Source organism: Comamonas faecalis, from assembly GCF_039538025.1.
Classification (GTDB): Bacteria; Pseudomonadota; Gammaproteobacteria; order Burkholderiales; family Burkholderiaceae_C; genus Comamonas_C; species Comamonas_C faecalis.
The window spans coordinates 57,672-145,025 of the sequence record NZ_BAABBP010000006.1; the positions used below are offsets into that span (position 1 = coordinate 57,672).

Here is an 87,354-nt window from a genome sequence, read left to right on the forward strand (position 1 = left end):
CTGCTGGGCAACGTGGCCAACATCGCCTGGAACGGCCTGCCGCTGGACTACCTGGACCACTGGACCGAGCGTGTGCAGGCGCTCACTTTGCCGGACGTGCGCGCGGCCATGCAGCGCACGCTGCAGCCCGAGCGCATGGTCACGGTAATCGTCGGAGGCCAGCCTTGAGCGGGCGCGCGGCGCGCACGCCCACCGCGGGCAGGGCGAGCAAGCCGGGCGCGGCAAAAGCCAAGGCCGCTGCCGCGCCAACGGGTACGGGCGAGATCCGCATCATCGGCGGGCGCTTCAAGCGCACCCGGCTGGCGGTGGCGCAGCACCCCGGCCTGCGTCCCACGCCCGACCGCGTGCGCGAGACGCTGTTCAACTGGCTGGGCCAGGATCTGGCTGGCTGGCGCTGCATCGACGTGTTTGCCGGCACCGGCGCGCTGGGGCTGGAGGCCGCCTCGCGCGGCGCGCAGGCCGTGCTGCTGGTCGAGAGCGACGCGCAGCTGGTGCAGCAGCTGCAGCGCCACGTGCAGCGCCTGGGCGCTGGCGACGTGGTGCAGTTGCGCCGCGGCGACGGGCTGCAGGCGCTGGCGCAGCAGGCATCGGCCAGCCTGGATCTGGTGCTGATCGACCCACCATTCGGCGAGGGCGCCTGGTTCGAGCCGGCGCTCAAGGCCGCGCGCCGCGCGCTGGCGCCCACGGGCTTTGTCTACCTGGAGGCGCCGCACGCCTGGGACGACGCCGCGCTGGCGCCGCTGGGCCTGGCGCTGCACCGCTACCTGAAGGCGGGCGCGGTGCATGCGCATCTGCTGCGCCTGGCGGACGCGGCCCCGGCCTGAACGCGGTTTTGGCGACAATGCCCGCATCCAACGTCGCTACGAAAGAGTCTGTCCCATGTCCGTGCTTGCCGTCTTCCCCGGAACCTTCGACCCCATCACGCTGGGCCACGAGGACATGCTGCGCCGCGCCAGCGCGCTGTTCGACGGGGTGATCGTCGCGGTGGCGATGGCCCACCACAAGAAGACGCTGTTCACGCTGGACGAGCGCCTGGAGATCACGCGCGAGGCGCTGGCCGACCTGCCCAAGGTGCGGGTGCTGCCGTTCGACGGGCTGGTCACCGAGTTCGCGGTCGCCCAGGGCGCGCAGGTCATGGTGCGCGGCCTGCGCTCGGGCACCGACTTCGACTACGAATACCAGCTCGCCGGCATGAACCGCCACCTGCGCCCGGAGCTGGAAACGGTGTTTCTCACCCCCGGCGCGCAGGTGCAGCACATCAGCAGCACCCTGGTGCGCGAGATCGCGCAGCTCAAGGGGCGGGTTGAGGCGCTGGTGTCGCCGACGGTGCTGGAGTGGCTGCAGCGCAGGCTGGGTTGAGGCGGGTACGACTGGGGGGGTGATCACGCTCCTGTTGGGCATCCATCGCGGCGAGGGCGCCGCTCCTACGAATGCATCGATCGCGGCGAGGTATTCGCGGCGACGGCGCTGTTTTCCCGTAGGAGCGGCGCCTCCGCCGCGATCAACGCCAGCGCAGCAGCCATCGGCCCGTGAGCGAATTCTCAGCGCGCCGCAGCGCACACCGGGCAGTCCGGGTCGCGCGGAATCTGCATTTCGCTCCAGCGCATGCTGCGCCCGTCCAGCATCAGCAGCCGCCCGGCCAGTGACTGGCCGACGCCGGCGATCAGCTTCAGCGCCTCGGCCGCCTGCACGGTGCCGATGATGCCGACCATCGGCGCGAACACGCCCAGCGTGGCGCAAGCGGCTTCCTCGAAGTCGGCGTCGGGCGCGAACAGGCAGGCGTAGCAGGGGCTGCGGCCATCGCGCGTGTCATAGACCGTGACCTGGCCATCGAAGCGGATGGCTGCGCCCGCCACCAGCGGCTTGCGCGCCTGGACGCAGGCGGCATTGATGGCGTGGCGCGTGCGGTAATTGTCGGTGCAGTCCAGCACCACGTCGGCGCTGGCGGCCAGCTGCGCCAGGCGTTGCTGATCCACGCGCTCGTGCACGCAGGTGACCGCGACGCCCGGGTTGATCTCATGCAGCGCCTGCGCGGCCGACTGTGTCTTGGGCTGGCCCACGCGCGCCGTGGTGTGGGCGATCTGGCGCTGCAGATTGGTCAGGTCGACCACGTCGTCGTCCACCAGCGTGATGCGTCCGACGCCCGCGGATGCCAGGTACAGCGCCGCCGGCGATCCGAGGCCGCCGGCGCCGATGATCAGCGCGTGCGCGGCCAGCAGGCGCTCCTGGCCCTCGATGCCGATCTCGTCGAGCATGATGTGGCGCGCGTAGCGCAGCAGCTGGTCGTCGTTCATCGCGGTGTCTCTTGCATGAAAAAGGCCGGGCGGGCCCGGCCTGTGTGCGTACCTTCAGCGGGCCGAAGGTGCGTGCATCACTCGCTCGCGTCGTCGGCGGTGTCTTTCTTTTCTGCCGGGCGCTCGACCTGGGTCTTGCTGGCCTGCACCGGCTGGCCCTTGAGCTGGTTGAGCGCCTGCGCCAGCTGGAAGTCCTTGTCCGAGCCGTACTCGGGCAGCTTGGGCCGCTCGGCGTGTGGCTTGGTGGCTTCGTCCTCCAGGCGCTTGCGCGCCTCTTCGCGGGCCTTCTCGCGCTCTGCACTGGCCTCTTTCTCGCCCTGGCCGTTGGTCAGGTGTTTCTCCAGGTCGGCCTCGCGCAGGCGCAGCGCTGCGTAGGGGTCGCCCTCGGCGGTCTCGTCGATCATCACGTCCGGCACGATGCCGCGCGCCTGGATCGAGGTACCGTTAGGTGTGTAGTAGCGTGCCGTGGTCAGCTTGATTCCGGTGTCGGGTCCCAGCGGGCGCACGGTCTGCACCGAGCCTTTGCCAAAGGTCTGGCTGCCCATGATGGTGGCGCGCTTGTGATCCTGCAGCGCGCCGGCGACGATTTCGCTGGCGGACGCCGAGCCCTCGTTGACCAGCACGACCAGCGGCAGGCCGCGGAACTGCGCCGGCAGGCGCTTGAGCGGGTCGCCCTGGCCGCGGCGCGCGTAGTACTCGGGCGCGGCGCGCAGTGTGGACTTGCTCTCGGGCAGTTGGCCGTTGGTGGAGACGACGACCGACTCGTCGGGCAGGAACGCCGCCGAGATCGCCACGGCAGCATCGAGCAGGCCGCCCGGGTCGTTGCGCAGATCGAGTACCAGGCCCTTGAGGTGGGGTTCCTGGCGGGTGATTTCCTCGGCCTTGCGCACGAAGTCGTCGACGGTGCGCTCCTGGAACTGCGACAGGCGGATCCAGGCGTAGCCGGGTTCGACCAGCTTGCCCTTGACCGACTGGGTCTTGATTTCCTCGCGCGTGATCGTCACCGGGAAGCTGCGGTTCTCGCTCCTGCGCAGGATGGTCAGCTGCACGCTGGTGTTGGGCTCGCCGCGCATGCGCTTGACCGCGTCGCTCAGCGACAGGCCGCGCACCGCGGTGTCGTCGATCTTGGAGATCAGGTCGCCGCTCTTGAGGCCGGCGCGGTCGGCGGGCGTGCCTTCGATGGGCGAGACGATCTTGATCAGGCCGTCTTCCTGCGTGATCTCTATGCCCACGCCGACGAACTTGCCCGACGTGCCTTCCTTGAATTCCTTGAACGACTTCTTGTCGAAGTACTGCGAGTGCGGATCCAGGCTTGCGACCATGCCCGAGATCGCGTCGGTGATCAGCTTTCTGTCATCGACGGGCTCGACGTAGTCGCTCTTGATCAGCCCGAACACGGCCGACAGCTGCTGGATTTCCTCGAGCGGCAACGGTGCCATGGCGCCGCGCGCCACGGTCTGCAGCGACACGGTGGTCAGCGCGCCGGCGACCACGCCCACGCCGATCCAGCCTGCAATCTTGAGTTTCTGCCCCATATCTTCCCTTCACGCCAGAGGCGCAATATACCGCTTGGAGCGGCCCGCCCGCGGGCGGTTCCCCGGGCGGCAGGCGTGTTTCAGGCCTTGCCCTGGGCGGCTACGGCAGCCGCGGCCTGCGCTACGGCCTGAGCGTCGCCCAGGTAGTAGCTGCGCAGGGGTTTCAGGTCGGCGTCCAGCTCATAGACCAGAGGAATGCCGTTGGGGATGTTCAGGCCGACGATGGCGTCGTCGGAGATGCCGTCCAGGTATTTGACCAGCGCGCGCATCGAGTTGCCGTGCGCGGAGACCAGCACGCGCTGGCCGCTGCGAATCGCAGGAGCGATCGCCTCGTTCCAGTAGGGCAGGACGCGCGCGACGGTGTCCTTGAGGCACTCGGTCAGCGGTACCTGGCCGGGCGCCAGCCGGGCGTAGCGCGGGTCGGCCGCCTCGCTGCGCGGGTCTTGCGGATCGAGCGCCGGCGGCGGCGTGTCGTAGCTGCGCCGCCACACCAGCACCTGCTCGTCGCCGTACTGCTTGGCGGTCTCGGCCTTGTTCAGCCCCTGCAGCGCGCCGTAGTGGCGCTCGTTCAGGCGCCAGCTGTGCTGCACCGGCAGCCAGGTGCGATCCATCGCATCCAGGCAGTGCCACAGCGTGTGCGTGGCGCGCTTGAGCACGCTGGTGAAGGCCAGGTCGAAGTCGTAGCCCTCGCTGCGCAGCAGCCGGCCGGCCTCTTGCGCCTGTGCAATGCCCTTGGGAGTCAGCTCGACGTCGGTCCAGCCGGTGAAGCGGTTTTCAAGATTCCAGGTGGATTCACCGTGGCGGATCAGAACGAGTTTGTACATGGCAAGGGCCGGGAAGTTTCTGGTCAAAACCAGGCATTTTAGAATGACGGGCTTTGCACTAGCCTGAGGACAGCCGTGAACTTCATCGTCGAGAACTGGTATTGGATTGTTGCCGCGCTGGCATCGGGCGCCTTGCTGGCCCTGCCCATGCTCAAGGGCGGCGGCATGGGCGGCGTGTCGGCCGCGCAGGCGGTGCAGTTGATCAACCGTGAAAAAGCCGTCGTGATCGACGTGTGCGACGCTGCCGAGTACGCCGGTGGCCACGTGGGCGGCGCCAAGAACGTGCCGCTGGCAGAACTTGCCGAGCGCCTGCCCCAGGTGGTCAAGAACAAGGCGGTGCCGGTCATTCTGGTGTGCGCGCGTGGCGGGCGGGCGCGCCGCGGCGCCGACATTGCGCGCAAGCTCGGCTACGACAAGGCGCAGGTGCTCGCCGGCGGCCTGGCTGCCTGGCGCGAGGCCAGCCTGCCGGTTGAAAAATCCTGATACGCCCCAAGCTGGGCAGATGGGCGTGCCGCAGCCGGCGCCGCCTGCTTCGTGAACCTCCAAGGAATACCGCCATGCAAGCCGTGAAGATGTACACCACCGCCGTCTGCCCCTATTGCGTCCGTGCCAAGCAACTGCTGAAGGCGCGCGGCGTCGAGCAGATCGAGGAGCTGCGCATCGACACCGACCCGGCCGCGCGCCAGCAGATGATGGAGACGACCGGGCGGCGCACCGTGCCGCAGATCTTCATCGGCAGCACGCACGTGGGCGGCTGCGACGAGCTGATGGCGCTGGACGCGCGCGGCGAGCTGATGCCGCTGCTGCAGGCCGCATAATCTGCCGCTGGCCCGCCGCACCTCCGGCGGGCTTTGCCATCCCACCATCACCGAGAGACCCAGACCATGGCCGACCAAGACCAAAACGCCGCGCAGGACAGCGCACCCGTCTTCCAGATCCAGCGCGTGTACCTGAAGGATTTGTCGCTGGAGCAGCCCAATTCGCCCGCCATCCTGCTCGAACAGGTGCAGCCCAACGTCGACATCCAGCTGGGCGTGCAGGCCAACAACGTGGTCGAGGGCATCTTCGAGATCTGCGTCACCGCGACGGTGCACACCAAGGTGGGCGAGAAGACCATGTTCCTGGTCGAGGCCAAGCAGGCCGGCATCTTCGAGATCCGCAACATCCCGCAAGAGCAGATGAACGCGGTGGTCGGCGTGGCCTGCCCGCAGATCATCTACCCCTACCTGCGCGGCAACGTGGCCGACGTGATCAACCGCGCGGGCTTCCCGCCGGTGCACCTGGCCGAGATCAACTTCCAGACCATGTTCGAGCAGCAGCAGCTGGCGCAGGCCGACGAAGCCAGCGCCACCGTGCAGTAACCACTCCCGTCTGTCGCGCCACGGCGGCGCGTGCCAGTCGAATGAGCAGGAGAGCAGCCATGCGCATCAGCGTTCTGGGAGCGGGCGCCTGGGGCACGGCGATCGCCATCAGCGCCGCCAGCCACAGCGACGCACACCGGGTGCGGCTGTGGGCGCGCGACGCAGCGCATGCGCGCACCCTGCAGGCCGCGCGCGAGAATGCGCGCTATCTCGCTGGCGTGCGCTTGCCCGATTCCCTTGACGTCGTCAGCGGCCCTGTCGCGCCGCTGCTGCACGACTGCGACCTGGTCGTGCTGGGCGCGCCCATGGCCGCGCTGCGCGAGCAACTGGCGCTGGTGCAGGGCGCGCAGGCGCCCGTTGCCTGGCTGTGCAAGGGCTTTGAGGCCGGCACCGGCCTGCTGGCGCACGAGGTCTGCGCCCAGGCCACGCCGCAGCTGCGAGCAGGCGCGCTCAGCGGCCCCAGTTTTGCGCTGGAGGTAGCGCGCGGCCAGCCCACCGCGCTGGTGGCCGCCAGCAGCCACGCCGCGGTGCGCCAGGCGCTGGTGCAGGCGCTGCACGGCCCGCACCTGCGCGTCTATGCCAACGAGGACATCGCCGGCGTCGAGGTCGGCGGCGCGGTCAAGAACGTGCTGGCCATTGCCACCGGCCTGTGCGACGGCCTGCAACTGGGCCTGAATGCGCGGGCGGCGCTGATCACCCGCGGCCTGGCCGAGATGACCCGCCTGGGCCTGGCGCTGGGCGCGCGCGCCGAGACCTTCATGGGCCTGTCGGGCCTGGGCGATCTGGTGCTCACCGCCACTGGCGACCTCTCGCGCAACCGCCGCGTCGGCCTGCTGATGGCCGAGGGCAGGACGCTGCAGCAGGCGGTCGACTCGCTGGGCCACGTGGCCGAGGGCGTCTACAGTGCCCGTACCGTGGTGCAGCGCGCGCGCGTCGTCGGTGTTGAGATGCCGATAGCCGAGGCGGTCGTTGCGCTGCTGGATGGGCGGTTGCAGGCGCAGGATGCGGTGGCGCGCCTGATGGAGCGTGATCCGGCGTCGGAGGGGTGGCGCGGGGCAGTTGATTGACGACCTGGAGTGAAAGTGAGTGCGCCGCCGGGCGCACATCCCGGCCAGCAACGTCCAAACGATCCAGCCCCTACCCAAACCTCTCCACAATCAAATCCCGCACCCGCGCCGCCGTCGGCGTCAGCGGGTACTGGCGCGGCCAGGCCAGATTCAGGTGGGTGCGCAGCTGCACACCTTCCAGCGCCACCAGTGGCGGCAGGCCCGTAGCCAGCCGTCCGAAGCTTTGCGGCGCGAATGCGACGCCCAAGCCCCTGTGCGCCATCAGCAGCATGGGCAGCGTCTCGCCGCCCCAATACACCACGTTGGGCACAAAGCCCGCGTTCTGGCAGGCGCGCAGCACCATGTCGGAAATCCCGGTCCCCAGCGGAGACTGGTGCAGCAGGAAGCGGTCGCCGCGCAAGTCGCGCAGCCGCACCCGGTCGCGGCCTGCCAGTGGATGCTGCGGCGGCAGCGCCAGGCACAGGGGCTCGTCCAGGATGACCCGCGTCTCCAGCTCCGGCGTGGCGTATTCACTGCGCGAGATGACCAGATCCAGGCCGCGCTCGCGCAAGCGCTGCAGCATGTGGCCCGCCTCGCCTTCCTGCACGTGGATGGTGATGTCCAGGCCATCCGCTTCCAGCGCCTGCATCACGTCGGGCATGACGAACAGGCTGGCCGCCGTGGCGCAGCCGATACGGACGCTGCCGCGCGCGCCCTGCTCGGCCTCGCGAAGTTCGCGGCGCATGGTTTGCAGGCTGGCCAGCAGCGCCTTGGCGCGCAGGTAGAACAGCTCGCCCGTCGTCGTGGGTACCAGCCGGTGGCCGCTGCGATCGAACAGCGTCACGCCCAGCTCGTCCTCCAGCTTGCGCAGCAAGATGCTCAGTGGAGGCTGCGTCATGTGCAGGCGCGTGGCGGCGGCGGACACGCTGCCCTGCTCATAGACGGCGACAAAGCATTTCAGGCGATGTTCATTCATATGTAAACTGAATAATAAAACATTTTATATATATTGGACATTGGTTTATCGCCTTTCTACACTGCAACGCAAGCCCGGTATGCGCCCTCCAGGCCGCCGGAGGAATGCACGCATGAACGCGGGAAACCAAGCCATGAAATTAGTCGTCGCCCTGATGCGCCACGAGACCAATACCTTCTCGCCCATCACCACCGTGTACAGCGACTTTCGCCGCGGCACCGGCGATGGCCCGGCCTTTGGCGAGGCGGCGCGCCTGGCCTGCGAGGGCACGAAGAACGCCGCCACCGCCTACCTGGACATGGCGCGCGAGATGGGGGCCGAGGTGGACTTTGCCGTCTACGCCGGCGCCGTGCCCAGCGGCGTGGTGACGCGCGAGGCCTTCGAGACCCTGTGCGACGCCGTGGTGCAAAGCGCATCCCAGGGCTGCGACGCCATCCTGCTGGATCTGCACGGCGCCATGGTGGCCGAGGGCTACCCGGACGCCGAGGGCGAGCTGCTGCGCCGCCTGCGCGCGTGCACTCCGCCGGGCCTGCCGATCGGCGTGGCGCTGGACTTCCACGCCAATTTCAGCAGCGAACTGATCCGCAACGCCACGGTCATCGCCGGCTACTGCACCTACCCGCACGTGGACATCTACGAGACCGGCGAGCGCGTGGCGCGCAGCATCCGCGCCCGGCTGGAGGGGAAAAGTCAGCCCACGCTGCTGTGGCGCCGCCTGCCCATGCTGACGCACATGCTGCGCCAGACCCCCGCCATGCAGCCCATGAAGGACATCATGGATCGCGCCATGCAGGCCGAGCGTGATGGCGAGGTGTGCAATGCCTCCATCTTCGGCGGCTTTCCGCTGTCGGACATTCCGTACGCGGGCCTGTCGGTGGTCATTGCGGCGGAGCGCGGCAAGATCAAGGAAGGCGCGCGCCTGCTCGACGAGCTGTGCGAGCTGGCCTGGTCGCGCCGCGCGGACTTCGTCTTCCCCAGCGAGCCCGTGCCCCAGTCCATCGCCCATGCCAAGAGCCTGAGCGAAGGCCCGGTGCTGCTCATCGACCATGGCGACAACTGCGGCGCCGGCGGGGTCACCGACATCATGGACGTGCTCGAAGAGGTGCTGAAACAAGGCCTGGAGGACGTGGTCGCCGGCCCCTTCTGGGATCCGGCCACGGTGGCCACGCTGTTCGAGCGCGGCGTGGGCGCCGAGGTCACGGTGGACGTGGGCGGCAAGACCGACATGCCGGCCCTGGGGCTCAAGGGGCGTCCGCTGCGCCTGACGGGCGTGGTCGAGCGCCTGACGGATGGCGAATACACTGTCACCGGCCCCATGTTCACGGGCGTGCGCCAGAGCCTGGGCCGCACCGCCGTGCTGCGCGTGGGCACGGTGCAGGTCTTCATCAGCGAGCGGCCGCAGGAGCCCTACGACGCCGGCGTGTTCACCCATGCCGGCGTGGATCCGGCCCGGTGCAAATACGTGCTGCTCAAGTCGCGCCAGCATTTCCGCGCCGGGTTCGGGCCGTTTGCCAAACACGTCGTGCTCGTCAGCGGGCCGGGCGTGTGCAGCTCGGACTACGGGCTGTTTCCGTTCAAGCACCTGGGCCGCCCCATTTATCCGCTGGACGCCGACACCACCCCGGCCGATGGTGAGCGTTGGGTGCCGGCCGTCGCCTGATCGACTGAACCGTAGCAACCACCATGCAGGAACTGCTCTACCCCGCCGCGGTGGTGTTGCTGGGCTACGTGGTGCTGGGCATCACGGGCTTTGGCTCGGCCCTGGTCATCGTGCCCCTGCTGGCATGGCGCTGGCCGCTGGCCGAGGTCGTGCCCCTGGTACTGCTGCTGGACGTGCCGGCCTCGCTGCTGCTGGGTGGGCTGAACCTGCGCCACGTCAACTTTGCCGAACTGCGGCGCCTGCTGCCGGGCATGGTGGCGGGCGCCTTGGTCGGCCTGTGGCTGTCGGCCCGGCTGGACAGCCGCTGGCCCCTGCTGGCCCTGGGCCTGTACGTGGCGGCCGTGGGCGCACAAGCGCTGCGCGGTGCGCCGGCCCGGCGCCGGCAGCTGGCCGCGCCCTGGGGCCATGCCGCGGGCAGCGCCATCGGCCTGGTGGAAATGCTGTTCGGCACGGCCGGCCCGCTGGTGGTCGCCTGGCTTGCCCGGCGCCTGCCCGACGTGATGGCGCTGCGCGCCAGCACGCCGGTGGTGATCACCGTCAGCGCCTGCGCGGTGCTGCTGACCATGGGCGCGTCGGGGCGGCTGTCGCACACCGAGCTGTGGCAGCGCTGGCTGGTGCTGCTGGCCGTCGCCGCTGTGGGCGTGGTGCTGGGCCACCACGCGGCCCGGCGTGTGTCACCCGAGATGCTGCGCCGGCTGATCTGCGCGCTGCTGGTTGCCAGCGGCCTGGCGCTGGTCGTGCACGCCATCGGCGCGCATTGACGGCGAGGAGTACGCCGCGCACTTTTTTCACCCCGTTTCGCCACAACATCCCAACCATCCAAAGGAGTAGGAGACATGTCCCTCACAACCATTGCCAAAATCACGGGCACCGCGCTGTGCGCCGCGCTGGTCGCCACCACGGCGGCGGCACAGACCGCGTCGAGCACGCCGCTCAAGATCGTCATCGGCTTTTCCGCTGGTGGGGCGCTCGACAGCATGTCGCGCGCCATGGCCGAGAAGCTGCGCACCGACCTGGGGCGCACCGTCATCGTCGACAACAAGCCCGGCGCCAGCACCCATATCGCGCTGATGACGGTCAAGCGCGCAGCGCCCGACGGCAACACCGTTCTGATCAGCCCGGCGCCGCCCTTCGTCACTCACCCGCTGACCTATGACAAGCTGCCCTTCGATCCGGACAAGGACATGATCCCCGTGGCCCACCTGGCCGACACGCCGCTGGTGGCCACGACGTCGGCGAAAAGCCCTTATTCGTCGATGCGCGAGTACCTGGACTGGGTCAAGAAGAATCCGAACGAGACCGGCGTTGGCATGGTGTCGATGGGTGGCGTGCTGCACTTCGGCCTGCTGGAGATGAACCAGAAGATGAATCTGGATCTGACGCCCGTCGCCTACAAGGGCGCGCCGTCGATGCTCACCGACGAAATCGGCGGCGTACTGCCCATCGGCATGGACATCGTCGGATCGGCGTCGGAGCTGGAGAAGGCCGGCAAGATCAAATACTTGGGCGTGCCGGGTATGGAGCGCTCCAGGCTGATTCCCAACGTCCCCACGTTCAAGGAGCAGGGCGTGCTGGGCTTCGAGCAGGCATCGAGTTGGTACGCCGCCTATGTGCCCGTGGGCACGCCGGCCGATGTCGTGAGCCGGTTGGAGAAGGCGATGATCGAGATCGTCAAAGACCCCGACTTCGCGGCAAAGATGGAGCAGATCGGCATCGTTACCACCGGCATGCCCGGCGCCGAGGTTACGGCCCTGATCCGGGCTCAGCGCGAAGCGTCGCGGCCCATTGTCGAGAAATCGGGGTATCGGGTTACGCAGTAACGGCAGTTGACGGCGCGCAGCAACGGCCAAAAATACCCGGGAAACTAAAACTCCAGGTTGTCGATCAACCGCGTGCCATCCAGCCGCGCAGCGCCCAGCGCAACCAGCTGGCCGGCCTGGGGCGCGCCAACGGGGGGCGAAAGGTCACTACGCTCGCGCACCGTCAGGTAGTCGGCCTCCCAGCCCTGGGCACTGAGCGTTTGCAGCGCGTGCGCTTCGAGCGCCGCCAGGTCGGCGCCGGGCTGCAGCGCCGCGTCGGCCAGCGCGCGCAGCGCCTGCGACAGCTGCACCGCGCGGCTGCGGGCGGCGGCGTCCAGGTAGCCGTTGCGCGAGCTCAGCGCCAGGCCGTCGCCGGCGCGCGCGGTCTCGCCGGCGACGATGGCGATGGGCAGCGCGAACTGCTGCACCATGTGGCGGATCACCATCAGCTGCTGGTAGTCCTTCTTGCCGAAGACCGCGGTGCCGCCGCCGCTGGCGAAGAACACGGCCGAGAACAGCTTCATCACCACGGTGCAGACGCCGGCGAAGAACCCCGGGCGAAAGTGCCCTTCCAGCATGCCGTCCAGCTGCGGGTCGGGCTGCACGGTAAAGGTCTGAGGCTGGGGGTAGAGGTCGGACTCGCGCGGGGCGAACAGCAGGTCGCAGCCGGCGGCCTGCAGCGCGTCGCAATCGGCCTGCCAGGTGCGCGGGTAGCTGTCGAAGTCCTCGTGCGGCGCGAACTGCAGGCGGTTGACGAAGATGCTGGCTACGCTCACGTCGCCCAGCGGCCTGGCCTGCGCGACGAGCGACAGGTGGCCGGCGTGCAGATTGCCCATGGTGGGAACGAAGGCGGGGCGCCCGCGCCCGGCAAGGGCGGCGCGCAGGTCGGCAATGGTGTGGACGATGTGCATGGAGGGGCGGATGCGTCGGGAATAGGTCACCAGGCGTGCAGGGCGTCGTCGGGGAAGCTGCCGTTCTTGACGGCCTGGACATAGGCCTCGATCGCGCCCTTGACGCTGCCCGCGTCCTGCATGAAGTCGTGCACGAACTTCGGGTTCTTGCCCAGGTTCACGCCCAGCATGTCGTGCAGCACCAGCACCTGGCCGGCCGTGCCCTTGCCCGCGCCGATGCCGATGGTGTGGCAGTGCGTCAGCTCCTGCGTCAGGCTGGCCGACAGCTGGGCGGGCACCATCTCCAGCACCAGCATGGAGGCGCCGGCGTCCTGCAGCTGCAGCGCGTGGTGGCGCAGCTCGGCGGCCTGCGCGTCGCCGCGGCCCTGCACGCGGTAGCCGCCCAGCGCGTGCACGGTCTGCGGCGTCAGACCCAGGTGGGCGCAGACGGGGATGCCGCGCTCGACGAGAAAGTCCACCGTGGGCGCGGTCCAGCCGCCGCCTTCGAGCTTGACCATGTGCGCACCTGCCTGCATCAGCACGCTGGCGCTGCGCAGCGCCTGCTCGCGCGACTCCTGGTAGCTGCCGTAGGGCAGGTCGGCAATGACCCAGGCCGTGCCCTGGGCGCGGTGCAGGCCGCGCGTGACGCTTTCGGTGTGATAGGCCATGGTCTGCAGGCTTACGCCCACGGTGCTGTGCAGGCCCTGGCAGACCATGCCCAGCGAGTCGCCCACCAGGATGCATTCGACGCCGGCGGCGTCGGCCACCGCGGCAAACGTGGCGTCGTAGGCGGTGAGCATGGTGATTTTTTCGCCCTCGGCGCGCATCTGCGTTAACCGCGGCAAGCTGATGGGCTTGCGCCGGGGCAGGGGCGAGGCCGGCGGCAGCGTGCCGTAGGGCGTTCCGGTGGTGGTGGCGGGGATGGCGGACATGGCTGGGTCTCCTGGGGCTTCTGGGGCTCTTGGCGGCGCAAAAAACGCAGAACGCGGTGAGTCTATGCGTTTATGTTGCACCGCACCAGCGCAGCGCGCCCATGGTGCCAGGGTTGAAGGCGTGGGTGATGGCCCTATGTCTCTTGCGCTGGCGCGCCAGCCGCTATGCTTGTCGCCCCATGAAACAACCCCCTATCGACAACGAGATGAACCCCCAGGCCATTGCCGCGCAGGCGCAGGACGACGTGCGCCGCGCCTTGCAGGAAGACGTGGGCGGCGGCGACCTGACCGCCGCCCTGGTGCCCGAGGGCCAGCGCGTGCGCGCGCGCATCCTGGCGCGCGAAGCGGCCGTGGTGTGCGGCGCGCCCTGGGCCGAGGCGACGCTGCGCGCGCTCGCGCCCGATGCGAGCATCACCTGGCAGGTGGCCGAAGGCGGGCGCTGCGCGCCCGACCAGGTGGTGCTGGAGGTCGAAGGCCCGGCGCGCGCGCTGCTGACGGCCGAGCGCACCATGCTCAATTTCCTGCAGCTGCTGTCGGGCGTGGCGACCAAGACGGCCACCTACGTGCAGGCGGTCGAAGGCACGCGCGCGCGCATCGTCGACACGCGCAAGACGCTGCCCGGCCTGCGCGTGGCGCAGAAGTACGCGGTGAGCGTGGGCGGCGGGCTCAACCACCGCATGGGCCTGCACGACGCGGTGCTGATCAAGGAAAACCACATTGCCGCCGCCGGCGGCGTGGCGCAGGTACTGCGCGCGGCCCAGGCCGTGGCGGCGCGCGCGCGCTTCGTCGAGATCGAGGTCGAGACACTGGCGCAGCTGCGCGAGGCACTGGACGCCGGCGCCGCCATGGTGCTGCTGGACAACATGCCGCTGCCCGTGCTGCGCGAGGCGGTGCAGATCAACGCCGGGCGCGCGGTGCTGGAGATATCCGGCGGCGTGACGCTGGACGGCCTGCGTGCGCTGGCCGAGACCGGCGTGGACCGCATCTCGATCGGGGTGCTGACCAAGGACGTGCGGGCCACCGATTTTTCGATGCGCATGCAAGTGTTGTGAGGAGTCGAGATGCCACGAGTCATTGACGTCGAATACGAGCAGCCCCAGGACGAGGGCGCTGCCTGCTCGACCAAGTACGCCTGGGCGCGCGTGCCGCCCGAGCCTTCGCCCACCGAGCGAGTGCAGCTCAAGGACAGGATTCGCCGCCTGCTGAAAGAGAAGAACGCGGTGATGGTGTCGCACTACTACGTGCACCCCGACCTGCAGGATCTGGCCGAGGAGACCGGTGGCATCGTCAGCGACTCGCTGGAGATGGCGCGCTTTGGCCGCGATCACCCGGCGCAGACGCTGGTGGTCTCGGGCGTGCGTTTCATGGGTGAGACGGCCAAGATCCTCTCGCCCGAGAAGACCGTGTTGATGCCCGACCTGGACGCGACCTGCTCGCTCGACCTGGGCTGCCCGATCGACGAATTCAGCGCCTTCTGCGACCAGCACCCCGATCGCACCGTGGTCGTCTACGCCAACACCAGCGCGGCGGTGAAGGCGCGCTCGGACTGGCTGGTCACGTCCAGCTGCGCGCTGGACATCGTGCGTGCGCTCAAGGACAAGGGCCACAAGATTCTGTGGGCGCCCGACCGCCACCTGGGCAGCTACATCCAGCAGCAGACAGGCGCCGACATGCTGTTCTGGAACGGCGCGTGCATCGTGCACGACGAGTTCAAGGCGCTGGAGCTGGAGCTGCTGAAGAAAGAGCACCCCCAGGCCAAAGTCCTCGTGCACCCCGAGAGCCCGCCCGATGTCGTGGCGCTGGCGGATGCGGTGGGCTCGACCAGCGCCATCCTGAAGGCCGCGCAGGAGATGGACGCCACCGAGTTCATCGTCGCCACCGACAAGGGCATGATGCACAAGCTGCGCCAGCTCAATCCCGGCAAGACTTTCTACGAGGCGCCGACGGCCGGCAACAGCGCCACCTGCAAGAGCTGCGCGCACTGCCCGTGGATGGCGATGAACGGCCTGGCGGGCGTCGCCCAGGTGCTGGAGAGCGGCGCCAATGCGGTGCAGGTCGACCCGGCCATCATCCCGCGCGCGCGCCTGCCCATCGACCGCATGCTGGCGTTTACCGCTGCGCTCAAGAGCGGGCAGCCCGCCGGCGCGCTGGTGCCGCATTTCGGCGCGGCGTGAGCGGGGAGGGGCGCGCGGCGGCGCCCCGGTCTGCGGCCCGACGGCGTCCGTCATGACTGGTTACGCCGTTTTCGCCAATGTGCACAAGAAGCGCCGCCACTCGGCATCACTCGATGCGAGGTAACAGCGGGCAATAAACCCTTTCCAACCTTGTACTCATTCAAGATCGATTTTGCCGACCCACGCGACGACGCGGCCGCGCGCCTGCGTTTCGGCGCTCGCAACCCGCGCGCCACGCTGGTGGCCCGCACGCTCGCCGAGGTGCGCCCCGTGCTGGACGCGGTCGAGGACGCCGCGCGCGCCGGCGCCTGGGTGGTGGGCCAGTTGCGCTACGAGGCTGCGCCTGCGTTCGACGCGGCGCTGCGCACCCACGCTGCCGACGGGCCGCTGGCGTGGTTCGCGGTGTTCGATGCGCCCGAACCCTGGGACGACGCATTGGCGCCGGGCGACGCGACGGTGCAGTGGGACGAGGCGCTGGCACGGCCTGCGTTCGACGCGGCAATCGCGCGGATTCGCAGTGCGATTGCCGCGGGCGAGTGCTACCAGGTCAACTACACGGCGCCGCTGTCAGGCCGCCTGCAGGGCGATGCGCTGGCGCTTTTCGACGCGCTGCGCCGCGCGCAGCCGGGCGGCTATGCGGCCTACCTGGACATGGGCGACGAGGCGACGCTGTCGGTCTCGCCCGAGCTGTTCTTCGACTGGCGCGCTGGCGCCGATGGCGCAGGCGACATCCTGACCCGCCCGATGAAGGGCACTGCCGCGCGCGGCGCCACGCTAGACGAGGACGCCGCCAGCGCCGCGCAGCTGCGCGCCAGCCCCAAGGAGCGCGCCGAGAACGTGATGATCGTCGACCTGCTGCGCAACGACCTGTCGCGCATTGCCCAGCCGCACAGCGTGCGTGTGCCGCGGCTGTTCCACACCCAGGCGCTGCCCACGGTCTGGCAGATGACCTCGGACGTCGTGGCGCGCACCCGCGCGGGCACGCGGCTGGCCGACGTGTTCGGCGCGCTGTTTCCGTGCGGCTCGGTCACCGGAGCGCCAAAGCGCAGCGCGATGCAGCAAATCCACGCGCTGGAGAGCGCGCCGCGCGGCGTGTACTGCGGCGCCGTTGGCGTGGTGCGGCCGGGCGGCGCGGGTGGCGTGGCCGCCACCTTCAACGTGCCTATCCGCACCGTCGCGCTGCGCGGCGCGCAGGTCACCTGCGGCATCGGCAGCGGCATTACCGCCGGATCGCAGGCGGCGGACGAATGGCGCGAATGGGCGGCTAAGCGCGTGTTCGTCGAGCGGGCGAGCGAGCCGTTCGACCTGCTGGAGACGCTGGCGCTCGACGGCGGCGTGCTGCGCCACCGGGCAGAGCACCTGGCGCGCATGACCGCCGCCGCTGCGCATTTCGGCCGGCCGTGGGACGCGGCGCGGGTTCAATCCTGCCTTCATGCCCTGTGCGCTGCGCATGGCGCAGGGCTGTGGCGCGTGCGCCTGCTGCTGGACGCGCAGGGCGCGCCGCGCGCCGAGGCGTTTGTGCTGCAGCCGACGGCGCAACCCGTGGTGCTGGCGCTGGCCACGCGGCCGTTTGCCGACGCGCATGGTGAATTCACGCGCCACAAGACCACGCGGCGCGCGCACTATGCGGCATTCGCGCCGCCGCCGGGCGTGTTCGACACGCTGCTCTACAACACCGCTGGCGAGATCACCGAGTCGACGTTTGGCAATGTCGCGGCGTTGCTGGACGGGCACTGGATCACGCCGCCGCTGGCCTGCGGCCTGCTGCCCGGCGTGGGCCGCGCTGCGCTGCTGCGCGAAGGGCGGGTGCAGGAGGGCGTGCTGCGCCTGCAGGACGTGGCGCGCGTCGAGCGCTGGGCCTTCGTCAACAGCCTGCGCGGCTGGCTGGATGCGACGCTGGCGATGCCGTAGCGCTCGATGGGTTCTTCGTAGGTGGCCAGCCCCCTGGCCGATGGATGTTCCGGCGCGGATCGTGGCGGGGCGCCTCTCTCTTACAGCATCTGCGTCGGCACCTTGTGGCGCAGTTCCACCTGGCGGTTGTCGGCGTCGACGAACACCAGCTGGGGCTTGTGAGCCGCCACGTCTTTCTCGTCGACCTGGGCGAAGGCCGCGATGATGAGCAGGTCGCCGGTGCAGGCGCGGCGCGCGGCCGAGCCGTTGACCGAGATCATGCCGCTGCCGCGCTCGCCCTTGATGGCGTAGGTGACGAAGCGCTCGCCGTTGTCCACGTTCCAGATGTGGATCTGCTCGTTCTCGCAGAGGTTGGCGGCGTCCATCAGGTCTTCGTCGATGGCGCACGAGCCTTCGTAGTGCAGCTCGCAGTGCGTGGTCTTGACGCGGTGGATTTTGGATTTGAGCAGGGTGCGAAGCACGGGGAGTCTCCTTGGATGGTGTGGAAAGGCGGATGCCGGCCGCGCGTCAGCGCAGCGCGGGCACGAGGATGGTGGGTGCGGCCGGGGCGGCAAGGTCAGGCCAGTCGCGGCTGAAGTGCAGGCCGCGGCTTTCGTGGCGCATTTGCGCGCTGCGCACGATCAGCTCGGCCACCTGCACCAGGTTGCGCAGCTCCAGCAGGTCGCGCGTGACGTGGAAGTTGGCGTAGAACTCGTGGATCTCGTCCTGCAGCAGCCGGATGCGGTGCGCGGCGCGCTCCAGGCGTTTGTTGGTGCGCACGATGCCGACGTAGTCCCACATGAAGCGGCGCAGCTCGTCCCAGTTGTGCGAGATGACGACGGCCTCGTCGGCGTCGGTCACGCGGCTGTCGTCCCAGGCGGGCAGCGGCGCGCGCTCCTGCGCGGCGTCGCCCTGGATGTGCGTGGCCGCGGCGCGGGCGAACACCATGCATTCGAGCAGCGAGTTGCTGGCCAGCCGGTTGGCGCCGTGCAGGCCGGTGCAGGCGGTCTCGCCAATGGCGTACAGGCCGGCGATGTCGGTGCGCCCGGACAGGTCGGTGAGCACGCCGCCGCAGGTGTAGTGCGCCGCCGGCACGACCGGGATGGGCTGGCGCGTGATGTCGATGCCCAGCTGTGCGCAGTGCGCCAGGATGTTGGGAAAGTGCTCCTGCAGAAACTGCGGGCTCTGGTGCGAGATGTCCAGGTGAACGCAGTCCAGGCCGTGGCGCTTCATCTCGAAGTCGATGGCGCGCGCGACGATGTCGCGCGGCGCAAGTTCGGCGCGCTCGTCGTGCGACGGCATGAAGCGGGTGCCGTCGGGCAGCAGCAGCCGCCCGCCCTCGCCGCGCACCGCCTCGCTGATCAGGAAGGACTTCTCGTTGGGGTGGTACAGGCAGGTCGGGTGGAACTGGATGAACTCCAGGTTGGCCACGCGGCAGCCCGCGCGCCAGGCCGCGGCAATGCCGTCGCCGGTGGCGGTGTCGGGGTTGGTGGTGTACAGGTAGACCTTGCCCGCGCCGCCGGTGGCCAGGATGGTGTGCGGCGCGCGCAGCGTGACGACCTCGTCGGTGGCTTCGTCGAGCGCGTACAGGCCGACGCAGCGCTGCGGCCCGCCCAGGCCCAGCTTGCGGCTGGTGACCAGGTCGATCAGCGTGTGCTGCTCCAGCAGCGTGACGTTGGGCGTGTCGCGCACATGCTCGATCAGTGTCTTTTGCACCGCGGCGCCGGTGGCGTCGGTGGCGTGCACGATGCGCCGCGCGCTGTGCCCGCCCTCGCGCGTGAGGTGCAGCTGGCCGTCCTCCTCGGAAAACGGCACGCCCATCTGCTGCAGCCAGGCAATGGTGTCCGGCGCGTTCTCGACGACGAAGCGCGTGGACGCCATGTCGCACAGGCCGGCGCCGGCGGTCAGCGTGTCCTGCACGTGGGCGTCGAAGCTGTCGCCCTCGGCCAGCACCGCGGCAATGCCGCCCTGGGCCTGGCCGCTGGAGCCCGCTTGCAGCTCGCGCTTGGTGACGACGGCCACGCGGTGCGTAGGCGCCAGCTGCAGCGCGGCCGTGAGGCCGGCCAGGCCGCTGCCTACGATGAGAACGTCGAAATCTTGGGTCATGGCTGGGGTGGCAAGCGTACAGCGGTGCCGCAGCCGACGTGCAGGGCGTTCCCGGGCGCTTGCATGGTGGGGCGCAAGTGTAGGGGAAGGCGGCGCGGCGTGCACAGGCGCCGACTGCACGGCCCGCAGGGCTTTGGGCATGAAAAAGCCCGCCGGGGCGGCGGGCTGTGCTAAGTGCGGATGCTGGTGCGTATCAGTCCAGCGGAGTCTTCTTGCCGTTGACGAAGTGGCTCAGCGTGTAGCTGGGGTTCTTCATCTCGCCGTTCTTCTCGAACTCCAGGCGCGAGGTCACGCCCGAGAAGTTGGACTTCTGCAGGAAGGGGATGTAGACCTTGGGGTCGGCCGAGCCGGCGCGCTGCATCGCGTCGGCCAGCAGCATCACGCCGTCGTAGAAGTAGGGGCTGTAGACCTGGAACTGGCCGGGGTACTTGGCATCGTAGCGCTTCTTCCACTCGGTGCCGCCGGGCATCTTGGCGATCGAGGCGCCGCCGTCGGCGCAGACCACGTTCTCCTGCGTCTTGGCGCCCGCGGCCACCTCGGTCAGCGCGTCGATGCAGATGCCGTCGCCGCCGTAGAACTTCACGTCGTTCATGCCCAGCTGGGCCATCTGGCGCAGCATCGGGCCGGCCTGGCCGTACATGCCGCCGTAGAAGATGGCCTGGGGCTTCTTGGCCTTGATCGAGGTCAGGATGGCCATGAAGTCGGTGGCCTTGTCGTTGGTGAATTCGCTGGCGACGACCTTGATGCCCAGCTTCTCGGCCTCTTTCTTGTAGACGCTGGCCAGGCCCTGGCCGTAGGCGGTGCGGTCGTCGATGACGGCGACCTGCGTGAGCTTGGCGGTGTTGGCCGTGTAGTTGGCCAGCGCCGCGCCCAGCGCGTTGTCGTTGGCGATGATGCGGTAGGTCGTATCCCAGCCGGGCTTGGTCAGGTCGGGATTGGTGGCCGCGCCGTTGATGACCGGGATGCCGCAGTCGTGAAAGACCTTGGCTGCGGGAATGGCGACGCCCGAGTTCACAAAGGCGACCGCGCCGGCGACGTTTTCGTCACACAGCTTTTGCGAGGCGGCCGTGCCCTGCTTGGGATCGGCTGCGTCGTCCTCGGCGATCAGCTCGAACTTGACCTTCTTGCCGCCGATCTCGAAGCCCTTGGCGTTGAGGTCATCGATGGCCATCTGCGCGCCGTTCTTGATGTCCTTGCCATAGTGGGCCTGGGGGCCAGACACCGGGCCGGAGTGCCCGATCTTGATGATCTGCTCCTGGGCCGTGGCCATTGTTCCCATGCCGGCCACGGTCGCGGCAATCAACAACATCCGGGTTGCTTTCATTGAGAGCTCCTCTTGTCTAGCGTTTGAAAGTTGCGAAGGTACGCAGCCGCGGCAGCCTTGGCAATGGCGCAAACCAGGGGTTTTGTGCAGATGCAACAAGGTGTCTCGTCAGTGTTTTTACGGGGTCGGCAGACGCTGCGGCTGTGCTGGCGGGTGCTGGCGCCCGGGCCTGTCATTCCATTTTCAAATCAAACGGTTACTTTGTCGGCTTCGCTTGCCGTGCTGCAGCACTGTCTGCGCTGCGCCTTCGCGTACCCGATTGATTGAAAAATGGAATCAGCCCAGGCTTTCCTTGACGTAGGACGGGCGATCCATGTCGACGATCTCCACGCTCAGCTGCACCAGCGTGCCGTCCGGGCGCGGCGCCATGCGGCGCAGCACGGCGGCGATGCGCTCGCTCAGATCCTGCTTGGCCTTGGGGCTGCGCCCGGCCAGCAGGCGCAACTGCGCGTGCACGAAGGCGCGCGGCGTGTCGGCGGTGCCGATCTGGAAGTGGCGCGTGCGCACGAAGCGGGTCTTGAGGTCGGATTCGTCCTTAACTTCGGGGCTGGCGCAGACGCTGGCGTTGAGCGCGAGCGCCATGTCGGCCTCGGGGAAGTCGCCCAGGTTGGGGCTGTATTCGATGGTCAGGTGGGGCATGGCAGTGGAGCAGCGAGGCTGAAAGGCACCAGCGTACCAGCACGCCGCGCCAGCCGTGGCCCGCAGGCGCTACTGCCTTCACGCGCGCAGCGTCGTGGCCTGTATGCGGTTGCGTCCGGCGTGCTTGGCCGCGTACAGCTGCACGTCGGCCTGCTGCAGCAGATCGGCCGTGCCGTGGCTGCCGCTTTGCAGCGTCACCAGGCCGATGCTCACGGTGAGCGCGCCGGCGTCGGCGCCGGCGCGAGGGTTGGGCAGTTGCAGCGCGGCAATGCCGTCCATGATGCGCTCGGCCACGGTGCGCGCGGCATGCGCGTCCGAATCAGGCAGCAGGCACAGGAATTCCTCGCCGCCATAGCGCGCCGCCAGGTCGGTGACCCGTGTGAGGCTGCGCGCGAGCACGCCGGCGACCGCGCGCAGATAGGCATCGCCCGTGGTGTGGCCAAGGCGGTCGTTGACCTGCTTGAAGTGGTCGATGTCGATCAGCGCCACGCTCAGCGCCGAGCCGGTGCGCCGCCAGCGCGCATGCTCGCGCGCCAGGCTCTGGTCGAGCATGCGCCGGTTGGCAAGGCCGGTGAGCGCGTCGGTCTGGCTCAGCTGTTGCAGCTGGTGGTTGGCCGCTTGCAGCGCTTGCTGCTGCTGGCGGATGCGCCGGTGGCCGGCCTCCAGGCGCTGCGTGAGCTGGCGGTAGTGGCGCAGCGCGATGAAGGCGGCCAGCGCCAGCACCGCGGCGCCGGCGCTGGAGATGAGCAGCAGCAGGCGCTGCTGGCGCTGGTGCAGGTAGCGTTCGATCAGCTGGCGCTCGCCCATCTGGTGGGCGCGCAGCGATGCACTGGTGTCGATGGCGCCCAGGTAGCGGTCCAGCAGCGTTGCCAGCTGCAGGTGCGCCGCGTCCGGCCCCAGGTAGAAGCCGTAGTGGCGCGGGTATTCCTTGAAGGTGTGGACGATCTCCAGGTCGAACAGCTCATGGTTGTAGCGCTGCTCGACGAAGAAGTCGCGGCTGAAGACGGCCACGTCGATGTCGCCCGCGCGCAGCGCGTCGAACAGGCCGCCGCCGGCAAACGATTGTTGCGCCAGCAGCAGCTGCGCTGCGGGCACCAGCGGCTCCAGAATGGGCTGCAGCGCCACGCCGCGCACCAGGCCGACGCGGTAGCGCGCCAGGTCGGCGGCCCGGTCGATTTCGATGGAGCGGCCCTTGCGCGCGATGGCGACGTAGTAGCTGGTGTACAGCGCCAGCGTGAAGTGGCCCAGGCGCTCGCGCTCGAGCGTGGCGCTCAGCGGCAAAAACAGGTCGGCCTGGCCGTTTTGCACCTTGGCGATTTTCTCGGTCACGGTCTGCGTGGGTGCGCCGTCCAGGCGCCAGTCCAGCCCCAGCTCCTGGGTGATCGCGCACAGCACGTCGATGGCCACGCCGCGGTAGCGGCCCGTCTCTTCCTCGTATTGCGACAGCGGCGGTGCGCTGACCGCCAGCACGCGCAGAGGTGACAGCTGGGCGATCTGCGCGCGCTCCTGCGCGGTGACGGTGACCGGCTGGGTGAAGACGATGCGCTGCGCATTCGTGCACGCGGCGTTGCCCGCGGCGCTGGCATTGGCGGCACCGGCCAGTGCCGCGGCGCATGCCAGCAGACGGGCGGCCCAGCGCAGTGCCAATTGGCGGCGGGGCGTGGGCTGCGGGAAGGCGGCGGGCATGGGCAAGGGCAAGGGTGCGGCCTGCTCAGGCCGGCGTGTAGGCCAGGCGCAGGTAGATGGGGGCAAAGGCCTCGGCCTGGGTGATCTCGATCAGCGACTCCTTGGCCAGCTCCAGCAGCGCGACGAAGGTGACGACCAGCACCGGTGTGCCGCGGCCGGTGGGAAACAGCTCCTCGAACGGCACGAAGCGTCGCCCCTGCAGCGCCTTGAGCACCTGGCCCATGTATTCGCGCACCGACAGCTCCTCGCGCGTGATGCGGTGGTGCTGCACCAGCCGGGCGCGCTTGAAGATGTCGCGCCAGGCGGCCTGAAGCTCGGCTACGTCCAGGTCGGGAAAGCGCGGCGCCAAGCTTTGCTCGATGGCGATCTGCGCGCGCACGAAGTCGCGCCCGTACTGCGGCAGGTGGCCCAGCTGCTGGGCAGCCAGCTTGATCTGCTCGTATTCGAGCAGGCGGCGCACCAGCTCGGCGCGCGGGTCTTCGGCCTCGGCCTCGCCCGCGTGGTGCACCGTCGGCAGCAGCATGCGCGACTTGATCTCGATCAGCATGGCCGCCATCAACAGGTATTCGGCGGCCAGCTCCAGGTTGCGGCTGCGGATCTCGTCGACGTAGGCCAGGTACTGGCGCGTGACGCTGACCATCGGGATGTCGAGGATGTTGAAGTTCTGCTTGCGGATCAGGTACAGCAGCAGGTCGAGCGGCCCCTCGAAGGCCTCCAGAAACACCTCCAGCGCGTCGGGCGGGATGTACAAGTCCTGTGGCAGCGCAAACAGCGGCTCGCCGTACAGGCGGGCCAGCGCCACGGGGTCGACCGCGTCGGCGGGCGGGGGGGCGTGCGCGTTGTCCTGGCGCTCAGGCGTGGCGGTGTGGCCCATTCATTCAGACAGGGTACACGCGCAGCATCCGCGCGCGCTCAGCGCGTGGGCGTGCTGCGGTCGGATGCGCTGTAGGAGTAGTAGACGTAGGACTTCTGCGGCACGCGCGCGGCGCGGTATTCCTGCCACAGGCTGCGGTCGACTTTCTTGTCCCACAGCAGTTCGCGGCCTTCGCGCTGTTTCTGCTCCATGTCGGGCTTTTTGTCCTTGAGCTGCTGCAGGAACTGCGTGGTGTCGGACAGGTAGTGGGCGCGCTGGAAAAACGACATGGTGGTCACAACGAAATACAGGGGGAATCGGGTAAGGTTGCGCGCTGCGCCGCCGGGCATGGGGCCGGGCGGCGCAGCGCATGCAACCTGTGCTGCAGCCGGCCATTTTAGCCGGCCAAGCTGCTGAAAGCCTGACGATGTCCCTGCTGCAACCCTTCCGACGCGCCGGTGCGGCGCTGCTGGCGCTGTGCGCACTGCTGCCCGGCTGTGACCAGAAAAGCATCTCCGAGCTGGAGGAGGGCGTCTCCACCGAAGCGCAGGTGCGCCAGCGCTTTGGCGAGCCCGAGCGCATCTGGCAGGACGCGGACGGCGCGCGCACCTTCGAGTACAACCGCCAGCCCGCGGGCGAGCGCAACTACATGATCACCATCGGCTCCGACGGCGTGCTGCGCGCCATCGAGCAAGTGCTGTCGCCCCACCATTTCGAGCGCGTGCAGCCGGGCATGACCGAGGAGCAGGTGCACCGCCTGCTGGGCAAGCCCGCGCGCCAGGTGTTCTATGAGCTCAAGCAGCAGGGCGAGTGGTACTGGAACTGGGCCGACGGCACGCGGCGCATGGACTTCACCGTCGTCTTCGACAAGAGCGGCCATGTGCTGAACAGCTACGCCGCCGAGCGGCTGCCCGACGGGCGGTGACGCCGATCGCTGGCCTGACCCCCGATTCTTTGCGCGTCACGGCGCAATCTTGCGCTTGAGCGCCTGCGCCACCGGCTGGGGCAGGTTGGGCAGGGACTTGAGCAGCCAGGGCAGCACGCGGCGCTTGGCACCGGCGAGCGACTCGGGAACGAGCGCCTCGATCAGGTGCGGGCCGGGCTGGGCCAACGCGTATTCCAGCGCCTGGCAGAAGTCATTGGACGTTTGTGCGCGTGTCGCATGCACGCCCATGCCCTGGGCCAGCTGGGCAAAGTTGAGCTGCGGGCCGTGCAGGTCGAGCTGCGATTGGGCCTTGGGCCCGCCTTCGCCCGCGCCGACGCGGTCGAGCTCGACGCCCAGCACCGAATAGCTGGCGTTGTTGAAGATGATGGCCGTCACGTTCAACCCCTCGCGCGCCATGGTCCACAGCGCCTGGATCGTGTACATCGCGGTGCCGTCGCCGACCAGTGCGATCACCGGCCGGTCGGGACAGGCAATGGCCGCGCCCACGGCATTGGGCAGGCCCTGGCCGATGGCGCCGCCGGTGAGGGTGATCAGGTCGTGGCGCGGGGCACCTTGGGTCATCACGCCCAGCATCAGGCCGCTGGTGATGGCCTCGTCGATCACGATGGCGTTGTCCGGCAGCAGTGCGCCCACGGCCTTGCAGACCTTGGGCGCGGTCAGGCGCCCGCGCGGGCGCTCGGGGCGCCGGGGCGCTTGCAGCCGGGGCGGGGTCTGGCTGGCGCCCAGCGCATCGGCCAACTGCCGCAGGCTGGCGGCGGCGTCCTGCGCGGGTGTGGCCAGGGTGTGGATGCTGCAGCCGTCGGGTACCAGATAGCTTTTCTTGCCGGGGTAGGCGAAGAAGGAGACGGGCGCCTTGGCGTCGACAAGAATGAGCTGCTCGATCGGCGCGAGCTGCACGCCTGCCATCTCGGCCAGGTAGGCGATGCGCTCGACCGCGGGCAGGCCCGCGCCGCGCTCCATGCGCGTGGGGAAGACTTCGGCCAGCAGCTGCACGCCACTGTGCGCGGCAATGCGCGCGGCGGCCAGCAGTGCCGGCTCGCGCAGCGCGTGGCCGCCCAGCAGCAGCGCGGTCTTTTTGCCGTTCTTCACCAGCGCGGCAATCGCCTGCACGGTGGCGTCGTCCGCGGTGGGCGAGGCGGGCTGCGGCGGGGGCGGGCAGGGCTGGCCGCCTTCGCCCCACGACACGTCGGCCGGCAGTATCAGCGTGGCTACCTGGCCGGGCAGGCCGCGCGCTGCTTGAACAGCGTCCACCGCGTCCTGGCACAGCGCGGCCGTCGTTTGCGAGGTACGCACGAAGCCGGGCGAGACGTTGCGCGCCACGGTCTCGATGTCGGACTGCAGCTGCGCGTCGTACTGCACGTGGGTGGTGGCGTGGTCGCCGACGATGTTGACGATGGGCACCTTGCCCTTGCGCGCGTTGTGCAGGTTGGCCAGGCCATTGCCCAGGCCGCAGCCCAGGTGCAAGAGCACGGCGGCGGGTTTGCCGGCCATGCGGGCGTAGCCGTCGGCCGCGCCGGTGGCCACGCCCTCGAACAGCGCCAGCACGGCGCGCATGCGCGGCTCGGCGTCGAGCGCGGCGACGAAGTGCATCTCGCTGGTGCCGGGGTTGGAGAAGCAGACCTCGATGCCGGCGTCGGCCAGGGTCTTCATCAGTGCGTGTGCGCCGTTCATGGTGTCTCCTTTTTTGATGGTTGCCTGCGCAGGCCAGGCCTGCTCAATGGGGTTGAAAGAACGGGCCGTCCAGGTGCTGCGCCCCGATGTCCTGCACACGGGTCACGCCAGCCAGCATCATGGCCACGGCCAGCTCGCGCTGCCAGCCCTGCAGCAGGCTGCGCACGCCGGACTCGCCGCCGCCGGCCAGCGCCCAGACCCAGGGCCGGCCGATCAGCACGCCGTGCGCGCCCAGGGCCAGCGCCTTGAACACGTCGACGCCGCTGCGCACGCCACCGTCGAGCAGCAGCTCGGTCTGCCCGCCCAGCGCCTGTGCGATGGCCGGCAGCGCGCGGATGGTGGACGCCACGCCGTCGAGCTGGCGCCCGCCGTGGTTGGAGACGACGACGCCGTCGGCCCCGCTGTCCACGGCGGCGCGGGCGTCCTCGGCGTCCAGCACGCCCTTGATCAGCAAGCGCCCCTGCCACTGCTGGCGCAGCCAGGCGATGTCGCGCCAGGTGACGCTGGCGTCGAACTGCGCGTCCACCCAGGCCTTGAAGGCGTTCAGGTCATGCCCGCCGGGCACCTGATCGGCCAGGTTGCCAAAGGTCAGCGGCTTGCCGCCCAGCGCCACGCGCCGCACCCAGCCCGGGCGCGCCAGCACCTGGCTGATGCGCAGCAGCGCGGCGCGCGTGCCGCCGTGCGCCATGCCGTTGCGCGTGTCGCGGTGGCGCACGCCGGTGGTGGGCAGGTCGACGGTGAACACCAGCGTGCGCGTGCCTGCAGCCCAGGCCTTGTGCAATATGGCCTGCACCGCGCTGCGGTCGCGCAGCATGTAGAGCTGGAACCAGGGCGGCGCGCCGGCGGCGGCCGTCACCTCATCGAGCGGGCAGATGCCGACGGTCGACAGCGTGAACGGCAGGCCGGCCGCTGCGGCCGCGCGTGCGGCCCGAGCCTCGCCGCGGCGCGCCATCATGCCCGCCAGTCCCACGGGCGCCAGTGCCAGCGGCATGGCGCAGTCCTGCCCGGCCAGCCGGGTGCGCGTGTCCACCTGCTGCACGTCGACCATGACGCGCTGGCGCAGCCGCACGGAGCAGAAGTCCTGCACGTTGGTGGCCAGCGTTGCTTCGTCGCCGGCGCCGCCGTCGATGTAGTCGAACAGAAAGCGCGGCAGGCGCTGTTGGGCGAGGCGGCGCCAGTCGGCGGCGGTGGCGGGGTAGGCGAGGGGCATGGTCTTGTCTCCTTGGCGGCTGGGCCGGCGTGGGGTTGTCGCGCTAGTGCAGTGTTCGATGCTTGATGCGACAAATAAAACCGATGGATTTTTGGTCTGGGCAAGGCGTAAACCGCAGCGATAGCCGTCGCTATCGCGAGGATTTGCAACGCCGCCCAGGCCGAAAAGACGCGGTTTTATGCCGCAGATAGCGTCGAACACTGCACTACCGGTTGCGCCACAGCATGAAGTTCAGCAACTGGTAGGCGCGCCGGCCGTAGGGCGGCATCAGCAGGTCGAGGGTGCGCCAGCGGCTCTGGCGGAACACCGGGCGCAGCTTGGAGAAGGTGAGAAAACCCTCGTGGCCGTGGTAGTGGCCCATGCCGCTGTGGCCCACGCCGCCGAACGGCAGGTTGTGCAAGCCAGACTGGATCAGGCTGTCGTTGAGGCTCACGCCGCCCGACAGCGTCTCTGTCAAGTAGAAGTCCTGCAGCGCGCGGTCGTTGCTGTAGAGGTAGAGCGCCAGCGGGTGGTGGCGCGCGTTGATGTAGTCGCGCACCTGCTCCTTGCTGCGGTAGCCGAGGATGGGCAGCAGCGGCCCGAAGATCTCGCGCTGCATCACCTGCATGTCCTCGTGCACGTCCAACAGCAGCGTGGGCGCCATGATGCGCCGCTGCACGTCGCCCGCCTGGCCGGGCAGCAGCGGCACGGCGCGCGCGCCTTTGGCAATGGCGTCCTGCAGCATGGCCTGCAGCCGGTCGTATTGGCGCTGGTCGATGATGGCGGTGTAGTCGCCGCCCAGCAGGTCGGGGTAGCGCTGCTGGGCGATGCGTTGGGCGTGGGCGATGAAGGCCTGCTCGCTGCCCTCGGGCAGGAACAGGTAGTCGACGTTGGTGCAGATCTGCCCGGCGTTGAGCATCTTGACCCAGACGATGCGCTCGGCCGCCTTGTCCAGCGCAAAGCCCGGCGCGACGATGGCCGGCGACTTGCCGCCCAGCTCCAGCGTGACCGGCGTGAGGTTGGCCGCGCAGTTGGCCATCACCGCCTTGCCGGTCTGCGGCGAGCCGGTGAAGAACAGGTGGTCGAACGGCAGCTGCGTGAACAGCGGCCCCAGCGGCTGGCCGGGGCCGGCGTCGTCGTCGGCAAAGAAGGCGAGCTTGTCGCTCGCGAAGTAGCGCGGCGCCAGCGCCTTGAGCAGGCGCGCCAGGTGGGCCGAGTTTTCCGACATCTTGACCATGGCGCGGTTGCCGGCGGCAAACGCGCAAATGAGAGGCTGAAAGGCCATTGCGATGGGGAAGTTCCACGGCACGACGATGCCGACCACACCAACGGGCTGGGCGAAGGTATAGGCGCTGGCCAGCGGGTATTGCGTGGGGTCGAGGCGGCGTTTTTGCGGGCGCATCCAGCGGCGCACCCGGCGCGCTGCGGCCAGCGCCGCCTCCTGGCCCTGCAGCAGCTCGGTCAGCAATGTCTCGAAGCGGCTGCGGCAGCCGTAGTCCTGGTCGATCGCGACGACGATGGCCTCGCGGTTGTCGGCCAGCAGGCGGTGCAGTGCGCGCAGGTCGGCGCGGCGTTTATCGGCGCCGGGGTTGCGGCTGCGGGTGAAGGCGGCGCGCTGGGCGGCAAAGCAGTCGCGCAGCAGCGCGGGCAGGTGGGGCGCCGGGGTGGGCAGGGCGGTGGGGTTCATCGCGGGGTTTTCCAGGGGGCGGGGGGGCATCGGGCGTCCTCTTGCAGCAGGGCGGCGCAGCGCTCGCCAATCATCAGGGTGGGTGCGTTGGTGTTGCCGGTGGTGATGCTGGGCATGATGGATGCGTCGGCCACGCGCAGGCCTTGCACGCCATGCACGCGCAGCCGCGCGTCGACGACGCTGGCACCGTCGCTGGCCGCGCCCATGCGGCAGGTGCCGACCGGGTGGTATTCGGTGTCGGCGTGCGCGCGCAGCTCCTGCGCGATCGCGTCCGGGTCATCGCGGTGCAGGGGCCGGATCATCGCGCCGCGCCAGGGCGCGAGTGCGTCGTCGTTGATGATGTCCAGTGACTTTTGCACGCCGCGCACCAGGCGCGGCAGGTCGTCGGGGTCGCTGAAATAGCGCGGGTCGATCAGCAGGCTGTCGCGCGTGTCGGCGCTCTGCAGGCGCAGCTCGCCGCGGCTTCCGGGGCGCGTGAGCGTGACGTGCAGGCCAAAGCCGTGGCCAAAGTAGAGCTTGCGGCTGTGGTCGTCGACCATGGCGACGACGAACTCCAGCTCGATGTCGCTGGCGCGCAGGCCCGCTTCGGTGTGAAAGAACGCGCCTGCCTCGGCGACGTTGCTGGTCAGCGCGCCGCTGCGCTGGCGCCGCCATTCGTGGACGCCGCGCAGCAGCGCCAGCGCGCCCGAGGGGCAGACACCCAGGCCCGCGTCGCCGCGCGGGCTGTGCCAGTTCAGCGACGCGGTGATGTGATCCTGCAGGTTCTGGCCCACGCCCGGCAGGTGCTGCTGCACCGCGATGCCGTGCGCCTGCAACTGCGCCGCCGGCCCCACGCCCGAGCACATCAGCAGCTGGGGCGAGCCGTAGGCGCCGGCGCTGACGATGATTTCGCGGCGCGCGCGCAACACGCTCTCGCGCCCGCCCTGGCTGATCTGCACGCCGGCGGCGCGCCGCCCGTCCCAGACGATGCGCAGGCTGCGCGCGCGGGTGAGCACGCGCAGGTTGGGCCGGCCCAGGTGGGGCGTGAGGTAGGCGCGCGCGGCGCTGCAGCGCTCGCCGCCGCGCTGCGTGACCTGCGCGGGCCAGCAGCCCTCTTGCCGCGCGCCGTTGTAGTCCGGCGTGGGCGGCACGCCCTGCGCGGCGCAGGCGCGCAGAAACGCCGGCGTACTGGCAAAGCGGCTGCGCAGCCAGTCCACGCCCAGCGGCCCGCCCGCGCCGTGGTCGTCGGTCGCGCCAAAGCAGGCGCTGTCCTCCATCTTCTTGAACAGCGGCAGCACGCTGGCCCAGTCCCAGCCGGGGTTGCCCAGCGCGGCCCAGTGGTCGTAGTCGCTGCGGTGGCCGCGGCAGTACACCATGGCGTTGATGGCGCTGCTGCCGCCCAGTACCTGGCCGCGGGGCTGAAAGCCGCGGCGCCCGTTCAGGCCGGGTTGGGGCACGGTGTGGTAGTGCACAGAATTTGTCTTGCGCTTCGCCTCGGCGACGAAGCCCAGCGGCACGCGCGTGAGCACGCTGGTGTCGGGCCCGCCCGCCTCGACCAGCGCGACGCTGACCCGCGGGTCTTCGCTGAGTCGGCTGGCGACGACGCAGCCGGCCGAGCCGGCGCCAATGACGAGGTAGTCAAACTCCATGCGGTCTCCTTGTGCTTTGGTTGAATGGCTGTTTTGCTCCTTCCCCCTTTGGGGAAGGCGGGGATGAGGGCCGGTGGAGTGCCGGCATTCATGCAGGCATGGTGGCGCAAGCGTTGCTGGCTCCCTCCTCGGCCCTCCCCCAGCGGGGGCAGGAAAAGCCGAGTAGTCAAGTCACGATGTGCCGCGCCGCAGCCCGCGCCGTCAGGATGCAGCCGGGCAGGAACGTGCCTTCCAGCGATCGCTTTCCGCTGGCCCCGCCGCCGCCAAAACCCGCCGCCTCGCCCACGCAGTACAGGCCGTCCATCGGCTGGCCCGCGGCATCGAGCACGCGGCTTTGCAAGTCGGTCTGCAGCCCGCCCAGGCTTTTGCGCGTGATCAGCTGGGTGTGGATGGCGATGAACGGCCCCGCGCCCGGCTGCTGCAGCGGCGCGGGCTTGCAGGTGCGCAGGCTGTCGGGTTTCCATTGGCGGGCCTGCAGGATGCGGCGCACCTGGGCGTCGTCCTCGGGCTTGCCGCTGCCCTGGAAATGCGCGTCGAAGGCGTCGGCCGTGGCCTGCAGCACCTCAAGGCGGATGTCGTGCGAAGCCGTGAGAGCGTTCATCCTGCCCGCCAGTTCGGCCAGCGTATCGGCCACGATGAAATGCGGGCTTTGGCGCGCCATCTGGTCGACCAGGCGGTGGTTGCCCAGCAGCGTGTCCTTCACGAAGCGCAGAAACTGCCGGTCGCGGATGCGCGGGTTGTGCTCGGCGCCCGAGATCGCAAATTCCTTCAGCGCGATGCGGCGGTTGAGCAGCTGCCAGGTCCAGGGTTTCTCCTGCGCGGCCACCTGCTGGCACAGCCAGTGGGTGTCGAAGCCGGTGACCAGCGGCTCGGGCCCGATGCGCTCGCCCCGGTGATTCAGCCACAGCGCCGATTTGCACGGGATCAGCGACAGGCCGTGCCCCGGGAAATGCGGGAAGGGGTGGGGAATGCCGGCGGCGTAGTTCCACATCTCGCCCGCGTGGGTGATTTGCGCGCCCAATCGGTCGGCCGCCCAGTGGTGCATGCGCCCGTCGGCAAACGGATGGGCGCCATTGAGCATGGCGGCGGGCAGCGGCCTGTCCCGCGGCCAGTTGCGCCGCGCCTCCTCGTGGCTGCCATTGATGCCGCCCATGGCAAGCACCACGATGGAGGCTTGCAGGCGCACCTCGCGCCCGGTGGCTTCGTCGATGGCGGTCGCGCCCGATACCTGCCCGGCTGCATGTTCCAGGGCGGTCACGCGGTGGCGGTGCAGCAGCGTGAGCCTTCCGCCCGCGCCCGCGCCCGCCTCGCGCAGCGCGGCGATCAGCGTCAAGGTCATATGGCGCGACGTGCCCCAGACGATGTGGTAGCGCGCCACGCTGTTGCCGTCACCGTGCAGGCCGCGCTCGACCAGGTTGACCGCGGGCATGAATTTCAGGCCGTGCTGCAGCAGCCAGTCGTATACCTGCGGGCGCGACTGCTCGACGTAATAGCGCGCCCATTGCTGGGGCCAGTGATCATGATCGGCCAGTTCGCCAAAGCGCTGCCAGTCGGCCAGCGCGCGCTCGGGCGAGTCGTCGATCTTGGCGCGCGCCTGCAAGGGCGTGCCCACCAGCGCCATGCCGCCAAAGGCCCATAGCGCCAGGCCGCCAAAACGCTCGGGCGTGTCGCGGTCGACGAGCGTGACGTTTTTACCGGCACGCAGTAATTCGAGGGCGGTGACGATGCCCGCCAGGCCGCCGCCGATGACCAGGGTGTCTGCTGTTGTCGTTGTCATGTCTGCTTGTCTCCTGGGCCGGAAGATAGCGTCGGATGGTGGAAAGTGATTGACTTTGTGGGACAGAAATATTGACTTAAAAGGACGGTTCGTCGCCATGGACGGCACAATCTTCTCCCATGGATTCCCTGACCCAAGTCATCCTCGGCGCCGCCGTCAGCGTGGCGGTGATGCGCCGGCGCACCGCCGTGTGGAAGGCGGCGCTGTGGGGCGGCGTGGCGGGCACGCTGCCCGACCTGGACGTGTTTTTCTCGCACGGCGACCCCATCCTTGACATGGTGTTGCACCGCGCTGAAAGCCATGCGCTGTTCTGGTTGACGTTGTTTTCGCTGCCGTTCGCCGCGCTGGTGGCGCGGGTGCAGGGCGAATGGGCGCAGTGGCGCTGGTGGTGGCTGGCAATGTGGCTGGCGCTGGTCACGCATCCGCTGCTCGATGCGTTCACGGTGTATGGCACGCAGCTGTGGCTGCCGTTTTCCAACTACCCGGTGGCGCTGGGCAGCGTTTTCATCATCGACCCGGCCGTGACGCTGCCCTGGCTGGTGGGGCTGCTGGTCGTGCTGGCGCGCCGGGGCGACGTGCGCGGGCAGCGGGCCAACCGCTGGGGGCTGGCCGTGGGCACGGCGGTGCTGCTGCTGGGCGTGGGCCTGCAGGCGCAGGTGGAGTGCCAGGCGCGCCGCAGCCTGGCGGCGCAGGGTGTGGTGGCCGAGCGCGTGCTGGTGACGCCGGCGCCGCTGACCATGCTGCTGTGGCGCGTGGTGGCGATGGACGGCGATGCGTACTACGAGGGCTTTCATGCCCTGCTCGATGCGCCCGGCGGCATGCGCTTCGAGCGTTTTGACCACGGCACGCGCTTTGAGGCGGCGGTGGCCGGCATCGACGGCGCGCAGCGCATCCGACGCTTCAGCCACGGTTTCTACAGGCTGCAGGAGGACGGGCGCGGCCGACTGGTGATCACCGATCTGCGCATGGGGCAGGAGCCGCACTACAGCTTTGCCTTTGCGGTGGCAGAGCGTGGCTCGGACTTCCGGCCTCTGCCGGTGGCCCAGTCCGTGGGCGGCCACGGTCCGATTGCCCCCGCATTGGCCTGGCTGGGCCGGCGCATCCGGGGCGAGCAGTTGCCCGCGCCGCGCTGAAGGTGGATCCATGACCCTGCAAGCCAGTGTCTCGATGAGCTGGGTGAACACCGTGCTCGACGCCGCGCAGCAGCAGGGCGTGCCGCGTGCGCAGGTGCTGGCGCTGGCGGGCATCCCGGCGGCGGACCTGCAGCGCGAGCGCTGGCCCATTGACCACATCGCCCGGCTGTGGCGCGCGGCGGTGCAGGCGACACAGGATGCGGGCTTTGGCCTCAAGGCCGGTGCGTCGGTCGGGCCGGCGAGCTTCAACGTGGTCGGCTACCTGCTGCAGTCCGCGCCCACGCTGCGCGCCGCGCTGGCACTGGTCCAGCAGTACCAGCGCCTGATCTCGGACGGCGGGCGCTTCCAGACCATTGCCGGCGCCAGCGCCAGCTGGCTCATCTACCACCCGCGCCAGGGCGCGCTGGCCTTCAGCCCGCACCAGGTCGAGGCGGTGCTGGCGGCGGTGGTGGTGTTCGCGCGCTGGCTCACGGGGCGCGGCGCAGCGCTGGCGCCGCAGGCGGTGCAGTTCAACCAGCCGCGCATTGGGCCGCTGGCGGGCTACCGCGCGGTGTTCGGCGGCCCGGTGCAGTTTGAGCAGGCCTTCAGCGGCGTGCTGTGGAGCAACGCGCTGCTGGACGCGCCGCTGCCGCAGGCCGACGCGCAGCTGGCGCGCGTGCACCACGCGGCGGCCGCGCAGCGCCTGGCGCGCCTGGGTGGCGTGGTGCTGGGAGGTGCGGCACTGGCATCGCATCTGCACGCCTGGATGGCCGATGCACTGGCCCAGGGAGTGCCCACGCGCGCCCAGGCGGCGCAGGCGTTGGGCCTGGGCGAGCGCACGCTGGCGCGGCGCATGCAGGCCGAGGGGCTGCATTTTTCTGCGCTGTTGGACGCGGTGCGCCGCGACGCCGCGCTGCAAGCCGTGGGCCAGGGCGCGCAGCCGCTGGCCGAGGTGGGCCAGACGCTGGGCTATGCCGAGCCGGCGGTGTTCTGGCGCGCGTTCAGGCGCTGGACCGGCTGCACGCCGGCGCAGTGGCGTGCGCGCCAGGGGGACGACGCGCCGGCGCCCAGGTTAGGGCCTGTTAACGCTATTTTGACGGATGCGTTGTGATCAAAAGGGCCACTCGCCAAGGCGCCAGCCGCAGCCAAGGTGCCACCCTTGGCAAGGCTGGCAACGCCGGCGATGGCCCTTTTGATCGCAACCCGAAGGGAACATACTCAAAACGGCGCCACTCTTCGTTGCGCTCCTTGCCCAGACACCCAGTCTGGGCTGCGTCGCACGTCTCGATTGACGCCGTTTTGAGTATGTTCGCACCGCCAAAAATAGCGTTAACAGGCCCTAGTGTGATGCCACGTAATCGGCCAGGTCGGCAATGTCAGCGTTGGCAGGCCGTGCGCCGCCGCGTAGGCACTGACCTGCGCGCCGCGCATCATCGAGTCGCTCGGCGGCGACGATCAGGTCGACCTCGTTCTCGCGGTCGTCGTCGTCGAGCACGACGACCGGAATGCCCTGGCGCACGGCGGCGAGTGCAGTGTCGACGCGCTCGCGCGCGGGGCGGGCGCAATCGCCGGCGGATGGGTAGCCGGGGGGGTGTGCGCAGCGCGTGCGCGGTGGTGTGGGTTTGAAACATTCAAACGCTCCTCGTCAGTGGGTTGAGAAGACGTTTTCGGGGCACGCGGCCGCACGCGCACCCTTCGCGCACGGCCGGGGCCGGCGCTGCGGGGCGCAGCGGCTGCGCATCTTCTTTCATCCGGACTGTGACCGTCGGCTCTGGAATGTGGCCAGATCTGCTGACCCCGTCGCCTGGGTGATGCCAGGCAACAGGCGCTCGCGGGCTTGCGAAGACCAGTGGCATGGCGCCGCCGCCTCGCCTACCGCCGGTGGGGAATTTCGCCCTGCACTGCAGGAGGATGAAAGAGGGCGGTAATGCTTACTGCGAGCCGCCCTCGGCCTTGGCCTTGCGGCGGCGGCGCATGGCGGCGAGTGAGCCCAGGCCGCCCATCATCAGCCACCCGGCGCCGGGCAGCGGGACTGCGGAGACCGGCGGAGCGATCTCGGTGTCGCCAATCTTGAGACCGGCAAAGGCCAGGCCGCTGTCGTAGAGCGTGTCGTTCCAGTTGGTCACGCCCAACTGCAGCATGTACTGGCCTTCCAGGCCGATCTCGAACTCAGACAGAATCCAGCCGGTTGAGCCGCAACCCGTGTCGTAGCAGGTGCCGCTGGAGCCGCCGAGCTGGCTCCACTGGGGCGCTCCGGCGTTGATCGACACGTCGGCAGGAGTCAGGGTGGCGCCAGGGGCGGGCATGCCGAAGCCCGGAACCGTGGAGCCGCCCGGGGTCGTGCGTGCCGTGAACAATAGTGCGACCTGGTTGGCGTCGCTGTCCAGCAGTCGCGCCCAGGCGTAGTCAGCGTAGCCCGCGCCGTCGCTGGTCACGTAGTTGAAGTAGAAGTTGAGCACGTCGCCGGAGTTGGCATTGAACAGGCCGGTGGTCAGCGTGCTGCCGTTGGTCGGGTTGCCCATGCCGCCGACACTGGGCAGCGCGCCTACGCCATTGGTGCCCTTGTAGGTCGATACGTAGTAATAGCCCGAGCCTTCGACGGGCGCTGGCGGCGCGGAGACGTGGCCGTTGGGCGAGCCGGTGCCGGCGTTGCCCTGGATCGCGAAGGTCAGCGGCAGGGTTTCCGCGCTGACGGAGGCAGCCAGGCATGCGGCGGCCGCGAACGAGACCAAGTGTTTGATTTTCAAGATATTCCCTCTCTTTGTGTGTGTTGTGCAGGCAGCACGTCGTGGTGGTGGTCATGCTGCGCTTTTTGGTGCGTTATGGCGTTTGTTGCCGGATGCAGTAGAGCCTCATGCGGCGCAGCACGGTTGTTTATAACGACGTGCCATGGCTTGAGAAATAGCCATATCGGACTATCACATTGCGTGTATCAATAGATTTTTGCTCCGGCCTTTGCGAGCGATGGGCTTCGGTGCATGAGGTGTGCGGTCGTCGTGATGCGGCGGATGGCGTTTGCCGCGAGGAGGTTCCACAGCTCTCTGCATACGGCGCATGCCCGAGTGGAGCCGTGTGCCAGGCAGGGCATATGGCTGCAATGCCTTGAAGGGGATGGCTTTCAGGGCAGGTTCAGCGGTTGCAGCTGGCCGAGCTTGTGCGCCAGCGCGACGGCGGAGTCCACGCCCATCTTCTCGAAGATGTTGGCGCGGTGGAACTCCACGGTGCGCTGGCTGATGCCAAGGTGGTCGGCAATGCTCTTGTTGTAGTGGCCGCGAACCAGTTCGCGCAGCACCTCGCGCTCGCGCGGGCTCAGGCTGGCCAGCGCCTGGTGCAGGCGCTGCAGCTCGCGCTCGGTGTCGCTGCGCGCCAGCAGGGCCTCGACCGCACGTTCGACGCGGTCGACGAGCTGGTTGTCCTGGAAGGGCTTTTCCAGGAAGTCCCATGCACCGTCCTTGACCGCCTGCACCGCGGTGCCCACGTCGCCGTGGCCGGTCAGGAACAGCACCGGCCAGGGGCAGCCCAGGGCCTTGAGGCGCTCGAAGGTCACCAGGCCCGACAGCGGCTCCATGCGGATGTCCAGCAGCACGACGGCCTGGCTCCAGTTGCGCTGCAGCGCCTGCGCGGCGTCCAGCAGCTGCGCGCCGCCGGCCCAGGTGCGCGTGGGCCAGCCGCGCGAGTCGAACAGCCAGGCCAGGCCGTCGCGCACGTCGGCGTCGTCGTCGACGATGTGGATGTCCACGGGGTGCAGGTCTTCAGGCATCGGGGGTGTGGTGGCCGGCCAGCGGCAGGATGGCGGTGAACAGCGCGCCGCCCAGGGCGGCGTCGCGGCCCACGAGCATACGCCCGTGGTGGGCTTCGGTGATGGAGCGGCAGATGGCCAGCCCCATGCCCATGCCGCCGTCCTTGGTGCTGTAGAAGGCGTCGAAGATGCGCGCCTGCGCCGCCTCGGGCACGCCGGGGCCGCTGTCGGCCACTTCCAGCGCGACTTCGTCACCGGGCAGTGGGCGCAGGCGCAGCACGACGCGCGCCGGCGCGCCGTCTGCGCCCTGGCCGGCCCAGTCCAGCGCGTTGGCGCACAGGTTGTTGACCAGGTGTTCGAGCAGCAGCGCGTCGCCCAGCACCGGCACCGGCGCATCGGGCAATTGCAGCGCAATGCTGGTGGGCTGGCCTTCCTGGGCGCTGGCGCCGGCGCGGCGCACCAGCGGCTGAAGGTTCAGGAGCACCAGGTTGAGCTCGCGTTTGCGCGCAAAGGCATTGACACGCTGGGTGACGCCGCCGGCGCGCTCGGCCAGTTGTGCCATGCGCTGCACGACGGGTTCCATGTCGGCCAGCGCGATGGTACCGGCACGCAGGCGGTTGAGCAGGCCGTTGGCAAAGCTGGCCAGCGCGCCCAGCGGCTGGTTGAGCTCGTGCGCCAGCGTGGAGGCCACCTCGCCGACGGCGACCAGGCGCTCGGAGGCGTCGAGCTTTTCCTGCTGCTCTGCCGCCAGTTGCTGGGCGCGCTTGCGCTCGCTGATGTCCAGCACCGAGCTCATCCAGCCCAGCTGCGTGCCGTCGGCGGCCAACAGCGGCGCTTCGTGGATCAGTACGTCGACCAATTGCCCGCTCTTGTGGCGCAGCCGCGTCTCAAGGCCGGGGTGGTGCGCGGCACTTGCGCTCTTGGCCAGGCGACTCAGTTGCACCAGCTCGTCGCCTTGCTCCTGCGGCCAGCAGGGCAGGGGCGCGCTGGCGCCCAGCAGCTCGCGCGCGCCGTAGCCGACCATGGCGCAGAACGCCTGGTTGACGTAGAGGATGCGCCGGCGCATGTCCCAGGCGCGCAGGCCGATGGTGGCGCTGTGCTCCATGGCCGAGCGCATGGCCACCTCGGCCTGCAGGCGCTGCTGCACCTGCTGGCGTTTGATGAAGTCGCGCCGCAGCGCCGCCAGGCTGACCAGCATGCCCAGCAGAAAGGTGAGCGCCACGCCAAAGAAGATGCGCGGGATGGGCGATGCCTGCGAGCCCTGGGGCACGACCTCCAGCATCAGGTCGGAGCCGGGCAGGCCCATCACGGTGCGGTAGCTGTCGCCGATTTGCTCCTGCGTGAGCGCCGGCGCCTGCGCGCCGGTGGCGGCCAGGCGCACCGCCTGCTTGTCTGCAAACCAGGCCGGCAGCAGCGCATCGACGGCATGCTGCATCGACAGCGCGACGACGTACAGCCCGGCCAGGCGCGGCCCGTCAAAGCTGGGAACGGCCAGCCAGACGCGGTCGCCGCTGCTGCCGTCGGAGCGGCGCATCGGGCCGGCGTAGCTGGCGTGGCGCAGGCTGGCGGCCACGTCCTGCAGCATGCGCAGGCTGGTGGCGTTATCACCGTGGTGGTTCATGTCGTCCTGCCAGGCCTGCAAGTCGCCGCCGCTGGTGGCGGCCGGGGTGCCGGCGCCAGCGCTGTTGCTGGCCAACCAGGCGCGTGCGGTGACCACACCCGGCGCGCGCCACAGCAGGCCGGCGGCGGCGCCGTCCGCCGCGCCCGGGGTGGAGCTGGCCAGCGCCTGTGGGCCTTCGATGGCAACCTGGCGCGCGCGCTGGGCGACGTCGTCCTCCAGCCGGCGAAAGTGAAACTGCACGCTTTGCTCCAGCCACTGCGCGTCGGCGCTGCGCTGGCGCTCCTCCTCGGCGCGCTCAAAGCGCTGCAGATACCACAGCAGCGCCAGCACGGCGGCGATGATCAGCAAGGCCAGCCCCATCATCCACAGCACGGTGCGGCGGTTGCGCTCGCCCAGCGCGCGGGCGCCCGCGTGCAGCAGGGTGAAATCGTCGACTGAGGGCGGGGCGGTGGACACGGCGGGGCGGCTATGGGCGGGCCTGCGTTTGTACCACCGGCGGCAGACCGGCCGTTATTTGCATGCGCGCGGCGCGTTGCCGGGCGTGGCGCGGGTCAGCGGCTGCTTTTGCGCAGGAAGAAGCGGCTGACGGTCTGCGCCGTGTGCTCGCGCTGCGCGGGGTCGCTGCTGCGCAGCTCGGCCAGCGGGCCGTGCAGCATTTTCTGGGTCAGGCCGCGCGAGAGCGCTTCGAGCACCGCGTCGACATCTTCTCCCTTGGCCAGCAGCTTCTTGGCGCGGGCGATCTCCAGCGCGCGCCACTCGTCGGCCTGGGCGTTGAGCTGGCGGATCAGCGGCACGACGCCGTCGCCCTGGCTGCGCAGCGCCATCCAGTGCAGAAAGCTTTGCACGCCGGCGTCGATGATGGCCTCGGCCTGGGCCACGGCCGCCTGGCGGCTGGCCTGCGCGGTCTGCACCACGCCGGCCAGGTCGTCGACGGTGTACAGGTAGACGTCCTGCAACTGCTGCACCTCGGGCTCGATGTCGCGCGGCACGGCCAGGTCGACCATGAAGATGGGGCGGTGGCGGCGTTTTTTCAGCGCGCGCTCGACCGCGCCCAGGCCGATGATGGGCAACTGGCTGGCGGTGCAGCTGATCACCGCGTCGTATTCGTGCAAGTGCTCGGGCAGCTCGGCCATGCGCATGACCTGGGCGCCAAAGCGCGCGGCCAGCTTTTCGCCGCGCTCGAGCGTGCGGTTGGCAATCGTGATGTGCTGCGGGTTCTTGGCGGCAAAGTGCGTGCTGCACAGCTCGATCATCTCGCCGGCGCCGACGAACAGCACGCGGATCTTGCCCAGGTCTTCGAACAGCTGGCCGGCCAGGCGCACCGCGGCGGCGGCCATGCTGATGCTGTGCGCGCCGATGTCGGTGCTGGTGCGCACCTCCTTGGCGACGGCAAAGCTGCGCTGGAACAGCTGGTTGAGCGTGCTGCCGAGCGCCCCCGCTCCTTCAGCGGCGCGCACCGCGTCCTTGAGCTGGCCGAGGATCTGCGCCTCGCCCAGCACCATCGAGTCGAGGCCGCTGGCCACGCGAAACGCGTGGCGCGCCACCGGGCCGTCCTCCAGCAGGTAGGCGTGCGAGCGCAGCACCTCGGCGCTGACGCCGCCGCTTTGCGCCAGCCAGGCGAGCGTGTGCTCGGGCGCGATCTGGTTGGCGGCGCAGTAGATCTCGGTGCGGTTGCAGGTCGACAGGATGGCGGTTTCAACGCCCTGGCCGTGGCCGCTGCCGGCCAGCGACTGGCGCAGGCCCTGCAGCGTAGGCGTGATGCGGTCGAGCGCAAACGCAAAGCGGCCCCGCAAATCCAGCGGAGCCGTGTGGTGGTTGATGCCCAATGCCCAGACTGCCATGGAGGCGGATTATAAAATTTGCGGCGCAATCAGGGGAATGCCCGGATTTAAACCTTGATCTGCATCACTGTCATGTCCTTGCTCGCTGCCTTCAACCATGTGCTGAACCTGCTGGCGCCGGCGTTTGCGCTGGCGTCGTGGCTGCTGCTGTGCTCGGCGCTGGCCTGGCGCGCCCGCCTGGTGGGGCGCTGGCGGCGGGTGTGGCTGGCCGACAGCGCGGTGGGCTGCGCGGTGTTGCTGGCAGGACTGTTGCTTGCCGGCGACGACGGCCGCATGGCGACCTACGCCGCGCTGGTGCTGGCCTGCGCGACCAGCCACTGGCTGGGGTTGCGCGGCTGGCGGCGTTGAATCGACAGTGATCAGGCGGCGGGGCTGAACAGCTCGACGCGGTCGGTGATGACGGCATCGGTGCCCAGGTCGATCAGGCGCTGCGCCGCCCATTCGTCGTTGGGCGTGTAGCTGACGCAGCGCAGCCCGGCGGCATGCGCGCGGGTCACCAGCGCGGCGTTCCACAACGCGTGGTTGAGAACCAGCGCGCAGCAACCCAGGCTGGCGGCCTGCGCCAGAGCGGCGTCGCCCGAGCCGTCGGCGAAGGCGTCGACCAGCAGGGCGCGCGGCAGCTGCGGCGCGGCCTTGCGCGCGCCTTGCAGCGCTTCGGGTTGGAACGAGGACAGCAGCGGTGCCACCGCCTGGCTCTGCCACAGGCGCGCGGCCAGCTGCGCGACGGCGCGGCCGGTCTCGAGCGCAGTGCCCGGCGTGGGCTTGATCTCGATGTTCAGGTGATAGTGGTTGGCCAGGCACCAGCGCGCGACGTTCTCCAGCGTGGGCAGCGGCTCGCCCGCGTACTGGCGCGAGTGCCAGCCGCCGGCGTCAAGTTGTGCCAGTTGCCCCCAGGGCAGGTCGCCGGCAACGCCGTGGCCGTTGGTCGTGCGCTCCAGGTGGCTGTCGTGCATCAGAAACACGACGCCGTCGCTCGACAGCTTGGCGTCGGTCTCGAACATGCGCCAGCCGTATTGCGCGCCCAGGCGGAAGGCGGCCATGGTGTTTTCGGGCGCCAGCTTGCCTGCGCCGCGGTGGGCAATCCAGCGCGGGTAGGGCCAGGGGGGCAGTGCGGTGCTCATGCGTCGGTCCGTTTCTCGGTCTGGGCGTCGAACCAGTGCAGGCGCTCTTCGCGCGGCGCAATGCGCGCGCTGCTGCCCGGCTTGGGGTAGGGCTGGCCTTCCTCGGTGCGCACCGTGACGTCCTCGCCGCCCACCTTGCCGTAGAGCAGGCGCTCGGCGCCCAGCAGCTCGACGGTCTCGACCTGGAACTCCCAGCCGCCGGCGTCGACCAGGTCGATGTGCTCGGGGCGTATGCCCAGGATGCGGCCGGCCCGTCCGCCCGGGGCGTTTTTTAGCAGATTCATTGGCGGCGAGCCGATGAAGCTGGCGACGAAGATGGTCGCCGGGCGGTGGTAGACCTCCTCGGGCGTGCCGAACTGCTCCACGTTGCCGGCGTTCATCACGATCATGCGCTGCGCCAGCGTCATCGCCTCGACCTGGTCGTGGGTGACGAACAGGCTGGTGATGCCCAGTTCGGCGTGCAGCTTCTGGATCTGGATGCGCGTCTGGCCGCGCAGCTTGGCGTCCAGGTTCGAGAGCGGCTCGTCGAACAGGAACACCTGCGGCTCGCGCACGATGGCGCGGCCCATGGCCACGCGCTGGCGCTGGCCGCCCGAGAGCTGGCGCGGCTTGCGTTCGAGCAGGTGCGACAGTTGCAGGATCTCGGCGGCCTTGTCCACGCGGCGCTGGATTTCGTCCTTGGGCACCTTGGCGAGCTTGAGGCCGTAGGCCATGTTCTCGTAGTTGCTCATGTGCGGGTAGAGCGCGTAGTTCTGGAACACCATGGCGATGTTGCGCTTGGCCGGCTCCAGGTCGTTGACGCGCCGCTCGCCGATGAACAGGTCGCCGCCGGTGATTTCTTCGAGTCCGGCGATCATGCGCAAGAGTGTCGATTTGCCGCAGCCCGACGGCCCGACGAGGACGACGAATTCGCCGTCGTGGATTTCTGCGTCGACGCCATGGATGACCGGCACGGCCGTTTTGCCGCTGCCGTAGCGCTTGACGATGTTCTTGAGAGAGATGGATGCCATGAGGGATGTGAGCGTTGTGCGGTGCTTATTTCTCGGTGTCGACCAGGCCCTTGACGAACCATTTCTGCATCAGGATGACGACGCAGGTGGGCGGCACCATGGCGATGATGGCGGTGGCCATGACGATGTTCCAGTCCACCGCGGCCTCGCCGCCGGCGAGCATGCGCTTGATGCCGATGACCACCGGGTACATGTCCTCGCTGGTGGTCATGAGCAGTGGCCACAGGTACTGGTTCCAGCCGTAGATGAACTGGATCACGAACAGCGCCGCGATCGAGGTGCGCGACAGCGGCACCAGGATGTCCTTGAAGAAGCGCATCGGGCCGGCGCCGTCGATGCGCGAGGCTTCCACCAGCTCGTCGGGCACGGTGAGGAAGAACTGGCGGAACAGGAAGGTGGCCGTGGCCGAGGCGATCAGGGGCAGCGACAGGCCCATGTAGCTGTTGAGCAGGCCGAGCTGCGCGACCACCTGGTAGGTCGGCAGGATGCGCACTTCCACGGGCAGCATCAGCGTCACGAAGATGGCCCAGAAGCACAGCATCTTGAACGGGAAGCGGAAGTACACGATGGCGAACGCCGACAAGAGCGAGATTGCGATCTTGCCGACGGTGATGATCATCGCGACGACGAAGCTCACCCACATCATGCGCAGCACGGTGGCGGTCGAGCCCAGCTTGCCCGCGCCCACGAGCGCGTCGCGGTAGTTCTCCCACATGTGGCTGCCGGGCAAGAGCGGCATGGGCAGCTGCACGATGGCCTCGGCCGTGTGCGTGGACGCGACCAGCGCCAGGTAGAGCGGGAACACGATGATCGCCACGCCCAGAATGAGCACGGCATGCGAGAAAAATGTCAGCCAGGGATTGCGGTCAACCATAAAAACCTCAGTACTGGACTTTCTTCTCGACGTAGCGGAACTGGATCACGGTCAATGCGATGACGATGATCATCAGGATGACCGATTGCGCGGCCGAGCCGCCCAGGTCCAGCGCCTTGAAGCCGTCGAGATACACCTTGTAGACCAGGATAGAAGTCGACTGGCCGGGACCGCCCTGCGTCGCCGCGTCGATGATGCCGAAGGTGTCGAAGAAGGCGTAGACAATGTTGATCACCAGCAGGAAGAAGGTGGTGGGCGACAGCAACGGCAGCTGGATGTTCCAGAAGCGCCGCCACGGGCCGGCGCCGTCGATGGAGGCGGCCTCGATCAGCGCCTTGGGGATGGACTGCAGCCCTGCCAGGAAGAAAAGGAAGTTGTAGGAGATCTGCTTCCAGACCGAGGCGAGCACGATCAGCGCCATGGCCTGGTTCTCGTTCATCAGGTGGTTCCACTGGTAGCCCAGCTTGCCCAGGCCGTAGGCGATGACGCCGATCGATGGCGAGAAGAGAAACACCCACAGCACGCCGGCAATGACGGGTGCGACCGCGTAGGGAACGATCAGCAGCGTCTTGTAGACCATGGCAAAGCGCACGATGCGGTCGGCAAAAATGGCCAGCGCCAGCGCCAGCGCAATGCCGATGCCGGCCACCAGCGCCGAGAACAGCGCGGTGCGCTGGAAGGAATTCAGGTAGGTCGGATCCTGCAGCAACTGCCGGAAGTTCTGCAGGCCCACCCATTCGGTGCTCATGCCGAAGGCGTCTTCCATCTGAAAGGACTGCAGCACCGCCTGGAACGCAGGCCAGAAGAAGAAGACGCCGATGACGGCCAGCTGGGGCAGCAGCAAGGCCCAGGGCAGCCAGGCCGATCGAAACAGTACGCGTTTTTCCATGGCGGGTCACAAACGAAAAATCCGCCCGGTGATGGCGGAGGGAAAAGCCGTGGCCGTGCGGCGCGCGCCCTGGGGGCGCGGGCGCGCACTGCCTTATGGCTTGTAGGATTTCTCGAAGCGCGCCAGCAGCTCGTTGCCGCGCGAGACGATGGCGTCCAGGGCCTCCTTGGCGCTCTTCTTGCCGGCCCAGATCTGCTCGGTCTCCTCGTCCTCGATGGTGCGGATTTGCACGTAGTTGCCCAGGCGGATGCCGCGCGAGTTGTCGGTCACCTTGCGCACCATCTGGTTGACGGCCACGTCGGTGCCGGGGTGCCGCTCGTAGAAGCCCGAGGCGTTGGTCAGCTCGTAGGCGGCGGTGGTGATCGGCAGGTAGCCGGTGCGCTGGTGGCTGGCGGCCTGCACCTTGGTGTCGGACAGGAATTCGAAGAACTTGGCGACGGCCTTGTATTCCTCGGCCTTCTTGCCGGACATGACCCACAGCGAGGCGCCGCCGATCACGGTGTTCTGCGGCGCTCCCTTGACGTCGGGGTAGTAGGGCAGGGTGGAGATGCCGAACTTGAACTTGGCGTTCTTGGCTGCGTCGCCGTAATAGCCCGAGGAGGTCTGGATCATGGCGCACTCGCCCGAGGTGAACGAGGCCTGCGCGTCGGAGTTGCGGCCCTTGTAGACGAACTCGCCGTTCTTGGCGAGCCGGGCAAGGTCGTCGAAGTGGCGCACGTGCAGCGGCGAGTCGATCTTCAGGCGCGCCTTGTAGCCGTCGGCGGCCAGGCCGTTCTTGTGCGTGGCGAACTCCACGTTGTGCCAGGTCGAGAACGATTCGAGCTGCGTCCAGCCCATCCAGGCCAGCGTCATCGGGCAGCTGTGGCCGCTGGCCTTGAGCTTGGCCGTGGCGTCGAACACCTCGGGCCAGGTCTTGGGCGGGTTGTCCGGGTTCAGGCCGGCCTTCTGGAAAGCGTCCTTGTTGTAATAGAACACCGTGGTCGAGCTGTTGAACGGAAAGCTCAGCATCTGGCCGTTGGGAGCGGTGTAGTAGCCGGCCACGGCAGGAATGTAGGTGCTGGGGTCGAAGTTGACACCGGCGTCCTTCATCACCTTGCCCACGGGTACCGTGGCGCCCTTGCTGGCCATCATCGTGGCCGTGCCCACTTCGAACACCTGCAGGATGTGCGGGGCGTTGCCCGAGCGGAACGCGGCGATCGCGGCGGTCATGCTCTCGGGGTAGCTGCCCTTGAAGGTGGGAACCACCTTGTATTCCTTCTGGCTCTCGTTGAACTGCTTGGCCAGGTCGTTGACCCACTCGTTGTTCACGGCGGTCATCGAGTGCCACCACTGGATCTCGGTCTGCGCCTGGGCGGCGAGGCTGCTGGCCAGCACGGCTGCGGCCAGTGCAATGTGTTTGAGTTGCATGAAGACTCCTCGGATGGAATGGGAAACGGAAAGCCGCAATGATGGCGCGGTTTCATGACAGGCGTGTGGCGTTGTCGCATACGCAAAAACGTGCAACAACCGGGGAAACCCGTCACGACGGCTGCGGCGGTGATTGTGGCATCGGACGGTTTGTTTGTGTGCGAAATTGATTGTTTGTGTGTTTTTGTGCGCGATTGCGCGCGCAATGTCCCGGCGCAGGGTATGGAAATCCCCCGGGCAGCGGCAAAAATTGATGCAATGCACAATGATAAGAGTCATTGCAGCTGACACTTTTGCGGTGCAGCGCCGCCGTTTCCATACTTCCCATTGTTGAAACCATGCCCAAAACCTCTCTGGACAAAAGCAAGATCAAGTTCCTGTTGCTCGAAGGCGTTCACCAGAATTCCGTCGACGCGCTGCACGCGGCGGGCTACACCAACGTCGAGCTGTTGCCCGGTGCGCTCGAAGGCGAGGAGCTCTTGCGCAAGATCGCCGACGTGCACTTCATCGGCGTGCGCTCGCGCACCCAGCTGACCGCGCAGGTGCTCGAACACGCGCACAAGCTGGTGGCCATCGGGTGCTTTTGCATTGGCACCAACCAGGTCGACCTGAAGGTGGCGCGCGAGAAGGGCATTGCGGTCTTCAACGCACCGTACTCCAACACGCGCTCGGTGGCCGAGCTGGTGCTGGCCCAGGCCATCCTGCTGCTGCGCGGCATTCCCGAGAAGAATGCTGCGGCGCATCGCGGCGGCTGGCTCAAGAGCGCGACCAACGCCTACGAGGCGCGCGGCAAGACGCTGGGCATCGTCGGCTACGGCGCCATCGGCTCGCAGCTGTCGGTGCTGGCCGAGGGCCTGGGCATGCATGTGCAGTTCCATGACGTGGTCGCCAAGCTGCCGCTGGGCAACGCCCACCAGGCCGCCAGCCTGCACGAGCTGCTGGCCACGAGCGATATCGTCAGCTTGCACGTGCCCGACCTGCCGTCGACCAAGTGGATGATCAAGGCGGCCGAGATCGCGCAGTTGAAGCCCGGCGCCATCTTCATCAACGCTTCGCGCGGCACCGTGGTCGAGATCGAGCCGCTGGCGCAGGCGATTCGCGACAAGAAGCTGCTGGGCGCGGCAGTCGACGTGTTCCCGACCGAGCCCAAGAGCAACAAGGACGAGTTCGTCTCGCCGCTGCGCGGACTGGACAACGTCATCCTGACGCCGCACATCGGCGGCTCGACCATGGAGGCGCAGGCCAACATCGGCGTGGAGGTGGCGGCCAAGCTGATTCGCTACAGCGACAACGGCACCAGTACCTCGTCGGTCAACTTCCCCGAGGTGGCGCTGCCCGAGCATCCGGGCAAGCACCGCGTGCTGCACGTGCACCGCAACCAGCCGGGCGTGCTCTCGCAGATCAACCGCATCCTGTCGGACAACGACGTCAACATCTCGGCGCAGTACCTGCAGACCAACGAGGCCATCGGCTACGTGGTGATCGACCTGGACGCCAAGTCCAGCGACCTGGCGCTGCACAAGCTGGCCGAGGTGCCAGGCACGCTGCGCTGCCGCGTGCTGTTCTGAGGACGGCTCTGACGCCTGCGTAGGGGCTACGCGGAGCCTGGCTGCGGGATTTCCCGGTGCCGGCTTAAAATTCGCGTCCCCACGCAACCAGGGCGAGCACAGCGCCCCCTCAGACTGTTCCCATGAACGCTCCGATCGAGCTGGCCGCATTGCAGCGCGCCCACAATGACGAGCCCGTGCGCCTGCGCGAGATTCCGTACAACTACACCTCGTTTTCCGACCGCGAAATCGTCATCCGCCTGCTGGGCGCGCCTGCCTGGGCGCTGCTGGACCAGCTGCGCCGCGAGCGGCGCACCGGACGCTCCGCGCGCATGCTCTACGAGGTGTTGGGCGACATCTGGGTGGTGCAGCGCAATCCCTATCTGCAGGACGACCTGATCCACAACCCCGGCCGGCGCAAGCAGCTGGTGGACGCAATGCGCCACCGCATGGGCGAGATCGAGAAGCGCCGCACGCCGCAGGAAGACCTCGAGCGCGACCGCCGCGTCGGCGAGCTGTCGCTGGCGGCCCACCGTGCGATTGCCGAGTTCGACGCCACGCTGGTCGAAGTGGCGGCTATGCGCAAGCAGGTCGAAAAACGCCTGGGCCGCCACACTGCCAAGGACAACATCAAGTTCGACGGGCTGTCGCGCGTCAGCCACGTGACCGACGCCACCGACTGGCGCGTCGAGTTTCCCTTCGTCGTGCTCACGCCCGACACCGAGGCCGAGATGGCCGCGCTGGTGGCCGCCTGCATCGAGATGGATCTGACCATCATTCCGCGCGGCGGCGGCACGGGCTACACGGGCGGCGCCATTCCACTGACCTGGCGCAGCGCCGTCATCAACACCGAAAAACTCGAAGCCATGAGCGCGGTGGAAATGGTGCGCCTGCCCGGCCTTGATCACGACGTGCCCACCGTGTGGAGCGAGGCCGGCGTGGTGACGCAGCGCGTGGCCGATGCGGCCGAGGCGGCGGGCTATGTATTCGCGGTCGACCCGACCTCGATCGAAGCCAGCTGCATCGGCGGCAACATCGCGATGAACGCCGGCGGCAAGAAGGCCGTGCTGTGGGGCACGGCGCTGGACAACCTGGCGAGCTGGCGCATGGTGACGCCCGATGCGCAGTGGCTGGAGGTCACGCGCATCGACCACAACCTGGGCAAGATCCACGACGTGGAGGTGGCCAGCTTCGAGCTGCGGTATTTCGAGGCAGACGGCCGCACGCCGATCCGCACCGAGCGCCTGGACATCCCCGGCAAGACCTTCCGCAAGGAGGGCCTGGGCAAGGACGTGACCGACAAATTCCTCGCCGGCCTGCCCGGCGTGCAGAAGGAGGGCACGGACGGTCTGATCACCAGCGCGCGCTGGATCGTGCACCGCATGCCGGCGCACACGCGCACCGTGTGCCTCGAATTTTTTGGTTCGGCCAAGCTGGCGGTGCCCAGCATCGTCGAGATCAAGGACTTCATGTTCGCCGAGCAAAAGCGCAGTGGCGTTCTGCTCGCGGGCCTGGAGCACCTGGACGACCGGTATTTGAAGGCCGTGGGCTACGCCACCAAGAGCAAGAAGGGCGGCGGCAAGCTACCGAAGATGGTGCTGATCGGCGACATCGTTGGCGACGACCCCGACGCCGTGGCGCGCGCGACGGCCGAGGTGGTGCGCATTGCCAACTCGCGCGAAGGCGAGGGCTTTACCGCGGTCAGCAGCGAGGCACGCAAGAAATTCTGGCTGGACCGCAAGCGCACCGCGGCCATTTCCAAACACACCAACGCCTTCAAGATCAACGAGGACGTGGTCATCCCGCTGCCGCGCATGGCCGAGTACACCGACGGCATCGAGCGCATCAACATCGAGCTCTCCCTGCGCAACAAGCTGGCGCTGTGCGACGCGCTGGCGGCCTTTTTTGCGCGCAGCGACCTGCCGCTGGGTGCGCTGGGCGATACCCAGGGGATTTCGGATCAGACCCTGCTGGGCGACCGCGTGGCGCAGGCGCAGGCCCTGGTGGCCGAGGTGCGTACGCTGTGGCAGGGCTGGCTCGACGGCGTGGAGGCCTTGTTCCCGCAACTGCAAGACCATTCGCTGCGCGCCAGCTGGAAGGCGCAGCTGCAAAAGCCGCTGGCCGACATTTTTGCCGGCGCGGCGTTCGAACCCATCCTGAAGGAAGCTGCCGCCATCCACCAGAAGGTGCTCAAGGGCCGCGTCTGGGTGGCGCTGCACATGCACGCGGGCGACGGCAACGTGCACACCAACATCCCGGTCAACAGCGACGACTACGCGATGCTGCAGACGGCGCATGAGGCGGTGGGCCGCATCATGGCCCTGGCGCGCAGCCTGGATGGCGTGATCTCTGGCGAGCACGGCATCGGCATCACCAAGCTCGAATTCCTGACCGATGAGGAATTGGCACCGTTTGCCGAGTACAAGCGCCGCGTCGACCCCGAGGGGCGCTTCAATCGGGGCAAGCTGCTGCGCGGTCATGGCGCGCCGGCGCTGCAGGATGCGCCGGCCCATCGGCAGACGCGCCGCTCGCTGCAGTTTGCCGACCTGACCAATGCCTACACGCCCAGCTTCGGCCTGATGGGCTACGAGTCGCTGATCATGCAGCAGAGCGACATTGGCGCCATCGTCGCCAGCGTCAAGGACTGCCTGCGCTGCGGCAAGTGCAAGCCGGTGTGCGCCACGCACGTGCCGCGCGCCAACCTGCTGTACAGCCCGCGCAACAAGATCCTCGCCACGTCGCTCCTGGCCGAGGCGTTTCTGTACGAGGAGCAGACGCGCCGGGGCATCTCCAGCCACCACTGGCAGGAGTTCGAGGACGTGGCCGACCACTGCACCATCTGCCACAAGTGCTTCAACCCCTGTCCGGTCAAGATCGACTTTGGCGACGTGACCATGGCCATGCGCAACCTGCTGGTCAAGATGGACAAAAAAAGCTGGCGCGCCGGCAACAAGCTGGCCATGGCCATGCTCAACACCACCGAGCCGCGCACCATCAAGGTGCTGCGCGCGGGCATGGTCAACGTCGGCTTTCCCGCGCAGCGCGCGGCCGTCGATGCACTGCGCAGCGTGAGCCGCCCGCAGACCGCCCGCCCGCCGGCGACGGTGGGCGCAGCGCCGATCAAGGAGCAGGTGATCCACTTCGTCAACAAGAAGCTGCCTGGCGGCCTGCCGACGAAGACGGCGCGCGCGCTGCTGGACATCGAGGACAAGGACTACGTGCCCATCATCCGCGACCCGGCAACCAGCAGCGACAGCGAGGCGGTGTTCTACTTCCCCGGCTGTGGCTCCGAGCGCTTGTTCAGCCAGGTCGGCCTGGCGACGCAGGCCATGCTGTGGCATGCCGGCGTGCAGACGGTGCTGCCGCCCGGGTATCTTTGCTGCGGCTACCCGCAGCGCGGCAACGGCCTGCAGGACAAGGCCGACAAGATGATCACCGACAACCGCGTGCTGTTCCACCGCGTGGCCACCACGCTGAACTACCTGGACATCAAGACCGTGGTCGTGTCGTGCGGCACCTGCTACGACCAACTGCAGGGCTACGAGTTCGACAAGATCTTCCCCGGCAGCCGCATCGTCGACATCCACGAATTTCTGCTGGAGAAAGGCATCACGCTGCCGGCGGGCCAGGGCGGGTTTCTGTACCACGAGCCCTGCCACAACCCGATGAAACAGGGCGACTCCATGGCGACGGTGCGCGCGCTGGTGGGCGACAAGGTCTTGAAGAGCGATCGCTGCTGCGGCGAGTCGGGCACGCTGGGCGTCTCGCGCCCCGACATTTCCACCCAGGTGCGCTTTCGCAAGACCGAAGAGATCAGGAAGGGCGAAGCTGCCCTGCGTGCCAGCGGCGCGGTGGGCGCCCAGGACAACATCAAGCTGCTGACCAGCTGCCCCAGTTGCCTGCAGGGCGTGTCGCGCTACGAGAACGATTTGACCACCGGGCTGCTGGAGGCCGACTACATCGTCGTCGAGATGTGCAAGCAGATCCTGGGCGACAACTGGCTGCCCGAGTACGTGGCGCGCGCCAACGCCGGCGGCATCGAGCGGGTGCTTGTATGAGTTGTGCCCTTTGCACCACCGAAGGCGGCCAGCTGGTCTGGCGCGGCGAGAAGCTGCGCGTCATCCGCGCCGACGAGGCCGGCTTTCCAGCCTTCTACCGCGTCGTCTGGAACGCACACGTGGCCGAGTTTTCCGATCTTGCGCCGGGCGACCGCCAGCGCTGCATGGACGTGGTCACGCTGATCGAGCAGGTGCTGCGCGAAAAACTTGCGCCGACCAAGATCAATTTGGCGACGCTGGGCAACGTCGTGCCGCACCTGCATTGGCACGTCATTGCGCGCTTCGACTGGGACAGCCACTTTCCCGCACCGGTGTGGACTGGCGCCGTGCGTGTGCGCGATGCGGGGCGCGAAGCCGCGGTGGCGGCGCAATGTCCTGCGATCGACGCGGAATTGCACCGCCGCCTGTCGGCCTGAGCGGCGTTGCCGCCACAATCGTTGCAGTCCACTGCCATTGAAGGTGCCGCCATGGCCTCAGCCAGCGTTGTCGCTCCCACCCCCCAGTCCATCACTGTCCACGGCCAGTCGCGCGTGCTTGAGATTGCGTTCTCCGACGGCGCGCAGTTCCAGATTCCGTTCGAGCTGATGCGCGTGTACTCGCCGTCGGCACAGGTGCAGGGCCACGGCCCGGGCCAGGAGGTGCTGCAGACCGGCAAGCGCGATGTGACGATCACCGAGATCGAGCCCATGGGCCACTATGCGATCAAGCCGCTGTTCTCCGACGGCCACGACAGCGGCATCTTCACCTGGGACTACCTGTACCACCTGGGAAGCGACCAGCAAGAGCTGATGGCGCGCTACCTGCAGCGGCTGCAGGACGCGGGGCTGAACCGCGACGCGTCGATGGCGCCCAAGGTCACCTCGGTCACCAAGAAGCGCGCGCCGGCCGACGAGGGTTGCGGCAGCGGCTGTGGCTGCAGCGGCTGAGCCGCGCCGTTGGCGGGCCAGAGCGCCTGCGCAATTCAACCAAATTGCGACACAAGCCCCGGAGACATTCGGGGTTTGTGCCGCAGCGCCGCGCCGCTGCCCCTAGCATCGCGGCATGAGTACCACGCATTTCGGATTCCAGACGGTCGACGAACACGACAAGGCGCGGCGCGTGCGCGGCGTGTTCGACTCGGTGGCCGGCAAGTACGACATCATGAACGACCTGATGTCCGCTGGCATGCACCGCGCGTGGAAGGCCTACACCGTGATGGTCGCCAACCTGCGCGAGGGCGACGAGGTGCTGGACATCGCAGGCGGCACCGGCGACCTGTCGCTGGCGTTTTCCAAGAAGGTCGGCGCGACCGGCCGTGTGGTGCACACCGACATCAATGAAGCCATGCTGCGCGTGGGGCGCGACCGCCTGATCGACAAGGGCGTGGTGCTGCCCACGCTGGTGTGCGACGCCGAGCAACTGCCCTTTCCGGACAACCACTTCGACCTGGTCAGCGTGGCCTTTGGCCTGCGCAACATGACGCACAAGGACGGCGCGATCGCCGAGATGGCGCGCGTGCTCAAGCCGCGCGGGCGCCTGCTGGTGCTGGAGTTCTCGCGCGTCGCCAAGCCGCTGGAGAAGGCCTACGACTGGTACTCGTTCAACGTGCTGCCGCGCCTGGGCTCGATGGTGGCCGGCGATGCCGACAGCTACCGCTACCTGGCCGAGTCGATTCGCATGCACCCGGGCCAGGAAGAGCTCAAGGCCCTGATGAAGGCCAACGGCTTCGGCCATGTGGACTATCACAACATGACGGGCGGCATCGTGGCGCTGCACGTCGGTATCAAGTGCTGATTTTTTTGAACTGTGCTCAAGCATTGGAGATGACATGAGGACACTGTGGTCTGTGGTTTTGGTGGCGATGCTGGCCGTGGTGCACATGGATGCCGACGCCGCCCGCCGCATGGGGGGCGGCCGCTCGTTCGGCAAGCAGTCCAACAACGTGACGCAGCGCGAGGCCGTGCGCCCGGCAACGCCCGCGGCGCCGGGCCAGAACGCGGCCGGCAACGCCGCGACGGCGCCCAAACCCGCGGCGGCCAACGCCGGCGCTGCGGCCGCGGGCAAGAAGCCCTGGGGCGCGATGCTCGGCGGCCTGGCCGCCGGCCTGGGCCTGGCCTGGCTGGCCAGCTCGCTGGGGCTGGGGGCCGAGTTCGGCCAGTTCCTGCTGATCGCGCTGCTGGCGCTGGCGGCGTTTGCGGTCTTCAGCCGCCTCAAGCGGGCAGGCAAGCCCGCGGGCGCGGGGCCGCTGGCCTACCAGGGCGCTGCAGGCGCGGCGCCCGACCAGGCACCGATGGCGCGCCAGTACAAGCCCGAGAAGGTGGGCAATGACGCCTCGGCACGTCCATGGGAGCAGTTCGCCGGCAACGGCGCGGCGGGCGGCGGCGCCAGCCTGATCGGCTCGGCCCTGGCCGGATCGCAGAACTGGGGCATTCCGCAGGGCTTTGACACGACGGGCTTTCTGGAGGCCGCCAAGCGCAACTTCACCACGCTGCAGGACGCCTGGGATCGCGCCGACATGACCATGCTGCGCTCGATGATGACCGACGACATGCTCGAAGAAATCCGACAGCAGCTGAGCGAGCGCGAAGCGCAAAGCGGCGGCGCGCCCAACGTCACCCACATCGAGGGGCTGGAGGCGCAGCTGCTGGGCATCGAGGATCTGGGCGACAGCTACATGGCCAGCGTAGAGTTCTCGGGCATGAGCCGCGAGGAGCTGGGCGCGGGGCTGAACCCCTTCCGCGAGGTCTGGAACATGACCAAGTCCAAGAGCGGCGCCAGCGGCTGGCTGGTGGCGGGGCTGCAGGCGCTACAGTAATACCCGCCGCGCCCCGGAGGCTTCCGGGGCGGTGGCGCAGTGGATAATCGGGGACATGCCTATGCAGTCCCCTTTTTCTTTTCTGGACGGCCTGCGCGAGCGTCTGCCCGCGCCGCCGCAGCCGCCGCAATGGCTGGTGCACGAAGTGCAGCACCGCCTGGTTCTGTTCCTCAACCATGTGCTGATGCAGGAGAGCGAGGCCATGGCGCGCCTGGCGCGCCAGAGCGGGCGCACGGCCCAGGTGCAGTGGCGCGGTTTTCACATCGGGTTGCAGATCACGCCGGCCGGGCTTCTGGACTTGGCGCCCGTGGGCGCGACGCCCAGCCTGCGCGTGGAGGTGACCGAGGCCTCGGCGCTGGCGCTGGCCAGCGGCGTGCTGCGCGGCGACAAGCCCACGGTGCGCATCGAGGGCGACGTGCAGCTGGCCGGCGAGATCAACTGGGTGGTAGAGCATGTGCGCTGGGACGTCGAGGACGACCTGGCGCGCCTGGTTGGCGACGCGCCGGCGCACACGCTGGCGCGCCTGGCGCAGGGCGTGGCCGAGGCGCTGCAGCGTTTTGCGCCTGCGGCCCGCCAGCGCCCTGACGGCGCACCGCACCGTTTCTGACCATGGTGCGCTTTTTCCGGGGCATCACCATCGTCTGGGTGGCGCTGCGCTATGGGCTGGATGAGCTGGTGCTGTCCAGTTTTTCGCGGCCCTGGGTGAGGCTGCTGACCCGCCTGGTCACCGTGGGCCGGCGCCTGGACGCGCCGCGCGGCCAGCGCCTGCGCGAGGCGCTGGAGCGGTTGGGGCCGATCTTCGTCAAGTTCGGCCAGGTGCTCTCCACCCGGCGCGACCTGATGCCGCAGGACATCGCCGACGAGTTGGCGCTGCTGCAGGATCGCGTGCCGCCGTTCGACCCGCAGATCGCCATTGCCACCATCGAGCGCTCGTTCGGCAAGCCGATCGATCAGATCTTCGTCTCGTTCGAGCGCGAGCCCGTGGCCAGCGCGTCGATCGCCCAGGTGCACTTTGCCGTGATCCGCGATCGCCAGGGACATGAGCGTGAGGTGGCAGTCAAGGTGCTGCGCCCGGGCATGCTGGCGGTGATCAACAAGGACCTGGCGCTGATGCGCATGATGGCCGGCTGGGTCGAGTCGCTGTCGGCCGATGGCAAGCGCCTCAAGCCGCGCGAGGTGGTGCGCGAGTTCGACACCTATCTGCACGACGAGCTCGACCTGGTGCGCGAGGCGGCCAACGCCGCCCAGTTGCGGCGCAACATGGATGGCCTTGACCTGGTGCTGATCCCGGAGATTTTCTGGGATCTGTGCCACAACGACGTGATGGTGATGGAGCGCATGAAGGGCGTGCCCATCAGCCAGGTGCAGCGCCTGCGCGAGGCGGGCGTGGATATCCCGAAGCTGGCGCGCGACGGCGTGACCATCTTCTTCACCCAGGTGTTTCGCGATGGGTTCTTCCACGCCGACATGCATCCGGGCAACATCCAGGTGAGCCTGGACGCGGCCACCTTCGGGCGCTACGTGTCGCTCGACTTCGGCATCGTCGGCTCGCTCACCGAGGTGGACAAGGAATACCTGGCGCAGAACTTCACCGCGTTCTTCCGGCGCGACTACAAGCGCGTGGCCGAGCTGCACATCGAAAGCGGCTGGGTGCCGCAGGCGACGCGCGTCAACGAGCTGGAGGCGGCGATCCGCAGTGTCTGCGAGCCGTACTTCGACCGCCCGCTCAAGGAGATCTCGCTCGGCATGGTGCTGCTGCGGCTGTTCCAGACCTCGCGGCGCTTCCAGGTCGAGATCCAGCCCCAGCTGGTGCTGCTGCAAAAGACGCTGCTCAACATCGAGGGCCTGGGGCGCCAGCTCGACCCCGAGCTGGACCTGTGGAGCACGGCCAAGCCGTTCCTGGAAAAGTGGATGCTCGAACAGATGGGCCCGCAGCGCCTGTGGCGCGAGCTCAAGGCCCAGGCGCCGCGCTACGCCAAGATCCTGCCCGAGCTGCCCTACCTGCTGCACGAGCGCCTGCGCCACGAGCACGGCCCGCAGCAGGCGCAGCTGCAGCAGCTGCTGGCCGAGCAGCGGCGCACCAACCGGCTGCTGCAGGCGCTGCTGTACGCCGGCCTGGGCTTTGTGCTGGGCCTGGTGGTGGTGCAGGCCATCGTGCGCATCTCCCTCTGGTAGGCGCTCCGCGCCGCCGGCTTTCGGGCTTCTTACAACACTGTGCGCCGCAGGACGGCCGCGGGGGCGTCGATGCCCAGATAATGCGCGTCGTTTTTCCTTCAATACGGCACTAGTACAGCAACCCGGAAATATCGAAACATGAAAGCGTGCCTTCGCACCCATGGCGGCGTTGCAAATCCTCGCGATAGCTACGGCTATCGCTGCGGTTTGCGCCTTGCCCTGGGCGCGAATCCATCGCTTTCATTGTGTTCCTCTACTTCCAGGTTGCTGTACTAGAGCGGAGCAGCGCGCATGTTGGTGACTTTCATCGTTCTGTACCTGGCGGCGTCGATCGCCATCGGCCTGTGGGCCGCGCGGCGCGTGCACAACACGGCCGACTACGCGGTGGCCGGGCGCAGCCTGCCGCTGGCGGTGGTGATCGCCACCACGTTCGCCACCTGGTTCGGCTCCGAGACGGTGCTGGGCGCGCCGGCGCAGTTCGTCAAGGAGGGGCTGGGCGGCACCGTTGAAGACCCTTTTGGCGCCGGCATGTGCCTGGTGCTGGTCGGCCTGTTCTTCGCGCGCAAGCTGTACGCGATGAACATCATCACCATCGGCGACTACTACCGCCAGCGCTATGGCCGGGCGGTCGAGGTGATGTGTTCGAGCATCATCATCTTCAGCTACCTGGGCTGGGTGGGCGCGCAGGTCACGGCGCTGGGCCTGGTGTTCAACATCCTGAGCCATGGCGCGATCTCGATGTCCTGGGGCATGGTGATCGGCACCGCCGTCGTGCTGATCTACACGCTGTACGGCGGCATGTGGTCGGTGGCGATGACCGACTTCGTGCAGATGATCGTGATCGCCGCCGGCCTGCTGCTGATCGCCTGGTACGCGGCCGACATGGCCGGCGGGGCGGGCAAGGTCGTCGACTACGCGGCGCGCGAGGGCAAGTTCAACCTGCTGCCCACGGGCGGCGCCAGGGAGTGGACCTTCTTCTTTGCCGCGGCGATCACGATGATGCTGGGCTCGGTTCCGCAGCAGGACGTGTTCCAGCGCGTCATGTCGTCCAACAACGCCACGACCGCGCAGCGCGGTCCGGTCATCGGCGGCATCCTCTACATCGGCTTCGCCTTCGTGCCGATGTTCGTCGTGATCTCGGCGCTGATGGTCATGCCCGAGGTGGCCACGCTGCTGGACGACGACCCGCAGAAGGTTCTGCCCACGCTGGTGCTTGAGCGCATGCCGGTGCCGCTCCAGGTGGCCTTCTTCGGCGCGCTGCTGTCGGCCATCATGTCCACCGCGTCGGCCACGCTGCTGGCGCCGTCGACCACCTTCGTCGAGAACATCCTGCGCAACCTCAAGCCCGGCATGAGCGACCAGCAGACGCTCAAGGCCATGCGAATCAGCGTGCTGGTCTTCACGCTGTGCGTGCTGGTGTATTCGATCACCATGGAGGGCTCGTCGATCTACGAGCTGGTCTCCGGCGCCTACCAGGTGCCGCTGGTCGGCGCCTTCGTGCCCCTGCTGATGGGCGTGTACTGGAAGCGCGCCACCACCCAGGGCGCGCTGCTGGCGGTGGCGCTGGGCATCGTGGTGTGGCTGTGGTTCGTCGCCAGCCCGGTGCTCAACGAGGCCTTTCCGCAGCAGCTGGCCGGCCTGATCGCGGCGTTCGTCGGCATGATCGGCGGTTCGCTGGCGCCGCAGTTCATTGCTGACCACAAGGGCCGCACGCCGCATTACCAGGGCAGCCCGGCCTGAATATGGGCCGCCCCGTGCCCGCCGGCACGCAGCCGGCTGCCTATAATGGGCGGTTTTGCGCAATTGCCAGGGCTGTCCATGCCGATCTATGCCTACCGTTGCAGCGCCTGCGGCCACGCCCGCGACGTGCTGCAGAAAATCTCTGATGCCCCGCTGACCCAGTGCCCCGCCTGCGGCGAGGACGGGTTTGCCAAGCAGTTGACGGCCGCGGGCTTTCAGCTCAAGGGCAGCGGCTGGTACGCGACCGACTTCAGCGGCCGCAAGAGCGCGCCGGCCGAAGGCGCATCCACGTCTTCTGCCGAGGGCGCGGCCGGCGCCAGCCCCGCAGCCAGCCTGGGCACGGCGGCCTGACGCGAGGGCATTGGCATGGGTGGCTTGCGCAAGTGGTTCTTCACCGGCCTGCTGGTCGTCGTGCCCGGCGTCATCACCGCCTGGGTGCTCACCTCCATCGTCGGCGCGCTGGACCAGACCCTGGCCATCCTGCCCGAGGCCTGGCAGCCCGACCGCCTGCTGGGCTTTCACATTCCCGGCTTTGGCGTGCTGCTCACGCTGGCCATTCTGTTGATCGTCGGCGCGCTGGCCAGCAACTTTGCCGGCCGCAAGCTGGTGGAGTGGGGCGACGCGCTGGTCAGCCGCATTCCGGTCGTGCGCTCGATCTATTCGAGCGTCAAGCAGGTCTCTGACACGCTGTTTTCCGAGAGCGGCAACGCGTTTCGCACCGCGGTGCTAGTGCAGTGGCCGCGCGAGGGCGTGTGGACCGTGGCCTTCATTACCGGCGCGCCCGGTGGTGAGGTGGCCGGCTGGCTGCGCGACGACTTCGTCAGCGTCTACGTGCCGACCACGCCCAACCCCACCAGCGGCTATTTCGTCATCGTGCGAAAAAGCGACTGCATCGAGCTGGAGATGAGCATCGACGCCGCGCTCAAATACATCGTCTCGATGGGCGTCGTGACGCCGCCCGACCCGGTCGCGGCCATCGACCGCGGCGTCGCCTAAGCCTTGTTTCAATCGCGTCCCGCGGGGGCGCCGGAAAGAAAAAACACCATGTCCATGCGCTCCCACTACTGTGGTCTCGTCACCGAAGCCCTGATGGGCCAAACCGTCACCCTGTGCGGCTGGGTCAACCGCCGCCGCGACCATGGCGGCGTGATCTTCATCGACCTGCGCGACCGCGAAGGCTATGTGCAGGTGGTCTGCGACCCCGACCGCCCCGAGATGTTCCAGGTGGCCGAAGACGTGCGCAACGAATTCTGCGTGCGGGTCGTGGGTCTGGTGCGCGCGCGCCCCGAGGGCACCACCAACGACAAGCTGAAAAGCGGCCAGATCGAGGTGCTGTGCCACGAGCTTGTGGTGCTCAACGCCTCGGTCACGCCGCCGTTCCAGATGGACGACGACAACCTGTCGGAGACTACGCGCCTCACCCACCGCGTGATGGATCTGCGCCGCCCGGTGATGCAGCGCAACATGATGCTGCGCTACAAGACAGCGATCCAGGTGCGCAACTTTCTCGACAAAGAGGGTTTCATCGACATCGAGACGCCCATGCTGGGAAAGAGCACGCCGGAGGGCGCGCGCGACTACCTGGTGCCTTCGCGTGTCCACGACGGCCAGTTCTTCGCGCTGCCGCAGTCGCCCCAGCTGTACAAGCAGATGCTGATGGTGGCCGGCTACGACCGCTACTACCAGATCACCAAGTGCTTCCGCGACGAGGATCTGCGCGCCGACCGCCAGCCCGAGTTCACGCAGATCGACTGCGAAACTTCGTTCCTGGGCGAGGAAGAGATCCGCGCCATCTTCCAGCGCATGGTCAAGGAGGTGTTCCAGCAGCAGTTGGGCGTCGACCTTGGTGAGTTCCCGACCATGGCCTACCAGGAGGCCATGGCCCGCTTCGGCTCGGACAAGCCCGACCTGCGCGTCAAGCTCGAATTCACCGAGCTGACCGACGTGATGGCCGACGTGGACTTCAAGGTGTTCTCGGCACCGGCGACGAGCAAGGGCGGGCGCGTAGTGGCATTGCGCGTGCCCGGCGGCGCTGCGATCAGCCGTGGCGAGATCGACGGCTACACCGACTTCGTCAAGATCTATGGCGCCAAGGGCCTGGCCTGGATCAAGGTCAACGAAGTGGCGAAGGGGCGCGACGGCCTGCAGTCGCCCATCGTCAAGAACATTCACGACGCTGCGATTGCCGAAATCTTGAAGCGCACCGGCGCGCAGGACGGCGACATCCTGTTCTTTGGCGCGGACAAGGCCAAGGTGGTCAACGACAGCATTGGCGCGCTGCGCCTGAAGGTTGGCCTGGGCGAGTTCGGCAAGAAGAACGGCCTGTTCGAAGACCGCTGGGCGCCGCTGTGGGTGGTGGACTTCCCGATGTTCGAGCACGACGAAGAGGACAACCGCTGGGTGGCGGTGCACCACCCGTTCACCTCGCCCAAGGACGGCCACGAGGACTTGATGGACAGCGATCCGGGCGCCTGCCTGTCCAAGGCCTACGACATGGTTCTGAATGGCTGGGAGATGGGCGGTGGCTCGGTGCGTATCCACCGCGCCGACGTGCAGGCCAAGGTGTTTGCAGCACTCAACATCACGCCCGAGGAGCAGCGCGCCAAGTTCGGCTACCTGCTGGACGCGCTGCAGTACGGCGCGCCCCCGCACGGCGGCCTGGCCTTTGGCCTCGATCGCCTGATCACACTGATGGCCGGCGCCGAGTCGATCCGCGACGTGATCGCCTTCCCCAAGACCCAGCGTGCGCAGGATTTGCTCACCCAGGCGCCGTCGCCGGTGGATGAAAAACAGCTGCGCGAGCTGCATATCCGGCTGCGCAATCCGCTGCCGGCGGTTAACTGATAGCAGGTAGGCCTTCGGGCAAAATTCCGGGGCGCCTTCGGGCGCCCTTTGTTTTTGGAGGATGGATGGCGATTCCCGACTACGAAACCTTGATGTTGCCTTTGTTGCTTCGGTTGTCCGATGGGCGTGAGCGCGTTTTGAAGGAACTGCAGCAGGAATTGGCTGACGAGTTTCACCTGACTGCGGAAGAGCGGATGCAGTTGCTGCCCAGTGGCGGTACTTTGACTTTTGCGTCCCGTGTGGGGTGGGCCAAGACCTACTTGAAAAAAGCTGGATTGGTATGCCAACCCAAGCGCGGGAACGTGCAAATCACCGATCTTGGTCGTGAGGCAGTGAACCAGAAACCACGTCATATCGACGTGGAGTTTCTGACTCGGTATCCGGATTTCATGGCGTTCAGGAGCGGTTCGAAAACGAAGGCGGCGCCTGAGCAACTGGGCAGTTCCATCGGATTGGTGTCGGATTTGACGCCAGACGAAATCATTGAATCGGCATACCAGAAGGCACTGACAGCACTGGCAGACGAAGTCCTGGAGCGAGTGGCTTCCTGCTCCCCTGCCTATTTCGAACGCTTGGTGGTGCAGCTGATGATCAAGATGGGCTATGGCGGCAGCCGCGAGGAGGCGGGCCGCGCCGTCGGGCGCAGCGGCGATGGTGGCATTGACGGCGTCATCAACGAGGACCGCCTGGGGCTGGACGCCATTTATCTGCAGGCCAAGCGCTGGACCAATGTCGTGGGGCGCCCGGACATCCAGCAGTTTGTCGGCGCACTGGCCGGCCAGCGCGCGAGCAAGGGCGTTTTCATTACCACCTCGCGCTTTTCACAGGAGGCGCGCGACTACGCCGCCACCAACACCCAGTACAAGGTGGTGCTGATCGACGGCCAGCGCCTGGCCGATTTGATGATCGAACACGATCTGGGCGTGTCGGTGGCGGCCAGTTACCAGCTCAAACGCATTGATTCCGACTTTTTTGCGGAAGAATGAGCACGGGAAGGCGGGCGATGCCGGTCGCCCGTCCGCTGCTGCCGCATGGTTGAAAACCCCTGTGCTTGCTGTTGCGCCGGGTGGCTGAAATCATGGCGGCCATGGGTATCGTTTGCAGCGATGTGGGACGGTGGTGCGCACAGACCTGAAGGAAACTGTCCATGGCTTACAAAATTCCTGAATCCGTGCTGGTGGTCATTTACACGCCGGCACTGCGGGTGCTGCTGATCCGCCGTGCCGACGCGGGCCCGGGGCGGGAGTACTGGCAATCGGTCACGGGCAGCAAAGAGGCGCTGAGTGAAACCCTGGAGCACACGGCGGCGCGCGAGGTGCGCGAGGAGACAGGCATCGACGTGCGCGCCGGCGGCTGCGTGCTGCGCGACTGGGGGCTGGAGAACGTCTACGAGATCTACGCGCAGTGGAGCTGGCGCTATGCTCCGGGCGTGACGCACAACCGCGAGCATGTACTGGGCCTGCAGGTTCCCCCTGGAACGCCGGTGGTCTTGAATCCGCGCGAACATACGGCATATGCATGGCTGGATTGGCGCGAAGCCGCCGACCGGTGCTTCTCGCCGTCCAATGCCGAAGCCATTTTGTGGTTGCCCCGTTTCGTATGACATCTGCCGCCGTTTCCGCTCCGCCTGCCGACTTCGCTGCCTCCGAACTGCCCATCGAGCGCGCGGGCATTCTGCGCGTGGCCACCTACAACATCCACAAGGGCGTGCAGGGCCTGGGGCCGGCGCGGCGGCTGGAGATCCACAACCTGGGGTTGGCCGTCGAGCAGCTCGACGCCGACATCGTCTGCCTGCAGGAGGTGCGCCGGCTCAACCGGCGCGAGGCGCGCTACTTCGACCGCTGGCCCGACGTGCCCCAGGCCGAGTACCTGGCGCCCGAGGGCTATGCGTCGGTCTACAGCACCAATGCCTACACGCGACATGGCGAGCACGGCAATGCACTGCTGACGCGCTGGCCCGTCATCGAGCACCAGCACGAGGACATCTCCGACCACCGCTTCGAGCAGCGCGGCCTGCTGCACGTGCAGGTGGAGGTGCAGGGGCGGCGCGTGCACACCATCGTCGTGCACCTGGGGCTGATCCCGGGCAGCCGCATCCGCCAGGTGTCGCAGCTGCAGCGCTTCATCGCGCGCGAGGTGCCCAAGGACGAGCCGCTGATCGTCGCCGGCGACTTCAACGACTGGGGCCTGCACGTCAAGCGCATGCTGGCCGGCTTCGGCCTGTTCGAGTTCGACGCGGCGCGCCAGCGCGCCTACACCTACCCGGCGCGCCTGCCGGTGGTGCAGCTCGATCATGTCTATGTGCGCGGCCTGCTGCCGCTGGGCCTGCAGGTGCCGCGCGGGCGCATCTGGTGGCGCATGTCCGACCACCTGCCGCTGATCGCGGAGTTCCGCCTGTAATGGCGCCGCCCCCGCTCCGGCACGGCGGCGTGGAGGCCTGAGGTGCCCGGCGCGCGCCAGGCCGGCGCCGACCACCGCGTGGACTTGCTGCAGGGGGCGGCTCAGTTGTTCGCGGCGCTGATCGCGGACATGGATCGGGCGCTGACGGACATCCAGTTCGAGACCTATATCTTCGACTTCACCGCCAGCGGCGCCAGCGTGGCGCATGCGCTGGCGCGCGCGGCGCGCCGCGGCGTGCGCGTGCACCTGGTGGTCGATGGCGTAGGCACCGGCCGCCTGCCGCAGGACTGGGCCGACCGCCTGGCCGGCGCCGGCGTGCAGGTGCGCGTGTATTCGCCGCTGGGGCCGCTGGGCCTGCTGCTGCCGCGGCGCTGGCGGCGGCTGCACCGCAAGCTGTGCGTGGTTGACGGGCGCGTGCTGTATTGCGGCGGCATCAACGTGCTGGACGACTTCTATGATCCCAACCACGGCTGGCTGGCCGCGCCACGCCTGGACTTTGCGGTGCGTGTGCAGGGCACGCTGGTGGACTACGCCAGCAACGTGATGGAGCGGCTGTGGTGGCGCATGCAGGCGGTGCACGACGCCAGCCAGCGCCGCCTGGATCTGGCGCTGGCGGATCTGCGCGCGGCAGCGGCCGTGCAGCGCCACCCGCGCCGCAGCGGCGCTGCCGAGCGTGGCACCGTCTACGCCGCGTTCTTGTTGCGCGACAACCTGAGTCACCGCACGCGCATCGAGCGCGCCTATCGCCGCGCGATTGCGCGGGCGCGCGAGGAGATCGTGATTGCCAACGCCTACTTCGTCCCCGGCGCCAAGCTGCGCCGGGCGCTGGTGCTGGCGGCGCAGCGCGGCGTGCGCGTGCACCTGCTGCTGCAGGGGCGCTACGAGTACTTCATGCAGTACCACGCGGCGCGCCCGGTCTATGGCCAGCTGCTGGCCGCGGGCGTGCACATCCATGAGTACGAGCCCAGCTTTCTGCACGCCAAGGTGGCAGTGATCGACGCCGACGGCGACCGCCCCTGGGCCACCGTCGGGTCGAGCAACCTCGACCCCTTGAGCCTGCTGCTGGCGCGCGAGGCCAACGTGATGGTGCGCGACGCCGGCTTTGCCCGCCAGCTGCGCGCGCGCCTGGTGCAGGCCATGCAGGGCGGCAGCGGCCCCATCGATGCGCAGCAGTACGCCCAGCGCCCCTGGCGCGAGCGCGTGCTTGACCGCGTTGCGTTCGCCCTGATGCGCGCCGCGCTGTGGGTGACGGGCAACCGCTATTGAGGAGGCGCGCGCCGCTCTTGAATTCATAGCTTGCGCCGCCCGTGAACCGGCATTCTGGGGGCATCAAGGCGTAGCGGCGGCGCGCGGGCATCCCTGTTACCATGCCGCCATGACTTCTGCCTCCCCTGCCTCTGCCGACAGCCAGGACGAAGGCGTGCCGGTTTCGGTGCGCATCCGCGAGCGCCTGCGTGCGGCCCGCCGGCGCTTCAACGCCAACGACAACATCGCCGAGTTCATCGAGCCGGGCGAGCTAGAACGCCTGCTCGACGAGGTCGAGCACAAGATGCAGGGTGTGCTCGACAGCATGGTGATCGACACCACGCACGACCACAACACGCGCAATACCGCGCGGCGCATCGCCAAGATGTATCTGCACGAGGTCTTCAACGGGCGCTACGTGCAGGCGCCGGCGGTGACCGAGTTTCCCAACGCCGAGCACCTCAACGAGCTGATGATCGTCGGCCCGATCACGGTGCGCAGCGCCTGCAGCCACCACTTCTGCCCGGTGATCGGCAAGATCTGGATCGGCGTGCTGCCCAACAAGAACACCAACGTGATCGGCCTGTCCAAGTACGCGCGCCTGGTCGACTGGGTGATGGGCCGCCCGCAGATCCAGGAAGAGGCCGTGGTGCAGTTGGCCGACCTGATCATGAAGAAGACCGAACCCGACGGCCTGGCCGTGGTGATGGAGGCCAGCCATTTCTGCATGTCCTGGCGCGGCGTGCGCGAGATGGACAGCAAGATGCTGAACTCGGTCATGCGCGGCGCCTTCCTGAACGACCCGACGCTGCGCCGCGAATTCCTCTCGCTGATCCCCGGGCGCACCAACGGCCGCAGCTGATAGCGGCCGCCACCCACACCAACCGCAGCCCGGCGCTGCGGTTTTTTCATTGAGCCGTGTCCCCCACCGCCTTCGCCCTGATCATTTTGGCCGGCCTGATCCATGCCGGCTGGAACATCGCCGCCAAAAAGGCCGGCGGCGACGCGCGCTTTGCCTTCTTCACCTCGGTGCTGATGATGCTGGCCTGGGCGCCGCTGGGATGGTGGCTGGGGCGCGCTGCCGTGCCACTGTGGGGCGCGCGCGAATGGACGCTGGTCATGGCCAGTGGCGCGCTGCACGTCGTGTACTACGTCACGCTGCTGCGCGGCTACCGCAAGGCCGACCTCACGGTGGTCTACCCGCTGGCGCGCGGCACCGGGCCGCTGCTGTCGTCGCTGGTCGCCGTGCTGCTGCTGGGAGAGCGGCTGACGCCGTGGGGCGTGGCCGGCATTGCCGCGGTGGTGGGCGGCGTCTTCCTGATCGCCGGCGGCCCGGCTCTGCTGCGCACGGCGCAGTCGGGGGCACATCCGCAGGCGCGCCGGCGCGTGCGCAAGGGGCTGATCTACGGCGTGCTGACCGGCGTGTTCATCGCCAGCTACACCGTGGTCGACGGCTACGCGGTCAAGGTCGCGCTGCTCTCGCCCATCCTGGTCGACTACATGGGCAATCTGGTGCGCATCGTGCTGCTGGCGCCGGCCGTGCTGCGCGACCTGCCGACTGCGCGCCGGCTGTGGCATCAGCAGTGGCGCTACGCGCTGATGGTGGCCATCTTCAGCCCCATTGCCTACGTGCTGGTGCTGTTTGCCATGCAGCACGCGCCGCTGTCGCTGGTGGCGCCGGCGCGCGAGGTGTCGATGCTGTTTGCCGCGCTGCTGGGCGGCCACCTGCTGGGCGAGGGCGACCGCGCCGCGCGCGTGGGTGGTGCGCTCTTGATTGCCGCGGGCGTCGTGGCGCTGGCGCTGGGGTAGGCCGTGGCACCGCTGCTTGCCGGCTGCGACTTCTCCAGCAGCCCCACGCGCCGCAAGCCCATCGTGCTGGCGCTGGGGCAGCTGGATGGCGACGCCGTCGTGCTGCAGCGCCTGCAGGCGCTGGAGTCGCTGCAGGATTGGGGCGACTGGCTGCGGGCGCCGCCCGCACCGGTGGTGGCGGGTTTCGACCTGCCGTTCGGCCTGCCGCGCGAGCTGGTGCAGGCGTTGGGCTGGCCGCTGCAATGGCAGGCCTGCATGGCGCACTACGCCGGCCTGACGCGCGCGCAGATTCGCGACTGTTTTGCGGCGTTTTGCGCCCAGCGCCCGCCCGGCGGCAAGTTTGCCCACCGAGCCACCGACGGCCCGGCCGGCTCCAGCCCGTCGATGAAGTGGGTCAACCCGCCGGTGGCCTTCATGATGCACGCTGGCGTGCCGCGGCTGATCGCCGCCGGCTGGCACCTGCCGGGCCTGTTGGAGGGCGACGCGCGCCGCGTTGCGCTGGAGGCCTACCCCGGCCTGCTGGCGCGCGCGCTGATCGGACGGCGCAGCTACAAGAGCGACACGCGGGCGAAGCAGAGCGCAGAGCGCCTGGCCGCGCGCCAGGACTTGCTGGCGCGCCTGCAGCAACCCGGTGCCACGGGCCTGGAGCTGCACCTGCGGGCCGGCGCCGCGCTGTGCGACGTGCTGGTGCAGGACGCGCGCGGCGACTGCCTGGACGCGGTGCTGTGCCTGGTGCAGGCCGCCTGGGGCGCGCGCCGCCATGCGACGGGCGATGCGCTCTACGGTTTGCCCGAAGGGCTTGATCCGCTGGAGGGCGCGATCGTGACCGCGCAGGGTCAGGGCGTGGACTTGCGGCCCGGCGCCACCAGTGCCAGGTAGGCGCGGCGCGTCTGCGGCGATACCGACTCGACGATTTGCGCGTAGTGCGTCTGGTGGCGTGCCAGCACGCGCGCCGACGCCACCGAGAACGACTTGCAGAACCAGTGGCAGCTGTGCTGCATCAGCAATAGCTCGGCGGTCATCATGAAGGCGCGGTCGCGCGCGTTCAGCTGCAGGTCGTTGCGCGCGGCGCGTGCGATGCCTTCGCCGTGGATGGCCAGCAGCGCGCGCATGTCAAAGCAGGCCGCAGGAAACAGCCTGGGCACGAAGGGCAGGCTGATGGGCAGGCGGCTGACGCGCGCCTGCGCCGCCGGCGTGCGGCGAAAGTCGGCCACCAGGCGCTCGAACTGCTCGCTGAGCTGCACCTCGCTCGCCTGCTGCAGGCCCAGCACCTGGGCGCGGCGCTCGGCGTCCTGCTCGCCCATCGCGCGCAGATAGCCTTCGATCAGCGACGCCATCAGCTGCTCGACCTGGTAGGGCTTGAGCGCACGCCCCAGCAGTGCAATGCGCTGGCGCTGTTGTTGCGCGTTGATGCCCGAGACGACCAGGGCGATGACGATCAGCAGTACGAAGGAATCCATGTCGGGCGATGTGAGGCGTGCGGCGCGGCGGCGTCGATGCGGGCCATTGTCGGTCAGGTTGCGCCATGCCGCGGGCTGCGCGCAGCTTGGCCGCACAATGGCGGGTTTCATTGCTTCATGACAGGCCCGCCGCATGCCTTCCATCCAGACGCTTGCCGCCTTTTTCGGTGTTTCGGTGCTGCTTGCGCTCTCGCCCGGGCCGGACAACATCTTCGTGCTGCTGCAGTCGGCGCAGCGCGGCTGGCGCGCGGGGCTGTGCGTGGTCGTCGGCCTGTGCATCGGCATCGTCGGCCATACCGCGGCGGTGGCACTGGGGCTGGCGGCGGTGGTGGCGGCGTCGGCCACCGCGTTCACGCTGCTCAAACTCGTCGGCGCGGCCTACCTGGCCTGGCTGGCCTGGGGCGCGCTGCGCGCACCGGCGCTGCACGTGCCGCACGGCCAGGCCCTTGAGGAGGGCGCGCGCGCCAACCCCTGGCGCATGGTGGGGCGCGGCGTGGTGATGAACCTCACCAATCCCAAGGTGCTGGTGTTCTTCCTGGCCTTTCTGCCGCAATTCGCCGATCCGGCGCGCGCCAGCATGGCGCAGCAAATCATGGTGCTGGGCCTGGTCTTCATGCTGGCATCGCTGCTGGTCTTTGGCGCCATCGCGCTGTTCTCGGGCACCTTCGGCAGCCTGCTGCTGCGCTCGGCACGCGCGCAGTGGCTGCTCAACCGCGGCGCCGGCGTGGTCTTCCTGGGGCTGGCGCTGCGGCTGGCGACGGCGCAGCGCTGAAAGCAGGCAGCGCTGGAGCTGATGACGTTCGGTGTGCGTGGGATAATTTGCCGCTTTGCGTGCCAGGGTTCGATTTAGAGTGGCACGCGCCTTGATTTTTTCATCTGCGCGCGCAGGGTCACTTGCGCGCGATTGTTTGTGAGCCAACTCGTCCATCAGCGACTGGAGTCGTTTCGACAGCAAAAGCGCGTGCGCGCGACCTCGCTGATCATCACCACCTTTGGCGACGCCATCTTGCCGCGCGGTGGTCGCATCTGGCTGGGCAGCCTGATTCAGTTGCTGGAGCCGCTGCAGCTCAATGAGCGGCTGATTCGTACCTCGGTGTTTCGCCTGGTCAAGGACGAATGGCTGCGCGTGCAAAGCGTCGGGCGGCGTTCCGACTATTTGCTGACCCAGTCGGGCCGCAGGCGCTTTGAGGAAGCGTCGCGCCACATCTACGCATCGAGTGCTCCGCTGTGGGACAGGCGCTGGCGCGTCATTCTGGTCGTCGGTGACTTGGAGCCCAAACAGCGCGACGCGTTGCGCCGGGCGCTGTTCTGGCAAGGTTTTGGCGCGCTGGGCAATGACTGCTTTGCCCACCCCGGTGCCGACCTGACCGATGTGCTGGACGCGTTGATTGCCGACGGCCTGGCGCCGGTGCTGCCCAAGCTACTGCCGTTGTTCGCTGCGGACGCGCGGCTGGCGCGTTCTGCCACCGACGCCGACCTGGTGGCGCGCGCCTGGGATTTGAGCCATTTGTCCGCCGCCTACACCGAATTCATTGGCGTTTACCAGCCCATGCTGGATGTGATGCGCCGCGAGGGACTGGCCGGCGTCAGTGACGCACAGGCCTTTTTGCTGCGCCTCCTGCTCATCCACGACTACCGCCGCCTGCTGCTGCGCGACCCGGAGCTGCCGGAGGTGCTGCTGCCGCAGCGCTGGCCCGGGCAGCTTGCGCGCCTGTTGTGCAAGGAGATGTACCAGCGGCTGGAGGAGGCGTCGGACCGCCACCTGGACGAGCAGGTCTGTCTGGCCGATGGCAGCCGCCCGGAGGTGGATTTGTCGCTGTGGCAGCGTTTTGCACGCACCGACCCCATCAAGGTGTGATGCCATTTCCAGATCAACCGATGGCTTTGCCGGCTGTATAGGCCGAGCGTCGGCACGGCCTGCGCTTGGTCTTCGCGCGCTCGACGGATCTGAAAATGGAATGACGCGGCCTCTCCCGGACAAAGACATCAACCTGGCAGCGACAGATCGGGATAGACGGCGGAAATGGGTTCGCCCGCGTACAGCGTGGCGCCCAGGCGCTCGGACAGCTGGCGCGCATGGCGCTTGAGCGCGTGGACGACGGCGCCGTCCTCCGAGCAGTCAAACATGCCCTGCACGCCAACGGTGAGCAGCGCCATGCTGATTTCGTTTTTGACGTTGAACACGGGTGCGGCCGCCCCCGCGACACCGGGTACATAGTGGTAGCTGGCGGTGGTGGCATAGCCCTGGCTGCGTATGCGTTCGAGCAGGGCGTTCACCGCCTGCTTGCTGCGCAGCGCCTCGGGCAGGCGCTCGGACGTCATTTCCCTGGCCAGCAGGGCCGCGGTGGCCTGCTGCGGCAGCCAGGCGGCAAACACCAGGCCGGTGCCGGAGCTGAGCAAGTCCAGCGTGGTGCCGGTGGTGCCGGTGGTGCCGGTGGTGACGTTGACGGTGATGGGGCGGCGCGGGCGCTCCCAGCGCACGATGACCGGGCCGTCGCCGCCCCAGACGGCCAGCGCGGTGGTTTCGTTGACCTCGTCGCGCAGCTGGGCGATGGTGTTCTGGCCCAGGCGAATGCGGTCGAGCCGATCCAGCGCCACCAGCCCCATGCTCAGGGCGAATGGCCCCAGGTCGTAGCGCGCGTTGGCCGGGTCTTGCTCGACCAGGCCGGAGCGGATCAGGCTGACCAGGTAGCGGTGCGCCTTGGAAGGCGCCATGCCGGCCGCGGCGGCGATGTCCTTGAGCATCATCGCGCGCTGGCCCGTCGCCATGGCGCGCAGCACGCGCACACCGACTTCCATGGACTGGATGCAGGCGCGCGCATCCTCTGGCAAAGCGCCGGCGGGGCGGTGGCCTTACTTGACTTCGACCCAGTCGCCGTTCTTGATCTCCACCATGCGGAAGGCCGACAGATCCAGCCCCATGTGGTCGGTGGGCGACATGTTGTACGTGCCGCTGGTGGCGACAAAACCCTTGGTCTGCTCGATCGCGTCGCGCACCTTGGCCTTGTCAGTGCCGCCGGCGCGCTTGATGGCGTCCATCGCCAGCATCAGGCCGTCGTAGGCGTAGCCGCCAAAGGTGGAGGTGTCGGTCTTGAAGGCCTCCTTGTAGGCTTTTTCATAGGCGGTGGTGACGGCTTGCTGTGGATCGCTCTCGGGCAGCTTGTCGGCAATGAGCAGCGCGGGCGTGGGCAGGCGCACGCCCTCGGCGGCGTTGCCGGCCAGCTTGAGGAAGGCGTTGGACGCCACGCCGTGCGACTGGTACAGCGGCAGCGTGATGCCCAGCTGCTTGTAGTTCTTGGTCACGATGGCCGGCCCCTGGCCCAAGCCGAAGACGAAGACCGCCTGCACGCCGGGTGTGGACTTGATCTTGGTGAGCTGCGGGCTCATGTCGGTGTCCTTGGCGCCGTAGGTCTCGTTGGCCACCAGCGTCATGCCGTACTGGCCGGCCACTTCCTCGGTCTCTTTCTTGCCCGAGGCGCCAAAGCCCGAGGTTTCTGACAGCAGCGCGATCTTGGTGATGCCGTTCTTCTTCATGTCCTCGAACACTTTTTCAACGGCCATGCGATCGCTGTGAGGCATCTTGAACACCCATTTCTTGACCGGGTCGACGATGACCACGGCGCCGGCCAGCGAGATGAACGGGATGCCGGCTTTTTGCACCAGCGGCACCGACGACATGGTCGAGCCGGTGGTTGTGCCGCCCACGAGCACGTCTACCTTGTCATCCTCGATCAGGCGCTTGGTGAAGCTGTTGGCCTTGTTGGCGTCGGTGCCGTCGTCGTAGTGCACCAGCTGCAGTGGCCGGCCGTCGACGCCGCCTTTCTTGTTGATGTCGTCGATATACAGCTGCAGCGTTTTCAGTTCGGGGTCACCCAGAAACGCAGCAGGACCGGTGACGGATAGCACCGAGCCAATCTTGATCGGGTCAGCGGCAAAGCTGCTGCCCAGGCCAAACGCCAGCGCGGCGGCGGCCAGCTTTACGAGAGGGTGTTTCATCGTTTGTCTCCTTGGGTTGTGGTGGGGTGAAACGCAAAAGGGCAGTGGTGGGTCAGCTGCGGCGGCGCTCGTCGATCACGCGCCGGGCCTTGCCGACCTGGGTACGCGGAATCGAGTCATAGGCCATGACATGCACCTGAGTGGACACGCCGATATTGGTCTTGATGCGCTGTTGCAGCTCCTTGCCGATAAGCTGCATGTCGGCGGGCGAGAGCTGGCCCGAGAGTGTGTGCTGCACCTCGCAGCGCACCTCCATGCTGTCCAGGTGGCCGTCGCGCGTGACGACGAGTTGGTAATTCCCTGCCAGGCGTGCATCCCGCAGGATCATTTCCTCGATTTGCGTCGGGAAGACGTTCACGCCGCGAATGATCAGCATGTCGTCCGAGCGGCCGGTGATCTTGCCGATGCGCCGAAACGATCGCGCCGTCGGGGGCAGTAGCTCGGTGATGTCGCGCGTGCGGTAGCGGATGACGGGAAAGGCTTCCTTGGTCAGCGAGGTGAAGACCAGCTCGCCGCTCTCGCCGTCGGGCAGCACGTCGCCGGTCTCGGGGTCGATGATCTCGGGGTAGAAATGGTCTTCCCAGATCACCGGGCCGTCCTTGGTTTCGATGCATTCGGAGGCCACGCCCGGGCCCATGACCTCGGTCAGGCCGTAGATGTCGATGGCGTCCAGCCCCAGCTTGCGCTCGATCTCGCCGCGCATGCCCTCGCCCCAGGGTTCGGCGCCAAAGATGCCGACCTTGAGCGAAATGTCCTCGGGCGCCACGCCCAGGCGCTCGAACTCCTCGGCAATCACCAGCGAGTACGAGGGCGTGACCATGATGATGTCGGGCTTGAAGTCCATGATCAGCTGCACCTGCTTCTCGGTCTGGCCGCCGGACATGGGCACCACGGTGCAGCCCAGGCGCTCGGCGCCGTAGTGCGCGCCCAGACCGCCGGTGAACAGGCCGTAGCCGTAGGCCACGTGCACCATGTCGCCGGCGCGCCCGCCGCCCGCGCGGATGGAGCGCGCCACCAGGTTGGCCCAGTTGTCGATGTCTTTTTGCGTGTAGCCCACCACGATGGGCTTGCCCGTGGTGCCGCTGGAGGCGTGCAGGCGCACGACCTTCTCGCGCGGCACGGCAAACAGGCCAAAGGGGTAGTGGTCGCGCAGGTCGGCCTTGGTCATGAAGGGAAACAGCGCCAGGTCGGCGAGTTGCTTCAGGTCGTCCGGGTGCACGCCCTGCTCGTCGCACTTCTTGCGGTAGGGCGCGACGTTGTCGTAGGCGTGGCGCACCGACCACTTCAGGCGCTCGAGCTGCAGCGCGGAAATTTCGTCGCGGCTGGCGGCTTCGATGGCGTCGAGCTCACCGTCCTGGCTGGTTTTGACGGGCATGTTTGTCTCCTGTCGGATGTTTAGGAATGGGTCTGGGCAAGGCCGGCAATCACCTCGCCGCTGATGCGGTAGCTCTTGCCGCGAAAAAGGGCCACGATCTGGCCGCCGGGCCTGCGCACCGTGATGTCGTAGACGCCGGTGCGCCCGCTGGCCGAGCGCTCGGTGGCCTCGGCTTCGAGCAGGTCGCCCTCGCGCGCCGGCGCGAGAAAGTCGATATGACAGGCCGACGCCACGGTGTTTTTGTTGTAGCTGTTGCAAGCGTAGGCAAAGGCGGTGTCGGCCAGGCTGAAGATCAGCCCGCCGTGGCAGATGGCGTGGCCGTTGACCATGTCGGCGCGCACCGGCATGGTCAGCAGCGCGCTGCCCGGGCCCACGCGTTCGATGTGCATGCCCAGGGCCTGCGCGGCGCGGTCGCGCGCAAACATCGCGCGGGCGGTGGCGTCGGCCAGGGCCTGAGGATCGGTCGGGAGGGTGGTGGCGTCCATGCGGCTTACTCTCCGGTGAAGCGCGGCGCGCGCTTTTCCATGAAGGCGCGCACGCCCTCGGCGTAGTCGTGGCTCCAGCCCAGCTCGCGCATAAGGCCGCCTTCCATGGACAGCTGTTGTTCCAGCGTGTGCGTGGGCGCTGCATGCATGGCCTGGCGCGTGCGCACCAGCGCCTTGGTCGGCAGGGCGGCCAGCTGCGCGGCCAGCGCGTCCACGCGGGCGGTGAAGTCGGCCTCGGGCACGCACTCCCAGATCAGTCCCCATTGCGCGGCCTGGGTGGCAGGCAGCTTGTCAGCCAGCAGCGCCAGCCCCATGGCGCGGGCCATGCCCACGCGCTGTGGCAAAAACCAGGTGCCGCCGGTGTCGGGCACCAGGCCGATGCGCGAGAAGGCCTGCAGAAACGACGCCTTGTCGCTGGCGATGACCAGGTCGCAGGCCAGCGCAATCGAGCAGCCGGCGCCAGCGGCCGTGCCGTTGACTGCCGCCACCGTCGGTACACGCAGGTTCTGCAGGCGCAGGATGAGGGGTTTGTAGTGATTTTCCACCACATTGCCGATGTCAGGCATGCGCCCGTCCACCGTGGCCATCTGCGGATCGGCCAGGTCCTGGCCTGCGCAGAAGCCGCGCCCGGCGCCGGTGAGCACCAGCACGCGAACCGAGGCATCGGCTTGAATCTGGTCGAGCGCGGCGCGAATTTCACCGTGCATCGCGCCCGTCAGGCTATTGAGCTTTTCCGGGCGGTTGAGCGTGAGGCGGGCCACGCCCGCGTCGATGCTGAACTGGATGTCGCTGAAGGCCATGGCTTGCTCCTCAGACGTGGTAGCGCCGCTGCACGACGACAAAGCGGTTGGCGACAAAGGCCGCGTCGCTGTAGCAGGCGTTGGCCGCGGGGTTGCCGCCGGTGGCGTGGTAGTCGGAGAAGGCGGCCGACTGGTTGACGAAGACGCCGCCGGTCAGGTTGATCGACAGCGCCACCTTGGCGCGCAGCGTGGCGCGCGTCATGGCGTCGATCACGTTCTGGCGCGTGGAGTAGACACCGACGGTGAGTGCGCCGTGGGTTGCCACCAGGCGCTCCGACAGGGTGATGGCCGAGGCGGTGTCCGCCGTCTTGACGACGAAGCTGATCGGGCCGAAGCGCTCCTCCATGTAGGAATGCTCGTCCGAGGCGTCGCAGGCCAGCAGCACGGGGGTGCGCACGATGGCCTTGGGAAAGTCCGGGTTCTCCAGCTGGGTGGAGCTGCGCACCACATGGCCAAGCGTGCCGCTGTCGGCCATGGCAATGCGCTTGAGCGTGTCGGGCGACTGCACCGCACCCAGCACGGCGTGCGCCACCTCGGGCTTGGCCAGAAAACTGGTGAGTGCCTGGCCCAGGTCGGTACAGACCTCGTCGAAGCTCTTGTGGCCCTCGTCGGTGTCAATGCCCGCCGCCGGCACAAAAATGGCCTGCGAGGTGGTGCACATCTGGCCGGAATACAGCGACAGCGTAAACGCCAGGTTGCGCAGCATGGCTTTGTAGGCGTCGGTCGAGTCGATGACGATGTTGTTGACGCCGGCCAGCTCGGCATACACGCGTGCCTGGCGGCAGTTGTCGATCAGCCACTGGCCGAAGGTGTTGCCGCCGGTGTAGTCGATCATGCGCACCGCCGGGTGCGTGACCAGTTTTTGCGTTGCCGCGCGGTCGCCCGGCACGCACAGGCTGACCAGATTGGGGTCGACGCCGTTCTCGGCCAGCACCGCCCGGATGGTGCGCACCGTGATGGCGGCGGGCAGCACCGCGCTGTTGTTGGGCTTGATGACCACCGCGTTGCCCGTGGCGAGCGCGGCGAACAGGCCGGGGTAGGTGTTCCAGGTGGGAAAGGTGCCGCAGCCGATGACCACGCCCACGCCCTGGCCGACGACCTCGAAGTGCTTCTTCATGACCAGCGGCGGGTTCTTGCCCTGGGGCTTTTCCCACAGCGCCTCGCCGGGCACGAAGGACTGCTCGCGCCAGGCGTAGGCGACCGATTCCAGCCCGCGGTCCTGCGCGTGCGGGCCGCCGGCCTGGAAGGCCATCATCCAGCCCTGGCCGGTGGTCATCATCACCGCGTGGGCGATTTCGAAGCTCTGCGCGTTCAGGCGCGCGAGGATTTCCAGGCAGACGCCGGTACGCCCAGCCACCCCCGCCTGCTGCCAGCCTTCCATGGCTTTCTGGCCGGCGGCAATCAGGGCCTCATGGTCGCAGATCGGGTAGTGCACGTTCAAGTCCACTCCATAGGGCGAGTGCTCTCCCTCGTACCAGCCGCGCACGCCGGGCTGATCCAGCTCGAAGCGTTTTCCCAGGTGGGCTTCGAACGCTTTCTTGCCGTCGGCCGGCGCATTCTCGCCATAGACCTTGGGGCTGGGCATTTCGTTGTAGGCCGACCAGTAGCTGCGCGTGGCGATGGTGTGCAGGGCGCCGTCGAGCGTGGCGCGGTGTTTCTCGAGCAGTGGATGCGTCATGGTTCTCTTTTCAGGGGGTGGTGGGTGCAGCGTGCAATGTCACGCCACTGCATGGTGGACATAACGATACAAGTTGACATTGTTAAAGTCAAATATTGGTATCTAAATTTTTTTACGAACTAGATGGTGAGTCCAATGATCAGCGGATATTAAACATCAAATATTTTTTATAACTATATGATAATAAATGAAAATTTCAAATTGATTCGATATCAATTTTCATTAGGGCAATGGATTCCTAGGGTATGTACCTATGATGTGATAGAAAAAAAATCACAAAAAAAATTAAAAAGTATCATAATTGCGCCATCCGCAGTTTTTGGCGGATCGACCCTTTCCATCCAAACCAAGCCAACCACCCCGGAGGAGATATGGCACACAGCAAGGAACGTTTTGCCGACAAGATGGAGCTGCCACCCGAGACCGAGCAGCCCAACGTCTATCCGCTGTCCTGGCACAGCCGCACCAAGAAGCTGCAGGAGGTCTGGGAGGCTTCGCAGCGTGAAATCTGGGACCCGGAGCAGCTGCCCTGGGACACGCTGGATGTCGACAGCTACAGCTGGGAGGAGCGCGAGGCCATCGCCTATTGGTGGACGCTGCTGTCGGTGTTCGACGCTTCGGCGCCCCCGGTGTTTGCCGAGGCGCTGATCAAGACCTACGAGGTGCATGAGGAAGACCCGGTGCGCAAGTGCTTCTTCTCGGTCACCCGTGACGAGCAGGGCCATGAAATCATGTGCGGCCTGTCGATCACCAAGCTGCTGGGCCACCCCGACCCGCTGACCTACGAGCCCAAGACCGACCTGGGCCGGCGCCTGCAGAAAAACGCCAAGTGGCTGTACTTCAATGGAGGCCGCTACTGGACGGGCTACAAGCAGGCCGTGCCCAAGTACGACCTGGCGGTGCTGTTCAGCTCCTTCCTGATGGGTGAGATCGCCGCGGCGACCATCTTCAAGCAGATGTACGAAAACTCGCGCGAGCCCGTATTCAAGGAAGCGTTCAAGAACATCGGCCGCGACGAGGGCCGCCACATGGCCATCTGCATGGCGGTGATGGAGCGCGACTACCCGGGCCTCAAGGACGAGAACAAGTCCATCGTCACCAAGCAGATCCGTGCCGGCTACCTGTTCCTGTCGGCCGTGCTGTTCGAGCCGCCGATGGAGTTCTGGGACCTGCCTGCCGACTTCATCGACAACCAGCGCGAGGCCGAGGAAGTGGCGCGCGGCGCGGGCTTCGGCATCCCGACCTACGAGGCCAAGAAGGAAAACTGGCGCCAGGCCATCCTCAACCTCAAGGGCGTGCTCGACCGCTATGACATTCCGTTCCCGGCCATCCCCGAGGTGGGCATTTCCGGCCAGGAGATTTCTGACGTCGACATGGAAGACATCATCCCGGTGTTCTGAGCGTGCTCGAAGGCGGGCGCGGCAGGTCGGCAAAGTCCGACCGGTTGCGCGCCGCTTGCGGGCCGGCGCCGCCTGCCGCGGCGCCGGCCCGTCAATCCGATTGTGTACAGGAGTGAAACATGGCCCGTGTGACCATCCAGCCTTCGGGCAAAAGCGTGGAATGCAGTGGCAGTGACACCGTTTTGATGGCGCTGGAGAAGGCTGGCTACGCACTGCCCAACAACTGCCGCGCAGGCGCCTGCGGCGAATGCAAGGTCAAGGTGTTGGAGGGACAGTACGACCAAGGCATGGTGCTGGACATGGCGCTGTCGCCCGAAGAGCGCAAGCAGGGCTTTGGCCTGATGTGCATGGCCAAACCTATTTCCGATGAGATGGTCATCGAGTGGGGTACTGCAGACGCACGCCCCAAGCTGTTTCCGCCGCGCGAGAACGCACTGTTCGTCGTGATCGACAAGCGCCCGATGGCGGCGCGTGCGCTGGAGTTGCACCTGCGTCCCGTAGGCCAGCCCATTCGTTATTGGCCTGGGCAATACGTCACTGTCGGTGATCCGCGCGCTGGCATTCCAATGCGTGCCTATTCAATCAGTAACGCACCGCGCGCCGATGGTGAACTAGTGCTGCATGTGGCACGCGCCGACGGCGGTGTGACCAGTGCCTGGGTTCACGACCAATTGGCCGTGGGCGACAGTATCAAGATCAACGGCGCCTATGGCACCTTTATTGGTGACCCGGCGGTGGAGACGCCCATTTTGTGCCTGGCTGCTGGCACGGGGCTGGCTCCCATCATGGCGTTGACCGAGACGGCGCTGCGCCGAGGTTTCCGCAAGCCGGTCATGCTGGTGCTGTCGGCGCGCACCGAGGCGGACGCCTACGCGCGCGGCATGATGGCCTGGTGGCGCACCAAGCACCGTAACTTTGACTACAAGGTCACGCTCACGCGCGAGAAGCGCGAGGGCTTTGAGCATGGGCGTGTCGATGTGCTGCTGCCCAAGATGTTTGCCGACCTGTCCAAGCACACCATCTTTGCCGCGGGCAGCCCCGAGTTCACTGCTACCTGCGTAGAAACCTGCAAACGCCTGGGCGCGAGCGCTGACATGATTTACACGGAAGGTTTTTTTGTGCAGCAGCAGCCGACGGTGGCAGACGCAGACCATCTTCTGAAATAACCTGGCGCGCAAACTCTCGATACACATGTCCGGCGGCGGCCGGCGCAAAAACAACCACGACAAGGAGGCAGCATGTCACCCAGACATCACAAGCGCAGGAGCGCGCCATGCTAGAGCAGTTTTTGCAATACATGTTCTCCGGCATCACCGTCGGTGCGACCTACGCGCTGGCGGCGCTGGGCTTTGCGCTGATCTACAACGCCAGCCACGTAATCAACTTTGCCCAGGGCGAGTTCATCATGCTCGGCGGCATGTTGGCGGTGGCGTTCACGCAGTGGGGGCTGCCGCTGTGGCTGGCTTTTGTTCTGGCCATTGTGTTGCCGGCCATTGTTGGCGTATTAATCGAAAAACTGACGATCGAGCCGGTCAAGGGCGCCGATACCGTCGTGTTGATCATCATCACGATCGGCGCATCGCTCTTCATCCGCGGGCTGGCTGCGGTGTTTTTTGGCAAAAACACCTTCATTCTGGCGCCTTTCTCGGGTGACACACCGATCGCCATTCTGGGCGCGACGCTGCTGCCGCAAAGTCTGTGGGTGCTGGGCGGCACAGCGCTGGCAGTACTGGTGCTGTGGTGGTTCTTCACGCGCACACTGCAAGGCAAGGCCATGCTGGCCACGTCGGCCAATCGGCTCGCGGCGCAACTTGTCGGCATTCCGACGGATTGGGTGCTGTTGATGAGTTTTGCGCTGTCAGCGGCGCTGGGTGCGCTGGGTGGCATTTTGCTGGCGCCGATCACAATGACCTCGTATGACGTCGGCATCATGCTGGGCCTCAAAGGTTTTGTCGCGGCGGTCCTCGGCGGCATGGGCAGTGGCCTGGGCGCGGTAGTCGGCGGGTTGCTGGTGGGCATTCTGGAGGCGCTGGGCGCGGGGTATATCTCGTCGGCCTACAAGGATGCGATCCCGTTTGTGCTCATCCTTCTGATTCTGTTCTTCATGCCCAACGGGCTGTTTGGTGGCAAGTCCACGGAGCGGGTGTAAGCCATGCACAAAAGTGTCTATCACGGCCTGTACCTGCTGGGCGTCATCTTGCTGGTACTGCCCTTTGTCGTGCCCAACAGCTTCTACCTGGATATTGCGGTGCGCATGGCCATCAACGCCATCATCGTCATCGGGCTGAATCTGCTTGTAGGCTTTGCCGGCCAGATCAGCCTGGGCCATGCAGGCTTTCTCGGCATGGGCGCTTACGCATCGGCCGCGCTACCCACGCACTTTGGCTGGCACCCGTTGCTGGCGATGGGTGCCGGCGCTGTCGCCGCCGGGTTGCTCGCTGCCATTGTGGCACGGCCCATTTTTCGCCTCAAAGGCAATTATCTGGCGATGGCAACGCTCGGTCTGGGCATCATCATCAGCATTGCACTGCGCAACGAGACACAGTGGACTGGTGGCCCGGATGGCATGCCGGTGCCTGCGATGGAACTGCTGGGCCTGGAGATCGCCAACGACCGCCAGTGGTATTGGGTAATTGCGGTTCTGCTGCTGGTGTCGGTCTGGGCGTCGTTGAACCTGATCGACTCGCCGTTTGGCCGTGCGCTGCGCGCGCTGCATGGCTCTGAGGTTGCCTCGCAGGTCGTAGGCGTCAACATCGCGCGCTACAAGGGTGCGATCTTCATCATCTCTGCGATGTTTGCCAGCATCATGGGAAGCATCACTGCGCACTATGTCGGCTTCGTCAGTCCTAACTTTGCCGACTTTTTTCACTCGATTGAGCTGATCACGATGGTCGTCATCGGTGGCATGGCGTCGATCTGGGGCTCGGTCATCGGCGCAGTACTGCTGACGGCGCTGCCGCAGGCGCTGGCAACGTTCGAAGGTTGGGAGACGGTGATTTTTGGTGCCATTTTGATGGTCTGCATGATTTTTTTGCCCAAGGGCTTGGTTCCAACGCTGGCAGCACGCTGGTCGCGAAAGGGGTGAGAGCGATGACTTTGCTGCAAGTTGACCAACTGTCCATCCATTTCGGCGGCGTCAAGGCGGTGCAAAACGTCTCATTCACGATTGACGCCGGCATCGTCTATTCGGTCATCGGCCCCAATGGCGCGGGCAAGACCACGCTGTTCAACCTCATCACTGGCGTTTACAAGCCGACGACGGGCACGATTCGCCTCGATGGCGAGGCGATCGAAGGGCGTTCACCCAATGAACTGGCTGAACGCGGCGTTGCGCGTACCTTCCAGAACCTGCAGATCTGCATGAACATGAGTGCGCTAGAGAACGTCATGGTAGGCGCGCACCTGCAGCTTGACCGCAATCCGCTCAAGGCAGCGCTGCGCTGGCCGACGCTACGCCAGCGCGACGCACAGCTGCGCCAGGAGGCAGCCGAGCTGATGAAATTCGTTGGCCTGGGCGAGTACGTAAATGCACGCGCCGACGCCATGTCCTACGGCGCGCTCAAGCGTCTGGAAATTTCCCGCGCGCTGGCGATGAAGCCGCGCCTGGTGTTTCTTGACGAACCAGCTGCAGGCCTGAATCCGACCGAAACACAGGCGGTCGACGAACTGGTGCGCAAGATGGCCGACTCCGGCGTCACCGTCGTGCTGGTCGAGCACGACATGAAGATGGTGATGAATCTGTCAGACCGCATTCTGGTGCTGGATTACGGCAAAAAACTGGCCGAGGGCACGGGCGAGGAGATCCGCCGCAACCCCGACGTGATCGCCGCCTACCTGGGCACGCATTGAGGAGACGCGCAGCCATGCAATCGCTACGCATCATTACTGAAGAGCATCAGAATCTGTGGCGTATTGCCACGACGCTCGATCAGGTTGCCGCTGAGGTGCGCGATGGTGGCGCGCTGGAGCAGGCCTTTTTCAGCTCGGTGTTCGACTACATCGAACAGTTTATGGACAAGGCCCATCACGCCAAGGAGGACGATTATCTGTTTCGTCTGCTGCGCGAGCGCACGACACTGGCCGATGTAGTGCTTGACCGTCTGCAGGCCGAACACAGCAACGGTGTCGAGAACCTGAAGGGCTTGCGCGCGCGCCTGGCGGCCGCAGCAGCCGGCGGCGCCGGCCAGGCCACCGATGAATTTCTGCAGGCGCTCAATACCTACACCGCCGCGCTCAAGAGTCATGTGCGCAGCGAAGAAAAAGACGTGATGCCACTGGCGCGCGAGTTGCTGACCGAGGCCGACTGGGCTGAGATTGACGCTGCGTTTCTGGACAACGAAGACCCGCTGTTCGGCAGCAAGGCGCGCGCAGAATTTCGCGAGCTCTACCACCGCATTGCCAGCCTGGCGCCGGAGTCGATTGGCCTGGGCGCACGCAGCGCTGGCGCGCTGCAACCGGGTAGCCGTGCGGCGGCGGCCGACGTGTTGCTGTCGGTGCATGGCATGGAGAGCTGCTACGGCCGCATCAAGGCGCTTAAAGGCATCGACCTGGAGGTGCGCAAGGGGGAGCTGGTCGCGTTGATCGGCGCCAATGGTGCGGGCAAGACGACGTTTCTGCGTACGCTCTCGGGCGTACAACCAATGAGCGCCGGGCGCATCATGTTTGACGGTGCAGACATCTCGCGTCTGCGCGCCGACCTGCGCATGCGCCGCGGTATCTGCCAGAGCCCGGAGGGGCGGCAGGTGTTTGGCCCGCTCAGCATCGAAGACAACCTGCGCCTGGGCGCTTACACCCAGCCCAAGGGGCAGGTGGAGGGTGATCTGCAAAAGGTCTACAACATGTTTCCGGTGCTCAAGGAAAAAAGCCAGCTGCCGGCCGGAACACTGTCGGGCGGCCAGCAGCAGATGCTGGCCATTGGCCGTGCGCTGATGGGCAGGCCCAAGGTGTTGTTGCTCGATGAACCATCGATGGGCCTGGCGCCGCTGCTGGTCGAAGAAGTCTTGAACGTCGTCAAAACCCTGAAAGAGCAGGGCATGACAATCTTTCTGGTGGAGCAAAACGCGTTTGCCGCGCTGGCCATTGCCGACCGCGCCTATGTACTGGAGACGGGAAGCATCACGCTCACAGGCAGCGGCAGCGAGCTGATTGCCAACGAGCAGGTGCGCGCAGCCTATCTGGGCATGTAGACGCGGCGCTTGCGCCGGCGGCGGTTTGCGCCCACCGATACTGACGAGCCCGACCGAATGCGGTCGGCGGATCACTGGCAGCAAAGGCACCCATGTCCACCACGCACTATCTCAGCGCCCTGTTCGATCCGCGCTCAATTGCGGTCATCGGTGCGTCGGAAAACCCGGGTAGCACCGGCTACGTCATCTTCAACAACCTGCTCAGCCATGCCTATCAGGGGCGGCTGGTGGCAGTGAATCCGCACCATGACACGCTGCTGGGTCAGCCCTGCGTTCCCGACATCGAATCGGTGCCGGTGCCGGTGGATCTGGCCATCATCACGACACCGCCGCGCACGATTGCGCAGGTGATTGCGCAGTGCGCGCGCGTGGGCATTCACCATGTGATCGTCGTCTCGCATCCGGCGGGCGTCGCAAGCAATGCCGCGGCGATTGAGAGGCGCATTCGCGAAGCTGCATTGAGCGCCGACGTGCGCTTCATGGGGCCGAAGTCGCTCGGGTTTGTACGTCCGCACGTGGCGTTGAACGCCACCTTTACCGACATCAGCGCCATCCCGGGCGATTTGGCATTGGTGGCGCAGTCGGGTGCGATGTGCGCCGCAGTCCTCGACTGGGCAACGATGAGTCGCGTCGGCATCTCGCTGGCGGTATCGCTGGGTGAGGCGATGAATATCGACTTTGGGGATGTGCTCGACTACCTCGCCAACGATGAGCACACACGCTACATCCTGCTGCACGTCGAAAAAATTCGCCACGCCCGCCGCTTCATCAGCGCGCTGCGCTCGGCCGCGCGGATCAAACCGGTCATCGTGCTCAAGTCGGGCAACCACGCCAGCGACGATGACCTGGATGGTGACGCAGCCGCGCTGGCCGATCAGGTGTTTGACGCCGCCGTGCGCCGTGCCGGTGCGGTACGTGTGAGCAACGTCAGCCAGCTGTTTCATGCGGCGCGTGCGCTCGCCGGCGGCCTGCACCCGCGCGGCAGCCGTCTGGCCATCATCAGCAACGGCACTGGCCCGGCGCGCATGGCCGCCGACAGCGCGCGCCGCCTGGGCGTTCCGCTGGCGACGCTGCAAGCCGATACGCAGGCCGCACTCAAGCCGTTGCTGCCCGCCGACTGGCACAACGCAAACCCGATTGACCTCAGTGGCGACGCAACCACCGAACGCTACCTGGAAGTGACGCAATTACTGGTGCGTGACGCGGCGGTCGACGCGGTGCTCATCGTGCTCTCGCCAATGGCATTGGTCTCGCCCCAGGTGGTGGCCGAAGGGCTGGTGCGCATTGCCCGCGAGAGCGCAGTGGCGCTGTGCTGCTGCTTCATGGGCGGGCAGCTTGTCGGCAGTGCACGCAAGACGTTGGAAGACGCCGGCGTACCGGTATTTCGCACGCCCGACACCGTCATTGAGTTATTTCACAACATCTCCAACTACTACGACAACCAAAAACTGCTGCTGGAAGTGCCCAGCCCCGGGCGCGGCACGCAGCGCGCCGCGTCGGGCAATGGACGGGCGCTGGTCGACGCGCTGATTGCCGAGCGCTGCTCTCAGCTGTCACGCATGCAGGCGCATGCCTTGCTGCACAGCTACGGCGTGGTGGTGCGTCCCAGCCTGGGTGCGCACAGTATTACCGAGGCGTTGTTTGTTGCCGAGCAGTTGGGCCTGCCGGTGGATATGTATCTGGAGACGGTGCGTGCGCCCGCCAGTACAGCGGAGCAGGCGGTGCGCCGCAAGCTCTCCAGTCTGGAGTCGGTGCGCTCGGCATTGCACGACCTGGCTGCGTTGCAGGACGCAGAGGCCGACGGCGGCGCACCGCTGCACGTAAGTCTGGCGCCCAGCCGTGAGCGCTCGCATGCCTTGCACTTTGTGCTGCGCGTGCTGCGCGACCCGGTGTTTGGCCCGGTGCTGCTGCTGGGTGCCGCCGGCCTGCAGGGCGAGGTGTTGCGCGACATGGCCGTGGCGCTGCCGCCGCTCAACCGGGTGCTGGCGCGCAACCTGATCGAGGCGACTCGCCTGGGCCAGACACTACAGGCCGGCGCCACGCGGCCCGCAGCCGACCAGGCGGCGCTGGAGGATGCGCTGATTGCCGTCTCCAACATGGTGTGCGACCTTCCGGCGCTGGAGACTCTGGAAATCCACCCGCTGATCGTCGATGCCCAGGGCTGCCAGGCGGTGGAAGCGCGCGTTGTCATCGACCCGATCCGCGGCGAAGATCAGGGCCGTTTTGCGCACTTAGCAATCCACCCCTATCCAGCGCAGCTGTGCCAGGAATGGCGCATGCGCGACGGCAGCCGTATCCAGGTACGGCCGGTGCGCCCTGAAGATGCGGTGCTGGAGCAGGCCTTTGTCAGCGCGATGTCGGACGAATCGCGCCATTTCCGTTTCATGGATGGCACGCGGGAGCTGCCGCCCAGTCAGATTGTGCGCCTGACGCAAATCGACTACGACCGCGAGATGGCGCTGATTGCTGTAGTGCGCGACGACGACGGCGAGCGCCAGGTTGGCAGCGTGCGCTATGTGCAGACGCCCGATGGTGAGTCGGTCGAGTTCGCGTTGGCCGTCGCCGACGCTTGGCAGAAATGTGGGCTGGGGCGCAGGTTGATGGAGGTCATCATCGACTGCGCGCGCGACAAGTTGTATAGATCCATCGTCGGCGAGGTGCTGGCCAACAACGCCAAGATGCTCAAGCTGATGACGCGCCTGGGCTTTGCTGTTCTGCCGCACCCGGAAAGAACCGATCTGAAATGGGTCGTCAAACCGCTACGTGAATAAGCTGCTGTGCTACAAAACAGCAAACAACGAAAACGCACCATGGCCACTGAACTGCAGCTGACCCACCCTGCCGATCTTTACTACCTGATGGAGCATCAGGTCTGGGCGCGGGTGCACGCGGACGGCACGGCCACCGTTGGCATCACGGAATTGGGCATCGTGCTGTCGGGCGAGATCTACATGTGCCGGCCCAAGCGCGTGGGCACGGCGCTGCAGCAAGGCCAGACAGTGGCGGTGGTCGAACTGTCCAAGTCCATCGTGCCGGTCAAGACGGCGGTGTCGGGTGAGGTGGTTCAGGTCAACGAGGCATTGGAGCAGCGTCCCGGCCTAGTGCACCTCGACCCCTATGGCGAGGGCTGGATTGCGCGGCTGCGCCTGAGCGGCCTTGACGCCGATCGCGCCGCGCTGCTGCACGGCGCGGAAGTGGCCCTGGCCATGGCTGACCACGCGCGCGCGTTTGGCCATGTGCTGGCGCAGCCGGAGGCGCCGATCCAGACCCCGACGCCTGGGGAAGGCGCGTGAGCTTTACCGGCAACGATGCCGCCGGCGTGGCGTTGATGCTCTGGTCGGCCGACGCCAGCTGCCCGCAGCGCCTGGCCACGCCGTTCTTTCATGCGGCGGCTGCCGCTGCCATGGACGTACCCGTCGAGCTGTACTTCACCGCTGCCAGCGTGCACCTGCTGGTGCCGAGCGTCGCGGCCGGCCTGCGCGCCAGCGAGCACGCGGGCAAGACGATTGCCGACAACTTGCGCGAAGCGGTGGAGCTGGGCGCGCAGCTGTTTGCCTGCTCGGACGCGCTGGCTGCCCAGGAGCTGGACGAACAGGTGCTGATGGCCGGCGTGCAGCGCGGCGGCGCAGTTCAGTTCATGGCGCGGGCAATCGATTTGCGTTGGCGCACGCTGGTTTTTTGATCGGGCGTCTGCGGCGGCCGCGTGTCGGCTTGGCATGCCAAGCATGCTGGATAGTCCGCCCTGAACAACTCACAAGCCGTTGATCTGACTGGTGATTCTTCGGATTGATGGGTACACGATTTGCAAGGTATGGTTTTGCCAGTACCTGTTTTCTTGCAAATTTCTCCGAGGATTTGAAT

The 87,354-nt window shown here is 67.5% G+C and carries 81 protein-coding genes, 2 pseudogenes and 1 riboswitch (1 of these 84 cut by a window edge); of the genes and pseudogenes, 48 read left to right on the top strand and 35 right to left on the bottom strand.

The annotated features are described in order from the left end of the window. The 3 genes in view from ABD767_RS04875 to coaD are tightly spaced (at most 55 nt apart) and all read left to right on the top strand, a layout consistent with a single transcriptional unit that may run on beyond the window. A protein-coding gene (locus ABD767_RS04875) for an insulinase family protein (protein ID WP_103044967.1) crosses the window boundary here: on the top strand, positions 1-168 show its end. The gene continues 1,131 nt to the left of window position 1, outside the view; 168 of the gene's 1,299 nt are visible here — the last part of the coding sequence; its start codon lies beyond the left edge, outside the window; it ends in the stop codon at positions 166-168. Beyond that, complete coding sequence (gene rsmD / locus ABD767_RS04880; protein WP_344868527.1) at positions 165-824, top strand: 16S rRNA (guanine(966)-N(2))-methyltransferase RsmD; 660 nt, start codon at positions 165-167, stop codon at positions 822-824. Before ABD767_RS04875 ends, rsmD begins: the two co-directional genes overlap by 4 nt. 55 nt (positions 825-879) lie before the next feature. Further along, entirely contained in the window at positions 880-1,359 is a 480-nt protein-coding gene (coaD, locus tag ABD767_RS04885) for a pantetheine-phosphate adenylyltransferase (protein WP_103044948.1), read from the top strand. A gap of 182 nt (positions 1,360-1,541) precedes the next feature. Here coaD and ABD767_RS04890 read toward each other — a convergent pair whose 3' ends face one another. The 3 genes from ABD767_RS04890 to gpmA all read right to left on the bottom strand — a co-directional run bounded on the left by ABD767_RS04890 (position 1,542) and on the right by gpmA (position 4,653). Then, positions 1,542-2,294, bottom strand: coding sequence for a molybdopterin-synthase adenylyltransferase MoeB (locus ABD767_RS04890; protein ID WP_103044949.1), 753 nt, complete (start codon positions 2,292-2,294; stop codon positions 1,542-1,544). A gap of 77 nt (positions 2,295-2,371) precedes the next feature. Beyond that, positions 2,372-3,829, bottom strand: coding sequence for a S41 family peptidase (locus ABD767_RS04895; protein ID WP_103044950.1), 1,458 nt, complete (start codon positions 3,827-3,829; stop codon positions 2,372-2,374). Between the two features lie 80 nt (positions 3,830-3,909). After that, positions 3,910-4,653 carry a 2,3-diphosphoglycerate-dependent phosphoglycerate mutase gene (gene gpmA / locus ABD767_RS04900; RefSeq protein ID WP_103044951.1) on the bottom strand — a complete coding sequence of 248 codons (744 nt, stop codon included), beginning with the start codon at positions 4,651-4,653 and terminating at the stop codon, positions 3,910-3,912. A 75-nt stretch (positions 4,654-4,728) separates the two neighbouring features. Here gpmA and ABD767_RS04905 point away from each other — a divergent pair, with 75 nt between their 5' ends. The 4 genes from ABD767_RS04905 to ABD767_RS04920 all read left to right on the top strand — a co-directional run bounded on the left by ABD767_RS04905 (position 4,729) and on the right by ABD767_RS04920 (position 7,081). Continuing rightward, entirely contained in the window at positions 4,729-5,136 is a 408-nt protein-coding gene (locus ABD767_RS04905; protein WP_103044952.1) for a rhodanese-like domain-containing protein, read from the top strand. A 74-nt stretch (positions 5,137-5,210) separates the two neighbouring features. Beyond that, complete coding sequence (grxC, locus tag ABD767_RS04910) at positions 5,211-5,471, top strand: glutaredoxin 3 (RefSeq protein WP_103044953.1); 261 nt, start codon at positions 5,211-5,213, stop codon at positions 5,469-5,471. Positions 5,472-5,537: 66 nt separating this feature from the next. Further along, positions 5,538-6,014: a protein-export chaperone SecB gene (gene secB / locus ABD767_RS04915; protein ID WP_103044954.1), complete on the top strand. Its 477-nt coding sequence runs from the start codon at positions 5,538-5,540 to the stop codon at positions 6,012-6,014. A gap of 59 nt (positions 6,015-6,073) precedes the next feature. Further along, a complete protein-coding gene (locus ABD767_RS04920; protein ID WP_103044955.1) occupies positions 6,074-7,081 on the top strand; it encodes an NAD(P)H-dependent glycerol-3-phosphate dehydrogenase in 1,008 nt (335 codons plus the stop codon). Positions 7,082-7,151: 70 nt separating this feature from the next. On the opposite strand, the gene ABD767_RS04925 is transcribed toward ABD767_RS04920, so the two are convergent. Next, positions 7,152-8,036 carry a LysR substrate-binding domain-containing protein gene (locus ABD767_RS04925; protein WP_103044956.1) on the bottom strand — a complete coding sequence of 295 codons (885 nt, stop codon included), beginning with the start codon at positions 8,034-8,036 and terminating at the stop codon, positions 7,152-7,154. A gap of 133 nt (positions 8,037-8,169) precedes the next feature. Between ABD767_RS04925 and ABD767_RS04930 the strand changes: the two genes are divergently transcribed. The 3 genes from ABD767_RS04930 to ABD767_RS04940 all read left to right on the top strand — a co-directional run bounded on the left by ABD767_RS04930 (position 8,170) and on the right by ABD767_RS04940 (position 11,516). Next, positions 8,170-9,696: a M81 family metallopeptidase gene (locus ABD767_RS04930; RefSeq protein WP_344868533.1), complete on the top strand. Its 1,527-nt coding sequence runs from the start codon at positions 8,170-8,172 to the stop codon at positions 9,694-9,696. 23 nt (positions 9,697-9,719) lie between these two features. Further along, complete coding sequence (locus tag ABD767_RS04935; RefSeq protein WP_344868535.1) at positions 9,720-10,457, top strand: sulfite exporter TauE/SafE family protein; 738 nt, start codon at positions 9,720-9,722, stop codon at positions 10,455-10,457. A gap of 75 nt (positions 10,458-10,532) precedes the next feature. Further along, positions 10,533-11,516, top strand: coding sequence for a tripartite tricarboxylate transporter substrate-binding protein (locus ABD767_RS04940; RefSeq protein ID WP_344868537.1), 984 nt, complete (start codon positions 10,533-10,535; stop codon positions 11,514-11,516). Positions 11,517-11,560: 44 nt separating this feature from the next. Here the strand turns inward: ABD767_RS04940 and panC are convergent, their stop codons facing one another. Together panC and panB are read right to left on the bottom strand one after the other, a co-directional pair. Continuing rightward, the gene (panC, locus tag ABD767_RS04945) at positions 11,561-12,406 is read right to left on the bottom strand and encodes a pantoate--beta-alanine ligase (protein WP_344868605.1); all 846 of its coding nucleotides are present in this window, start codon (positions 12,404-12,406) and stop codon (positions 11,561-11,563) included. Between the two features lie 26 nt (positions 12,407-12,432). Then, positions 12,433-13,317 (bottom strand): 3-methyl-2-oxobutanoate hydroxymethyltransferase, encoded by an 885-nt coding sequence (panB, locus tag ABD767_RS04950; RefSeq protein WP_344868539.1) that lies wholly within the window; start codon positions 13,315-13,317, stop codon positions 12,433-12,435. A 179-nt stretch (positions 13,318-13,496) separates the two neighbouring features. On the opposite strand from panB, the gene nadC reads away from it, so the two are divergent. The 3 genes from nadC (at position 13,497) to ABD767_RS04965 (ending at position 17,402) form a co-directional block, all read left to right on the top strand. After that, positions 13,497-14,369 carry a carboxylating nicotinate-nucleotide diphosphorylase gene (gene nadC, locus ABD767_RS04955; protein ID WP_344868541.1) on the top strand — a complete coding sequence of 291 codons (873 nt, stop codon included), beginning with the start codon at positions 13,497-13,499 and terminating at the stop codon, positions 14,367-14,369. Positions 14,370-14,378: 9 nt separating this feature from the next. Next, entirely contained in the window at positions 14,379-15,491 is a 1,113-nt protein-coding gene (nadA, locus tag ABD767_RS04960) for a quinolinate synthase NadA (RefSeq protein ID WP_103044962.1), read from the top strand. 150 nt (positions 15,492-15,641) lie between these two features. Beyond that, positions 15,642-17,402 carry a chorismate-binding protein gene (locus ABD767_RS04965; protein WP_344868544.1) on the top strand — a complete coding sequence of 587 codons (1,761 nt, stop codon included), beginning with the start codon at positions 15,642-15,644 and terminating at the stop codon, positions 17,400-17,402. A gap of 80 nt (positions 17,403-17,482) precedes the next feature. Here the strand turns inward: ABD767_RS04965 and panD are convergent, their stop codons facing one another. The 7 genes from panD to ABD767_RS05000 form a co-directional block, all read right to left on the bottom strand. Then, entirely contained in the window at positions 17,483-17,863 is a 381-nt protein-coding gene (panD, locus tag ABD767_RS04970) for an aspartate 1-decarboxylase (protein WP_103044964.1), read from the bottom strand. Positions 17,864-17,909: 46 nt separating this feature from the next. Beyond that, entirely contained in the window at positions 17,910-19,487 is a 1,578-nt protein-coding gene (gene nadB / locus ABD767_RS04975) for an L-aspartate oxidase (protein WP_103044965.1), read from the bottom strand. 193 nt (positions 19,488-19,680) lie between these two features. After that, positions 19,681-20,811 (bottom strand): ABC transporter substrate-binding protein, encoded by a 1,131-nt coding sequence (locus tag ABD767_RS04980; RefSeq protein WP_103044966.1) that lies wholly within the window; start codon positions 20,809-20,811, stop codon positions 19,681-19,683. 276 nt (positions 20,812-21,087) lie between these two features. After that, positions 21,088-21,450 carry a 5-carboxymethyl-2-hydroxymuconate Delta-isomerase gene (locus ABD767_RS04985; protein WP_103046512.1) on the bottom strand — a complete coding sequence of 121 codons (363 nt, stop codon included), beginning with the start codon at positions 21,448-21,450 and terminating at the stop codon, positions 21,088-21,090. A 78-nt stretch (positions 21,451-21,528) separates the two neighbouring features. Further along, on the bottom strand, positions 21,529-23,136 hold the full coding sequence (locus ABD767_RS04990; protein ID WP_103046513.1) for a diguanylate cyclase: 1,608 nt from the start codon (positions 23,134-23,136) through the stop codon (positions 21,529-21,531). Between the two features lie 25 nt (positions 23,137-23,161). Continuing rightward, positions 23,162-24,010 (bottom strand): segregation and condensation protein A, encoded by an 849-nt coding sequence (locus tag ABD767_RS04995; protein ID WP_344868549.1) that lies wholly within the window; start codon positions 24,008-24,010, stop codon positions 23,162-23,164. A 38-nt stretch (positions 24,011-24,048) separates the two neighbouring features. Then, positions 24,049-24,279 (bottom strand): DUF3460 family protein, encoded by a 231-nt coding sequence (locus ABD767_RS05000; protein ID WP_103046515.1) that lies wholly within the window; start codon positions 24,277-24,279, stop codon positions 24,049-24,051. A gap of 137 nt (positions 24,280-24,416) precedes the next feature. On the opposite strand from ABD767_RS05000, the gene bamE reads away from it, so the two are divergent. Then, positions 24,417-24,914: an outer membrane protein assembly factor BamE domain-containing protein gene (gene bamE / locus ABD767_RS05005; protein WP_103046516.1), complete on the top strand. Its 498-nt coding sequence runs from the start codon at positions 24,417-24,419 to the stop codon at positions 24,912-24,914. Positions 24,915-24,950: 36 nt separating this feature from the next. Here the strand turns inward: bamE and ABD767_RS05010 are convergent, their stop codons facing one another. The 5 genes from ABD767_RS05010 to ABD767_RS05030 all read right to left on the bottom strand — a co-directional run bounded on the left by ABD767_RS05010 (position 24,951) and on the right by ABD767_RS05030 (position 32,887). Then, a complete protein-coding gene (locus ABD767_RS05010) occupies positions 24,951-26,606 on the bottom strand; it encodes an acetolactate synthase large subunit (protein WP_344868552.1) in 1,656 nt (551 codons plus the stop codon). A 43-nt stretch (positions 26,607-26,649) separates the two neighbouring features. Then, complete coding sequence (locus ABD767_RS05015; protein WP_344868555.1) at positions 26,650-27,816, bottom strand: L-lactate dehydrogenase; 1,167 nt, start codon at positions 27,814-27,816, stop codon at positions 26,650-26,652. A gap of 205 nt (positions 27,817-28,021) precedes the next feature. Next, positions 28,022-29,512 carry an aldehyde dehydrogenase family protein gene (locus ABD767_RS05020; RefSeq protein ID WP_344868557.1) on the bottom strand — a complete coding sequence of 497 codons (1,491 nt, stop codon included), beginning with the start codon at positions 29,510-29,512 and terminating at the stop codon, positions 28,022-28,024. Then, complete coding sequence (locus ABD767_RS05025) at positions 29,479-31,110, bottom strand: GMC family oxidoreductase (RefSeq protein WP_344868559.1); 1,632 nt, start codon at positions 31,108-31,110, stop codon at positions 29,479-29,481. The genes ABD767_RS05020 and ABD767_RS05025 overlap by 34 nt, the downstream gene beginning before the upstream one ends. A 166-nt stretch (positions 31,111-31,276) precedes the next feature. After that, entirely contained in the window at positions 31,277-32,887 is a 1,611-nt protein-coding gene (locus tag ABD767_RS05030) for an FAD-dependent oxidoreductase (RefSeq protein ID WP_103046492.1), read from the bottom strand. Between the two features lie 119 nt (positions 32,888-33,006). On the opposite strand from ABD767_RS05030, the gene ABD767_RS05035 reads away from it, so the two are divergent. Both ABD767_RS05035 and ABD767_RS05040 read left to right on the top strand, forming a co-directional pair. Further along, positions 33,007-34,020 carry a metal-dependent hydrolase gene (locus ABD767_RS05035; protein ID WP_103046491.1) on the top strand — a complete coding sequence of 338 codons (1,014 nt, stop codon included), beginning with the start codon at positions 33,007-33,009 and terminating at the stop codon, positions 34,018-34,020. Between the two features lie 10 nt (positions 34,021-34,030). Continuing rightward, positions 34,031-35,110: an AraC family transcriptional regulator ligand-binding domain-containing protein gene (locus ABD767_RS05040; RefSeq protein WP_103046490.1), complete on the top strand. Its 1,080-nt coding sequence runs from the start codon at positions 34,031-34,033 to the stop codon at positions 35,108-35,110. A 228-nt stretch (positions 35,111-35,338) separates the two neighbouring features. Here the strand turns inward: ABD767_RS05040 and ABD767_RS17265 are convergent. The 5 genes and pseudogenes from ABD767_RS17265 to hemA form a co-directional block, all read right to left on the bottom strand. Continuing rightward, positions 35,339-35,521 (bottom strand): annotated as a pseudogene (locus tag ABD767_RS17265) (3,4-dihydroxy-2-butanone-4-phosphate synthase); the annotation flags it as partial. Positions 35,522-35,734: 213 nt separating this feature from the next. Next, positions 35,735-35,912, bottom strand: a riboswitch (FMN riboswitch). Between the two features lie 18 nt (positions 35,913-35,930). Next, positions 35,931-36,746, bottom strand: a complete 816-nt coding sequence (locus ABD767_RS05050; protein WP_344868563.1) for an NF038132 family protein — start codon at positions 36,744-36,746, stop codon at positions 35,931-35,933. 371 nt (positions 36,747-37,117) lie between these two features. Then, entirely contained in the window at positions 37,118-37,759 is a 642-nt protein-coding gene (locus ABD767_RS05055; RefSeq protein WP_146031481.1) for a response regulator, read from the bottom strand. Beyond that, the gene (locus ABD767_RS05060) at positions 37,752-39,815 is read right to left on the bottom strand and encodes an ATP-binding protein (RefSeq protein ID WP_103045507.1); all 2,064 of its coding nucleotides are present in this window, start codon (positions 39,813-39,815) and stop codon (positions 37,752-37,754) included. The genes ABD767_RS05055 and ABD767_RS05060 overlap by 8 nt, the downstream gene beginning before the upstream one ends. A 95-nt stretch (positions 39,816-39,910) precedes the next feature. Then, positions 39,911-41,200 carry a glutamyl-tRNA reductase gene (hemA, locus tag ABD767_RS05065; protein ID WP_103045506.1) on the bottom strand — a complete coding sequence of 430 codons (1,290 nt, stop codon included), beginning with the start codon at positions 41,198-41,200 and terminating at the stop codon, positions 39,911-39,913. A gap of 72 nt (positions 41,201-41,272) precedes the next feature. Here hemA and ABD767_RS05070 point away from each other — a divergent pair, with 72 nt between their 5' ends. Beyond that, on the top strand, positions 41,273-41,548 hold the full coding sequence (locus ABD767_RS05070) for a hypothetical protein (protein WP_103045505.1): 276 nt from the start codon (positions 41,273-41,275) through the stop codon (positions 41,546-41,548). Between the two features lie 11 nt (positions 41,549-41,559). Here ABD767_RS05070 and ugpQ read toward each other — a convergent pair whose 3' ends face one another. From ugpQ to ugpB, 5 genes are all read right to left on the bottom strand, one after another. After that, a complete protein-coding gene (ugpQ, locus tag ABD767_RS05075) occupies positions 41,560-42,321 on the bottom strand; it encodes a glycerophosphodiester phosphodiesterase (RefSeq protein ID WP_103045504.1) in 762 nt (253 codons plus the stop codon). After that, complete coding sequence (gene ugpC, locus ABD767_RS05080; protein ID WP_103045503.1) at positions 42,318-43,331, bottom strand: sn-glycerol-3-phosphate ABC transporter ATP-binding protein UgpC; 1,014 nt, start codon at positions 43,329-43,331, stop codon at positions 42,318-42,320. Before ugpC ends, ugpQ begins: the two co-directional genes overlap by 4 nt. A gap of 25 nt (positions 43,332-43,356) precedes the next feature. Beyond that, positions 43,357-44,205 (bottom strand): sn-glycerol-3-phosphate ABC transporter permease UgpE, encoded by an 849-nt coding sequence (gene ugpE, locus ABD767_RS05085; protein WP_103045502.1) that lies wholly within the window; start codon positions 44,203-44,205, stop codon positions 43,357-43,359. A 7-nt stretch (positions 44,206-44,212) separates the two neighbouring features. Then, positions 44,213-45,094, bottom strand: a complete 882-nt coding sequence (ugpA, locus tag ABD767_RS05090; protein ID WP_103045501.1) for a sn-glycerol-3-phosphate ABC transporter permease UgpA — start codon at positions 45,092-45,094, stop codon at positions 44,213-44,215. A gap of 93 nt (positions 45,095-45,187) precedes the next feature. After that, on the bottom strand, positions 45,188-46,501 hold the full coding sequence (gene ugpB / locus ABD767_RS05095) for a sn-glycerol-3-phosphate ABC transporter substrate-binding protein UgpB (protein WP_103045500.1): 1,314 nt from the start codon (positions 46,499-46,501) through the stop codon (positions 45,188-45,190). Between the two features lie 338 nt (positions 46,502-46,839). On the opposite strand from ugpB, the gene serA reads away from it, so the two are divergent. The 19 genes from serA (at position 46,840) to ABD767_RS05190 (ending at position 67,992) form a co-directional block, all read left to right on the top strand. Next, positions 46,840-48,069: a phosphoglycerate dehydrogenase gene (serA, locus tag ABD767_RS05100; protein ID WP_103045499.1), complete on the top strand. Its 1,230-nt coding sequence runs from the start codon at positions 46,840-46,842 to the stop codon at positions 48,067-48,069. Positions 48,070-48,191: 122 nt separating this feature from the next. Continuing rightward, on the top strand, positions 48,192-52,106 hold the full coding sequence (locus ABD767_RS05105; protein ID WP_103045498.1) for a DUF3683 domain-containing protein: 3,915 nt from the start codon (positions 48,192-48,194) through the stop codon (positions 52,104-52,106). Beyond that, positions 52,103-52,522, top strand: a complete 420-nt coding sequence (locus tag ABD767_RS05110; protein ID WP_103045497.1) for an HIT domain-containing protein — start codon at positions 52,103-52,105, stop codon at positions 52,520-52,522. The genes ABD767_RS05105 and ABD767_RS05110 overlap by 4 nt, the downstream gene beginning before the upstream one ends. A gap of 51 nt (positions 52,523-52,573) precedes the next feature. After that, the gene (locus tag ABD767_RS05115; RefSeq protein WP_103045496.1) at positions 52,574-53,032 is read left to right on the top strand and encodes a gamma-butyrobetaine hydroxylase-like domain-containing protein; all 459 of its coding nucleotides are present in this window, start codon (positions 52,574-52,576) and stop codon (positions 53,030-53,032) included. Between the two features lie 115 nt (positions 53,033-53,147). After that, on the top strand, positions 53,148-53,879 hold the full coding sequence (gene ubiE / locus ABD767_RS05120; RefSeq protein WP_103045495.1) for a bifunctional demethylmenaquinone methyltransferase/2-methoxy-6-polyprenyl-1,4-benzoquinol methylase UbiE: 732 nt from the start codon (positions 53,148-53,150) through the stop codon (positions 53,877-53,879). Positions 53,880-53,913: 34 nt separating this feature from the next. Next, positions 53,914-54,900: a TIM44-like domain-containing protein gene (locus ABD767_RS05125; protein ID WP_103045494.1), complete on the top strand. Its 987-nt coding sequence runs from the start codon at positions 53,914-53,916 to the stop codon at positions 54,898-54,900. Between the two features lie 55 nt (positions 54,901-54,955). Beyond that, positions 54,956-55,507, top strand: coding sequence for a hypothetical protein (locus tag ABD767_RS05130; protein ID WP_103045493.1), 552 nt, complete (start codon positions 54,956-54,958; stop codon positions 55,505-55,507). A gap of 2 nt (positions 55,508-55,509) precedes the next feature. After that, positions 55,510-57,075 carry a ubiquinone biosynthesis regulatory protein kinase UbiB gene (gene ubiB, locus ABD767_RS05135; protein ID WP_103045492.1) on the top strand — a complete coding sequence of 522 codons (1,566 nt, stop codon included), beginning with the start codon at positions 55,510-55,512 and terminating at the stop codon, positions 57,073-57,075. Positions 57,076-57,366: 291 nt separating this feature from the next. Then, a complete protein-coding gene (locus ABD767_RS05140; protein WP_103045068.1) occupies positions 57,367-58,815 on the top strand; it encodes a sodium:solute symporter family transporter in 1,449 nt (482 codons plus the stop codon). A 78-nt stretch (positions 58,816-58,893) separates the two neighbouring features. Next, on the top strand, positions 58,894-59,166 hold the full coding sequence (locus ABD767_RS05145; RefSeq protein WP_103045067.1) for an FmdB family zinc ribbon protein: 273 nt from the start codon (positions 58,894-58,896) through the stop codon (positions 59,164-59,166). Positions 59,167-59,181: 15 nt separating this feature from the next. Further along, positions 59,182-59,811: a DUF502 domain-containing protein gene (locus ABD767_RS05150; protein WP_103045066.1), complete on the top strand. Its 630-nt coding sequence runs from the start codon at positions 59,182-59,184 to the stop codon at positions 59,809-59,811. A 48-nt stretch (positions 59,812-59,859) separates the two neighbouring features. Then, complete coding sequence (gene aspS / locus ABD767_RS05155) at positions 59,860-61,659, top strand: aspartate--tRNA ligase (RefSeq protein ID WP_103045065.1); 1,800 nt, start codon at positions 59,860-59,862, stop codon at positions 61,657-61,659. 65 nt (positions 61,660-61,724) lie between these two features. Beyond that, positions 61,725-62,645, top strand: a complete 921-nt coding sequence (locus ABD767_RS05160; RefSeq protein WP_103045064.1) for a restriction endonuclease — start codon at positions 61,725-61,727, stop codon at positions 62,643-62,645. A 161-nt stretch (positions 62,646-62,806) separates the two neighbouring features. Next, positions 62,807-63,262, top strand: a complete 456-nt coding sequence (nudB, locus tag ABD767_RS05165) for a dihydroneopterin triphosphate diphosphatase (RefSeq protein WP_103045063.1) — start codon at positions 62,807-62,809, stop codon at positions 63,260-63,262. Next, positions 63,259-64,059 (top strand): endonuclease/exonuclease/phosphatase family protein, encoded by an 801-nt coding sequence (locus ABD767_RS05170; protein WP_103045062.1) that lies wholly within the window; start codon positions 63,259-63,261, stop codon positions 64,057-64,059. The genes nudB and ABD767_RS05170 overlap by 4 nt, the downstream gene beginning before the upstream one ends. Before the next feature lie 42 nt (positions 64,060-64,101). Beyond that, entirely contained in the window at positions 64,102-65,325 is a 1,224-nt protein-coding gene (gene clsB, locus ABD767_RS05175; RefSeq protein WP_103045061.1) for a cardiolipin synthase ClsB, read from the top strand. A gap of 109 nt (positions 65,326-65,434) precedes the next feature. Next, entirely contained in the window at positions 65,435-66,166 is a 732-nt protein-coding gene (gene folE / locus ABD767_RS05180; RefSeq protein ID WP_103045060.1) for a GTP cyclohydrolase I, read from the top strand. Between the two features lie 56 nt (positions 66,167-66,222). Then, the gene (locus tag ABD767_RS05185) at positions 66,223-67,113 is read left to right on the top strand and encodes an EamA family transporter (protein WP_103045059.1); all 891 of its coding nucleotides are present in this window, start codon (positions 66,223-66,225) and stop codon (positions 67,111-67,113) included. Between the two features lie 12 nt (positions 67,114-67,125). Next, positions 67,126-67,992 carry a DUF429 domain-containing protein gene (locus ABD767_RS05190; RefSeq protein ID WP_103045072.1) on the top strand — a complete coding sequence of 289 codons (867 nt, stop codon included), beginning with the start codon at positions 67,126-67,128 and terminating at the stop codon, positions 67,990-67,992. On the opposite strand, the gene ABD767_RS05195 is transcribed toward ABD767_RS05190, so the two are convergent. Beyond that, complete coding sequence (locus ABD767_RS05195) at positions 67,950-68,573, bottom strand: hypothetical protein (RefSeq protein ID WP_103045071.1); 624 nt, start codon at positions 68,571-68,573, stop codon at positions 67,950-67,952. The genes ABD767_RS05190 and ABD767_RS05195 overlap by 43 nt on opposite strands. 133 nt (positions 68,574-68,706) lie before the next feature. Between ABD767_RS05195 and ABD767_RS05200 the strand changes: the two genes are divergently transcribed. Further along, positions 68,707-69,345: a LysE family transporter gene (locus tag ABD767_RS05200; RefSeq protein WP_103045058.1), complete on the top strand. Its 639-nt coding sequence runs from the start codon at positions 68,707-68,709 to the stop codon at positions 69,343-69,345. A gap of 189 nt (positions 69,346-69,534) precedes the next feature. Continuing rightward, on the top strand, positions 69,535-70,431 hold the full coding sequence (paaX, locus tag ABD767_RS05205) for a phenylacetic acid degradation operon negative regulatory protein PaaX (RefSeq protein WP_103045070.1): 897 nt from the start codon (positions 69,535-69,537) through the stop codon (positions 70,429-70,431). A gap of 128 nt (positions 70,432-70,559) precedes the next feature. Here paaX and ABD767_RS05210 read toward each other — a convergent pair whose 3' ends face one another. Genes ABD767_RS05210 through paaN form a run of 6 tightly spaced genes read right to left on the bottom strand, consistent with a single transcriptional unit; the run spans position 70,560 to position 76,907 of the window. Beyond that, positions 70,560-71,372 carry a helix-turn-helix domain-containing protein gene (locus tag ABD767_RS05210; protein ID WP_103045057.1) on the bottom strand — a complete coding sequence of 271 codons (813 nt, stop codon included), beginning with the start codon at positions 71,370-71,372 and terminating at the stop codon, positions 70,560-70,562. A gap of 54 nt (positions 71,373-71,426) precedes the next feature. Then, entirely contained in the window at positions 71,427-72,569 is a 1,143-nt protein-coding gene (locus ABD767_RS05215) for an ABC transporter substrate-binding protein (protein ID WP_103045056.1), read from the bottom strand. Between the two features lie 52 nt (positions 72,570-72,621). Continuing rightward, on the bottom strand, positions 72,622-73,944 hold the full coding sequence (paaK, locus tag ABD767_RS05220) for a phenylacetate--CoA ligase PaaK (protein ID WP_103045055.1): 1,323 nt from the start codon (positions 73,942-73,944) through the stop codon (positions 72,622-72,624). 20 nt (positions 73,945-73,964) lie between these two features. Then, positions 73,965-74,429 carry a hydroxyphenylacetyl-CoA thioesterase PaaI gene (gene paaI, locus ABD767_RS05225; protein WP_103045054.1) on the bottom strand — a complete coding sequence of 155 codons (465 nt, stop codon included), beginning with the start codon at positions 74,427-74,429 and terminating at the stop codon, positions 73,965-73,967. 5 nt (positions 74,430-74,434) lie between these two features. Beyond that, entirely contained in the window at positions 74,435-75,229 is a 795-nt protein-coding gene (gene paaG / locus ABD767_RS05230) for a 2-(1,2-epoxy-1,2-dihydrophenyl)acetyl-CoA isomerase PaaG (protein ID WP_103045053.1), read from the bottom strand. Positions 75,230-75,239: 10 nt separating this feature from the next. Then, positions 75,240-76,907 carry a phenylacetic acid degradation protein PaaN gene (gene paaN, locus ABD767_RS05235; RefSeq protein ID WP_103045052.1) on the bottom strand — a complete coding sequence of 556 codons (1,668 nt, stop codon included), beginning with the start codon at positions 76,905-76,907 and terminating at the stop codon, positions 75,240-75,242. A gap of 371 nt (positions 76,908-77,278) precedes the next feature. Between paaN and ABD767_RS05240 the strand changes: the two genes are divergently transcribed. From ABD767_RS05240 to ABD767_RS05285, 10 genes and pseudogenes are all read left to right on the top strand, one after another. After that, a complete protein-coding gene (locus tag ABD767_RS05240) occupies positions 77,279-78,307 on the top strand; it encodes a hypothetical protein (protein WP_103045051.1) in 1,029 nt (342 codons plus the stop codon). Between the two features lie 119 nt (positions 78,308-78,426). Further along, on the top strand, positions 78,427-79,473 hold the full coding sequence (locus ABD767_RS05245; protein ID WP_103045050.1) for a 2Fe-2S iron-sulfur cluster-binding protein: 1,047 nt from the start codon (positions 78,427-78,429) through the stop codon (positions 79,471-79,473). A gap of 131 nt (positions 79,474-79,604) precedes the next feature. Next, the gene (locus ABD767_RS05250) at positions 79,605-80,456 is read left to right on the top strand and encodes a branched-chain amino acid ABC transporter permease (protein WP_344868594.1); all 852 of its coding nucleotides are present in this window, start codon (positions 79,605-79,607) and stop codon (positions 80,454-80,456) included. A gap of 3 nt (positions 80,457-80,459) precedes the next feature. Continuing rightward, on the top strand, positions 80,460-81,392 hold the full coding sequence (locus ABD767_RS05255; protein ID WP_103045048.1) for an ABC transporter permease subunit: 933 nt from the start codon (positions 80,460-80,462) through the stop codon (positions 81,390-81,392). Positions 81,393-81,397: 5 nt separating this feature from the next. Further along, positions 81,398-82,156: an ATP-binding cassette domain-containing protein gene (locus ABD767_RS05260; RefSeq protein ID WP_103045047.1), complete on the top strand. Its 759-nt coding sequence runs from the start codon at positions 81,398-81,400 to the stop codon at positions 82,154-82,156. 14 nt (positions 82,157-82,170) lie between these two features. Beyond that, positions 82,171-82,575, top strand: a pseudogene (locus tag ABD767_RS05265) (hemerythrin domain-containing protein); the annotation flags it as partial. 216 nt (positions 82,576-82,791) lie between these two features. After that, positions 82,792-83,493: an ABC transporter ATP-binding protein gene (locus ABD767_RS05270; protein WP_344868607.1), complete on the top strand. Its 702-nt coding sequence runs from the start codon at positions 82,792-82,794 to the stop codon at positions 83,491-83,493. 92 nt (positions 83,494-83,585) lie between these two features. Next, positions 83,586-86,264: a GNAT family N-acetyltransferase gene (locus ABD767_RS05275; RefSeq protein WP_103045045.1), complete on the top strand. Its 2,679-nt coding sequence runs from the start codon at positions 83,586-83,588 to the stop codon at positions 86,262-86,264. A 39-nt stretch (positions 86,265-86,303) separates the two neighbouring features. After that, a complete protein-coding gene (locus ABD767_RS05280) occupies positions 86,304-86,786 on the top strand; it encodes a glycine cleavage system protein H (protein WP_103045044.1) in 483 nt (160 codons plus the stop codon). Next, positions 86,783-87,175 (top strand): DsrE family protein, encoded by a 393-nt coding sequence (locus ABD767_RS05285; RefSeq protein ID WP_344868599.1) that lies wholly within the window; start codon positions 86,783-86,785, stop codon positions 87,173-87,175. The genes ABD767_RS05280 and ABD767_RS05285 overlap by 4 nt, the downstream gene beginning before the upstream one ends. Positions 87,176-87,354: the final 179 nt, after the last annotated feature.

What these genes read in the sequence shown, in the direction of transcription:
- ABD767_RS05035 (WP_103046491.1), top strand. Translation starts at nt 33,007, where the DNA reads ATGGATTCCCTGACCCAAGTCATCCTCGGCGCCGCCGTCAGCGTGGCG.
- ABD767_RS05000 (WP_103046515.1), bottom strand. Translation starts at nt 24,279, where the DNA reads ATGTCGTTTTTCCAGCGCGCCCACTACCTGTCCGACACCACGCAGTTC.
- ABD767_RS05150 (WP_103045066.1), top strand. Translation starts at nt 59,182, where the DNA reads ATGGGTGGCTTGCGCAAGTGGTTCTTCACCGGCCTGCTGGTCGTCGTG.
- ABD767_RS05015 (WP_344868555.1), bottom strand. Translation starts at nt 27,816, where the DNA reads ATGCCCCTCGCCTACCCCGCCACCGCCGCCGACTGGCGCCGCCTCGCC.
- ABD767_RS04925 (WP_103044956.1), bottom strand. Translation starts at nt 8,036, where the DNA reads ATGAATGAACATCGCCTGAAATGCTTTGTCGCCGTCTATGAGCAGGGC.
- hemA (WP_103045506.1), bottom strand. Translation starts at nt 41,200, where the DNA reads ATGGCAGTCTGGGCATTGGGCATCAACCACCACACGGCTCCGCTGGAT.
- ABD767_RS05020 (WP_344868557.1), bottom strand. Translation starts at nt 29,512, where the DNA reads ATGCCCCCCCGCCCCCTGGAAAACCCCGCGATGAACCCCACCGCCCTG.
- aspS (WP_103045065.1), top strand. Translation starts at nt 59,860, where the DNA reads ATGTCCATGCGCTCCCACTACTGTGGTCTCGTCACCGAAGCCCTGATG.
- ABD767_RS05200 (WP_103045058.1), top strand. Translation starts at nt 68,707, where the DNA reads ATGCCTTCCATCCAGACGCTTGCCGCCTTTTTCGGTGTTTCGGTGCTG.
- nadC (WP_344868541.1), top strand. Translation starts at nt 13,497, where the DNA reads ATGAAACAACCCCCTATCGACAACGAGATGAACCCCCAGGCCATTGCC.
- ABD767_RS04930 (WP_344868533.1), top strand. Translation starts at nt 8,170, where the DNA reads ATGAAATTAGTCGTCGCCCTGATGCGCCACGAGACCAATACCTTCTCG.
- ABD767_RS04990 (WP_103046513.1), bottom strand. Translation starts at nt 23,136, where the DNA reads ATGCCCGCCGCCTTCCCGCAGCCCACGCCCCGCCGCCAATTGGCACTG.
- ugpB (WP_103045500.1), bottom strand. Translation starts at nt 46,501, where the DNA reads ATGCAACTCAAACACATTGCACTGGCCGCAGCCGTGCTGGCCAGCAGC.
- paaK (WP_103045055.1), bottom strand. Translation starts at nt 73,944, where the DNA reads ATGCCCGTCAAAACCAGCCAGGACGGTGAGCTCGACGCCATCGAAGCC.
- ABD767_RS05110 (WP_103045497.1), top strand. Translation starts at nt 52,103, where the DNA reads ATGAGTTGTGCCCTTTGCACCACCGAAGGCGGCCAGCTGGTCTGGCGC.
- paaI (WP_103045054.1), bottom strand. Translation starts at nt 74,429, where the DNA reads ATGGACGCCACCACCCTCCCGACCGATCCTCAGGCCCTGGCCGACGCC.
- ABD767_RS05025 (WP_344868559.1), bottom strand. Translation starts at nt 31,110, where the DNA reads ATGGAGTTTGACTACCTCGTCATTGGCGCCGGCTCGGCCGGCTGCGTC.
- ABD767_RS04920 (WP_103044955.1), top strand. Translation starts at nt 6,074, where the DNA reads ATGCGCATCAGCGTTCTGGGAGCGGGCGCCTGGGGCACGGCGATCGCC.
- coaD (WP_103044948.1), top strand. Translation starts at nt 880, where the DNA reads ATGTCCGTGCTTGCCGTCTTCCCCGGAACCTTCGACCCCATCACGCTG.
- ABD767_RS05245 (WP_103045050.1), top strand. Translation starts at nt 78,427, where the DNA reads ATGGCCCGTGTGACCATCCAGCCTTCGGGCAAAAGCGTGGAATGCAGT.
- bamE (WP_103046516.1), top strand. Translation starts at nt 24,417, where the DNA reads ATGTCCCTGCTGCAACCCTTCCGACGCGCCGGTGCGGCGCTGCTGGCG.
- ABD767_RS05275 (WP_103045045.1), top strand. Translation starts at nt 83,586, where the DNA reads ATGTCCACCACGCACTATCTCAGCGCCCTGTTCGATCCGCGCTCAATT.
- ABD767_RS04890 (WP_103044949.1), bottom strand. Translation starts at nt 2,294, where the DNA reads ATGAACGACGACCAGCTGCTGCGCTACGCGCGCCACATCATGCTCGAC.
- nudB (WP_103045063.1), top strand. Translation starts at nt 62,807, where the DNA reads ATGGCTTACAAAATTCCTGAATCCGTGCTGGTGGTCATTTACACGCCG.
- ABD767_RS05255 (WP_103045048.1), top strand. Translation starts at nt 80,460, where the DNA reads ATGCACAAAAGTGTCTATCACGGCCTGTACCTGCTGGGCGTCATCTTG.
- ABD767_RS05240 (WP_103045051.1), top strand. Translation starts at nt 77,279, where the DNA reads ATGGCACACAGCAAGGAACGTTTTGCCGACAAGATGGAGCTGCCACCC.
- panB (WP_344868539.1), bottom strand. Translation starts at nt 13,317, where the DNA reads ATGTCCGCCATCCCCGCCACCACCACCGGAACGCCCTACGGCACGCTG.
- ABD767_RS05210 (WP_103045057.1), bottom strand. Translation starts at nt 71,372, where the DNA reads ATGGAAGTCGGTGTGCGCGTGCTGCGCGCCATGGCGACGGGCCAGCGC.
- ABD767_RS04935 (WP_344868535.1), top strand. Translation starts at nt 9,720, where the DNA reads ATGCAGGAACTGCTCTACCCCGCCGCGGTGGTGTTGCTGGGCTACGTG.
- ABD767_RS05010 (WP_344868552.1), bottom strand. Translation starts at nt 26,606, where the DNA reads ATGAACGGCGCACACGCACTGATGAAGACCCTGGCCGACGCCGGCATC.
- ABD767_RS05105 (WP_103045498.1), top strand. Translation starts at nt 48,192, where the DNA reads ATGAACGCTCCGATCGAGCTGGCCGCATTGCAGCGCGCCCACAATGAC.
- ABD767_RS05280 (WP_103045044.1), top strand. Translation starts at nt 86,304, where the DNA reads ATGGCCACTGAACTGCAGCTGACCCACCCTGCCGATCTTTACTACCTG.
- grxC (WP_103044953.1), top strand. Translation starts at nt 5,211, where the DNA reads ATGCAAGCCGTGAAGATGTACACCACCGCCGTCTGCCCCTATTGCGTC.
- ABD767_RS04980 (WP_103044966.1), bottom strand. Translation starts at nt 20,811, where the DNA reads ATGAAAGCAACCCGGATGTTGTTGATTGCCGCGACCGTGGCCGGCATG.
- ABD767_RS05070 (WP_103045505.1), top strand. Translation starts at nt 41,273, where the DNA reads ATGTCCTTGCTCGCTGCCTTCAACCATGTGCTGAACCTGCTGGCGCCG.
- ABD767_RS04995 (WP_344868549.1), bottom strand. Translation starts at nt 24,010, where the DNA reads ATGGGCCACACCGCCACGCCTGAGCGCCAGGACAACGCGCACGCCCCC.
- nadA (WP_103044962.1), top strand. Translation starts at nt 14,379, where the DNA reads ATGCCACGAGTCATTGACGTCGAATACGAGCAGCCCCAGGACGAGGGC.
- ABD767_RS05260 (WP_103045047.1), top strand. Translation starts at nt 81,398, where the DNA reads ATGACTTTGCTGCAAGTTGACCAACTGTCCATCCATTTCGGCGGCGTC.
- folE (WP_103045060.1), top strand. Translation starts at nt 65,435, where the DNA reads ATGACTTCTGCCTCCCCTGCCTCTGCCGACAGCCAGGACGAAGGCGTG.
- paaN (WP_103045052.1), bottom strand. Translation starts at nt 76,907, where the DNA reads ATGACGCATCCACTGCTCGAGAAACACCGCGCCACGCTCGACGGCGCC.
- ABD767_RS04895 (WP_103044950.1), bottom strand. Translation starts at nt 3,829, where the DNA reads ATGGGGCAGAAACTCAAGATTGCAGGCTGGATCGGCGTGGGCGTGGTC.
- ABD767_RS05215 (WP_103045056.1), bottom strand. Translation starts at nt 72,569, where the DNA reads ATGAAACACCCTCTCGTAAAGCTGGCCGCCGCCGCGCTGGCGTTTGGC.
- gpmA (WP_103044951.1), bottom strand. Translation starts at nt 4,653, where the DNA reads ATGTACAAACTCGTTCTGATCCGCCACGGTGAATCCACCTGGAATCTT.
- ABD767_RS05160 (WP_103045064.1), top strand. Translation starts at nt 61,725, where the DNA reads ATGGCGATTCCCGACTACGAAACCTTGATGTTGCCTTTGTTGCTTCGG.
- ABD767_RS05125 (WP_103045494.1), top strand. Translation starts at nt 53,914, where the DNA reads ATGAGGACACTGTGGTCTGTGGTTTTGGTGGCGATGCTGGCCGTGGTG.
- ABD767_RS05055 (WP_146031481.1), bottom strand. Translation starts at nt 37,759, where the DNA reads ATGCCTGAAGACCTGCACCCCGTGGACATCCACATCGTCGACGACGAC.
- ABD767_RS05115 (WP_103045496.1), top strand. Translation starts at nt 52,574, where the DNA reads ATGGCCTCAGCCAGCGTTGTCGCTCCCACCCCCCAGTCCATCACTGTC.
- ugpC (WP_103045503.1), bottom strand. Translation starts at nt 43,331, where the DNA reads ATGGCATCCATCTCTCTCAAGAACATCGTCAAGCGCTACGGCAGCGGC.
- panC (WP_344868605.1), bottom strand. Translation starts at nt 12,406, where the DNA reads ATGCACATCGTCCACACCATTGCCGACCTGCGCGCCGCCCTTGCCGGG.
- ABD767_RS04940 (WP_344868537.1), top strand. Translation starts at nt 10,533, where the DNA reads ATGTCCCTCACAACCATTGCCAAAATCACGGGCACCGCGCTGTGCGCC.
- ugpQ (WP_103045504.1), bottom strand. Translation starts at nt 42,321, where the DNA reads ATGAGCACCGCACTGCCCCCCTGGCCCTACCCGCGCTGGATTGCCCAC.
- nadB (WP_103044965.1), bottom strand. Translation starts at nt 19,487, where the DNA reads ATGACCCAAGATTTCGACGTTCTCATCGTAGGCAGCGGCCTGGCCGGC.
- ABD767_RS05130 (WP_103045493.1), top strand. Translation starts at nt 54,956, where the DNA reads ATGCCTATGCAGTCCCCTTTTTCTTTTCTGGACGGCCTGCGCGAGCGT.
- ubiE (WP_103045495.1), top strand. Translation starts at nt 53,148, where the DNA reads ATGAGTACCACGCATTTCGGATTCCAGACGGTCGACGAACACGACAAG.
- ugpE (WP_103045502.1), bottom strand. Translation starts at nt 44,205, where the DNA reads ATGGTTGACCGCAATCCCTGGCTGACATTTTTCTCGCATGCCGTGCTC.
- ABD767_RS05030 (WP_103046492.1), bottom strand. Translation starts at nt 32,887, where the DNA reads ATGACAACGACAACAGCAGACACCCTGGTCATCGGCGGCGGCCTGGCG.
- ABD767_RS05040 (WP_103046490.1), top strand. Translation starts at nt 34,031, where the DNA reads ATGACCCTGCAAGCCAGTGTCTCGATGAGCTGGGTGAACACCGTGCTC.
- ABD767_RS05140 (WP_103045068.1), top strand. Translation starts at nt 57,367, where the DNA reads ATGTTGGTGACTTTCATCGTTCTGTACCTGGCGGCGTCGATCGCCATC.
- ABD767_RS05145 (WP_103045067.1), top strand. Translation starts at nt 58,894, where the DNA reads ATGCCGATCTATGCCTACCGTTGCAGCGCCTGCGGCCACGCCCGCGAC.
- ABD767_RS04985 (WP_103046512.1), bottom strand. Translation starts at nt 21,450, where the DNA reads ATGCCCCACCTGACCATCGAATACAGCCCCAACCTGGGCGACTTCCCC.
- ABD767_RS05195 (WP_103045071.1), bottom strand. Translation starts at nt 68,573, where the DNA reads ATGGATTCCTTCGTACTGCTGATCGTCATCGCCCTGGTCGTCTCGGGC.
- ugpA (WP_103045501.1), bottom strand. Translation starts at nt 45,094, where the DNA reads ATGGAAAAACGCGTACTGTTTCGATCGGCCTGGCTGCCCTGGGCCTTG.
- ABD767_RS05170 (WP_103045062.1), top strand. Translation starts at nt 63,259, where the DNA reads ATGACATCTGCCGCCGTTTCCGCTCCGCCTGCCGACTTCGCTGCCTCC.
- paaG (WP_103045053.1), bottom strand. Translation starts at nt 75,229, where the DNA reads ATGGCCTTCAGCGACATCCAGTTCAGCATCGACGCGGGCGTGGCCCGC.
- serA (WP_103045499.1), top strand. Translation starts at nt 46,840, where the DNA reads ATGCCCAAAACCTCTCTGGACAAAAGCAAGATCAAGTTCCTGTTGCTC.
- ABD767_RS05250 (WP_344868594.1), top strand. Translation starts at nt 79,605, where the DNA reads ATGTTCTCCGGCATCACCGTCGGTGCGACCTACGCGCTGGCGGCGCTG.
- secB (WP_103044954.1), top strand. Translation starts at nt 5,538, where the DNA reads ATGGCCGACCAAGACCAAAACGCCGCGCAGGACAGCGCACCCGTCTTC.
- ubiB (WP_103045492.1), top strand. Translation starts at nt 55,510, where the DNA reads ATGGTGCGCTTTTTCCGGGGCATCACCATCGTCTGGGTGGCGCTGCGC.